This is a genomic window from Agrobacterium sp. 10T429, from assembly GCF_056393925.1.
Window position 1 is genome coordinate 1 of the sequence record NZ_JBFTGV010000012.1, and the last position, 115,343, is coordinate 115,343.

A 115,343-nucleotide genomic window follows, 5' to 3' on the forward strand; every position below is an offset into this window, starting at 1 on the left:
GTCGAAACCGCATCGAGCGGATGTTCAACCGTCTCAAGCAGTTCCGCCGCGTGGCGACCCGATACGACAAAACCCGAAAATCCTTCTCAGCATTCCTCGCTCTGGCCGCCGCGAAGATATGGTTGCCATACTTTGTCAACAGGACCTAGTTCGCCGTAGATACCTAGAGACGCGTGACGTTATCAATCTTTGTATCGATGCATCGTGCTTTTTGCAGAGTACGGGTTTGGGCGGTGATGAGCGTACGCAAGTCCAGGGGCTGAAGCTTTCGGGTGGTCCTATGCGTTATGATCCAGGAGACGAGATGCGTGCACATTGGTAGTATCAACAGACTTCTCGTGGCTGCGTTCAGGCAGCCACCGGCGGCACTCGGCGCTGGCGTGCCACTTTTCTCACGGGGCTTTTCAAAGCCACAGGGCCTGTGTCGCTCAGGGCCGACAAGACGGCCTGCGTCAGCGAAGCGGCAACGAAGTCGGCGCTTATGTCTTGAGGGTCGATTGGCGCTTCGCGCCCGCTCTCTCCCATTGGCAACAATATGCCGACACGAAGAGAAGGTCTTACACGCTTCAAACGACGCACGATCTGTCGTGCGTGCGATTTCGAGTTCTCATTGAGAAACGTAACGACAACGGTGTCGATATCGTCAGCCACCAGAGCCTTTAGATCTCGTCCTTCAATCACCGTATAGTCTGCTTGTCTGATCTGCGCACCCTGAACCAAGAGAACTTGCGATAACATCGCAGACGCTGCATCGTCCATGGCCCCTCTGCCTCCCAGGGATAGAATGGATCTGCCGTTACCGTCCGGTAGCGCGATTGTCTCTTTGGTCTCTGGCGCTGAAGTCTGTTCGTCTTCCGACAGTCCCTCGTTTTCCTCTTCGCTCGCAATCTCTGCAAGATTTTCAATGAGGGCATGGGCGCTGGAGGCAAGAAGCGCGATCTGAGCCTCTGTCATCACGCCGCGCTGGCGGTCCGCTTCGCCCAGGATCAAGGCAGGAAGACCAACTTTTTCATAGTAGTCGATGAGATATTCCTCTTCGAGAAACTCTTCGGCGTTGTCAGTGGCTTCGTTGGGGTCGCCGGAGAGCAGCCGCTGGTAAAGCTTTTCCTGCGGTTGGAGGACTGGTTCATTTCCGAGCAGAACGTCCAGAAAACTGAACTCGGGGACATATCTGCCAAGAACGACCAGACACACCGTGAGAGGTGTCGACAGCATTAACCCCAGCGGTCCCCAGAGCCAGGACCAGAAGATTGCGGAGACGATGATCGCCATCGGAGACAAGCCGGTGTGGCTACCATAAAGCCAAGGTTCAACGACGTTATTGCTGATCAGTTCGGTGATAATGAAAAGTGCCGCGACCCACGCGACCAACGACCAGCCGGGAGAGATTGCAAGGGCGAGGAACAGCGGCAATACCATTCCGATAACGGGACCAATATAGGGCACGAAACGCAGAACCAGCGTCAGCAGACCCCACAGGATCGCGTTCGGAATGCCAAGCACCCAAAGCCCAATGGTGATGGGAAAGGCGTAAAGGGCATTTACCACCAATTGCATCAGAAGGTATTTCCCAACCCGTTTTCCAGCGTCCTGCAGCGCTGCCGTCGTGCGATGCAGGTCACCAAGTCCAACCAGCCTGATGAACCTGTCGCGAAGGTCCTCGCGCTCGATCAACATGAAAATCACAAGAACGATGACCAAACCTGCCGTTGCAAACGGGCTGATAAGCGGAAGAATGAAATTGCCAAGTGTCTCGACCGGATGGGATCGCGTGACGATTTCAACGGGCATCGGCTCTCGCATGGTTGGTGCGGTCGACTGCTCGTCCTGACTTTCGACGGCGCGTGTCTGCAACTCGGCGCCGACACGCTCGACAACCTTGCTCAGATGTTCGAGCACACCATTGCCTGATCCGGCTTGGCTGAGCGCCTGAACCTTGGTGACGATATTGCGCTGATATGTCGGGATGTTTTCGGCAAGATTTGTCACCTGCGTGGCGACGACGAAACTGAACAGCGCAATTGCCATGAAGGCTGAGGCGACCGCCAAAATAACGGCGGCAATCTTGGGCACAGAGTGTTTTCGGAGAAAAGAGACAATAGGTGCCAGAGTGAACGTCAGGAGGAGAGCCAAGGCTAATGGCACGAAGATTTCCTGACCCACGTGCAGGATGACCGCGACGCCAATCAGAATGAGAATCGTTCGTCCAGAAAGCCTGGTGTTAGCCAGCGGACCTTGATGAGAAACGGCCATAAGTTTTCCGATGTCGTTTGTTGTTAAAGCGCCAGTGTCCATCAGCAGTCCGCCTTTAGATGCACCGATGAACTCAAAAAATATGTGCCATGTCCGCATCTGCTTTATGAAGATCAGCTTTAACTCGCGAAAGACGTTAAAGATGCAAGGGCGTGCCTCACATCTTTCTCTCGACCTAGCAGTCCTGTAGTAGCGCCAATGTAAGGGAGAATATTGCTTAAAAATTACTGTGGCCTATCGGAATCGAAAAAGGGGTGTAGGGCCTGAGCGATGCCGGGCGATTGGTGCTGTCACATAGGCAGGATCGAGGCGATTGAGCGTAACTGGTTCGGTTTCAATGGATGGAGATAGCTTGCGCAACGCTCTTGAACGCAACTCTCCACATCCCCATTCATATTAGGCTGAGGCATATCTCTTTTATGGAGCACGATTGTATGACAGCGAGAACGTGGAACGCCCACGGCACATCGGACGACTTCGTGGATAGTGCTGAGCGGCTCCGCCGTCTGCGGCGGCTGTCGGGCATCGCTCGTATGATGGACACTGCGATCCGCATTCCTGGCACGGGAATCCGTTTTGGTGCAGATTCCATCATGGGTTTGCTGCCACTGATTGGTGATGGTGCGGGCGCTATTGTCGGCCTGTATATCGTCAATGAAGCGCGCCGCCTTGGTGTGCCACAGGAAAAGCTTGCGCGAATGGTTGGCAACATCGCCATGGATGCTCTTGTGGGCAGTGTTCCTGTCTTCGGTGATCTGTTTGATATTTATTTCAAATCGCACCGCCGTAATGTCGATATGATCATCCAGCACTTTGGTATCCATGGCGACGAGTTGCGGCGGAAGCGCAAATAAGCCTCGACGATGGCCCGAAAAATCCTGGCGGCGGTTCTGGAATCGCAGTCGAGGTGTACCGTTTCCTCATCGGTGGTCGAGACTGCGTCTTTCAGCCTGTGCGCACATTGTTGGCTGTCGCCTAGGGCGGGTAGGCTCAACTAAGATCCTTCAGTGCCGGATAGAGGCCGCCCTGGCGGACGGAGTCGTCCCTGTTTCGCCGGGTCAGCCGGCTTTCCTGCTCGCTCGCAATCCACGCGATGGCTGTCAAAATACAAATCCCAAATCTGGACGCTGCTGAGCGCGTCGATATGCCATCCCGTGACGCAGCTAGAACGCGGCTACGCAGATCATCGTTGAAAGCTGAGGTCATGTTGCCTGCGACCAAATCACCAATCGGAGCGATGGAATTAGAATTCCGCCAGTAAGGGGGGCCTAAACGCGATTCCGCGTTCAACGGACGTGCTCTATAAATCCAATGGAAATCAGCCTGTGAACACTGCTGGGGACAGTTCGGCTCCTTTCAAGAGCTAACGATAAAGATACCCCTTGTCTCAGTTCAACAGACCTAACTTTTTTCTAAGTGCTTCCGACCAGACCGCGTAGCCTGCCGCATTCAGGTGAACCAGATCGGGTAAATAATAACGGAACATCGGCAGGCCATTTTCACCAATGAGGCCGGCGTTCGGATCAAGCCATGTCGTGTGTTCGCGGCCGTTGCACCAGTCGCGCGCCGTCTGGTTGAAAAGATCGAACTCGTGGCGGTATATCCAGCGCGCCGGACTGGGCTTGATCGCCAGAACAAAGACGTCCGCCTGCGGTAGCGCTCGAGAGATGCGATCGCGCAAATCCCGCAGGTGCGCAAGCGTCGTCTGCGCCTTGAGGCCGTCGCTGGCAATATCGTTTTCGCCGAAATAAAGCACCACTCTACCTGGCTTCAAGGGAACCAGGAGCCGGTCGAGGTAGTGGCTGGCAGAGAGGTAAGTGCCACCGCCAAATCCCAGATTGACGATATCCAGCGAGCCGAGATCCTCGGTGATGGAGCTCCAGATTCGAAACGAGGATGAGCCATAAAAGGCGATCGGATTGTCTGGAAGGCCGATGCGCTGAATGCGGGCCAGAACGGCAATGATATCGTTTTCGTGACGGCTGGTGCCGATATTGGCTGGGAAGTCGTACATGATTGGTCCTTGAAAGCCGGATGCCGCCATTTCGGCAACCGGCGATCGGCAAGGGTTATAAAAGCGCTTGCTGCAGGACAGTCAGAGCGCCTTTTGTGAGGGCGTCATCCGCACCCATGGATGTCTTGAGCCCGAACACATCGGCGGCAACCAGATAGAGATCGTTCAGCCCGTCATTGCCGACGATAGCTGCCTCGTCTCCTTCCGCATACCATCCGGCCTCGCGGGCTTGCCGAAACTCCTGCCCGATGACCAGTCCTCGCACATAGGATCGCAACTGATCCGGCGAAAGCCGGCCCGCAAGCCCGCCGGTTCGCGCCGAAAACAGCAGCGACAGCATGGCGGCGGATCGTTTTGCCTCTGTCAGACCCCAGCGATAGGCCTCCTGATCATCGACCGGCGGCTGCGTGGAACCGCGCGCGATGAAGGAGTGATTGATAAGCAGGTTGAAGATTTCACCGGTGACGAATGTCTGGAAGCCATCGATCCTTCCCGCCGTCACCCGCGCCCATTTGCTGTGTGTTCCAGGGATGATGAGGGTGGCATCGTCGCCAAGGCCGTGGCCGACGATCTGGGTTTCTTCACCACGCATCACGTCCGGGAAGGGCTGGCGCGCGGGATCCGTCAGACCGGGCAGGAAGACGAGATCGGACCCGTTCGGCAGCGACCTGCGCACCGTGCTGGCGGCAAGTTCCGCCGGGCCGGCCGGGCACGGCACATAAGCGACCTCGACCCAGCCATTTCGGCTGGTGATCATGCCGAGTGCGGCCACGGGCAAGGCCCCATGGCTTGAGAACCAGGGTGCGAGTGCATCCATCAGCGCCGCCTCGTGCTCACCCTTGCCAAGGCTCGAAATACCGTCGGCGGTTTCAAGATGATCGAGTTCTTCGCCGCCTTCATCAACGAGCGCCGCCCTCAATGATGTCGTTCCCCAATCAACGATGATCGATGTCGCCGCTGCTGCCATGTCTTGAACCTCCTCGTTCATTTCATCTTGGGGCTTGTCATAGGTCGCAAGTCTATATAGTGTCAATTAGTGAATTCAAGGTATCAAAATATGATACTTAATCGGGAGGAGAAAGATGGTGGCTGGCCTTAAGGGGATTTTGCCTGTTCTGCCTACGCCGTTTCTGGCTGATGGCGGCATTGACGAAGCGGGTATGAAGCGACTGGTGGCCTTTGCGCTGGACAAGGGCGTCGATGGTGTCGTGTTTCCCGGTTTCGCCAGCGAGGTGGAGACTTTGAACGCCGCCGAGCGTGCGGCGTTGCTGAAAATTGTTGTGGATGTGGTGGCCGGGCGGGTGCCGGTCGTGGCCGGGGCAAGTGCGGCCGACTGGCGTGATGTGGTTGAGCACGGGCGGGCGGCATCGGCGCTTGGCATCCGCCACCTGATGGTGCAGGTGCCCAAGTCGGTCGGCACGGATGCGCCGGCGCTGATCGAATTCCTCGGCAGGATCGTCGAGGCGCTGCCCGAAGTTGAAATCATTCTGCAGAACGCGCCCGCGCCGCGCGGCTCCGACCTTTCGCCGCAGGCGATCGTGGAGATCGTGCGGGCGTTGCCGCAGGTGACCTATGTCAAGGAAGAGACGCTTCCTGCCGGCCCGGCTATCAGCCACATCGTCGCCCATGCGCCTTCGACACTGAAGGGCGTCATCGGCGGGGGCGGCGCGCGTTACATTCTCGACGAATATGCCCGAGGTGCTACCGCAGCCATGCCGGCGCTGGAGATCGCCGAGGAACATGTGGCCATCGACCGGGCGCTCGTTGCCGGGCGGCAGGAGGAGGCTCGCCGAATCTATGTCCGCACCCTGCCTCTTCTGGTGCTGCAGGCGGTCTATCGCATGCGGCTGACCAAATATGTGCTGGCCCGCCGCGGCGTGATCGAAGGCGTCGGCGTGCGTGCGCCGACACCCGAGCTTGATGCGGCGGCCATTGCCGATATCGACGCCAATCTGGTCGAGCTAGGCCTCGTTGCCGTGGAGGCCGCATGAACAGCCCCATCGCAAGCGTCGAAGTCTTCACCCTGACCCAGCCGCGCAAAGTGCCTTATCTCGGCGCCTTGCGTGAAGGTGAGGTGGTCAATCCCAACGGCTATATCGTGCGCAAGGGAAATCGCACGGTTTACCCGACCTTCGACCGCAGCGTGCTGGTGCGCATGACGACCGAGGCCGGCGTCGTGGGCTGGGGTGAGACCTACGGTATCGTCGCCCCCGGCGCGGTCGCCGCTCTCATCAACGATCTTCTCGCCGGTTTCGTGATCGGCCGCGATGCTTCGAACCCTTCGGCGATCTATGACGACCTTTACGACATGATGCGGGTGCGCGGTTATACCGGCGGCTTCTACGTGGATGCGCTCGCCGCGCTCGATATTGCGCTATGGGATATTGCCGGACAGGAAGCCGGCAAGTCCGTTCGCGACCTGCTCGGCGGCGGCGTGGATACGTTTCCGGCCTATGTTTCAGGCCTGCCTGAAAAGACGCTCAAGGCCCGCGGGGAATTGGCGAAATACTGGCAGGACCGCGGTTTCAACGCCTTCAAGTTCGCAACGCCGGTGGCAGACGATGGCCCGGCGGCCGAAATGGCGAATCTCCGGAAGGTGCTTGGACCCGATGCAAAGATCGCCGCCGACATGCACTGGAACCAGACGCCGGAGCGGGCGCTGGAACTGATTGCCGAAATGCAGCCCTTCGACCCGTGGTTCGCAGAGGCTCCGGTCTGGACGGAGGACATTGCCGGTCTGGAGAAGGTTTCGAAGAATACCGAAGTGCCGATTGCAGTTGGTGAGGAATGGCGCACCCATTGGGATATGCGCGCCCGCGTCGAGCGCTGCCGCATTGCGATCGTCCAGCCGGAAATGGGCCATAAGGGTATCACCAATTTCATCCGTATCGGTGCTCTTGCTTCCGAGCATGGCATCGATGTCATCCCACACGCCACCGTTGGCGCCGGCATATTTCTTGCCGCCAGCCTGCAGGCGTCGTCGACATTGCCAACGCTCAAAGGTCACGAATTCCAGCATTCGATCTTCGAGCCGAACCGTCACCTGCTGGAAGGCGACATGGATTGCCGGGAGGGCAGGTATCACTTGCCGTCCGGACCCGGACTTGGGGTAAGGCCGTCGGAGGCGGCACTCGGTCTGATTGAACGTATCTGAACTGGTTTTTTGGAGGAGGAAGCCATGAACAAGACAATAAGCCGATTGGCGCTCGGCACCGCGACCGCCGTTTTGATGACAATGGGCAACCTTGCCCCGGCCAGGGCCGATGCCGTTCTGAAATTCATTTCCTGGCAGACGGACGATGCCGGCACAGGCGAATGGTGGCATTCGGCCATTGCCGCCTTCGAAAAACAGCATCCGGGCGTGAAAATCGAATTCACCAAGGCCGAGCGCAGCTCCTATGCCGACACGATGACGACGCTTTTTGCGGCCAACCAGCCGCCGCAGATCGTGCATCTGGCGTCCTTCGAATTTCAAATGTTTGCCGATAGCGGCTGGCTCGAGCCGCTCGACCCGTGGCTGAAGAAGGACGGCATCGACATGACCGGCTGGGCCGGCCAGCAGAAATGCGAATGGAATGGCGAAACCGTCTGCATCATGACCAACTATTTCGGTTTCGTGATGGCCTACAACAAGAAGCTTCTCGAAGAAGCGGGCGTCACGGTTCCGAAGACCTATGACGAGTTTCTGGCCGCGGCAAAAGCGACGACCAAGGATCTGAACGGCGACGGCATTATCGACCAGTTCGGCACAGGCCATGAAACGAAAGGCGGTCCGGGTCAATATCTGACGGAGATGCTGAACTACATCCTCGACGCTGGCGCCTACTGGACCGACAAGGACGGCAATATCACCATCGATACGCCGCAGATGGTGGAGGGTCTTTCACGCTGGAAAACCGTGATGAAGAGCGGGATCAGCCCGGTCGACATGAGCGCCAGCGACGTGCGCAAGCTGTTTGCCGATGGCAAGATGGCCATGCGGCTGGACGGCCCCTGGCTTTACGGCACCATCGAAAAAGGTTCGGCCAAGACTGACATCATTTACGCCGCACCGCCGCTTCATCCGCCGCTTGGCGGCTCGTCCAATGTACTCGCCATGCCGGCCGATATTCCCGACGACCAGAAGGCATTGGTCTGGGATTTCATCAAGCTGACGATGTCGCCGGAATTCCAGCGCAGCTATGCCACCCTTGGAGGCAACACCCCGCCAAGCCCGAAGGCCGACGTCTCGGGTGTTGAAAAGACCATCCCGCATTTTCCGGTGCTGATCGAGACGATGAAGGCCGCGTCCGAGGCGGGGATCGACCGCATTCCGACCGGACTTGAGCTCTTCTACAACGAGTTCAGCAAGATGGTGATGGAAGAAAGCCAGCGGATGATCATTCAGGATCTCGATCCGGCGGCGGTGGCGAAAACCATGCAGGCAAAGGCCGAAGCCATCAAGGGTTGATCCCGTTGTCCTGCCATGGCCCGGGAAGGGCCATGGCCATCATCCGCATCCGGCAGGAGGACCATCCATGACCGAACCCGTTCGGGCTGGGCGTCGCAAGTTCTTCGATCTTGCGCGCCCCAGCCGGCAACATCTCCTCGGCTATATTCTGATTGCGCCCGCAGTCCTGATGGTTGCCGCCATCATCGTCTGGCCGCTCGTTTTGGCCATCGACCTGTCGTTCCAGCAGGTCAAGATACCACGGCTTGGCGGTGCCAGCCGGCCGTTTTCGCTGAGCAATTACACATGGTTGTTCTCCTCGACGGAATTCTGGCTGGCCTGCTGGGTGACGCTGAAGCTGGTGATCGTCGTAACCGCCGGCAGCGTCGCCGTTGGTCTCAGCACGGCGCTTCTGGCCAATAATCGCTTCAAGGGCCGCACCGTCGCGCGGCTGGGAATGGCGCTGCCCTGGGCGGTGCCGGAAATCATCGCGGTCGTCATCTTTGCGTGGATGTTCGACACCTCCTTCGGCCTGTTCGGTTGGCTGGCGATCAAGCTCGGTTTCACCGACCAGATGATCCCCTGGGTCAGCAGTTCCACGGCCGCCTTCTGGGCCGTTGCCATCACCATGGTGTGGAAGGGCTTTCCTTTCGTGTCGATCATGTGTCTGGCCGGTCTGCAGTCCATTCCCACCGATTATTACGCCGCCGCCAAGGTGGATGGCGCCAGCGTCTGGCAGCGTTTCCGCTGGATCACCATGCCGTTGCTGATGCCGGTTCTCGGGGTCACGCTGGTGCTGACCCTGCTTTGGGTGTTCCGCGACTTTTCCATCATCAAGGTTCTGACCGGCGGCGGCCCGCTGCGTTCAACCCAGACGCTGTCGATCATGACCTACGACCAGGCCTTCCAGTATCACAACTTCGGTCGCGCCGCCGCCGTCGGCGTGCTGACGCTGGTGATCTGCATCATTGCCAGCCTGCTGATGCTCGGCCGGCGCTCGAAATCAATCTACTGAGGAGGCTTTGATGAAACGTAGCTTTGCCCAGAGCCTTGCCCTCTACGCGACGGTGATCTTTACGCTGGTGATGATCCTGTTCCCGGTCTACTGGCTGCTGGTTACCGCCCTTTCCACCACCGACGAACTCTACCGCCTGCCACCGACTTTCTGGCCGGACGATCCGCAATGGGATATTTTTGCCCGTGTCTGGGCGGCAAAGCCGATCCTTCTGTGGCTGTGGAATTCGATGCTTGCCGCTGTCGGCTCGGTTGTGCTGTCGATGCTGGTTTCGGTCAGCGCCGGTTACGCCCTGTCCCGCTATTCGATGCGGGGCGGCGCTACCATGGGAATGTTCGTTCTCACAGCCAAGATGTTGCCCGCCACGCTACTCGTTATCCCGCTATTTTCGATCTTTTCGAGCTTCGGTCTGATCGGCAGCCTATGGACGCTTGTGCTTGCACATTCGACCATGATCATTCCCTTCGCAACCTGGATGCTGAAGGGTTATTTCGACACGATCCCGAAGGAACTGGAACAGGCTGCCATGGTCGACGGCTGCTCGCCGATCGGCGCCATGGTGCGTGTCGTGTTTCCCATCGCAACACCGGGGCTTGCCGCCACCGCGCTTTACGCCTTTGTGCTCAGCTGGGCCGATTACGCCTATGCGCGCACCTTTCTGGTTAACTCGCCGGACAACTGGACCGCCAATCTCGGCATCACCACGATGCAGGGCGAATATGTCACCTATTGGAACGACATCTCCGCCGCATCGGTGTTCATCGCGCTGCCGATCATCGCAATCTATCTGTTCCTTGAACGTTATTTGGTCGGCGGTTTGACCGCTGGCGCGGAGAAATAAGCATGGCCAATATTTCCATTCGCAACGTCAGCAAGTCCTATGGCGCGCTCAACGTGCTCAGGCCCTTTTCGCTTGAGATCGAGAACGGCGAGTTCGTGGTGCTTGTCGGACCTTCCGGTTGCGGCAAGTCGACGATGTTGAAAATCCTTGCTGGTCTCGAACCGGCAAGCGAAGGCCAGATCTTCATCGGCGACAATGAAGTCACGGATCTGGCGCCCGGGGACCGCGATATAGCCATGGTGTTTCAGAATTATGCGCTCTATCCGCATCTGACGGTTCGCCAGAACATCGGCTTCGGGCTGAAGATGCGCGGCACGGACAGGCATGAGATTGACCGCCGGGTCGACGATGCGGCGCGCATTCTGGAAGTGACGCCCTATCTGGATCGCAAGCCCAAGGATCTGTCAGGCGGTCAGCGACAGCGCGTCGCTCTGGGACGAGCGATCGTGCGCCAGCCGCAAGCCTTCCTCATGGACGAGCCGCTGTCCAACCTCGATGCCAAGCTGCGTGTCCATATGCGTGCCGAAATCGGCGCTTTGCATAAACGCATCGGGGTCACTACCGTCTACGTGACGCATGACCAGGTCGAAGCCATGACCATGGCGGACCGGGTTGTGATCATGCAGGGCGGCATCATCCAGCAGATTGCCGCACCGGACGAACTGTTCAACAACCCGGCCAATCTTTTCGTTGCCGGTTTCATCGGCTCGCCGGGCATGAACTTCCTCAATGCGCAACTGCATGACGGCACTGTTACCCTGTTTGGGCAACATGTTTCCGTGCCGGGCGCGGCTGATCGCCAAGGCAGCGTGATCGTCGGTCTGCGGCCGGAACATCTCGTTCTCGGCGATGCGCCGGTCGCCTTCGATGTTCACCCGACGCTGGTGGAAAGCCTCGGATCGGAAAAATACGTCTATTTCGACGCGGAAGGCGCAAGGGTGGCCGATGGCGAGGAGGGCAAGTCCAAGGGTCTGATCGCGCGCGTCTCGCATACCGGCAATCTTCCTGGCAACGAGGCACTCCGGCTCGGTTTCGATCCGGCCAAGCTTTATCTCTTCGATGCAAAGACCGGAGAACGGCTATGATCCTCGTCACCGGATCGACGGGCCGTGTCGGTCGTGCCGCTGTCGCCGCCTTGCGCGCACAGGGCCGCACCGTTCGCGGTTTTGATCTCAGGCCATCGGGAACCGGCGGCGAGGAAGTCGTCGGGTCGCTGGAGGATGCGCAGGCACTGTCCGAAGCTATGAAGGGCGTGAGCGCCGTGCTGCATCTGGGAGCCTTCATGTCCTGGGCTCCGGCGGATCGCGATCGTATGTTCGCTGTCAATGTCGAGGGTACGCGCCGGCTTCTGGATGCGGCTTCAGCGGCTGGCGTGCGGCGTTTCGTGTTCGCTTCCTCAGGCGAGGTCTATCCGGAAAACCGACCGGAATTCCTGCCGGTCACCGAGGATCATCCGCTTTGCCCCAATTCGTCCTATGGCCTGACCAAGCTTTTGGGCGAAGAGCTGGTGCGCTTTCACCAGCGAAGCGGCACCATGGAAACGGTGATCCTGCGGTTTTCTCATACGCAGGATGCGGCGGAACTGCTGGACGAGGAGAGTGTCTTTTCCGGTCCCCGGTTTTTCCTGCGGCCGCGCATCCGCCAGCAGCAGAATTTCGGAAACACCGGCATCGCCGAATTGCTCCAGTCCCGCGATATCGGCGAACCCGCGCACATTCTGGCGCGCAACAAAAACGGCCGTCCATTCCGTATGCACATTACCGAGACACGAGATATGGTGTCGGGAATTCTGCTCGCTCTCGATCACCCCGACGCGGCGGGCGGCACCTTCAATCTCGGCGCGGATGAACCGGCCGATTTCGCCGTGCTTCTGCCGAAGATTGCGGCGCTGACCGGCCTTCCCATCGTGACAGTCGATTTTCCCGGCGACGGCGTTTATTACCATACGTCCAACGAGCGGATCAGAAACACTTTGGGGTTTGAAGCAGAATGGACGATGGACCGGATGCTGGACGAAGCGGCGGCCGCAAGGCTGGAGCGACGCGCGAAGGAGCAGAGGCGATGAAGCCCGAGACGCCGGGCGGCACGGCGGCGCTGGCCAAAGGGCTAACCCTGCTCGATATGGTTGCCGACGCGCCGGAACCGCTACGTTTTGCCGAGTTGTTGCGCGCCTCCGGCCTGCCGAAGCCGACCTTTGCACGCATCCTGCGCACCCTTATCGCCTATGGTCTCGTCCGTCAGGATGCGGCCCGGGGCACTTATGTTCTGGGCCAGCGTTTTCTGGAAATGTCCCATAGGGTCTGGGAGAGTTTCGATCTTGTCTCGGCGGCGACCCCGGAACTCGAGCGGCTGGCGGCCGAACTGGGGGAAACGGTTGCGCTGTGCCGGCTTGACGGCACGATGACGCAATATCTGGCCGAACGTTCGCCGAATGGCCTTTCTGTGCGCGTCGAGGTAGGGCGCCGCGTCCCCCTGCATTGCACGGCACCCGGCAAGGCACTGCTCGCCTTTCAGGACCCCGCCGTCGGCCGTGCCCTCTTGGACCGTCTGACGCTGGATGTGCAGACCCCGAAAACCATCACCACGCTCGATGCGCTGCAGGCCGAACTGACGCTGACCCGGGCACGCGGTTATTCGATTTCTTATGAGGAGCATCTGCCAGGTGTAAATTCGGTGGCCGCCCCTGTCATGGGTCGCGACAATACGCCGATGGGCGTGCTTGTTGCGCTTGGCCCATCATCGCGGCTCAGTTCCTCCAATATTCATCCCACCGGGCGCGAATTGATTGCCGCCGCCCGCCGTATCACGGGTGCGGCCGGGGCCGTCGCCATTAGTTCCAGGCCTAGGCCCCGGTCTGTCACCGGCCGCCCGAGTGCCGAGCTGAGTTGCGTCTTGCCATGGGGTGCACAGCTTGGTGAGAGTCCAGTGTGGCACGAGGCCGACAACGCGCTTTATTGGGTCGATATTCTCCATCCGGCTATCCACCGTTACGATCCAGCCACCGGCCGCAACGAGACCTGTGAAACCGGAAAGCTCGTCAGCGCGGTCATCCCGGTTACAGCCGGAAGGTTGCTGGTGGCGTCTCAGGACGGGGTCGAATGGCTCGATTTTACGTCTGGCCGCCTGACGCCTTTCGTCAGCCCGGAGGCAGGCATTGCCGACAACCGACTGAATGATGCCAAATGTGGGCCGGACGGCGCGATCTGGGTCGGGTCTATGCGCATCGATGCATCCAAGCCAACCGGCGCTCTCTACCGGATCAACGCCAACGGCACATTCGAGCGCAAGGAAGGGGGTATCATCGTCTCCAACGGTCTCGGCTGGAGCCCGGACGGCAGCACCTTCTACTTTGTTGACACGGTGCCGGGCCTCATTCACGCTTATGATTGCGATCCGGTGACGGGCACGCTTTCGCAGCGCCGCGAGTTTGCCCGCATACCCGTGGCCGATGGTCGACCGGACGGTCTCGCCGTCGATGCGGAGGGAGGCGTCTGGTGCGCGATCTGGGATGGCTGGTGCGTGCGCCGCTATCTGCCAAATGGCAAACTGGATCAGGTAATCGAAATGCCGGTTCCGCGACCGACCAGTATCGCTTTTGGCGGGCCGGATCTGTCCACACTGTTCATCACCAGCGCAAGAACACGCCTACCGGCATCTACGCTCGCTGAAGCGCCCTTGTCCGGTGGGTTATTCTCTTGCCGCCCGGGCTTTGCCGGCGCACGCGTCTTGCAGTTCGAAGGATGAATCGATGAATCTGGAAAGCGTCTTTGGTTTGAAGGGCCGCACCGCGCTCGTAACCGGCTCCAGCCGTGGCATTGGTGCCTCTATAGCTGAGGGACTGGCAGGTGCCGGCGCTCGTGTCATATTACATGGCATGACGCAGGGAGCCGCCAGAGCTGTGCAGGAGCGGATTGCAAACGTAGGCGGTATAGTTGATGAACTGGCGGTAGATCTTTCTGGGCCCGGCGCCGGGCGAGATCTCATCGAACATGCCGAAGCGATTGCACCGGTCGATATTCTCGTCATCAATGCTAGCGCCCAGATCAACGCAACCCTCATAGATATGACGCCCAACGATCTGGCATTTCAGCTGGCAGTCAATCTCGGTTCGACTGTTGATATGCTGCAATCGGTTCTGCCACGTATGGCGGCGCGAAAGTGGGGCAGGGTAGTCTCCATAGGATCAGTCAATCAGCTGAGGCCGAAAAGCATTGTGACGGCTTATGCTGCGACAAAAGCTGCTCAACACAACCTGATCCAGAGTCAGGCGCGCGATTATGCACGTGACAATGTGTTGCTCAATACACTTGCTCCAGGCCTTGTCGATACGGATCGCAACGCCCAGCGCCGGGACGAGGACCCCGATGGCTGGGCCGACTATGCAAGGACATTAAACTGGATGGGTCGTGCCGGACAACCGGAAGAAATGGTCGGGGCTGCCCTATTCCTGTCATCCCAGGCCTGCAGTTTCATAACGGGTGAGACTATCTTTCTCACGGGCGGCTACTGAGTGGTCAGGCGGGGGGAAGACATCCCGCGTTCGTCGTGGCGAGTCTTCCAAAAAATCCCGGACATATGGACAAGAAACTGCGTAACGGATCGGCGACGAGCAGCGCCTGCCATGGTCGTGATGTGAGACTAACGTAATCCTTCTTTTTTCGGGTAGCTCCAAGTAGAACCCACAGTCACCTGCAGGCCGTTCTGGAGTAGTCGCGACCGCCCATGACTGAGCGATGTAGCTGTTGGTGGCAAGTCCCGGCATGAGTGCGTCCGGCATTATGGCAGTCCAGCCCGATGTCATCGACTATCGAGCCGGATACAGTTCGTGAGCCACCAGGCACCGAACCCTCCACTCAAGGGTGGCCAGATCATCAGCTCGATCTGGCGGGATGCGTTCGCGGCAAGCTAGGCCTGCCGGCCCCCATGTCACCGACGGCTGAATCGACAGCGGCGGGCAGGCAAAAAACACAACTTATGATTTACCCTTATTTAACTATAAATTACACTAATTTAGCTCAAGCTTATTTTTAGCTGTTTTCAAATCGGTTGCCGGGGAGCGGGTGATGCGCAAAATTCGGGGATCCATAACGAACCCGGAAGTTATCCAGATACCCATGTTCGATTGGAGCGGAATTATTTCATCGGTGATCGGGGCTACTTGCAGACAGCTCTTGTCTTCAAGCTCGTCCGCATCGGTGAGAACCGGATACGAAGCTGTCACGAAATGGTCAAATCTGCGTCTGTCATCAGTTGTTCTCCTTGGTTGCTTAATGGTCGGCAACGGACACCCCGCAGTGGCGCAGACCGCCTGGACCGGTGCGGCGGGTAACACCGACTGGTTTGACGCCGGCAACTGGGATACCGCGGACGTGCCTGATGCCTCCACCTCGATCGAAGTCGATTCCGGCAGCGCAGTCATTTCAGGCAACGCTGCCGAGGGCGACAGCGTCGCCATACGATCTGGCGGGACAGTGACGATAACGGGGCAAGGGGCCTCTTTGACGACCACGGAAACCCGTACCGAAGACGGGACATTTAATATCGACAACGGCGGCCTGGCCACGAATAGCAACGGTGTTGTCGGCGGGATTGCCACCATTTCGGGGACTGACGGCAACGGCAATGCCTCGACGTGGGTTAACAATGACTATTTCGCAGTCGGCGACGGCGGAGCCGGCACACTGAATATCCTCGGCGGCGGTAAGGTAGTCGTCAACACCGATGCTATTCTGGGCCATTCTTTTCATGCGGATGCGTTGGTATCAGGGTCGGGGTCTTCCTGGCAAAGTACCGGGCGGCTGACAATAAACAACGGAAGTTTGCGCATTGAAAACGGCGGCAATGTCTCGAACACATTGGGTATCGTCGGCGATTCAGACACTGGCGACGCGGTCGTGACCGGCCCGGGCACGTTATGGGTCAACACGGGACAACTGACGGTCGGGAGCTTCGCTACGGGTACTCTGCGCATTGAAAACGGCGCTACCGTTACCAGCGATCAAGGATACATCGGCTCCAGTACCAGCAGCAATGGAAGTGTCACCGTGACGGGGAACGGCTCCAGTTGGCAGATGACAGATTTTAACCTCACTCTGGGCAATTATGGGCTCGGTTCGATGACCATCGAAGACGGGGCGCGGGTTTTCGCAAAAACGGGTGTCTATCTTGGCATTTCAGCAACGGATGCGAGCGGAACGCTAAAACTCAACGGCACGGCAGGGGCGCGCGGGATTCTGGAAACCCGCGGGTTCCGGGGCGGCATCGGGACGGCAGATCTGTCAATTGATGGCGGTATTTTGCGTGCCATCAATGATAACGCCCTGTTCTTTTCCAACTACGGCACTCAGCAGGTGAAACTTGGCGCTGGTGGTGGAATCATCGACACGAACGGCCATGATATCGGCATCGCTCCTGTAATCTCCGGGTCGGGCGGCATGACCAAGAACGGTCTGGGTACTTTGACACTGACTGGCGAGAACGACTATGGCGGGGGTACTACGATCACCGATGGCATATTGCAACTTGGGAATGGCGGCACCTCTGGCTGGATTCTCGGCGACGTCACTGACAATGGAATCCTGGCGTTCAACCGCTCGGACATGATAGCATTTAGCGGCGCGATCACGGGATCTGGCGGCGTTCATCAAATCGGCAGTGGAAAAACCACGCTCACGGCCGACAGTTCCGCCCTTGCTGGCATCTCTCAGGTCCAGAGCGGCATTCTCTCGGTCAACGGCGTTCTCGGCGGCTCGATCGAAGTCAGGGGCGGGCGCCTTCAGGGAATAGGACGGGTGGGAAACGCCACCAACGTTGCCGGCGGTGTGATCGCCCCCGGCAACTCGATCGGTACGCTGACTGTTGCTGGCAATTATATCGGTAACGGCGGCATACTGGAAATCGAGACCGTGCTCGGAAATGATAGTTCCGCCACTGACAAATTGGCCGTCACCGGCAGCACATCCGGCTCAACCAATGTTCGCTTGATCAATCTGGGTGGTACCGGCGCGCAAACCAGCGAAGGCATCAAAGTCGTCGATGTCGGTGGAACCTCGGGCGGAAGCTTCACGCTTTTGGGCAGTTACACGTTCGAGGGTGACCCCGCCACGGTCGCAGGCGCTTACGCCTATCGCCTCTATCAGGGTGGCGTAAGCACACCCGCCGATGGGGACTGGTATCTGCGTTCGGCTCTTTTGAATTCGGCAAGTCCCGGCACCCCGCTCTACCAAGCTGGCGCTCCAGTCTACGAGGCCTATGCCGGGGTATTGCAAGCTTTCAATGAACTCGACACGCTTCAACAGCGTCTCGGCAATCGATCGTGGTCGGAAGGCACGGTCACAGCGAACAGTCTGCTCAGCGCCGATAGTGCCGGAAACGGCATGTGGGGGCGAGCCTCGGGCCGCCATACCAGCATCGATCCAAACGATTCCACGACGATGACGGGCTATGAAGCGGACATCTGGCAATTCCAGGCCGGGGCTGACGGACAGGTCTATTCCGGAGATGCGGGCGCTCTTATCGGGGGTCTTTCGGTGCGCTATGGCACAATTTCCGCCGACGTTTCCTCGATTTTTGGGAACGGGTCGATCGACAGTACGGGATATGGCGTGGGCGCATCAATGACCTGGTACGGCAAAACAGGCTTTTACCTCGATGCCCAGGCGCACGCTACGTGGTACCAGAGCAACCTTTTGTCCTCCACCGCCGCCACCAGCCTGATTTCCGGCAATGATGGCTTTGGCTATGCGTTCGGGCTGGAAGCAGGTCAACAAATCGCGCTTGGTGCTAACTGGTCGCTTACCCCGCAGGCACAGCTGATCTATTCGGCAGCCGACTACAACGACTTCACCGACGTCTTTGGCGGCGAGATTTCGTTGAGCGACGCGTATAATTTCAAGGGGCGTCTCGGTATCTCGGCCGACTATGAGGAAAGCTGGACAAACAGAGCGGGCCAGACAAGCCGTCTCCATGCCTATAGTATCGCGAACCTATACTATAACTTCTTGTCGAGCTCGGCTGTCAGGCTTTCCGGTGTCAGGTTCACCAGCGAACAGGACACACTCTGGGGTGGTCTGGGTATTGGAGGCACCTACAATTGGGGCAATGACAGGTATACCCTTTACGGTGAGGCCACGGTGGACACCAGTCTGAGCAATTTCGGCGACAGCCATAGCCTGACTGGAAGAATAGGCGTGAACGTCAAATTCTAAGCTGCAAGTACGGTTCTTTTCGTCCAGAAGGGCTTGTTATCAGACGCGGGGAGCGCTGGCCGGTCGCTTCGAAGCCCACAACATGGGAGTCGATCTCCCGACGAAATTGTTACTTACCTAGGTTGGGCAGGCACGAGAGTAAATGCGAAAGCGTGTCGTTGCGGCTTTCGGTCTCATTCAAATATCTAATACTATCCGTTAATTGAGTCGCAATGCTTTGCGGCGTCACCTGGCATGGCTTGACATAAGCACTCACCCGCCTTTGCGTTACTTTAAGGACACTCGCTATGGAAATATCACTTGGCGCCTGACCAAGCTGATAGCCCTTGCCATGGACCGCTATCAAGTAACCACGGTAGCAAAGTATTTTCGAAATATATCTTAAGTAATCTTGCTTAATTCCCAAAATTGTTGCCGATTCTCTTACGGATAAAGGCCGGTGCAGCGGGAGAGAACTAGCATGCAACAGTAATATACGAATTGCCGTCTCAGATTTGCAAGTTATGTTCATTCGTTATCATCAAGGCTCATCAAGAGGTTGCATCCATGCGATTTCATTCTTTTAAGAACGCCTTGACCGAGCCGTGAAGACTTGAGCAATATGAATTTACCGAGTTAACTTTAGTGAATAGAATTCACTCGGTTCGCAGCGAGGTCAAATTCGTTTTTAAAGATAACTGCTCGCCAGACGGGCAATACATCCATTTGATAGTAAGGTTGAGGATGACGCTACATCCGACGAGCGTGTCATCGAGTCACAATGGTAACCGTGAAGTCCGGTTTTCGTGTTTGCTGAAAATAGCCCTGGTCGCAGATCGGTCTTGAGGGACTTCGCGTTGCACCGCCCCCTCTCGCCACCAAGGGGCAATTTTATACCAGATCTAACGCTGCCCGCCGCTTTATACGAACATGCCATGCGAGATCCACGATTTCGTTGGGACTGCAGTCCGGATGTAATCTAGACAATGCTGCAAACTCCCAGATCGTGGCCTCTGTGCCACGAAGAGACTTTGGATTCCGTTCCAGTTCCTCAAGATCGGCCCAGGATTTCGGCCGCTCGAGTTTCAGGCGCGCCACAGCGGCTGACACTTCGCATTCTGCCCAGTGCCTCGTGTCGAGGAAGCACGGCTCGGAAGAGGATTGCCTTAGGCCTACGTCATCTGTTTTGTTTGTCAATTTGGCCGCCTGCCTGCTTTGAGTTCTGATTGAGCGAGGAAAGCTGCGGCGGCTCTTGCATAGCTGGCCCACCACTCTCTCTATTCACGTCCATTATCCCAGGCGATAGCAGCAAGTTTATAGAAACCGGCGCACCCGATTTTCGGGCATGTCGATGCCAGACTCTTGCAGTCGAGTCCGCAAACGAGCGCGGTTTCAAAGAAAGTGACAATCGCCTCAATTACTTCGTCCGATAATCCAAAAGCCCTGTTCGCAAGGGCCCTTCGTATCCATGAAGAGCAATATCGGATTTGGACAAGCGGATGTGCGGCCCGCATATAGATTCCCGAATGCCCGATACCATCTCGACAATTTCTTTGAGAGGCAACTCGCGCTCAAAGTTCTGATCCGCGCGCGTCGAAATATCAACCTGCATGACAACTATTCGCGGAGTCCTCGAGCCCACCACCCTGCGAACGCAAAAATCACACAGGCCGCAACAATAAAGGTGGCCGTTGCGAAGTTTCCTTGGCAGAAGGTACCAACTAGTAGTCCCGAGATCGAGGCGATCAACTGGGACATCAAAGTCCCGGATACGCCATCTGGGTTCATAGGCTTGCGAGAAGGAGCGCTCAAGTTAACCGCTCCATTCTATTAGGCATAACGATGTAAAGGCACAGCCGGGAGGCCGCAATAAGTATCAAAGGATGAACGATCGAGTGAATCGCGATGACCAAAAAAATACCGCACGCGATTTGCGGAAATAAACGAACCATTTTACTTGCCTGCATAAACTGAGTATCCGCAGACGCACGGCGAAGTGAGAGTTAACCTCGTCAGGGGCAATCTGTTAGGACTAAATAGCTTGGCCCGCTCTCGAAGATAGACCTACCAAAAGCTATGAACTTAGTGTCACTTTGGCGATTTAAGTTCTACTTTCATTTGGCAGTGATGGTCGATTAGCCGCCTGTAACGCTCTCCAGACGACAATCAAAATATTGGATCTGACGGCATGACCAGTTCTTCCCGTGATCCCCTTTGTCGGCATCACCGATTTCCAAGTGGGATCGCCCATGCCATTTGGCCGTACTTCCGGTTTCCGCTTGGCCTGCGGATGGTTGAGGATCGCTGTCAGTTCGTGACATTCTCGTCTCTCATCAAGCCGCAAGTCCGAATTTTTTCGGCGCGCCCACACAAACCTTAACGACATCGCCGTTTTGCGACATTCGTAATAGTTTGATGGAGTAGTCGGCAGTAGGCGCAGACGGTTGCTTGTGTTTACCGTCAAATGGAGCATGCCAATACCAATGCCCCGCGCCGCCTGCCATATGATGGTAGCCCGCTCAACAACAGCTCAATATCAGCGACGATCTATACCGTTGCGGACGAAAAGCATGGCAGCGTGAAGACGCTGTTCTCTTTCTTTTACTGTGTCCGCCCATCAACCCTGAAACAAGCGGGCTTACAATGAATACCCTGAAATCTTCTATCCGCGGATTTTGTTCAAGTGCATCCAAGACAAATGGAGGCTATCGACTTGAGGTGGCGGAGCAAGTTCGCGCGCCCGCAAGCTCGTCTCATGCCACCAGCTCTAGGGTGGCGCTAGGTGTCGCCGCCGCCATGACGGTGAGCGTCATTTTCCTCGATTCGGCTCAGGCCGCTGATTATTCTTCCGCTGTCGGGACGAATGCCATTCGGGACCTCGGAACCCTCGGCGGGGACTATTCCATCGCCAAAGCCGTCTCCGCCGATGGCAGCGTAATCGTGGGCGATAGCCGCTTGGCAAGCGGCTCTGAGCGCATCTTCCGGTGGACTGAGGCAAATGGCATGGAGGACCTCGGGACTCTCGGCGGCGACTATTCCATCGCCAAAGCAGTCTCTGCCGATGGTAGCGTTATCGTGGGCGATAGCTGGTTAGCAATTGGTTCTCGCCACGCCTTCCGCTGGACTGAGGCAAATGCCATGCAAGACCTCGGAACCCTCGGCGGGAACTTTTCCATCGCCAAAGCCGTCTCCGCCGATGGCCGCGTCATCGTTGGCGACGGCCGGCTGGCAAGCGCCTTTACCCACGCCTTCCGCTGGACTGAGGCAAATGCCATGCAAGACCTGGGAACCCTTGGCGGGAACCTTTCCGTCGCCAGTGCCGTGTCTGCCGATGGCAGCGTCATCGTGGGACAAAGCCAGTTAGCAAGCGGCTCTTCCCGCGCTTTCCGCTGGACTGACGCAAATGCCATGCAGGATCTCGGAACCCTCGGCGGGGACTTTTCCACAACCAATGCCGTCTCCGGCGATGGCAGCGTCATTGTAGGCGGTAGCCAGTTAGCAAGCGGCTCTTCCCGCGCTTTCCGCTGGACCGAGGCAAATGCCATGCAGGATCTCGGAACCCTTGGCGGGGACTCGTCCTCCGCCAGTGCCGTCTCCGCCGATGGCAGCGTTATCGTGGGCGATAGCTGGTTAGCAAGCGGCTCTTCCCGCGCCTTCCGATGGACTGAGGCAAAAGCCATGCAGGATCTCGGAACCCTCGGTGGGGACTATTCCACAGCAAGGGCCGTCTCCGCCGATGGCAGCGTCATCGTCGGCGATAGCTCGTTAGCAAGCGGCTCTTCCCGCGCCTTCCGCTGGACTGAGGCAAATGCGATGCAGGATCTTGGAACCCTCGGCGGGGACTATTCCACAGCCAGTGCCATCTCCGCCGACGGCAGGGTCATCGTGGGGTCAGCCACGACGGCCAGTGGGGAGACGCATGCTGCTCTCTGGAAGTTCGCGCCGGTCAACCCACCGGGTCCAGGAGAACCAGAGCCGGAAACCCCGGCACTCATCGACGTTGACAATACCCTCAAGACGGTTGCTTCCGCAGCATATGACAGTTTCACTGTCATCGAAAGCCAGCGCATGGGCCTTGTGCGTCTGCAAGACGGCTGCGCAGTCTCCAGAGCTGGTGAGACCTGCTACAGCGCAAAGTCCGACATCAGTGGCTTTGATGGTAATGCTGATTTTCTGGCGCGAATTCACCTCGGACACGCATTTACGGACAACTTCTCGGCAGGTATTTCTGTCGCCCATTCCTTCTGGCGTGATCTGCCCGACGGTCTCAACGACAGGGACAACAATGTCGGTGGCGGTGTTTACGCACAATGGAGAACCCCAACCCAGGATGGCAGCTGGTATGTGCGCGGAGCGTTCTCGGCCAGCCGTTACGATCTCGAACGGACCCGCAGGGTCATGGCTTATACGGAGGCAGGAACCGGAGACAGCACGGTAAAGGGTTGGAGCACCTCGCTTGAAGTCGGGCGCACACACGTCCTGTCCAGTGAGGATGACTTTGGTTATTATGGTGGCCTACGTTACAGCGACCTGAAAATGGATGGATACACCGAGCGCAACGCAGCTTTTCCATTCTTTTATTCCGATACAACGCTGACACAGACGACGGCTTATATCGGCGCCACCTATAACAGGTCTCTCAGTGAAAAGCTGACCTGGTCGGTTGATGGTCAGGTCGAACAGGATCTGGCCCATGAGGATCCCGGTGTCACTGCCCGTGCCGCCTATATCGGCGCGCTGAAATTTGACTCTGATTTTGCCCACACACGCGCCAGCTTATCCAGCACGGTTTCGTACGCAGTTACGGAAAATGTCAAGATCGACGTCACCCCATATATCGCCAGCACCTCTACACAGGATGCCTCATACGGCGCAATGATCGGCATCAGCGGCACGTTTTAGCGCAGTGCAAGCGGAGTGGCTGCTGGGTGGCGGTAACTATGTCAGCGTAGCGGCATGCGGCCGGCGCAGTGACCCATCGACGGAGGCAACGCAATCCCGTTGGCGACGCCCTCCCCTTCGTTCCGGTGGATGTGCTCTCACATTCACCGGAACGAAGGGGAGGGCGAACCCTGCTCCCCGTTGCCCTGGGAGGCAAGTCATGGGTCTGATGGAAGAAAAACGGAAGGTTCGGCGCGTCTGCGCTGAAAGGCGTTTTTTGTTTTCATAGGACGGGCGAAGCCTGCTTTTCCATTGGCCTGGCGTTCAGGGCATCGTACAGCGGCAAAAGGGAAGGGGAGATGAGCAGCAAGCGCAGCGTCTGTGCCGTGTGGAAGAGACGCCGCGAGCGGTCACCGTGTGAGCGTAGTGCCCGGCAGAAGCCGCGCCTGTCAATCGACCGGTCCTCGGAACATGCCAACGCCGCCCCTCTCATTTGACAAGGTAATGTTATATTATTAAAAGAGCATTTTCTTAGCAGGAGGAAAGACAGGAAAGCGACCGGGGGTACGTGTGGACACTATCCATTTTTCTGAGAAAATGTATGAAGCAGCGTTGTTTCCGGAGCTATGGGTAGCTCTGCTCGATGAGTTGGCGGCAGAGACAGGTTCGGGCTTCGGCGGCATCGGGGTATACTGGCCCCATCCGAGGGGAATAACAACCAGCAACTATCCTGGCGAAGCGGACTGGCACCAGACAGCTGAACGTCAGGAGCGGTGGACAAATTACGTTCGTGCCAAGGGCTTGATCAATACAGGCTTTACTCAACTTGACCCCCTGGCAGGAGATTGGTCCGATATTGCGGATTTCCGTGAGCGGATAGCTCGTCACCTCGAACGAGGCTACGGAGTACAGGCGGGTACGATCGTCGAGTTCTTCAACGGTGAGATCATTACGTTGGAGTTTACACGTGGTTTGGATAAACCTGCTTATGGGGCAGAGTTGATTGATGACCTGAACACGTTAAATCGACCGTTTACACAATCCGTGCTTTTTGCGTCACGTCTGTATTTCGAGAAAATCCGTGGGGGCATCGAAATACTCAACAATATTGGAATAGCTGCCGCTTTTATTTCTCACAATCGAGAGATTGTCGTCAGAAACGATCTGTTTGAGGATACGCATAAATACTTTTGCACGAATTCGTCCGGCCGCATCGACCTCAGGGGCAGCGATATCTTGCGGAAATCCTTTTCCCAGGCACTGGATCTCTCCTCTACGCAGGCTGCAAGTGTTTCTGTACCGGCAGACGAGAACCGCGAAGCGGCCGTGATCCAGATGATGCCACTCCATCGGGAAGCAAGGCACATACTCTCCGGTGCGGGAGCAATATTTATAATCACACCGGTCGCCACTACGCGGGGAGTGCCATCGGCCGAATATGTCGCTGGATTGTTCGGGCTGACGCCAGCTGAGTCCCGGCTTGCCATCGCCTTGACATCGGGGCTCTCTCTTCGCGATTCAGCTGCAAATCAACGGATAACTTTCGGGACCGCCAGGGCATATTTGAATTCAATTTTCTCCAAAACCGGCACAAATCAGCAAAGCGCTCTCGTCAGTGTGCTGAAAAGCATACCGGCAGAACCCGCGAGTAAATAACACCGAGGTGGTAGCTACTCGCCGGGTTAGACTGTCTCCTTTTTTCTAACTGACGGGCAACAGCAGCGAGAGACAGTTTCGTCAGAAGCTGCCAAGGAACAGCAGGCGCTGTTCAATTTCGGTGTCGATCTGACCGCACATCCCGATAATGTAGGTGTCTATCAATTTTACCACTTGCGCGAAGTCGGCCTGATGGTCTTGAAATTCTTGACCTCATCCACTCCATCGCCATCTTTGGCTGGGCGAACCGGCTGATGCATACCTTGGGTGAACCACATCGGAAAGAATAAGTGAAGGCACCGGCAAACACTGAGTTGGACGCAGTTGCCCGGCCGTTCGGCGTCGCGCATCGCGATGTCCTGAAAATTGCGATACCAATGATGATCGCCTATCTGTCCACTCCCCTCGTCGGTCTTGTGGCGACCGGCGTCATCGCGCATATGAGAAACGAAGCACTGGTTGGCGGTGTGGCGCTGGCCTCGGTGATCTTCGATGTCATCTTCGTAACCTTCAATTTTCTGCGCGGTGCCACGACCGGCTTTACGGCACAGGCAATGGGCGCTGGCGACCGGTTAGGTGAACAGCGCATGCTGCTGAGCGGCCTGATCATCGCGCTGGTGGCTGGTCTCTTATTGCTTATGCTGCAGGGGCCGATCGGTGCGCTCGGCATGAACGTCATGGGCGCCGAAGGTGTTGTCGCCGAAGCCGCGTCGACCTATTTCCACTGGCGCATCTGGTCGGCCCCCTTCGTTCTGTTCAATTTTGTCGCCTTCGGCTGGCTCATTGGCCGCGGTGAGGCCATGTGGAGCATGATCCTTCAGACCCTGCTGAATGGGCTAAATGCCGTTCTCAGCGTTCATTGGGTGATTGGGCTCGGGTGGGGCGTCGAAGGGGTCGCAATCGCCACGCTGGTTGCAGAAATCGTGACCGCTGTCGCAGGAGGAATTTTAATTCTGGGCAAGACCGACTGCTCGACCTGGCGGCTCCCGGATATAACCGCAATCAGACGATCCTTCGCGGTCAATGGCGACATGATGATCCGCTCGTTCGCGTTGCTTGTCGGCCTTTCTTTCTTTACCCGCCAAAGCGGCTTTCTTGGGATCGATGTGCTTGCCGCCAACACTATTCTGCTGCGATTTTATTTCTTTGGCGTCGCTTTTCTCGACGGCGTGGCGACAGCGGCGGAACAGCTTACCGGACGCGCAGTCGGCGCACGTTATCGACCCGCTTTCGATCGTACGATCAGACTGACGACATTTTGGGGCCTGATTTTCGCGGCGGTGGTTTCCTTCGTATTCTTGGCCGCCGGGGACTGGGTGATTGCGCTGACCGCGCCCACCGACGCCGTAGCGAGACTGGCTGATACCTATCTGATTTATGTGGTGTTTTTGCCTTTTGTTGGCATCATCGCTTTCCAGATGGACGGCGTCTATATAGGGTCGACGTGGTCTCGGCAAATGCGCAACCTCATGGTGGCATCCCTGATCATCTATTTTGCCGCCTGGGCAATCCTGCAACCCCTTTATGGCAATGACGGCCTTTGGATTTCGCTTCTCTTGTTTCAGGGCGCTCGTAGCATCGCGTTCCGGTTCATGCTTCCAAGACTTGCAGCTGCAACGTTTAGGTAAAGATGCCGCAAAAGACGTGCCACCGGGCGATGCAATCGTGGGGCAATCGACCTCGTTGCCAAAGCTTTCGTGTCTCCATTCGCGGTCGCCCTGCCAGTCTTCAAGAACGTTCAACAGCCGGCCAGCCACAATGGCATCAGGAACATCCTGGGTGGCAACCCGTGCATGGGGATTGGCTTTAGGTTGGCGCGGCACGTGCCTCCCAGAGCGAAGACGGCATTTCCTGGCCCGCGCCAAGTCATTACTGCCAATCATGATGTGGGTGAACATGCTTTATCTTGTCTCGGCTATCGCTGTCTTTTCTGACCTTCAGGGGTCGAAATTTCCCAGATATCGGGCAGGCGATGTGCCAAGCGCTTTCTTGAGCATGGTTATGAATGCAGACACGGATTGATATCCAAGATCCCCCGAAACCTGCTGCACTGTTGCCCCCGCTGCAAGGCTTCGGATTGCGACAATCACCTGCAATTGCTGTCGCCAGCGGCCAAAGGTCGGGCCCGTCTCGTTTTGAACGAGACGCTCCAGCGAATTCTCACTCATCGCCACTCGTTTTGCCCGTTGCGCCATCGTACTGCGGTTGGACGGATCGTCTGCCAGCTGCGATGCAATGCGTGCAAGCCGGGGCTCGTCCGTCAGCGGAAGATCACGATGCTCGTCAGGCGGGCGCAGCACTTTCCCGATCGGATGATGTCGAGAGGCTCCTCGGCGTGTTCGATCGAAGTAAGCAGAGGACCGTTTCGACTTCTTGTCAGCGGCAATATCGAGGGAGTTATCTGAACTGTTTCGGAGGTGAGCGGGCTAGATCGCGCGCAGTTACGCCATGGAAAACGATTGCCCCGTTTGCGGGCGTGGCCGATGCGCTTGCACTGCTTGAATCGTCTCATATGGCAGATGGCTCACGTAACCCGCTTTTCAGGCCTATCCTCTACCGTCAATACGAGGGCCAGCCAAAGCGGCCCCGGCGCATCTGTTGCATCCGATACCTGATTAACGGACTCGATTACTGGAAGGCGCCCATGCCCGGCAAGGCCTTGTATTCCGGGAAACAATTGAGGTCTTGCCCCCGGAGGCAGGCAGCGTGCTTCGCCGTCAAATTTTCAGCATCCGAAACAACTCGAACAGACGATCTCTGGCTCGGGCCGCTACACTGGCGCCCTGTTGACCATTTCGGTCGCGACATTCTCGCTGTCCGGTCGATGATGCGGTCGCCAACGCACTCGCATTGATCATCATGGTATCCGTCTCATGAGAGAGAGTGTGTGAAGCAACCTTCATCGGGGCCGTGCAGGCCTGACCATTCCTCGCCGCCCGCATAGCTGCGACTTACTTCCACGCAAACGCGGGGCACAGCGATAAATGCGGTCGAGACAAAAGAAGGCGGGACATGTCCGATGGCGCGATAGTAGCCCAAAGAAGAGTTGGCGCGACGCGTGGTGAAATCAGGGACGCGGTTGTTGAACCATACCATCGGATACCATCGACATCAGGGGCGCCATGGTGGGGGCAGACGTAATTTTTGCGTGATGCATCGACCATATTATCGATCTTTGACCAATGTATCGATCATTTTTAACGGTCGATTCGATCAATATTTGATTTAGTACGATGCATGATGCATCTTATTTCTATTTGTACGATGGATCGACCAATGCCGGCGACGAAAAAACAGAGCTACGCACGCTATACGATTGCTGCCATCAGTTTTTTAGGAAACATGATCCAGCTTGAGCGCAAATCGAGGAAGATGACAGCTCAGGAGCTTGCTGGCCGGCTTGGTGTGGCACGCGGGACTGTGCAGCGGCTCGAACAAGGCGATCCTAAAGTGGAGCTCGGTGTTGCTTTCGAGGCGTGTACCGTTCTCGGTATCCGCCTTTTCGACGATGATCTTGGTGGTATGACTTTCAGAAACGAAGAACTCCAGAAGCGACTTACGCTGCTTCCCAAACATGCGCGTCCACGAAAACAGATAGCAATCGACAATGACTTCTAGAAAGCAGCAGCCAACAGAGGCGTTCGTCTGGGTGTGGCTTTCGGAAAACGCCGATCCTGTGGTGGCCGGCCGTCTTGGAGTTACAGGTGGGGAGATCAGCTTCGTTTATGGCCGATCTTATCTCCAAAATCCGAGCGCGATTCCACTCTATCTTCCGGAATTGCCGCTCGAGGCAGGCGAGATACGCCCCCTCCATGGTCTCTCAATGCCGAGTTCAATCCGCGACGCCTCTCCCGACGCATGGGGACGTCGGGTTATCCTCAATCGCGCGTTCGGCGTGAGGGGAGGCGAGCTGAATGGACTGGACCTCGATGAACTGACATTCCTGCTTGAGTCAGGCTCAGACCGAACCGGGGCGCTCGATGTCCAAGCATCGGCGAAACACTATATTGGCCGCGGGAGCGGCCACGCCACGCTTGATCAACTGATGACTGCGGCAGAACGAGTTGAAAAAAACCTTCCCCTCGGTCCCGAGCTGGATCAAGCGCTCCATCACGGCAGCTCGATCGGCGGGGCGAGACCAAAAGCCCTGATCGATCATGACGCGAGCAAATACATCGCAAAATTTTCGAGCAGCTCTGACACTTATAGTGTGGTGAAGGGCGAATACATCGCCATGCGACTGGCTGCGCTCGCAGGACTTAACGTGTCGCCTGTGAAACTCCTTCATTCCTCCGGGAAGGACGTATTGCTTGTCCAGCGGTTTGACCGCATTCACGCTGGCAAGGCGTGGTATCGCCGGTCGATGGTATCCGCCTTGACCATGCTCGAGCTCGATGAAATGCACGCGCGATATGCCAGCTATCAGGATCTGGCAGAAACGATACGCATTCGCTTTACCGCCGCCCCCGAAACATTGAGAGAGTTGTTTTCGCGTCTATGTTTCAACATTCTCATTGGCAATACCGATGATCATGCAAGAAATCATGCGGCCTTTTGGGACGGAGCTTCGCTTTCACTCACGCCCGCCTACGATATTTGTCCGCAGCCCCGTGCCGGAGAGGAAGTGGGCCAGGCGATGCTGATTGTTGAACAGGACAGGAGCAGCAAGATCGTCACCTGTCTCGCCGCAGCGTCGCATTTCCACCTGAATCGGGCTCAGGCGATCGAAATCGTCGGCCATCAACTGCGGACGATCGGAAATAACTGGCGAGCCCTATGTGACGAGGCAGCGCTGGGCGAGGTGGATAGAGCCCTGTTTTGGGGAAGGCAGTTTCTAAACCCCTACGCCTTCTATGGCCTTGATGGTGACGCGAGCGATCTAGCGACAATCGCAGATACAATACGGGCTGAGCAAGGATAGCGGGCTTCACAGCCCACTGTAGATCTTAGCTTTCATGCGCCCCCTCTGCAACAAGGCGCCAAGCAATGCGATGCTCCCCACGCCCCGACGGGTTGGCGATGCGCGCTATTCGGCTTTGAAACGTTGGCGGTAGCTAAGGGGATTGGTAAAAAATCGAACGCTAAAATTGCCTCGCAAGGTAGACGCACTGCCAAATCCACCACTTATCGCAATATCGTCGACAGACAGGTTGGTTTCCTCCAACAGCCTTTGCGCGCAGAGCACCCTTAAATGCCTGATGTGGCGTCAGATGATCCGACCGTATGGCCAGCCAAAAGGAAGGTCTGGTACCAGGGCCAACACAGCCAGGTGCGATCTGTTGTCCCGCACGCGCTCGCGCAGCTATACAGCCACGAGGGCTCTTGGTTTAAAATCCTCTGGCGACAGGTCACTGTGGAGCATCTGGTTCAGATCTGACGATTTAGCCAGATAGAGCGCCCTATCGTACGCATTCAACAGATTCTCGAAGGACCCCATACGATTGCTTATCGGCAGCCCCGCCAGAGCGAGTGATGCGAACACGTCTGACTTTGAATTCATGGGCCGGGCTGCAAGCGTTTCGCCGTATCTTTGTGCGATTGTCTCACAAAATCGATAAATGCGCGCAGAGGCGCGGGCACAAGCCGCCGTCCAGAATAGTAGAGGAAAGGGCCGGAAAACCGCAGCCACCATTCTTCCATCACCGGTACCAGATCTCCTCTATCGAAGTGTGGCCTTAGCCAGTCTTCAAAAATATAAATGATGCCAGAACCGGCAATGGCTGCGTCGATACCAAGATCGGTGCCGCCGCCGAACTGAACAACGAGGCTACCTTTAGGATTTATGGCGATTTCTTCCCCATCGCGTTCGAATTCCCAGGAGGGAAGCGCGCGCCCCGAAAACCGGCCTAAAATACAATCATGCGAAAGCAGGTCTTGTGGATGTTGCGGTTTGCCTCTTCTTGCAAGGTAACCCGGCGACGCGGCAAGGGCGTAGCGCTGCCGGCGCGGTCCGATCGGCAAAGCCACCATATCCTGTTGGAGCCGTTCGTCATAACGGATGCCTGCGTCGCAGCCGCTCTTTATGATGTCGACGAAATTCTCATCGGTCACGATTTCCAGCCTGATTTCCGGATAGGCCTTTAGGAACGGCGGCACGATCGGAGGCAGGACCAGCCTTGCCGCACTCATCGGAACATTGAGTCTGAGATCCCCCGAGGTGCGGCCGCGGCTGCTTTTCACCTCGTCGAGTGCCGATGCCACCTCTGCGAATGCGGGTCCGGTGCGCTCTAGCAAGAGACGTCCTGCATCCGTCAGGAGCACGCTGCGGGTGGTGCGATTGAATAGTCGTACCCCAAGGTCTTCTTCGAGACGCTTCACCGCATCGCTCAACGCCGAGGAGCTGACTCCACTTTCGCGCGCGGCCTGCCGAAAACCTTTGGATCTAGCCACCAGTAAAAACGCATTCAGATCCGTTAAATCCGACACCCTGCTCTCCAAACGTAAAAACAATTGTCCGCCTTCACGGACAAGCTGTCCGGATTATAGCTTCTTGTAGCGTATATGCCACCTGTCTATTTTGGAGGAACACAAGGAGATGGACCATGAGCACTATTGCAACTTCAGGAACCTTCACGCTTGGCGATCATACGGTGCGCCGGCTGGGCTATGGCGCGATGCAGCTTGCAGGCAAGGGCGTTTTCGGGCCTCCGAGCGATCGTCCGGAGGCCATAGCCGTCCTGCGCGAGGCGGTGGAAAGCGGCGTCAACCACATCGACACCAGCGATTTCTATGGCCCGCATGTTACAAACGAGATAATCCGCGAAGCTTTGCATCCGTATGACAACGACCTTGTGATCGTCACCAAGGTCGGCGCAGGCAGGGGCGCGGACGCTTCTTGGTATCCTGCGTTCGCCCGCGCGGAGCTGATACAGGCCGTTCATGACAACCTCCGCAATCTCGGACTCGATGTGCTCGATGTGGTTAACCTGCGCGCTATGTTCGACGTGCACGGTCCCGCGGAAGGCTCACTGGATGAGCCACTTGAAGTTCTGGCGGGTTTAAAGCAACAGGGACTGATCCGGCATATCGGACTGTCTAACGTCACGGCGAAGCAAATCGAGGACGCCGGAAAGATCACCGACATCGCTTGCGTGCAGAACCAGTACAATCTTGCGCATCGGCAGGACGAAACCTTAATCGACACACTCGCCTCCCGAGGGGTTGCCTATGTGCCGTTCTTTCCTCTTGGCGGCTTCTCGCCGCTGCAATCCTCTACCTTGTCTGACGTGGCCGCCCGGCTCAACGCCACGCCGATTCAGGTTGCGCTTGCCTGGCTTCTCCAGCGATCGCCGAACATTCTCCTGATCCCTGGCACATCGTCACGGGGACATCTGCGAGAAAACCTCGCCGCGGCCAGGATAGAGCTCTCCTCGGAGGCACTGTTGGAGCTGGATAACGTGGCTGCTTAATGTCGCTTGTAGAAGTCTGGGGAATTTGTCGACGGGTTGTGATCTGTCCTCACGCCCGCTTTTGGCAACTGCTGCCTAGGCAGCGTCGCCCCAAAAGCAGACATTCGCTGCCATTGTCAGGACAACTTCACTAAGCTGTCGAGGAAAGCGCGGACGGCCGGGTTTGACCGCCGGCTCTCGGGCCACAGCGCCGTGATGTTGTGCCGTTCCACCGCATAATCTGCCAGAACCGGAATAAGCGCTCCACGCCTCACCCAAGTGCTGGCCATGAAATTGGTTGCCATTCCGATTCCGGCACCTGCTGCGATCGTTGCCAGCACGGCTTCGCTCGCGTCAACGATAATGCTGGAGGTGGGCACAATCTCCACCTCCCTGTCTCCTACGTGGAAAGGCCAGCGGAACAGCTGGCCACTACTCTGGTAGCGCAGGCTGACAGTCTCGTGCTCTTCCAATTGGTCTGGGCTGGTCGGCGGGCTGCGCCCGGCCAGATACTCGGGCGAGGCATAACAGCATAGCCGATGTGGCAGAAGGCGGCGCGAAAGCAGGCGCGAATCTGCCACATCACCAATGCGGACCGCTACATCGTAGCCGCCTTCGATAAGATCAACCATGTGATCGCTCAAACGTAGATCTATATTGACCCTCGAATGGAGCCTGCGAAACTGAGGAAGCATCGGCGCTATTACGTGCAGGCCGATAGGCAACGATGCTGCAATCCGTAAAGTGCCGGCGGGCTCGGTGCGCGCTGCTTTTGCCGCCTGCTCTATATCTTCGGCGTCGTGCAGCAGCCTGAGCGCACGCTCATGAAGATCGCGCCCCTCGGTCGTCAGGGCCAGGGAACGTGTCGTACGCGCAAAAAGCGAAACGCCGAGCTGCTTTTCCAGCCGCTGAATGCTTTTGCTGACCGCCGAGGGTGAGATGGACAAGGAGCGGGCGGCGGCGGTGTAGCTTCCGAGCGAGCCGGCCCGAGCGAATGCGATCAACCCAGTCAGTCTATCAATTCCGATTTGTTCCTTCATGGCACTATTAAAGCGAATTATCTGATGATTATCAAGCGAAGGAGATGATCGTATCTTCAGTCATCAAAACGAATATTCAAGCGAGGCCGTCATGACTGATATGATGAAAGCTGTGCGGTTGCACGAATTCGGTGGGCCAGATGTTCTTCGTTATGAAGATGCGCCCCGGCCGGAAATCTCGGCGGACGACGTGCTTGTTCGCGTCCATGCCGCCAGCCTCAACCCGCCGGATCTCTATCTGCGCGATGGTTATCGGGCTCTACCGCCGGAATGGCACCCCAGGCCAAGCTTTCCGCTGATCCTTGGCACGGACGTTTCCGGCACGGTTGCGGCCGTTGGTGAAAACGTGTCGCAGTTCAAGGTCAACGACGAGGTCTATGCGATGGTCCGCTTCCCGCAAAACCTCATGACGGGAAGCAGCGCCTATGCCGAATATGTTCGCGTTCCGGTATCGGAGTTGGCGCTGAAGCCCGCCGGGATCGACCATATCCAGGCTGCCGGTGCGCCCATGTCGCTTTTGACCGCTTGGCAATTTCTGGTCGATTTGGGACATGATTTGCCGAACCCATTCCAGCCCTTCCGGCATGCACCGGTTCCGCTCGACGGCAAGATCGTGCTGGTGAACGGCGCCGGCGGCGGCGTTGGCCATCTTGCAGTCCAGATCGCGAAGTGGCAAGGCGCGAAGGTGATTGCCGTTGCTTCCGGCAAAAACGAGGCGCTTCTCTATGATCTCGGTGCCGATATTTTCATCGACTATACGAAGGCGGCTGCCGAAGCAGTGGTGAAGGATGCTGATCTGGTGCTTGACGCCGTCGGCGGCGCGAATATGGAACGCTTTCTCCCCAGCATTAAGCCGGATGGCGCCCTGTTTCTCGTCAACCCGCTGGGTTTTCTAGGCCATGACGAAGCGGCCCGACGAAAGATCACCGTCTCAACGACACAGGTGCGTTCGAACGGTGCGCAATTGGCAGAGGCCGGTCGTCTGCTCGATGATCGCTCCATACGGGTGGTGATCGACAGCACCTATCCGCTGGCCGAGGCATCGACAGCGCATCGTCGTGCTTCAGAAAGTAGCATCCAGGGCAAGATCGTGCTGGTTGCCGCCTGATCACCACTTGACCAGTCAAGGCCCCGGTTGCCGAAGCTCGCAAACTCGCTGCCCAAGGGTTTTGCGGTCGAATCGACCGGCCAATCGCTGCAAGAACGCCAGTCTGGCGACCAGGCGTCTTTGTTGTTGGCGTTTTCGTATCTGGTCGTTGTCCTTGTGCTTACAGCACTTTATGGAAGTCGCTACGTTGATTTCAAATGGTCACGTCTTCACTTTCAATTAGTCATCAACATAGTTTCAAACGGTCATCGGCGAACGGTTTGATGGCTCAAGCTCAATCAAATCCTGAATTGCAACAACGGATCGCCTCTTCTGATCCTATCAAGGGGTCGTCGGCAAAGGCGGTGCGGCTCTGCTTATACCCAGCTTTAACAAGGAAAATCTGATACACGCACGCTAGGCATTCTCTGCGAGAAAGATCTGGATGTCCGTTGAGATAGAGACCGCTTCTCCAGGCATTCTACCGAGGAGCTTTGCGATGGTCTCAACTGCCAGGCGTGCTTCCAAAAGGGGTCTCTGGTCGATAACCGCGTTGATCTTTCTGGATTTTAGCAGCATCCGTCGATTGGGCGTGAGTTCGTGGGTGATGACCACCGTATTGTCGGTTCGGCCAAGGCGTTGCAGGGCACTGACAATCGGCAAAGCACCCGCGGACAGATGATATATGCCTCGTAATCCCGGGTCATCCCGAAATGCAATCTCTACGACACGGCCAGCTTCCTCCTGATTTTCTCCGGTCTCCAGAACCACGGCCAGACTGCATTCAGGATAACGCTCGGTCATGATGTCGCGAAACCCGGCTTCCCGTTCGCGATGGCCAGTGATATCGCGTGAGCCGGCAACCACGACGACGCGGCCGCCTTGCCGTCCGAGGAAAAGGCCCATCAGGTCGCCAGCCACCCGACCGGCCTGCCTGTCGTTCGGCCCCACATAGGCGGCACGCCCGCAATCTGTGAGGTCGGTCGCCAGAGTAACCACCGGGACATTGCGCGATAGGAATGCTACGGCTTCTCGAACCCTGATATCGTCAGGGCTGGTGATGACGAGGCCATCATAGGAGCGACAATCGCGGACGGCTGCGGCGATCGCCGCCGGCTTTCGTGGATCGATGTGATGGACGAAGAATTGCACGTTCAGTGTTGTGTACATTCGCGATGCAAGATCGATACCCTTGCGCAAAGACGCGTGAAACGGGTTGACTGGCGGTTGGATAAGGACCGCGACACGTAGCGCGCGTGAAGGGGTACGATCTAGGGCCCGGTCAATACCGAGCGCCCGTGCAGTGGCCAAAACTCGGTCTTCTTTGTCGGTACGCACGCCGCCACGGTTGTTGAGAACCCGATCCACCGTCGCGGTCGAGACTCCGGCTGCCTTTGCAACATCCGAAATGCTTATCTTGCGTGCAGTCATTTACCTCTCCGCCCGGTTTTCTGATTGAATCCCATCAAATTCCAACTTTGTAAATCGGAGATCTCCAGCTAAATCTCTGCGTCAGGGAGGGTCGCCCACCAAGTGAGCGACACCAGGGAAGGACCAGAATATTATGGGTATAACAGTCACCACAGCACCGTGCTGCTGGGGCGTCGATGACGTGTGCAATCCAAACCTACCGCCGTGGGAAATGGTATTCGACGAAGTCATGGCGGCCGGATATGGGGGAGTGGAGCTTGGCCCCTATGGTTATGTTCCGCTGAACATCGATATGGTCTCTCAGGCTCTGACAAGTCGAGGGCTCTATATCGTCGCCGGAACGATCTTCAATGATCTTGTCGCTGAGGAAAACCGCGATAGCCTGCTGCGCCAGACGGACGAGATTTGCGCTCTGATCACCCGTCTGCCGACGCCGCCGAAGACGCCGGGCCAGCGATTTCCTGCACCTTATCTGACGGTGATGGATTGGGGACACGACGAACGCGATTATGCGGCGGGTCATTCCGACAGGGCACCCCGGCTCGATGACGCGGCATGGAACGGCATGATGGATAATATCAGGGCGATATCCGCTCTTGCCCGCGAGAAATATGGCGTTCGCGCCACCATTCATCCGCATGCCGGCGGTTACATCGAATTCGAGGACGAGATTGCCCGTCTCGCGGTTGACATACCCCAGGAGGTTGCCGGTTTCTGCCTCGACACTGGCCATACCTGGTATGCCGGCATGGACCCTGTCCAAACCCTGCGCAAATACGCCGATCGTCTCGACTACATCCACTTCAAGGACATTGACAGGGCCGTCTTCGGCCGCGTGATGGGTGAGCACATTCGCTTCTTTGAAGCCTGCGCGCAGGGCGTCATGTGTCCCATTGGCAAGGGCTGTATCGATTATCCCGCCATTCGCGCCCTTCTTGATGAGCTTGGTTATGAAGGCTTTATCACCGTTGAGCAGGAGCGTGATCCGCGCAACGCGGGCGGTAGCCTCGCCGACGTAAAACTCAGCCGTGACTATCTCAAGTCGGCTGGCTTCTAACAATCCGGGACACAAACCTCATGATTTACGGAACGCGTCAGACAAAACGGCCTCTTCGCTGGGCTATGGTGGGTGGTGGTCGAGGCAGTCAGATCGGCTATATTCACCGCAGCGCCGCCCTGCGTGACCGCTACTTCGACCTGGTCGCTGGCGCCTTCGACCTCGATGCCGATCGCGGCCGCGCCTTCGGTGTTGAACTGGGGCTCGAGCCTTCGCGATGCTACGCCGATTGGCGTTCGCTTTTCGCAGAGGAGGCAAAGCGTCCGGATGGGATCGAGGCAGTATCGATCGCAACGCCCAACAATACCCACTACGAGATCACCAAGGCTGCACTGGAAAGCGGGCTGCACGTTGTGTGTGAAAAGCCGCTGTGCTTCACGGTGGCCGAGGCCGAGGATCTTCAGCGTATCGCCGCAGAGCGCGGCCGTATTGTTGGCGTGACCTACGGCTATAGCGGCCACCAAGTCATCGAGCATGCCCGCGAGCTCGTTGCTGCCGGCGAGCTCGGGGAAATTCGTCTGGTCAACCTGCAATTCGCCCACGGGTTTCACAACGAGGCTGTCGAGCTTCAAAACCCGGCGACCCGCTGGCGCGTCGATCCGAAATTCGCAGGTCCAAGTTATGTGCTCGGCGATATCGGTACACATCCGCTTTATATTTCCGAGGTCATCCTGCCCGACCTCCGTATCAAACGGCTTCTGTGCACCCGGCAGAGCTTCGTCAAGACGCGTGCACCGCTCGAAGACAACGCCATGACCCTGATGGAATATGACAATGGCGCGTTTGGCACCGTCTGGTCGAGCGCCATCAATGCGGGTTCCATGCATGGACAAAAGGTGCGCGTCGTCGGATCAAAGGCTTCGATCGAATGGTGGGACGAGCAGCCAAACCAGCTACGATTTGAGGTTCAGGGCGAGCCGGTACGCATTCTTGAGCGTGGCATGGGCTACCTGCACGCAAAGGCACTTGCCGACGATCGTATCGGTGCAGGCCATCCCGAGGGCCTCTTCGAGGCCTGGGCTAACCTCTACGACCGCTTTGCTATCGCTATGGAGGCGCGCAACGAAAACGATGGCGAACGCCTTGCGAGCCTCCGGTTTCCGGGGATTGCGGCAGGGGTTGAGGGCGTTCGCTGGGTTGAGAACTGCGTTCGTTCCGCCGATCTCGGCGGGGTCTGGGTCGATTATCGGTAGCGCGATGGAGGGAGCAGCACCATTGGCGCAGCTCCATAAATGATTGCCACCCACGCGACGTGGTCCAGCAAGCGATGCTTGTCCGCATCGACGCTCCCGTGAAGGGGCGAATTTATATTATCAGGAGGTTTTGATGAAACACGCACTCGATCCGCACATGATCCGTCATTTATCTCTGGAGGAAATTTGCCGAAAGACCGCCGAGCTGGGATACGACTATGTTGAGCTCTCACCCCGTCCGGACTTTCTCTCCTGGTGGACGCGTCCGAAGGTTTATCCCGAGAGGGTAAAGAGCTTCAAGAAGGCCCTCAAGGACCATGGGGTGGGCCTGGCAACGCTGCAGCCAATGTACCGCTGGGCCAGCCCATACCAAGACGAGTGGGAAACGGCGATAGAGAACTGGAAGCGAGCCATCGAAATTGCGGCAGAGATGGAATGCCCGATGTTGGTCTCGGAGTTCGGGCGAGGGGGATCCCCGGATCGAAGCCTGAATGACCGCAGTGGGTTGCATCGTCCGGAGACGTGTGAGGGGCAGTTTTTCCGTGCGATGGATATCCTCGTGCCAATTCTGGAGCGCGAAGGGCTGATCCTCTCGCTCGAAGCGCATCCAGAGGACTGGATTGAGGAAATCGCCCCTGCCATCGATATCATCAAGACGATCAATTCAAAGGCTGTAAAGGCATCGTTCATCGCGCCCCATACCTTCTTCTACGGTCCCGACATGGTTGCTAACTTGCGAGCGACCGAGGGGCTTCTAGCACATGTGCGCCTCGCAGACACCTATGACCATAACAAGTCTTCGCAACTGCGCTACATTGTAAATCCGCCTGGAGCGAAGGTGCGCGTCCATCAACACACCGACTTCGGCCAAGGTGAGATCAACTGGGAAGTATTCTTCTCAACTCTTGCCGACATGAAATTCGACGGTGTCCTTTCAAATTGCGTTTTCGCTTGGGAGGACCGAGCCGAAGACAGTGCCCGTTTCATGCTTCGTGAGACACAGATGTATGTGAACAAGTACTGGCCAAAGTAACGCCTCCTCAATCGCGGAGTGGTCGAAAAGACCCTGCGATATGACCAGGCTTTTGTGGCTCGACCAGATCAACCGGCCTTTCGATGCTACCCCACAGTCGCGGGATCTTTCACTGGGCCACCTCTGGTACGAGCGCCTTCAACGCGGAGAAGGCCTTCTCGTTTCGACAGAGGTCCGGGCTGACTGTGAATGGCGCATGATTGCGCCACGCTTGCCCAACGAGCCGCGAGGCCGAAAAGCGGCAGCTAATGACGAAGTACGTGGTCGGGACCCTTCAAGAGCTTAATTGGACCCATTCATTGCGGCTCGCAAGGTATCGTTGATGCGCTCCTGCCAGCCCGGACCGTCGGCTTGAAAATGCGCGAGCACATCGCTGTCGATTTTCAATGATACAAGCTCTTTGGTGTTAGGAATTGCAGGCCGTTCAACGGCTGGCGCTGCGACCTTCTTTGCCGGTTTGAATAGCGCCTCTGCTGCGTCTTTCGGATTGGACGGTCGTCGGGGTGTTGCCATGGTCATATATCCTCTTGTGTCGTGCGCTTGAACAGCGCAGCCTGTCAGTTTCTGTTTGCAGGCTGTATGTCAAACACAGCGGTGGTCGCAACCCACGTGTAGTGGTTAGCCGAAAGAACGTAATTGCTGCCGATAAACCGTCAGCCTCCCCCGCGCAATCTGGAAGAGATCGTGCACCGTTATCCACAATTGCATCAGGAGGCCGCAGGTTCTTGTCAAGGTGTTAGCGCCCCTTGGCGAGATACACACCCTTCGTGTTGACCTATTCTCATGCCCTTTCCGCTGGCGGAGCGTTTCACTCCCCTGCCGCCACTCCCTCGCGTCGTGGATCCGCGCTGCCGATCAAACCTTCGGCGGTTATCTCGATGGCATGCAAACCGGAATTCATCTCGCCCGGTTTCACCTCGTAACCCAGCGCCTTCAGTGGCCCTGCCAGACCTTCCGCGCTTGTACCGGCCTCGATGTCGTAGGTGCCGAAGCGGTTGATGAGATGCGGCTGGGAGACAATCGCCTCTACAGGCATGCCCCAATCGATATAGGCGATCAGCGCCTGCGCTACATAGCCGATGATCTGGCTGCCGCCCGGCGAACCGATGGCGAGCAGCGGTTTGCCACCCTTCATCACGATCGTCGGGGCCATGGAGGAGCGCGGTCGTTTGCCTGGCTCAACGCGGTTGGCGATCGGCAGACCGCCATCATGGGTCTTGAAGGAAAAGTCCGTCAACTCATTATTGAGCAGGAAGCCGTTCGTCATCAGACGCGAGCCGAAGCCGCTTTCGATCGTTGTCGTCATCGAGACCACGTTGCCGTCCTTGTCGACGATGACAAAATGGCTTGTGGAGGGCAACTCGATCGCCGCATCCCGGCCGAAAAGCAGCGCGTGGTCCCATTCCGGCTCGCCGGCCTTGACGGCATCGTTGGTCAACGCCTTATCGCCGTCGAGCAGCTTTGCCCTCTCGCCCAAATAGGTCTTGTCCAACAGGCCCTTGATCGGCAGCGGCACGAAATCGGTGTCAGCGACGTAACGCTCGCGGTCGGCGAAGGCGAGACGCTGGGCGTCGCCGATAATGCGCCAACTGTCGACATTTTTTGGCCCAAGCGCCTTGAGATCAAAATTTTCCACCAGACCGAGCATCTGGCCGATGGCGATTCCGCCCGACGACGGCGGCCCCATGCCGCAAACGTCAAGAGCACGATAGGCAAAGCAGACCGGCTCGCGCTCGACGACCCGATAGTTGGAAAGATCGGCAAGCGACAGCACTCCGGGATTGTCGGCCGCCTCGCGCACAGCCTTGACGATAGCCTCGGCAATTCGCCCTTTGTAAAAGGCATCGGCGCCGCCTTTGGCCAGCGCCGCAAGCGTCTCGGCATAGGCCGGGTTCTTCAAAGGAACGCCGGCCTGCAGGGCGACCCCGGAGGTGTCAAAGAAATAGGACCGGGGTTCTGTATATTTCTTCAACCGGTCCCCCTCGGACGCGATCAGGGAGGCAAGGCGTGGCGACACCTTAAAGCCCTCGGTAGCCAGCGTTTCCGCCGGCTTCAGCAGGCTTGCCCATTCGGCCTTTCCATAGCGTTTGTGGGCTTCCTCCAGAAGTCGCACCGTTCCCGGCGTGCCAACAGAGCGGCCACCGACCACTCCGTCCATGAATTTTAGCGGTTGACCTTTGTCATCCAGGAATAGCTTCGGTGTGGCTTCCATCGGCGCCGTCTCGCGGCCGTCAAACGTGGTCAACTTGCCGCTTTTTGCGTCGTAATAGACGAGGAAGGCACCCCCACCGAGACCGGAACTCTGCGGTTCAACGAGGCCGAGCATTGCCTGCACCGCCACCATTGCATCGATGGCGTTGCCGCCCCTGGCGATCACATCACGCCCTGCCTCAGTCGCCAGCGGATTGGCCGCCGCTACCATGAAGCTCTTTGACTCGATGCGTTTGGCAGTCGCAATATCGGTCGCTTTTTCGGGCGCCACCGTGTCGGACGCCTGCTGCGCGGAGGCGACTGCGGTGGAAAGCATAAAGGCGAAAAATGCCTCACCGAGAAATCTCATTTTCATCAGCCAAATCCTCCAGCGACGTACAACTCGTTAATGTAGCAGGGCATTCAACTGAGCCAGCAGGCAGGCCGAACCTTTATCGACCACGGCACGGCCACTTTTAGAACTCTTCCTTCACTGATGCAAAGCTTCGGCCTTCACCGGTATTTCAGCCCCGTCCGTTGGCACGCACCGCTATTGAGCGTCTGTCTGGCGCGCCGCTCTTTTTCGACACTATGGTGGCTGTCTCGCCGCATGTCCATCATGTCGAAGGGTCGACCTATCGTTGGAAAACGGAAATCTGCTCATTTCCCATCCGACAAGCCTTTCGAGTTGGTATATAGCGGCGGACTTCTCTGCCTTCTTCAGGAAACCGGAAGGCAGGCTCGTATTATTTTTCCAACAGTATAGATGGGCAGGTTGGTGTTCATCCAGGCCACGAGCTGGAGGTAATGACATAGGACGGAACGCAAGGGCAGTAAATGCAGGCGCTGTTGTCTCCACGCATCTGCCTTAATAACGGCGTCGCCGGTTCTGATCCTTTCAACTGCGTGGATATGCCAGCGGTAGACCGCTATCAGGATGGCGCATAACGCCCATTCGCGTCTCGTAGATTGCTTGCAGTTGATCCGGGGCCACGATGTCCTCTGGTCCTCCACGTGCAATGAGTTTTCCACAATGAAGTGCCAGGATTTCGTCACAAAAGCGAGCCGCCATGTTCACGTCGTGGAGCACGACGATGGCCCCAAGTCCACGCTCGTCAACGAGCCGGCGAATAAGCGTGAGAATGTCGATCTGGTGGGCGATATCAAGGGCCGAGGTCGGCTCATCAAGGAGGAGACAATCAGGGTTTTGCGCAACGAGCATCGCGAGCCAGACCCGCTGCCGCTCCCCACCTGAAAGCGTATCGATGAAGCGGGCGCGATAACGCTCCACGTCTGTCAGCCTCATCGCTTCCTCCACCCTCGTCTTGTCCTCGGGGCCAAACCGGCCAAGAGCGCCGTGCCATGGATATCGCCCGAGCGCGACTAGCTCACTGACAAGCATACCTGCAGTATCGGGCGCCTGCTGGGGCAAATAGGCCACCTTACGAGCGAACGGCCTGCTGCCCCATTCATGCAAGTCTTTTCCATCAAAGGAAATCTTGCCAGCACTGAGTGGATTTTGGCGGGCCAGGAGCTTGATCAATGTCGACTTGCCAGAGCCATTGTGCCCGATCAGGCCGATAATTCGCCGTGCTGGCAAACCTATTGTCAGTGGTTCGAGCAAAACCCGAGTTCCGACGGAGAAACTGGCCCGCTCCAACTCAAAAAAGGGTATCCTCGAGATGGTTCTCGTTCTGCTGTCTTCGGATATCTGAACCAAGGCTGTTACCTCATTTTAGAACCTGGGGCTTTGTCTGCCCCGCGAGCGGATCACCCACAGAAAGTATGGCCCCCCGATAAAGGCGGCGATGACGCCTGCGGGAATCTCATAGGGAAAGTCGGCAGCCCGTCCCAACCAGTCGGCTGAGATCATCAGCGTTGCGCCGACCGCGCTCGCCGTGAGAAGCGTCAGGATTTGGCCGCGTGCCCCGGCCGCTCGGGCGATGTGGGGTGCCATCATGCCGACGAAGCTTAACGGGCCAACAATCACGGTCGCAGCTCCCGTCAGGACGGCAATGAACAGCAAAAGCACGAGGCGGGATCGCGCCGGATTGAGTCCAAGAGAGCGTGCAGTGCTGTCCCCAAGCGCCAAGACCTCTAGCGGGCAGCGCAAGAGTGGCGAGATGGCCAGCCCGATCAAAACCAAGGCTGCAGCGATGCTCGCGACGAAGCCGGTTGCACGAAAGGTAGGGCCCATGGTCCACGCCAGAATGTAACTTGCGCGCGGATCGCCACTGGCGACAATGAGCGAAATTATCGCAGTCGCGAGCGCACTGATGGCTATGCCAGACAGAAGAACAGGTCCAGGCGCATAGCTTTTCCCTTTTGCCACAAGCAGAATGATCGCAAACGCGGCGACTGCACCGGTTATGCCGCCGGCAAGCGGCAAAATAGGCGACGCCATTCCTCCGGCGAAGAAAGCTGCGATAATCCCCAGTCCGGCTCCGGCACTGATGCCGAGCCCTTCCGGGCTCGCTATGGGATTACGCGTGATTGTTTGTGTGAGGGAACCCGCAATGGCCAGCATTGCGCCAGCACTTGCCGAGGTCAGGACCCTTGGCCATCGACCGGCAAACAACACGGATGTTTCCACCCCGCCAGCTATGAAGCTCTCGGTCAGCGAGAACAACGCGATAACGGCAGCAATGGCAAGAGAACCAGGCAGCAAAAAGCAGCCTGCCAGAGGGTTCTCTCTTTGGTTCAGGGCATTGCTGTTAAGCTGGTCAATGGAATGGGGTACATGTTTGATGAGTACCAACATCACTATGGCGCCGATGATTGCGGTGGCGGTACCCGTTGGCACCTCACCGACGACGGGCGCTCCAGCAAGCACGAGACTGTCAGCGAGCAGCAGGAGGCCGGCACCAAGCAGTCCTCCCCACAGCAGTCGTTGGCGGAGCGTTCGAGCGCCAACTATTCGGGCGAGGTTGGTGGCTGCAAGGCCGACGAACGCGATGACGCCGACGCGGGCTACAACAACAGCCGACAGTACGGTTGCGATAAACAGTACCACCGCGCGCAATCCGCCCGGGGACAGTCCGAGGCTGCGGGCACGGCTTTCATCAAGACCGATAACTGAAAGCGGTCGAAAGAACAGCAACAGCAGCGGTATCAGCACGATCATGCGCAAGGCCAATGCGGTCGCGTTGGAATAGTCATTCTGGATGAGTGAACCACTTCCCCAGATGAACACCCCGCGCAGATATTCGTGGTGAAACAAGGCTAGTATGACGGAGGCCGAGCCGGCGGAAAAGCTGATCACCATCCCGCAGAGAAGGAGTGTCATCGGTGCGAAGTTTGAAGCTTTTCCCAGTCCCGCAACGAGTGTTACGGCGACAAGGCCGCCCACAAGCCCGGCTATCTCGCGCTCGCCTGCCGTAACTGCAACTGTAGAAAGGGAAAGAAGGGTGATCGCCAACTGAGCGCCAGAAAGTATCCCGAGCGTCGAGGGTTCTGCCAGAGGGTTTTTCAGGAGCTGCTGGAATATTACACCCGTGAAAGCAAGCGCACCACCAGCCAAAAGAGCGACGAGGAACCGTGGGACAATCGAGAAATAGACATAGATCTGGCCGAACGAAGCTGGATCCGGCTGCCATAAGGCCGCTGGAATGTCGGAGATCGCCACATAGTGACCAACGGCAAAGGCGTGGAGCGCGATCGCTGCCAGTGTGATGGTAAAGGCGAGGCGCGGTGGGGTGATGAAACGGTTTCTCATGCGATGCCGAGACTCTGCCGCAGGACTTCGGCAAACCGCATTGCTGATGGAAACGCGCCAAATACCCATGTGGGTGGAATCATCGATACACGACCATTCCGTACGGCCGGCAAGGCGTTCCATAGTGCGCTTTGCAAAAAAAGGCCCGGTGGACCCGGCTCGATGATGACCAGTCTTGCTTCAGGATAGCGCGCGATCGCCTCCAAACCCGCCGTTGCGAAGCCCCAGTTATTGGTCTTGCCATCCCATGCGTTGGCAATGCCGATCCGTTTCAGGACATCATCGAACAAGCCACCTGCGCCGTAGATATCGATAAGCCTGTCATCCGTAAACTTGATGATCAAAAGGGCGCGCCCGTCGTAGTCTTTTGCGTTGTGAGCTATCGCGTCCAGTCTCGAATAGGACAGTTCCAAATAGTCTGTCGCACGCTTTTCCCTGCCAATGCGACGTGCAATCTCCTTGAGGGCGTGTTCTGCGGCAAGCAATGGTTGCCGGGCGGGGCCGTAAAGCGGTAGCGCAAGGGTTGGAGCAATCGCGCCGAGACGTTCAGCAGAGATACCATATCCGGCTTGAGACACGATCAGCTCGGGTTTCAGGGCTCTTAGCAGTTCAACGTTCGGCCATGATCTCAGGCCAAGGTCGATCGTGTCTGTCGAAAGTGCAGGTGTTACAACGCGGTCACCGTAAAGAGGGGCTTCGGCAACAGCAAATGGCTTGTAGTCCAGAGCGAGAAGGCTTTCTGCCCAGCCCCAGTCCAACACGGCGAGCCGATGCGTTTCCGTGCTTGCTGTTGCCACTGCTGGCAGGAAAACGGAAGCCAACCCGGCGGTGAATTGCCGCCGCGTCAGCCTGTAATCACGATTTGGGTAACGAGCGTCAGACACAATCCTACCAGCTATACTTGAGAGTAGCGTAGACGGTGCGACCCTCGCCCCAATAGCATCCCGTCGCAGCAATGCAGGTCGAGACATACTTGCGGTCGAATATGTTGCTGACATTCAGCGACGCCTTCAAACCTTCCAGCTTCGGGTCTGCCTTGCCGAAATCGTAGCGAACGGCAGCATCAAATACGGTGTATGAGGGGATGTCGAATTTGTTGGCATTGTCGCCAAAAGTCTGACCGGTGTAACGGGCGCCACCGCCAAAGCTCAGACCATCCCAGATGGTCGATGTCTGCAGTGTGTAGTCCARCCAAAGCGATGCCTGCTGGCGTGGAACAAAGGCAAAGCGATTGCCCTCGTTGCTGATACCGGCAGCATTTGGATTGGCTCTGGTGATCTCGCTGTCGGTGTATGCATAAGATGCCAAGACAGAGAACGCGTCTGTGATTTCCGCCTTGCCCTCAAGTTCGACACCGCGCATCCTGACTTGGCCCGTCTGCAGACTGTAGTTCGTGAATCCGGGGGTCGTATCTGGCGACAGGACATTGTCCTGTGTGAGGTGATAGGCAGAAAGGGTGACGAAGCTGTTGCTACCGTTGGGCTGGTACTTGACCCCAACCTCGAACTGTTCACCGGTAGTAGGCTCGAAGGCGTTACCCAAACGGTCGGTGCCGCTGGCCGGATTGAAGGAGGTTGAGTAGCCGGCGTATGGCGACAAACCGTTGTCAAAATTATAGACGAGGCCGGCCCTCCAGGTAAACTTGCCGTCTCTCTGATCGACCTGATTGTCAGCGACGCTCGTCCGGGTCCTCGTATCTGTATTTGCCCAGTCGTAGCGGCCACCGAGCGAGAACACGAAATTGTTCCACTCCATCTGATCCTGAGCGTAGAGCCCGATCTGGCTGCGGTCCTGATCGATCCGTGTTGCGATCGGCGGGCGCGTGATCGCCGTTGCGCCGTAGACGGGGTCAAGTCCATTGAAGGGAGTGAAAATTGGGGAAAGCGCGGACTCTTCGTAGCGGCTGCTTTCGTAGGAATAGTCTAGGCCGAACAATGCGGTATGAGCGACGTCCCCCGTTTGGAAATTTCCGATCGCTTGGTTGTCCACGGTGACGGCGCGGGCACTTTCGGGAAACGCCCAGGCATATCGGTAGAAGGCCGTGGGATTGCAGGCTGCCGGGCAATAGGGCTGAACGCGCTGAGTATCTGTTCCGATATAGGAGTAGCGAAGGTTCTGTCTGATGGTCCAGGTGTCATCGACTTCGTGTTCAAACTCGTAACCGACAGATGCCTGGTCGCTCTTGTAGTGGTCGTAACCCGGTTCGCCTGGGAATGCACTGCGGGGCAATTCCGGATACATGCGGGTATAGAGTGTGCCGTTCGCGGGAAGCGCCGGCGCTCCGCCGCCGCCGGGAGAGTCGATGTGCTGATAGCTACCGTAAACCGTCAGTGATGTTCCCTCATCCGCCTTGAAAGTGAATGAAGGCGCAATATATCCCTTCTTCTCGCGCACATAGTCATACTGGGTATCGGTCAACCGGCCGACGCCGACGATGCGGTAGAGGAAGCTGTCATCGTCACCAGCGCCACCGCCGAGATCGAATGCTGTCTGTATACGCTTATCGGTGCCGAACTGCATCTCCACTTCATTGAGAGCAGTTGCGCTCGGCCGTTTTGATACCATGTTGATCAGACCGCCGGGATCGCCCTGGCCATAGAGGACCGATGCTGGACCCTTGAGGACTTCGGCGCGCTCGAGGCTGAACGGTTCGACACGTGGCTGGGCGTAGCCGCGCGATCCAAACGGTAGGCGCAGGCCATCCAGATATCGACTTGGTCGAAATCCACGTATCGTAAACCAGTCATAGCGCGAATCGTCGCCATATTGGCTGATGACGCCTGGCGTATAGCGAAGAGCCTGGGTCAGCGTGGTCGAACCTTGAGCAGCAATCTGGTCTTTCGTTACAACATTGACGGCCTGTGGAGTGTCTTTGAGTGAGGTGCCCGTCTTCGTCGCTGTGGCGCTCTGTGTGGCGACAAACCCCTCTACAGGCCCACGAGCGTTCTCTCCCTGCACGACGATGGGCTCAAGGATTGTCGCGCCAACCGCACTGGCGCTTGACGAGGAGTTTTGCGGGTTGATCAAAAGGACCGTATTTGCGGTCGTAAATCGGAAGGTCAGTCCTGTGCCCGCGAGAAGGCGTCTAAGCGCGCCCTCAGCCGAGAGATTTCCGGCTGTACCGACGCTGCGCAGGTTTGCCGGCAGAGGACCGTCAAAAGCGACATCGATACCGGTCACCGATGAGAAGCGCACCAGCGCAGCCGACAGGGGCTGACCGGAGATCGCAAATTCGTAGCTCTTGGCGGTCTGAGCAACTGCTCCTGTTGACAAGACGACGGTGGTGAAACTGGCGCAGGCGGCCAACAACATTATACGGTACAGTCTCATGCGAAAGCCGCCGGCTTGGTTTTTCTGTGTCACTCGTTTTGCCCCCTGCAAACGGACCAATACCCGAGCATTTTCGGGCTTCTGAACAGGGGACGTTTCAGCTTGGAAAAAACCTCGGTCGATTTTCTGATTTTTTATTGCGGATAGATCAACGTCAGCAAAGGCGAGTAGCTGGCAATACGGATAGGCAGGCCGTGCTCCAGACTTTCCAGTATCCGACCGGCCCTGCGCACGTCCACGATGATGCTGATCGGCCGGCGGGCCAGGGCTCTGTCCATGACAATCATCTTGCCGTAGCGCCATTTTGACAGGGCAGCAACGACATCCTCGAACGGAGCCGAGATGAAAACGAGCCTTCCGCTTCGCCACGAAAGTCTCGTCTTAATATCCGTCTGTGATGGCACCGACAGTTTGTCATTGGCGAAAAGCACGGACTGTCCCTCCTGGACAATCCGCTCTTGGCTCAACGATGAGACCTTTACCGTATGTTCTGCAACCGCAACGACGATACCTTCCTCATGCATCCCAACGGAAAACTGAGTGCCAAGCGCTAAAGCTCTAAGGTCCCTACAATCAACAGAGAACGGTCGAGCAGCGTCCCGCGCGACGGTGAAAAACGCTTCGCCTTGTTGTAAAATGACGTGTCGCTGGCCCGCCGTGAAATTTAACGATATGGCGCTCGCCGTCGACAGTTCGGCAACCGATCCGTCGGGCAAGGAGAAGCGCGCGGTCTCTCCGACGCCCGTCCGGTAATCTGTTTGCTGCCTTAAATATGCGTGCGTCCCAAGCCCGGCGGTGGTCAGGATAGCAAGTGCACCGCCGGATTTGAGGATTTTTCGCCGTCTGACAGATGCAGGGCTTGATACCTCTGGCAGGGCCGAGGCTCCAAGCCACAAACGCTCCAGTTCGGCATAGGCTCTCGCATGGGCCGGGCTTTGTTCGAGCCAAACCCTGAAATTGGCACGGTCGAGTGGTGTCGCGCTGTCATCGAGAAGCAGCGCGAACCATTCGGCTGCACGGCGTGATATCTCTGGATCATTGTCAGGACAGTGCTCCTGAAGGGAAAAATCCTGCATCCGCCGCCTCATTCTTAGCCGCCATGCGACTTTTAGCGCTCGTAGTTGACCTCTGCACGCAACCGCTCAAGCGCCACGACCATGTGACCAAAGACCGTTTTGGGCGATATTCCCAGTCGTTCGCCAATCTCGACATATGTCAGGCCGTCAATACGAGCGAGGATAAAAACCTGCTGGGCGCGTGCAGGCATGTGTTCCAGTGCGGCCTGAACGCGAAGCAGTTCCTGACGGCTGATGGTAGCTGCTTCCGCAGATGGTGCGGGATCACGAATGGATTCAAGGCCTTCGATCCCGTCGACAAAGGGGGCGATCTTGCGGCGGCGTTCGTGATCAAGCGCAAGATTGCGGCCGGTAATCATGAAATAGGCTGCCAGGTCGACAACATCACGTAACAGGCCCGGCCGTTCCCAAAAGCGAAGAAAAGTATCCTGAAGGAGATCTGCAGTTGTCGCCGGGCAATGGACCCGACGGTAGATGACGCGCATCAGACGAGAGCGTACGCCCATAAAGGTCTCGAGGATTTCAGGGTGTTTTGCGCTTTCCATGAAAACGCTGCTACCATTGGCTCGGGATCAAATCAAGATAAGATGAAATTTGCAATCAAGTTTTTACGCCGCCAAGCGCTTGCGTATTGCAGCTGATTTGATCGGCTCGCCATTGATGCTTGTGATGCCCAGCAGCAATCTGCTCTTCGCAGAGCCTTCTCCGTACCCGGCGAAGGCGGAACCGACGCCATGCCGAATGTCACAGCTTGGCGTGTTGCCAGGACCAGATCTTGTTCCGACGCCTTTTTGGCGACCGCGAATGCTGACCTGTGGACGCCGGCCTATCGAAAGTTGGATATGAAAAACCAGACTCGTGCCGCTGCCTTGGACAAGCGGATGCTTCTATAGGTTGCAACCTGGGCGGCCGGGTGAGAGCCCGCATAATAACCAGATGCCATTTAAAAGGCACAGCTGATACGAAACGATTGAAATTTAGCTCTGTAGTTTTTCGTGGACGAGTTTTTGCGATTTCAACGCTGGCAGATGCCTATGATTTAGGCGATATCGAAAAATTTATTAATGCAATCTTAACGATGTTGCGTCGCAAAAAAACTTAGTGAACTATTTTAATACTGCGGGAGGAAAGGCTGTTCAACAAAACAGGAGTTGATATCATGCTGTTCCGCAATAGAGACAAAGAAGTGCGCCAAAGTGCGTCGGTGAAGCTGGCCTCCTATACTGTCCTTGGCGTTGTCGCCACGGTGTTTTCATCTTCTGTGTTTCCGCCGGTCTTCACATCCCAGACGAACCGCGCCCTCATCAATGCACCAGTCATTCCGCTGACGACACCTATCAGCGGTGTGGTAAAGATATCCGACAAGAACGGTAAGGCTGCTATTGAAAACGACAAGGTCGACAATACCACGCTCATCGGCCTGAAGGTGCAATTGGCAGCACTCGATAATGAACTTCGCCAGAAGAACGGAATTATTGGCGACTATGCCAGCCGCATCGACGATTTGAACAGGGATCTTGCCAGTCAGCAGGCGGCGTTACTGCAAAGAACCGAATCTGACCTACAGGCAGCCAATGCAGCCTTGCAGATGGTGACCTATTCGACCCGAATTGCAAAAGCGGAAGCCACGCGAAAACAGAAGCTGATGGCGAAGGGGATGTATTCTGGAATCGGAGAAGATATAGCGGACACAATACAACTTGAAGATACAAAGCTGCAAGCTGCCAAAGTCGCCGTTGACAAACTCACCAAGGAAATGAACTTCGCGCGCCAAGGCATCTATATCGGCTCCGATTTGCAATCTCTGCAAAATCTTCAGCAGGAAATTCGCACACGGGCCGCAGATCTGCTGCAGATCCGGATGCAGATGACCACCATGCAGACGCGCAAAAGCGAGCTTGAAACGCTGGCATCGGCGGAGAGCGCACGTATTGAAAGGCTGACCCGCGCCGATCTTTCCATTCCACCGGGCACAACGCTCTACAAGCCCGTGGCTGCGACCGGCCGTGAAGTGGTTGCAGGCGACACGCTGGCGGAGGCGCTTGACTGTCGCAACGCTTTCGTCGTGGCGATTTTTTCAGAGCGTCAGGCACAGGCGCTTTCCGTCGGTTCTCGGGTGAAGGTGAGTTCCGATGCCTGGGCGGAAGAATCCGATGGGGTGGTGGAGCGCCTGGTGCCACGTACTACCGAACGTGTCGACCTGGATTATGCCGTGCCCTTTCCACCAACAGAGCGGCGAGAGCTTTACGCCTATATTCGCATGGACGGCAGGGCACAGGAAAAATTGACCGAGAACGGCGCCTGTTCGGTCGGCACGTGGGTGAGTGTGAGCCTGCCGCGCGAGTGGCTCGGCAAAACCCGGAACTATGTGCATGAAGCATCAGCCAGCCTGTTCCAGTTTGCAAAGACCTCCGTCAGCGAATTGCCGGATGTCAGGCAGGCCGCATGGGCACTGATCGAAACGTCGCGTGATACGCTATCCGCACACACTGGTATCGAGTGGCCACAACAGCGGCCGGACGTGCCTGGCCGGGCACATCAGCCCGATATCATCACCCAGCACCCTTTCGGCAATACGGATGCCACCGGAAAGGCACCGCGCACCCAATCCTGACACCCGCATGGATTGGACGGGCCCCTGCGGGAGTGCGATGCAAACCCGCAGGGCGACCCACCACCTGTTTAAGACACTCGAAGCAACCTCATTCACGCGCGGCGTGCCGCGCGCCTGACCAACCATGAGGATAAGTCGATGTATTTCAGCCCTGATGGCGATGTTCAGTCGGTACTCTACGTCAATCTTGTCATCGCCCTTTGCGCGATCCTGTTTACCATACTGGCCGACCCGCGCAGGGTCCTGGACCGGTTGGCCTTCAGTGCGATTATGCTGCTGTCTCTTGGCCTTTACATATTTTGGCGCGCCACCGATACGCTGCCACCCTTCGAGCTTTCTCTGGAGACTGCCTGGAACTACATTTATTTCACCTTCGAGCTGATCTCCGTTCTTTACGCCATCGGCTCGATCCTGATCCTGACGAGGCGGACGGACTGGTCTTTTTTGGCTGATAGAGGGGAAGCCGCGATTGAAAATAATTCGGATGCGCCACTCGTCGACGTCTTTATCTGCACCTACAACGAACCTTTGAATGTCCTTGAGAAGTCGGTTATCGCGGCCCAGGCCATGCAATATCCGCAGCTGCGTGTTTTTGTCTGCGACGACACGCGCAGGCCGGAAGTGAGGGACTATTGCGAGACGGTCGGCGTCAATTATGTGACGCGCCCGGACAATAGACATGCCAAGGCGGGAAATCTGAACAATGCACTTGAACACACCAATGCGCTGCCACAGGTTTCCGATTTCATCATGGTTCTGGATGCGGACTTCGCGCCACAGGCCAACTTCCTTCGTCGCGTAACCGGTCTTTTCGCCGATCCCAAGGTGGCAGTTGTGCAGACACCGCAATTTTACTTTAATTGCGACCCAATCCAACACAACCTCGGCATCCGCAATTCCTTCGTCGATGATCAACGTGTATTCTTTGATGTATTCCAGCCGGCCAAGGACGCGGTCGGTTGCGCTTTCTGCGTCGGGACGAGTTTTGTCGTGCGGCGGGCGGCGGTCAACGAGCTCGGCGGGTTTCCGCATGATGCACTTTCCGAAGATATGCTGCTGACCTACCGCCTGATGGAGCGAGGTTACGTCACACGCTGGCTCAACGAAAAACTCAGTGTCGGTCTATCGGCTGAGGGCCTGCCAGAATATATCACACAACGCACGCGGTGGTGCCTGGGCACCATTCAGATCGGCCTTCTGCGGACGGGACCATTGTGGCGCGGCAAGTTCACGCTGACACAAAGGCTGCATTATCTGCACGGGCTGTTTTGCTGGCTGTCGAAGCCTTTCATCCTCTGCCTGTTGCTGGCACCATCGATCTACTGGCTCACAGGCGTTTCCGCCCTCCAGGCTGACGAGCTGATGTTCATGAAATTTGGACTGTCGTCACTGGCTTTGTTTTGGGCCTACTCCACCTGGATATCGGGAAAACGCACCCTACCGCTGTTCACCGAAGTGACGCATGCGCTGACCGCTGTTCCCATCACCATCACCTTGTTTCAGGCTATGCGCAAACCCTTCGGACGTCCCTTTAAAGTCACGGAGAAAGGAGGTGACCGGTCACAGGTGCGCATTCATGGGCCTACAGCGCTATTTTTCGCAATCGTCACCGTCACCTCCGCGGTTTCAGTTCTGCTCGCCGTTTACGCATGGGACGCCCCTGTAGAATTTTCGGCGCGAGATTGTCTCAACCTCATCTGGTCGGCGGTCGCCATGGTGATTGCCTTCACCAGCCTCATCTGCTGCATTGAGTTACCACGTGTCGACAAGGAAGAGCCGATCGGCGTGGATCTCGAAGGCCGATTGCGGTGCGCAAGCGAGGTGAAGGCGGTACGGATCGTGGCGCTTTCGACCGAAACCGCGACCCTGGCGGATTTCAACCGGTCTTACGCCGAGGCAGAGTCCCTGTACGTGCCCGATGTGGGCTGGCTGCAGATCGATGCAACGAAGGTGTCGCAAACGCCCGGCAAATTCACTCTCACCCCCACTGCCGACCAGCATCGTGCAATCTTGAGGCTGCTTTTCCGCAATGCGCCCGAAAATGTCGCGGAACAGGGCGACCTCTTGAAGTCCATGCAGATGTTACTCGCAAGGGCCTTCAGCTAAGACAATTCGCGCCAAACCCGGGACCGTGCTCGACGTAAACCGCAAGCTAGAGGCGGGCTTGTTTGGAAGAGCGCCTACCAAACGGAAAACTCATGTCTGTCAAATCGATCGTCGCGACAGTTCTCATGACCTGCTTCACAACAGGAGTGGTCGCTGCTGGCGATGGGCGCACCGGTTCCGGATCAGTTCGCGACCGCCTTGCTGTGAGCTTGTGTGCGGGTCTCGTTGGGAAGATGGACAAATCCACCACCCCCTTCATATTTCGGAGCTTTGAGCCTGCACCAGGCGGCAAAGCGCTTGATCCCGCTCTTTCAAATGCGGGTTTCACCTATGACAATGCCTTGGCGACGATTGCCCTTTTTTCCTGTGGCAACGACGCCGAAGCAAAAAGGGTTGCCGATGCGCTGCTGCTCGCCGTCAACAACGATCGCTATTACAGCGATGGCCGCCTGCGCAACGCCTACCGTTCCGGCCCCGTTGCGAACGAAAATGATGCGATGCTTTTGCCCGGTTTTTGGAGTGAGGCCAGCAAGACGTGGGTCGAGGATGACTATCAGGTGGGCAGCGCAACGGGCAACCTGGCCTGGGCGGCACTTGCGCTTCTCACTGCCAGTGAACGATTAAGCAATCCGTCCTATGTGCAGGCAGCGACCAAACTCATGCGCTGGATCGATGCGCATACGGCGGGCGTCCGTGATATCGGCTACACAGGTGGCACATTCGGTCATGAGCCTGCACCGACCAAACTCGAGTGGAAATCGACGGAACATAATCTCGATGTATATGCCGTTGCGGGTTGGCTCGCCGAAATTGAGGGAGCGCGCGCCTGGCAGGCGATGCGGGACAAAACACGCAAATTTCTTGATGCGATGTGGAATGAGCAGCAGGGACGGTTTTACGTCGGCAGCCAACCCGGAAGCGACACACCCAACTCGAGCCAGTCCGGAATAGATTCCGAGCTCTGGCCCATTCTCGCCGTGCCGGAGTTTCGGGGCCGCAGTGGGCGTGTTCTGCATTGGGTTGATCGGCATTATGCGGTTGCGGGAGGTTTTGATTTTAACGACGATCGGGATGGTGTGTGGCTGGAAGGTACGGCCCAGGCCGCGCTGGCGTTTCAGCAGGTCGGCGATGCCGACCGGGCCGAGGCGCTGCTTGCCACCATTGCCGCACAAATATCTCCCGATAACCTGATCTACGCGACAGTCGGGGACGAACTGACGACCGGGCTGATGATCGGGCCGACCTCGACATTTGCCGACTTCAAATATTTCAGGTTGCCGCATGTCGGGGCCACTGCCTGGGCAATCCTTGCAGMGAAAGGCTGGAACCCTTTTCTTAGAAAGAGCGGTTGTATTCGTCTTTGTGAGGGATAATCGTCCGTCTCGGCGGCAGCAGAAGGATATTGCTCCAGGCCGTTGCGCCGGAGATTGAAAACTGGGACGCATGACGCTGCTGAAAGCGGCGAAAAGCGTAAAACCGCAACGTTGACTGCCGCGCCGAATGCAAGCTACTCGGTCGGAACCGGCGATGGAAACGCAGACTTAAGGACATAAAGATATCGTTATATGATGTTGACCGATGACGTAGCTTACAATATGGTCGTCACGCCTAAGGTTCCCCAGTCGTTGCACGCAACGTGCCGGGGCTAAGAGGGAAGTCGGTGCTCCGTGTCATGCGGAAAAGCCGACGCTGCCCCCGCAACTGTAAGCGGCGAGCTGAAGTCCAATATGTCACTGGTTTACCCCGGGAAGACGGACGGAAGTGATGATCCGTGAGCCAGGAGACCTGCCTTTGGTGAAATAACGTCCACGGGCGGGGTGTCCCAGTGTGCCGTAGCAAAGGCTGCATTGTCGCGGCCTGTCTTGCTATGCGTCCGCAGACCCATGCCCCCAACTTTATAGGGGCACAACATGTCTCAGACCTGCATTTTTACGATCACGAGCGTACCCTTCGATGAGGACTATCGTCCTTCAGAAAATACGCGCATCACCACCAATTTCGCCAATCTGGCCAGGGGCGAAAAGCGGCAGGAAAACCTGCGCAATGTCATGCGCATGATCGACAGCCGCTTCAACGCCCTCGCGCACTGGGATAATCCCAAATCGGACCGATACTCGGTCGAGTTGGAGATCATTTCGGTCGACATGAGCTTCGATGTCGCAGGTGAAAAATTTCCCCTCATCGAGATACTGAAGACGACGATCATCGATCACAAAACCAGTGAACGTATCGACGGCATTGTGGGGAATAACTTCTCCTCCTATGTGCGAGACTACGACTTCAGCATTGTGCTGCCGGAGCATAACAAGAGCGTTCCTGCCTTCAGCATTCCGGCCGACTTCGGCGACCTCCATGGAAACCTGTTCAAGTCTTTTCTGCGGTCGGATGCCTACCGCTCGTACTTTCGCAAGCCGCCGGTCATTTGCATCAGCGCCTCGACCAGCAAGACCTATTACCGGACCGAAAATCATCACCCCGTGATGGGCGTCGAATACCGGCAGAATGGGTTCTCGTCCACCGACCAGTATTTCGGGAAAATGGGATTGCAGGTTCGCTACTTCATGCCTGCAGGCAGCGTTGCGCCGTTGGCCTTCTACTTTGTTGGGGACTTGCTGGGCGACTACTCCAATATTGAGCTAATCGGCGTCATCAGCACGATGGAAACGTTTCAGAGAATTTATCGCCCCGAAATCTACAATGCGAACGCAGCAGCTGGGACATTTTACCAGCCCAACCTGAAGCACCAGGACTATTCGCTGACCCGGGTCATTTACGATCGCGACGAACGAAATCGCTTGGCGGTGGATCAGGGTAAGTTCACCGAAAAACACTTCATCAAGCCATACCGCGCCGTCCTTGAGCAATTGTTTGCTCACCGCCCCGCTTGAGCATCACTTAGAAGAGGTCCCACCGTGAAGAAACTTCTCCCCACATCGACCGCTGGCAGCCTGCCGAAACCCTCCTGGCTTGCGCAGCCCGAAAAACTGTGGTCGCCCTGGAAGCTGGAGGGCGAGGAATTACTGGAAGGCAAGAGAGATGCCCTGCGCCTTTCACTGGACGATCAGCAACAGGCCGGCATCGACATCGTCAGTGATGGCGAGCAAACACGCCAACATTTCGTCACGACTTTCATCGAGCACCTCGACGGGGTCGATTTTGCAAAACGCGAGACAGTCAGAATTCGCGATCGCTACGATGCGAATGTCCCGACAGTCGTCGGCGCCGTGTCTCGCCAGAAGTCCGTGTTCGTCGAAGACGCCAAGTTTTTGCGCCAGCAGACCAAACAACCCATCAAATGGGCGTTGCCGGGTCCGATGACGATGATCGATACTCTCTTTGACGGCCATTATAAGAGCCGTGAAAAGCTTGCCTGGGAATTTGCCGTGATACTCAACGAGGAAGCAAAGGAATTGGAGGCTGCCGGCGTCGATATCATCCAGTTCGACGAACCTGCCTTCAACGTTTTCTTTGACGATGTGAATGACTGGGGTGTCGCCACTTTGGACAGGGCAATTGAAGGGCTGAAGTGCGAGACCGCCGTCCATATCTGCTACGGTTACGGCATAAAGGCCAATACGGATTGGAAAAAGACACTCGGGTCAGAATGGCGGCAGTATGAGGAAACTCTCCCCAAGCTGCAGAAATCCGGCATCGGTATGATCTCCCTCGAATGCCACAATTCTCATGTCCCCATGGATCTTCTGGACCTTGTTCGAGGTAAGAAAGTGATGGTTGGGGCCATCGATGTGGCAAGCGATACCATCGAAACCCCGGAGGAAGTCGCTGCAACGCTGCGCAAGGCGCTTAAGTTTGTCGACGCAGATAAACTTTGCCCCTGCACCAATTGCGGCATGGCCCCCCTGTCTCGTCGTGTGGCAAGAGAAAAGCTGAATTCCTTGAGCGCAGGAGCTGAGATCGTCCGAAGAGAGCTCACTGTTTAGTTTTTTGATAGTCTGAACCTGCGGATGGCAGCCGTTCGCCGCCACCGCGCCCATCGCGACAAACGCTGGGAGACTTACGAATGGCTATAAGGTCACGGCGCGGATCATCCTGACAGCTTCGACGGATGTCCGCCTCTTGGCGCAAAGCTGCCAAGACCGCCTGTTCTCTAAAAATCGGCCCTGTTTCTGCTGAGTGTCTGCGCCAAACGTCTCGGTTGGAAGACATTTATTCCAACGCCACCGACGTCTTCGTGACTTTCACCAAACAGAACAACTTCCCAGACGCCGAAAATCTCGGGAGCACGACGGCCGCTAAGATCGCCGAAAAAAGTGGGTCTCAGTCAGCAGGACGTATTTGCCGAGAGCAGCAATTGCCTTGTGGAAATGGGGACAGTGGTGGCCACCCGGTAGCAGCGATCCCAAGACAAAGAAGCCGTTGCCCCAGAACATCGCTTCAGCGAAAATTCCAAAACGATACTATCGGCCAGAGACTTGGCAATCAGTGACTTTGTCAAATCGAATGAAGGTGTGGCGTTCGTATTCCATCAAGGCTGAATGCGCGAATCGCTACGGCAGCTTTGCACCTGCGCACTAGACATTGCGGTAGTATGAAAATCGGCTAACTTCGCAACGTCGACAGACAGGAAGAGCAACGAGGTGGCAATGATTGAACCCGGCGGGGATGAGCAATTAGTTACCCCACGTGACGACGGAGCAGCCAGGCATTTACCCGGGATGGAGTTGCCTAGCATTGGTTTGGTTGCGACGGATGGCACGGTAGTCGATCTGCGTGAGCCGGGGTTAACCGTGGTCTATGCTTACCCCCGGACAAGCCCGCCCGGAGGCAAGGCTATTGACGGATGGGACGCAATACCCGGCGCGAGGGGATGTACACCACAGTCCTGTGCCTTCCGTGATCATTTCGCTGAACTGAAGGCATTGGGAGCAACGCGTCTGTTTGGCCTTTCTACGCAGACCACGGAGTATCAGCGAGAGGCAGCAGAGCGGCTTCACCTGCCGTTTCCTCTGATTTCCGATCATTCACTCCTTCTGGTGTCAGCCCTTCGCCTTCCAACTTTCCAGGCTGGAGGCCTGACACTGCTCAAGAGGCTCACGATGATTATCGAAACGGGCGTTATCAAGCATGTCTTTTACCCGGTCCATCCGCCAGAGAAGAACGCAGATGCCGTCATCGATTGGTTGAGTGCTACGACATGATCAGCCCGCCATCGACATTAATTGTCTGGCCGGTGATGTAGGCCGCATCCTCGGAGGCGAGAAACGCCACCAAGGCTGCCACTTCGGCTGGTGTTCCTGCGCGGCGCATAGGAATGTTGCGCACCCATTCGGCCATGAGTTCGCCGGGCTTATAGTCACCGAGCATCTGGCCCCAGACTCGATCGTTATAATCCCACATTTCGGTGTGGATGATGCCGGGGCAAATGGCGTTGACGGTGATGCCTTCGGGCGCCAGTTCCTTGGCCAGACTTTGCGTCAGGCCTACGACGCCGAATTTTGAAGCGGCGTAATGGGGGGTATAGATAAAACCCTGACGGGCCTGGCCGGAGGCGGTGTTAACCAGGCGGCCCTTGGTGCCACTTGCGCGGAAGCGGCGGATCGCCTCCTGGCAGCACAGAAACGCGCCCTTGGTGTTGACATCGAGGTTGAAGTCCCACTGTTCCTGCGTCAGCTCCTCGATCTTCGAAATGGTGATGACGCCGGCGTTCTGGACCGAGATGGAAAGCGGACCGATTGCCTCTTCGGCTGTGCCATAGGCCTCGCGCACCGCCGCCGCATCCCGCACATCGAGGATCACGCCATGGGTGACGGAGCCGGTTTCGTCCGCCAGCTTTTTGGCGGCATCATTGGTGTCCTTGTCGACAGAGGCGATGGCGACTTTCGCGCCTTCCTCGGCAAAACGGCGGGCGATGCCGTAACCGATGCCCTTGTTGCCTCCAGTCACGAATACGGATTGACCTTCAAAGCGCCTCATGTCTCCTCCTTATGGGATAACGGCTATGTTTATGTGCCGACCAGTCGTTCGGCGGTGAATTTGTCGGTGACGAGAACATCGATCACGCCGGTTCTGAGCGCGCCGGCGATCGCCTCGGTCTTTTTCGAGCCGCCGGCGAGTGCAATGACGCGGTCGACATTGGCAAGGTTCTCCAGCGGAAGGCCTATGACCCGGTCATCGAGCGGTGTCTTGACGGGCTTGCCGTCCTTGTCGAAAAACCTGAGCGAAATATCGCCCACGGCGCCCGCCTGTGCGAGATCGGCAAGCTCCTTGGCGGAAAAGATATTGCCCGAGCGGGCAAGAAGCTCCGATGGCTCGACGGCACCGACACCGACGATGGCGAGCGTGATCGAACCGAAAAGATCGATGGTTTCGCGCACGAAGGGATCGGCCAGCATCAAAAGCTTGGCCTCGCGAGAGGTGGCGACGCCGGGGACCGGCAGCAATTTCGGTTCGGCCTCCGTTAACCGCGCCAGCCGGGTGGTGATCTGGGTCGCGTGCGTCTGCACGGAAGGATCGCCCATGCCGCCCAGCGTCTGGACGATGTAACGCGCTTTGGCGCCCTTCAGCGGATGGATGTTTTCCACCATCTTGAAGATCGTCTGGCTCCAGCTGGAAACGCCGATGATCTCGTTTTGCGACAGCGTCACCTCGAGAAAATGCGCGGCAGCCTCGCCGATGCGGGCCATGATCGCGCCGTCGCGATCCTCGCTGCAATCGACGACAATGGCTTCCGGCAGGTCGAAGCGTTCGCGAAGCTGTGCTTCAAGATCGCTATAGGTACCGGGCGGCGGAATGATGCTGGTGCGCACGATACCTTCCGTTTCGGCACGCTTCAGCATGCGCGAGACGGTGGCCTGCGAAAGATTGAGATGTTCGGCAATCTCCGCCTGCCGCCTGTGCTCGCTGAAATACATCTGCGCCACGCGGGATATCATCCGAAGTTCGTTGATCCTGCCCATAAGCCCTCCAGGGTGAATTTTTATTCACCCTTACCCGACGTCACAGGTAACGTCGAGCGCGCAATCGCGTCGCGCCAGACGGCAAGCCGTTGCCTGCCGTCACTGGACGAAGGCGGGATGGCGTTGCCGTGACTGTTGAGCGCGGCGATGGCGTCGAGATCGCTCCACAGACCGAGGGCGAGGCCGGCAAGATAGGCCGCGCCAAGCGCGGAGGCTTCCGGCGCGTCACGCTGGATGACGGGGTGGTCCAGCATGTCGGCGACGCATTGCATGAGGAAACGGTTCTGGCTCGGCCCGCCATCCACGAACAGCTGTCCGAAGCCGGAGGGCGACTGCGCGCGCATGGTCGAGAAGACGTCATAAACCTGAAAGGCGATGGAATCGGTAACGGCGCGGGCCATCTGCGCGCGACTTGTGCTGAAATTGATCTGCGAAAATAGCGCGCGGCAATCTGAATCCCAATAGGGCGCGCCAAGGCCGACAAAGGCCGGGACGAAACCGGGGCCATCTGGTTCAGCGGTTGCGGCAAGCTCCACAAGAGATGCGACATCTGGCAGGCCGAGAATGTCCGTCATCCACGGCAGGGAGGCGGCAGACACAAGAATATTGCCCTCGAAGGCGAAAGTCGGCTTGCCGTTAATCCTCCAGGCAACTGTCGTGGTGATGCCGCGCTCTGGCGCGATGAAATCCGGCAGGGTCGTCATCACCGATGAGCCGGTGCCGAACGTCACCTTGCCGTCACCGGGATTGAAGGCGCCGTGGCCGAATAGGGCGGCGTGGCTGTCGCCGACGGCAGCCAGAATAGGCGTGCCGTCCTTGATGCCGGGAACACCTGATGTCACGCCGAAGTCGCCGCTGCTGTCGCGCGGGTCGGGCAGGGCGTTGATGTCGATGCCAAAAAGGTCACAAAGCTCTTCGCTCCACACCTGCCGGTTGAGATCGAGCACCTGGCTTCGGGCCGCGTTGGAGGCGTCGCAGGCATGCACCTTGCCGCCGGTCAGGCAGTGGATGAGCCAGCTATCGATGGTGCCGAGGCGAAGGCTGCGGCCCTTCGGTGCACGCTCCAACAGCCAGCGCATCTTGGCGCCGGGAAACATCGGGTCAATAGGCAGGCCGGTCAGCGCCATGACACGTTCGGAATGGCCCTTGCCGATGAGATCGATGCATTCCTGCGCGGTGCGACGGCATTGCCAGCTCAAGACCGGGCCGAGCGGCTCGCCGGTTTCACCGTCCCAGATCGTCACCGATTCGCGCTGGTTGGAAATGGCGATGGCTTCAATGCTGACGGCAGAGTGTGCCGAAGACAGGCAGGCGGAAATCGCTTCGCGCACCGAGGCCCAGATACGGTTCGGATCCTGCTCCACCCAGCCGGGCTGCGGATAGGTGATGCCGACCGGCGATGAACCGCGCGCCAGCAATTCTCCTGTTTCAGAAACGAGAATGGCCTTGGAATTGGTGGTGCCCTGATCGATGGACAGAATGGCGCGCATCACTTGAGTTCTTTCGTCGGCAGTTTTTTCGTTTCAGCCTTGCGGTGATTAAACGACGATATTGCAAAGGGTGTCGCCGCGCATCCGAAGACACGCGACGACCCTGGGAGGAGACTTACTTTCTCTTGAGCAGCGCTGCTGCAGCCTCCGCGATGGCCGCGGGTGCCATGCCAAACTCATCGAGCAGCCATTCTGCCGAGCCGGTATGGGCAAAGACGCCCGGAACGCCGAGGCGCTTCATCGGCACGGGGGCGTGATCGACAACAACTTCGGCGATGGCAGAGCCGAGACCGCCGAAGATCGAATGTTCTTCAGCCGTCAGGATTGCGCCGGTTTCCTTCGCTGCGGCAATGATGGCCGCCTCGTCGATCGGGCGCACGGTTGCCATGTTAAGCACACGCGCCTTGATGCCACGACCGGCCAGAATATCGGCGGCCTTGACGATGCGGTGTGTCAGCGTGCCATTGGCGATCAGCGTTATGTCGGAACCTTCGCGCAGCAGGTTGGCGCGGCCGAGTTCAAAGACGTGGCCATCAGGCAGAAGGTCCGGCACGCCGACGCGCGACAGGCGAAGGAAGCAGGGCCCGGCATAGTCCGCAGCCCATTTGACGGCGGCGGCCGTTTCGATGCGGTCGCAGGGGGCAATGACCGGCAGGTTCGGCAGAACGCGGGTCCAGGCGAAATCCTCGATCGAGTGATGTGTCGGACCCAGTTCGCCATAGGCCATGCCCGAGGAGATGCCGATGAGCTTCACATTGGCGTTGGAATAGGCGAGGTCTGCCTTGATCTGTTCCAGCGCGCGACCGGTCAGAAAACAGGATGCGCCGCAGACGAAGGGAAGCTGGCCGCCATTGGCAAGGCCGGCGCCGACGCCCACCATGTTCTGTTCGGCAATGCCGACATTGACGAGGCGCTCGGGGAATTTCGACTTGAAGCCGCCGAGCTTCGAGGAGCCGACTGAATCGTTGCAGACGGCCACGACCCTGTCGTTTGCAGCGGCCAGCGCTTCCAGCGTTTCGGCGAAGGCGTCGCGGCAATCATAGAGTTTGGCGGCGGTTACGGGCGCGTTCATTACAATGCCTCCGAAAGTTCTTTGACGGCAATTTCGTATTGTTCCTTGCTTGGAACCTTGTGGTGCCAGTCGACGCGGTCCTGCATGAACGAAATGCCGTGACCCTTATTGGTGTGCGCAACGATGCAATGCGGGCGCTTGCCTCGATGTTCGAGCGCCGGGACGATCTCTTCCATCGCGTTGCCGTTGATTTCGCTCACCTCCCAGCCGAATGCTTCAAGCTTCGGGCGAAGCGGCGCGACGTCGTTGGTTTCCGAGATCGCAGCACCCTGCTGGAAACGGTTATGGTCGATGATAAGCGTCAGATTGTTAAGCTCGAACTGCGCGGCGGACATGATGGCTTCCCAGTTGGAGCCCTCCTGCATCTCGCCATCGCCGGTCATGACATAGGTATGGTAATCCGCTCCCGAAAGCTTGGCCGCCTTGGCCATTCCGACGGCAACTGGAAGCCCGTGGCCAAGCGGGCCGGTATTGGTCTCGACCCCAGGTACCTTGTTACAGTTGGGGTGGCCATTGAGGCGGGAATTGGGTTGCAGGAAGGTCGAGATTTCCTCTTCCGGGATAAAGCCACGTTTGGCGAGCGTCACATAAAGCGCGCAGGCGGTGTGGCCTTTCGACAGCACGAAACGGTCGCGGGCAGGGTTCTTCGGTTCGTCCGGCCAGATGCGCAATACGCGGAAATAAAGGGCGGTCATGATGTCGATCGCCGACATTTCTCCGCCGATATGGCCGGCACCCGCTTCGAAAACAGCCTGGACGTCGCGAAGGCGAATCTGGCGCGCAATGCGCTCTAGCTCTGTGGGCTGCATGGGATCCTCTTCAAAACATGCGTGTGAATATTTATACAGCTGTTTATATAATTGCAGACGTGGCGTTTCTGTCAAGCCGGAATTGTGAATTGTCCTGTTTCAATCCGTGCCGATTATTTCTGCCGCTTCATTTTCACCAATGATGAAGCGCGCCTCCCCGCCTCCCCGCCTCATTCCTCGGTCCGTAAAAGGAACCTGCTCAGCCTAAGTCCTTTGGCTGAAAGGGCTCTCCTTGCCACGCAGGCGCGCTTGCGCAGGATTCCCGCGATGCGCACCGGAACGGGATGAGAGGCGCAGGTGTGAAGCCATCCCATCACCCGCAAGGCCCGTCCCGCCCTCCAAGCCTATTGACAAGTTTCTCTCAACTGGCTTATGCATGTTTCACCGAGCATGAATAATTATTCTAATCGGTTTAAAAAATGCAAGATAGCCACTTGGAGGAGCCATGTCCGTGCTTGAACGCAATGAGGGGGTTACGCACACCAGAAGCCCGCTTGCCTGGCTAAGCGGTGCGACCGGACCTCTTTTGGGCCTGCTGCTGCTGTGTGTCTTCCTGACCTTCACCAGCGAAAATTTTCTGTCGCTTCGAAACGGTCTCAACATCCTCGACCAGATCACCGTGCTCGGCATCATGGCCGTTGGCATGACCTTCGTCATTCTGCTCGGCGGCATCGATCTGTCCGTCGGTTCGGTGCTGGCGCTGTCTATGATGATCATGGGCTGGACAGCCAATGTCGCGGGCATGCCCATGGGCATGGCCATCATGCTGGCGCTCATCGCATCCGCAGCCTGCGGCCTTGTCGTCGGCGTTCTCGTCACCGCCTTCCGGGTTCCGGCCTTCATCGCGACGCTTGCAATGATGTCGGTGGCGCGCGGCCTTGCCAATATGATCACGGACGGTCAGCAGATCGTCGGTTTTCCTGACTGGTTCATGATGCTGGCCATCGACCGCCATTTCGGCGTGCTGACGGCGACCGTGCTGCTGATGCTGGTCGTTGTTCTGGTATCGTTTCTTTTCCTGCGCTTCCGCTCCGAAGGCCGCACCGTCTATGCGGTTGGCGGCAACCCGGAAGTGGCGCGACTTGCCGGCATCAACGTCGCCCTGGTGACGATCTGCGTCTATGTTGCCTGTGCGGTTCTTGCCGGTCTTGCGGGTATCGTTCTTGCAGCCCGTCTCGACTCGGTGCAGCCCTCCAGCGGTTTTGGCTACGAGCTGGATACGATTGCGGCTGTCGTCATCGGCGGGACCTCGCTTTCGGGCGGTGCCGGCGGCATCGGCGGAACGCTGATCGGCGTGCTCATCATCGGTGTGCTGCGCAACGGCCTCAACCTGCTCAATGTTTCTCCCTTTCTGCAACAGGTCATCATCGGTGTGGTTATCGTGCTGGCCGTGGGCGCTGAAACATTGCGCCGGCGCAGAAGCTGAATTTGCCTGCGGAGGGCGATGAGCCGTCCGCGCAATAGACGACCCTCCCGGTATGGGAGGCGTGAAAAGCGGCCGAAGGGGAGGAGGTTTGATCTGCCCGAAGGTCAAAAATCAACAAATGGAGGAATAATCATGAAATTTTCACGCATTCTGCTGACATCCGCCACCCTTCTCGCCCTGTCGCTCGGTTCGGCCAGCGCCGCCGAAGTCAAGAAGATCGGCCTTGCCGTTGCCAATCTTCAGGCGAACTTCTTCAACCAGATCAAGCAGGCCGTCGAAGCCGAAGCCAAGACGCGCGGTATCACCGTTGTCACCGTCGATGCCAAGGGCGACGGTCCGACGCAGGTCAACCAGATCCAGGATCTCCTGACGCAGAACATCGACGCGCTGATCTATATTCCGGCTGGTGCCGCTGCGGCGACCGTTCCGGTCAAGCTTGCCAAGGCGGCCGGTGTGCCCGTCATCAACATCGACCGCAATGCCGACGGCGCACCGGGCGATACCTTCCTCGCCACCGATTCCGTCGCTTCCGCCAAGTCGGTCTGCGACTACATCATCAAGCAGGCAAGCGGCTCGGGCAAGATGGTCATCATTCATGGCCAGAAGGGAACGACACCGGAAGTCGACCGCACCAAGGGCTGCATGGAATCGGTCAAGGCCAATTCCGGCGTGAAGATCGTTGCCGAACAGTGGTCCAACATGTGGAGCCAGGATGAAGGCTTCCAGATCATGCAGAACATGCTGCAGGCCAATCCTGATGTTTCCATCGTCTTTGCCCAGGCAGACGGTCTGGCGCTCGGCGCGGCACAGGCGATCAAGGTCGCCAACCCCTCGCAGAAGATCGTCGTTGGCGGCTTCGATGGCGACACGGCAGCGCTTGAGGCGCTGAAGAACGGCGTCTTTGACGTGACAGCGACGCAGCAGACCCAGAAGATGGGCCGCACGGCTGTCGAGATGGCCGTCAAGATCGTCGGCGGCGAGAAGGTTCCGGCCGTGCAACTCTCCGAGGCGACGCTGACGACGAAGGAAAACGTCGACGGCTTCATTGCCAATCATCCCTGATGCATCCGCCCCCGCGCACTCCATCCGGATGCGCGGGGGCGTCATCTGTTCGTTTTCAGGCAATTCGGACGCAAAGCCGTGGCGCATCGCTGCCACGCGTGTTTCCCAGGAGGTCCCGTCATGCGCGAGCCGGTTCTTTCGCTCCGTGGCATCAGCAAACGTTACGGCCCGCTCGAGGTTCTGAAAAGCGTCGATCTCGACGTCTATCCGGGTGAAGTCGTGGCGTTGCTGGGTGAAAACGGGGCGGGCAAGTCCACCCTGTCAGGCATCATCGCCGGTTCCCGCGAGCCGTCCGAAGGAAAGATGACCTGGCTTGGCCAGCCCTATACACCCGCTTCGCCGCGTGAGGCGATAGACAAGGGCATTGTACTCATCCATCAGGAGCTGAAGCTTCTGCCGGAGCTCTCCATCGCTGAAAACGTCTTTATCGGCCGCTGGCCGATGAAGAACGGCATCGTCGACCGCGCCGAAATGGTGCGAAGGGCGCAGCAGCAGCTGGCGCGGCTCAATCTGCATATTCCTGCAACCCGCAAGGTTTCGGGCCTTTCGACCGCGAACCAGCAGCTGATCGAAATCGCCAAGGCGCTGGCGCTCGATGCCAAGCTGCTGATCCTCGACGAGCCGACGGCGGCCCTTGGCGGTGCGGAAACCCAGGCCCTGTTCGAGCAGGTTCGCAAGCTGCGCGCAGAGGGCGTAGGCATCATCTATATTTCCCACCGCATGGAAGAGATCAAGCAGATCACCGACCGCATCGTCGTGCTGCGCGACGGTGAGCGGGTGCATGAATTTGAAGACAGCGCGACACCGGTGCGCACCATCGTCGAAAGCATGGTTGGCCGGTCGTTGGAACGCCTGTTCCCGGCGCTGCCCGAACCGCAGGAAAAAACGGTGCTGGAGGTCAAGGGGCTGACTGGCACGGGCAATTCTTTCCGCGACATCAGTTTCGGCGTCCGTGCAGGCGAAATTCTTGGAATTGCCGGGCTGATCGGCGCGGGGCGTACCGAACTGGTGCGTGCCATTTCCGGTGCCGATCCGACCAGTGCGGGCGAGGTTTTGCTCGATGGACAGGTGCTGACGCTGAAAAGCCCGGCGGATGCGATTGCGAAGGGCATCGTCATGGTGCCGGAAGACCGCAAGCTTCAAGGGCTGGTTGTCGAGCATGAGATCGGTGAGAACCTGATCTACGCCAATCTCGACCGTGTCGGCACCGGCTGGATAACGCCTAGCATCAAGCGTGGTTTTACGAAGGAGGCAATTGCCAAATTCGGCGTGAAGGGCCGCAGCGAACAGCCTGCCTCGGATCTCTCCGGCGGCAACCAGCAGAAGGTCGTCATCGCCAAATGGCTTGCACGTAACCCGCGCGTGGTTGTGCTGGACGAGCCGACGCGCGGCATCGATGTCGGCGCGCGGGCTGGCATTTACGATATTATCGTCGGTCTGGCCAAAAGCGGCGTTGCCGTCATCGTCGTCAGTTCCGATCTCGAAGAGGTGCTGGGCGTTTCAAACCGTATCCTCGTTCTTGCACAGGGAAAACAGGCCGGAATCCTCAATCGCGACGAGGCCAACGACGTCTCGGTCATGGAACTGGCAACCATCTGAAGAAGGAAATAGAGATGTCCACCATCACGCTCAACGCGCCGAAACTTTTCGATCTTTCCGGCCAGGTGGCGTTCGTCACCGGTGCCGGTTCCGGCATCGGCCAGCGGATCGCCATGGGGCTTGCCCAGTCCGGTGCCGATGTCGCGCTGCTTGACCGCCGCACCGATGACGGCCTGGCGCAGACGGCCGATTTCATTGCCAGGGCTGGTCGCAAGTCGATCCAGATCGCCGCCGATGTTACCAGCAAGCAGGCGCTGAGCGAAGCGGTAGCACGCACGCAGGCCGAACTCGGTGCTCTCTCGCTTGCCGTCAATGCCGCCGGCATCGCCAACGCCAATCCTGCCGAGGAAATGGAGGAAAGCCAGTTCCAGACGATGATGGACATCAACCTGAAGGGTGTGTTCCTCTCCTGCCAGGCGCAAGCCAATGCCATGCTGAAGAACGGTCGCGGCGCAATCGTCAACATTGCCTCCATGTCCGGCGTCATCGTCAATCGCGGCCTGATGCAGTGCCACTACAATGCATCGAAGGCTGGCGTCATCCACATGTCCAAATCCATGGCGATGGAATGGGTGGGGCGCGGCATCCGCGTCAACACCATCTCGCCGGGTTACACCGCGACGCCGATGAACACGCGGCCGGAAATGGTGCACCAGACGAAACTGTTCGAAGAGCAGACCCCGATGCAGCGCATGGCGGGCGTCGATGAAATGGTCGGCCCGGCAATCTTCCTGCTGTCAGATGCGGCGAGCTTCGTGACGGGCGTGGACCTTTTGGTAGATGGCGGGTTCTGCTGCTGGTAGGGTTTGCGCGGCAGCGCCGCCCGAATTGATGACCACGTGCAAGAGGTAAGGTGGTCTGCCTTTTGATTTTACGCCCGGCTTTCGCCGGGCGTTTTTTATTCACCGCACAGGCGCGTGAAGACTAGGCAACCTGCTTCTGCGCCACTTCCTCGACAACCTCGCCCTTCAGATAGGCAACGAGGTCCTTGATCGTCACGACGAGCAGACCGTGGCGTTCGGCGAAGATTTCGAGCTGGGGCAGGCGGGCCATGGTGCCGTCGTCATTGGCGACTTCGCAGATGGTGCCGCAGGGGTACTTGCCGGCCAGGCGGCACAGATCGACGGCGGCTTCCGTGTGGCCGGTGCGGCCGAGCACGCCTTCAGGGTTGGCGCGTAGCGGGAAGATATGGCCGGGGCGGGCGAAGTCTTCGGGACGCGAGCCTTCCGACACCAGCGCACGCACGGTCTTTGCCCGGTCGGCAGCGGAAATGCCTGTCGTGGTGCCGGGAATATAGTCCACGGAGACGGTGAAGGCTGTCTTAAGGGATTCGGTATTGCGCGACACCATCAGCGGAATGTCGAGCGCGTCGAGGCGCTCTCCCGGCATGGCGACGCAGATCAGCCCGCGCGCATGGTTCATCATGAATGCGATCTGCTGCGGGGTTATGCTGTCGGACGCGGCGATGATATCGCCTTCGTTTTCGCGGTCTTCGTCGTCAACGACAATTACCATCTCGCCACGGGATATGGCTTCGATTGCGTCTTCAATTTTAGCAATGGTCATTTTCTTTCAAGCCTTTCAAGGGTTATGCCGTTTTGCGGCATTTTCGCGCTTCAAGAAGCGCCAAATATCCCTTGGGCGAACAATGCAATGCGAAGCCCGCTGCATGCGGGCGTCTTTTGCCTTGTCCTCTTCCATCCGGACTATACCGTCGGCTCCGGCCTCTCACCGGATCTGCTGACCTTCCGGCTTTGGAGACCGGAAGCGCTCGCGGGCTCCGGGAATATCCCGATACCGCCGGTGGGGAATTACACCCCGCCCTGAGAACATTGCCAACATAAGTTATCAAATGGGGAGGAAGCAAGCGGCAATATTTTGCCAGGCTCCGCGCGCGCGAAACGGATATCCCGATTATATTCGAGACCGGGTATTTCATTTCGGAATAAGAATTATCTGGGCAAGAGACCGGACGGTGGCGGTTATGGGTAGCGCAATTGCAAGTTCGGCGACGAGAAGCATTTGGTAGGCTGCGTCGCGGTCGATCCAAAAGGAAGGCTGTTCAATGAGTTGAGCTGTTCTGAGGAAGCGAACTCGAGGCACTAGATCTCCCAAGTCTTTCAGCGTGCCTTTCCTCGACGAGGATTGATGGTTTCGATCATGTAAAAATCTCGCTCATTATTGGTGAACAAGCAGCTATTGGATTGAGCAATGGCAGCCACGATTGTGTCCAACCCGCTTCGCGGGCTGCCCACTGCCTTTCCTTGCGCCATTAGCTTTTCCCAAATGAGCGCAGCGTCCTTATCAAGTGCAATGTCAAGGCATGATGCCTTATTAGGAAGTTGCGGCCGCTGCAGTTGCGGTTCGTGGATAGGTTACCAGACCCTGTTTTATGCTGGTCGTTACGCCAATCGTTTCCATTCGGGAACCGAGCAATGCATGCGCCTCACGCCGAGCAAGTGAAGGCACTTTTGGTCGCTCACCCTGACGCTCTCATCTTTTCATTCCGTTTCATATTCGGCTTTCGGATGGTAAGTGCTGTCATCACCCGTCTTTCCGGTGTGTCCCCCTTTGGTTTTTTCACTATCAATCTGGTCAGTGCTTTGGTCTGGGGGATAGTCGTGGCGACCGCCGGCCATTTTTTTGCAAACGCGATCGAAACAGCTTTTGGCCATTTGGGATTCTACCCTGACCTCGTTGTTGCGCTGGTGATCGTTCGGATCGTTTGGGGACTGGTCATTTGTCTCACACAAAACGAGCCAGGACCTCCAGGCCGAGCTGCGTTTGGCGGCAGAAGACAAGCCACGCTGTGCAATCATCCGCAACATCTGGCGTGCCCTGGAGACCTGAGCGCGAAATCGGAGACACCGCCACAAGCCGGGCGCAATCAAGACCCGCTCAGGCAGCCTGCGACAGTGCAGGGGAACCAATGCCTCAGATCGCGGCGACGGCGTCTTGCAGCAGACACCTCACCTGGCCAGCGACCGTCTTGAGGTGGGGATTGTCGATCGCTTGCATCGAGGCGACGGGATCGATGGCGCTGACCATGATGGTCCCTTCCTCCAGCGATCGCACGATCACATTGCAGGGCAGCATGGCGCCGACCCTGGGCTCCATCTTCATCGCCTCAAGCGCCATCATCGGATTGCAGGCGCCGAGAATGAGATAGTCAGCTATATCGACGTCGAGCTTCTTCTTCATTGTCGCTCGCACATCGATTTCGGTTAGCACACCGAATCCTTTGGTCGACAGGGCCTCCCTCGTGGCTGCGACCACAGCGTCAAATGGCATGCCTTTGATTGTCTTATCGAGTGTATAGGCCATGATCTCACTCCCTGGCGACCGGCGCATGCCGATCTTGTTGCCGGTGTTGGACCCACACCGGAGTATATCCTCTGAGGGTCGCGCACCTCCTAGACGGCGGTGCCCACCAGCGCGCCAATGCCTGCCGTCAGCGCCATGGCAAAGGCACCCCAGAAGGTGACCCGGATTGTGGCTTTCATCACGTCTGCCCCGCCAGCCTTGGCGCCGATGGCTCCAAGCAGCGCGAGAAACAACAGCGAAGCAGCCGAGACGAGCCAGACAAGTTGGTCTGCCGGCGCCAGCCACACCATTGCGAGCGGCATCGTGGCACCGACAGCAAAGGTCAGCGCCGATGTCAGGGCAGCCACGATCGGTCTCGCAGTGGTGATCTCGGAGATGCCGAGTTCTTCGCGGGCATGCGCCTCAAGCGCATCCTTCTGCATCAACTGCTCGGCCACCCTTCTGGCCAGATCGATATCGACACCGCGTCTGGCATAAAGTTGCGCCAATTCTTCTCGCTCCAGATTGGGTTGGCTCTCAAGCTCCAGTCGTTCGCGGTTGAGATCGGCCTGCTCGGTGTCCGCCTGGGAGCTTACCGAGACATATTCGCCCGCCGCCATCGACATGGCCCCTGCCACAAGTCCTGCGATGCCGGCGATCAGAATCTCGGAACTCCCCGCCGCAGAGGCTGCCACCCCGACGATCAGGCTTGCGGTCGACACGATGCCGTCATTGGCGCCGAGAACGGCCGCTCGCAGCCATCCTATCCGGGAAACGAGATGCGTTTCGCTGTGAAGGCTCCTCATAAGGCCCTCCGGATGACGCCATCAAGGCGAGCTGCGAGAGCGATGGTGTTGGAGATCGTACCGTATTTGCGGACGTTCTTGTGCAGGAGTTCGAGCCGCTGTTCGCTCTCCTCGGTACCGACCAAGAGTTCGTAGTCGATGGAGACGATACGCGGCAGATCATCCTGCCGGACGGCATGAAGCATCACTTCGACACCATCGAGAGAGAAATCGAGGAGGGGCAGGACGCGCTCGATCCCCTTGATCATGCAGGCTGCAATCGACGCCAGCAACAGTTCGGCCGGATTGAAGGCGTCGACCGGGCCGGTCAGTCCGGTAGCAAGCCTGATATCTGCATTCTCTGTGCGCGCCACGCTCTCGCTGGGATCAATCCGCCGTGCCAAGATTCTGTATTCAAGCATCACAAGTCCTCCCTCATGTGACCCTCTTGGAGGAACACGAGAGACACCGTATCATCTGACCTCATGCGGGACTTGATCGACGTCAAGACAAGGGAAGACCGTCCACCACCAAGATCATGAGGCTCGCTGCAAGGACAGCATAGGATATGCAGTTGGGGCAGACTAAGACCTCGGCAGGCGAGACAAGCTCTAGCCACTTGATGCAGATCAGCACCAAATTTACAGTTGCAAACGGAGCCAGTGTGTCTCACGAGGTCAGTTCGCCGGCCCCTACGGCGGTATGGCGGTTGAGAAGATGAGGATCAGCATCATGCCGATCCCGGTGGCGACAATCGGCGTGCCCGTCCACCTGCTGACCCGACCCAACACCGGCTGGAGGTTTGCATGTTGCGCCAGGCCTACCCGTGTGATCATTATTATCGTACGCGCGATGATGCTGTTCAGCGTCGCGACGACGGCGCTCGCGCTCAGACGGTTCGTATCCTTTCAATGGGAGGCCTGAAAGCGACCTCCCATCGGATGAAATTAATCAGACCCACGTCGTTATGAGTCAACGGGGAAGTCGGTCGAGACCGAGACGGTGCGCCATTCGGAGAGAATGGCGTTGTCCTGTGCATGCTTCTTTTCGATCGCTGCGACGGTATCACTACCGAGCGGGAGGCGGACCGGCGGATTGGGGGCGTCAGCGAAGGCGATCAGGACCTCTGCCAGTTTTTGAGGGTTGCCCGGCTGGTTGTGGCTGAGTCCGGCCGCTATCGTGCGGACCTTGCCAGCGGTCGCTTCGTAGTCGCCAATGATATTGCCGCTCACCGACAAGGACGAACCGTCGAGGAAATCCGTGCGGAAATAACCCGGCTCGATGACGGTGACACGGATGCCAAGCGGCGCCAGTTCGTCATGCAGGGCTTCGCTCAGCCCCTCGACGGCAAATTTCGTCGAGGAGTAGACCCCGAAACCTGCTGCGCCGCGATAGCCGCCGATCGACGAGATATTCAGGATGCGGCCGGAACGAGCCCGGCGCATGAAGGGCAGAACGGCGCGGGTCACGTTGAGGAGACCAAAGACGTTGGTGCGGTATACAGCCTCGACCTCAGCCACGGTTGCTTCTTCGACGGCACCCATCAATCCGAACCCAGCATTGTTGAGCAGGATATCGATGCGGCCGAAGCGCTCGATCGCTGCCTTCACGGCTGCGCTCGCCTGTTTGTCGTCGGTCACGTCGAGGACGACCGGAAGCAGGTTGGGGTGTTCGCCGAACCGCTCGGTGATCGCCTTCGGATTACGGGCGGTGGCGACGACGGCGTCGCCCTGTGCAAGAGCGCGTGTGGTGACGAGGGCGCCAAAGCCGCGCGAGGCGCCGGTGATGAACCAGATTTTCATGAGGGTGTTCCTTGATGCTGGATTGATGGGGAAAGCGTTGGGCCGAGGGCTCAAGGGCGCGGCGATGTCATGGTGCAGAATGTCAATTCCATGTCGCGGGCCAGCAGCTCCGGAAAGCGCGCCATGACGGCTTTGGTGTAGGGCTGCTCAAAATGCGCATCGAGATCAGCGCGCGATCGCCAGTTCTCATAGAGAATCCAGACGCTGGGATCATGGTTGTCGCGGTGCAGGTGATAGTCGATCGATCCCCCCTCGGCGCGGGTCGGTAAGACCAGAGCCTGCAACGCTTCGCCAAGCGTCGCGGCACAGTCCGGCTTGGCCGTCAGCCTGGCAATCAAAGTCAATGTTTCGGTCATGTCAGTCTCCCTTGAAGGCGTCTGCGGGGTAAACGGCTTCCCACCCTGCGGTCGGGTCCGTCGCCAGCGTCCAGATTGTGTCGGCTGCCTCTCTCGCCTCTGTCGATCCGGGGCCGACGAGTGTGGCGATTGTCGCCACCGCGATGCGGATGCCGCGTTCGGCGAGAGGGCCGGCCAGACCTTCGACGACATTTCTAAGGGCCGCCTTGCCAAGGCCGAGACTGGCATAGCCGGCATGGGGTGAGACGGCGAGGCCGCCACCTGTAACCAGAATCGTACCGCCGCGGGCACCGAACAACTCAACGGATGCCCGGATCGTGTGAAGGCCGGCAGCGACATTGGTGGCGAGGTCGTCCGTGACCTCATCGTCGCGCATGCTGAACAGATCCTGTTCACGCACGAACGCGGCATTGAAAAGGACCGCCGTCAGCCCGCCGGACATGCGGTCGCCCTCGGCGACCGCCTTGCGCAGTGCGATCGGGTCGGTCGCATCAGCTTGCAAAGTCGAGACGTGGAGACCTTGCCCGGAAAGGGTTCTGGACAGACCGGTGAGACGATCGGCATTGCGAGCGGTGAGCACGACATGCCAGCCTTCCCGCCCGAATTTCTCCGCAACAGCCTGCCCGATGCCGGGGCCGGCGCCGATAATCATGATGGAGTTCGTCATGGGATATTCTCCTGATGTGCTGGCCATCGCGATGCCGTGACGGCCAGCCGGGTGAGAAAGGGTCACGGCAGGACTTCCGCCAGCTCGATCAGATTGCCGAAGGGATCGCAGAAGAAGGCGAGGCGGCGGCTGATTGCCAAAAGCTCGAACGGCTCGGTCACGATGGTGACGCCGCGCGCCCGCAATTCCTCGACAGTGGCGTCGACGCTTGCGACATTCAGGCAGAAATGGTGGTAGCCGGCATATTTGAGGCTATCGCCGAGATCGGTATAAGGGCGGACCTCCGCCGGCGCCGGATCGCCGCCACCCAGGATTTCCACATAGAAATGGTCGTCAGTCGCGGGTGCGAGATAGGCCAATTGTTCGTCGGCGTAGTCCCATTCGGCAACGACACGGAAGTCGAGTTTCTCGACATACCAGCGCTTTGCGGTTTCGAGGTCCGGCGTGCGGACGGCAACGTGATGACCGCGCATGTCGGCAAAGGGTGATGCAGTGTTGTGGGCGGGAGGAATGAAGTCGGCCATTGTCCTATCTCCTGTGTGGTCCGGCACAAGCGCCGGTTTGCGAGGAGAAATCTGGACCTTTTCAACGATCAGGATTAGAGAGATAATCTTCCTCTCAATGATGAGTGAGATTTGACAATGCGCAGTACGGATCTCTCTGAGCTCGCGGCCTTCGATGCGGTCGCCCGTCACCGCAACTTTCGCCGTGCCGGTGAAGAGCGCGGGGTGACGGCCTCGGCGATCAGCCATGCGGTGGGTAATCTCGAGGCACGCGTCGGCATTCGTCTGCTCAATCGAACGACCCGCAGCGTGTCGCTGACTGATGCCGGGGCAATGTTGCTTGCGCAACTGTCGCCCGCCTTCGGCGAGATCGGCTCGGCGCTCGATGCCCTCAACCAGTTTCGCGATACGCCTTTTGGCAAGGTTCGCATCAATGCGCCCAATTCGGTCGCACCGTTCGTATTCCGGTCAGTCATCGGTCCTCTGATTGCAGAAAATCCCGGGCTTCAGCTGGAAATCGTCGCTACCGACCGGCTTGTCGACATTGTGGAGGAGGGGTTCGATGCCGGCATCCGTCTTGGAGAAAGTCTGCGCGATGGCATGACGGCTGTGAAGATCAAACCGCGGCTTCGGTTTGCCGTCGTGGGCTCAACAAGCTATTTCGAACGTTATCCGCTTCCTAAAACCCCGGATGATCTGCGTGGCCATGTCTGCATCCGCAATATTTATCCAAGCGGCAAACCCTACCCTTGGGAGTTCAGCCGCGCTGGCAAGATCATCGAATTCGAGCCGACCGGATCTCTGTCGCTCGATGACCATGAACTGATGGTCGAGGCGGCACTTTCGGGCGTGGGGCTGGCTTACGTCTGGGAAGAGCGCGCGCGTTCCTATGTCCAGAGCGGCAGCCTGGTCGAATGCCTGGCATCCTGGAGTGCGCCCGAGGACTGGCTGTATCTCTATTACCCGACGCGGAAATACCTGTCGGCCGGCCTGCGCGCCGTCATTGATGCGCTGCGTGTGTGAAGGGACTGCAGCCCGACGGTTCGATTTCTATGAAGGCGCTAAACCTCGTCGAGCGAACTAAGGCGAGATTGGTGGCCACTCGTGAAGTGGGGAATGTTAATTCGGCACTTCTGAGGAAGCTTCGCTCGACATTGACAGGTTTTTCGCTGATGGCACGCTTGCGATCAAGACGGGTACCAGCGTTCATGAGGGACAAGGTTTCTAGGGTGCCCAATGGCTGTAACGTGATGCAAGAACAACGCGAGAAAGTCATGCAGGAAACTGGCATCTGTGTTTAAGGTTGGGGTAGCTGCGAGGCTTTCAGTTGGCTGCAACACAGATGACCGGACAGGTGATGACATGACAGAGCTGATGCTTAGGTTTGGCGTCGCTATCGCCATAGGGCTGCTGGTCGGGTTGGAACGGGGCTGGCGTGAACGCGACGAACTGGAAGGCAAGCGTGTTGCCGGCATAAGAACGTTCTCAATCACGGGACTGCTCGGCGCTGTGATCGCAGCTCTCTCACAACTCTCTGGGGCTCCCTGGATGCTTGTGATTGGATTTGCAGTGTTGGGTGCATTAGTCGGCTGGTTCCAGTTTTGGAAGGCGAGTCAGGACGAAGATTTCAGCGTCACGGTCGTAATTGCGGCGCTGTGTGTCTTCGCATTGGGTGCACTCGCTGTTGTCGGTGATTACAAAGTGGCCGCCGCTGGTGGAGCAGCTTTGGCAGGGCTTCTGGCCAGCAGGGAAATCCTCCATTCTCTGCTGAAGCGGTTGACATGGCCTGAAGTCAGGTCGGCGGTCCTCCTGGCTGGGATGACCACAATCGTACTGCCGCTGCTGCCGAACCGGACCATTGATCCGTGGGGTGGATTAAATCCTCACGAGGTTTGGCTGTTCACCGTCCTGACGGCCGCACTGTCCTATCTCGGCTACATTGCTGTCCGCATGCTTGGACCGACGAAGGGTACCCTTATCACTGGACTGTCGGGCGGCATTATCTCATCGACATCGGTCACCGTCGCCTTGGCGAAAAGCGCACATGGTGTAATGAATGCCTTTCCACTGGCGGGCGGGGCTTCGCTTGCAGCAATGGTCTCGATTATCCGTGTCTGCATCGTAGTTGCTCTGCTGAAACCTGATTTGCTAAAGATAATTGCGCCATCGGCGATTGCTGCAGCGTTGGCATTTGGCCTGTGCGGTACGCGCAGAAGGCCGACGAGAGCTCGCTCCCCCGCAATCCTTTTGACCTTATGCAGTTGCTGATATTTGCTGCAGGTTTCGCGGTTGTTTCAACGCTCAGCGCGGCCTTGGTCGAGCGATTTGGGTCAGTCAGTGTTCTTGCGAGTTCTGCTCTGTCTGGCGTGTTCGATGTCGATGTTGCCGTGCTGAGTGCAATCCGCCTCGATGGTGCTATCATTTCGACAGGTCAGGTAGGAGAGGCTATCCTCATGGCAATAGTCGCAAACGGGGCTGGACGCCTTTCACTGGCAATGGTCGCCGGACCCAGTCGATTTTGGCTTCCCCTTTCCGGAGCGACGTTGCTTGCAGCGGGAATTGGCGCGGCCGTCTTCTTTGTCACCGATTTCTCGTGATCCTGCAAACTAGGGATGTTGAGTCAGTCATAGGAAGGGACACTGATTCATTGCTGGGTGTTAGAAAGATGACTGGTCCTGGATAGTCCAAGCCTGTGCTTGAGGAGATTTGTGGAAGCCTCCGGGTGCACAAGAGAATTCTTCTGATATGACTTCTGAGTTTGGTGCGGACATGTGTTCCGCTTCTTTCGCGGCAGAACATAACCGCCAGCCAGTATGGAATACGTAGGCTCGGTCTACTTCACGCTTGTGTGCTCATGACCGAAGCCCGTTAAACGCATTCTCACCGATATTTGGTCGGTAAGTTAAACCGCTTGCGCCACCATCCTCATATTACTGTCCATTCCTGACAACGTGGCCTGTCAGGATTGGATCGTTGAACAGCTTATGAAGCTCCCGCTCAAGCTGATCCTGCGTGTAAGGCTTGCCGAGCCGGGAAACGTCAAGATCAACTCCAGGCGGCAGTTCTGCATAGCCCGAGGCGATGAGTATCGGAAGCTTTGGGACAATATGGCGCACTGCAATTGCCAGATCTCCGCCGGTCATACCAGGCATTGAATAGTCGGTGATCAGGAGGTCAAAGCCGGTTCCGTCTCCCAGCTGTTCCAGTGCCTCTTTCCCCGAATGCGCTTCAACGACATCGTGACCGAGGTCCATCAGCATATCGGCTGAGCTCATCGCTATGAGAGGGTCGTCATCCACCAGCAGTATTCGTTTCGGTCCTGATGCGCTCGCGGTCGGGCCAGCCGAGACCTCAATCGCTGCGGAGTCATTTGTGATTTCGGATGTCGAGATTGGGATCCACAGTTCCGCCCTTGTGCCCTTACCCAGTTCGCTTGTCAGCTTGAGGTCGCCTTTCAACTGGGACGCCAGGCCATGGATCATGGAAAGACCAAGTCCGGTGCCTTTTCCAAGTTCCTTGGTCGAAAAAAACGGCTCGATAGCCTTTTGCAGTGTGTCACGATCCATTCCGTGGCCCTGGTCGACGACCGAGAGGGCGACGTAATTGCCTGCCGCAAGCTCACCGGCCTGGACGTTCTGATGGACATGGTCCAGCCCGATAACGATCTCGCCTCCGTCAGGCATGGCATCACGGGCATTGACAACGAGATTGAGGAGCGCGAGCTCGACCTGGTTGGCGTCGGCCGAGACCAGAGGAAGGTGATCTGGCACGTCAGTTTTGATCACCACGGTCGAGCCGACGGACCTTTTCAGAAGGTCTTCCATTCCGGTAACCAGCGCTCGCATATCGACCGGGTCAATGCGTAGGTCCTGCCTGCGCGAGAAAGCGAGAAGCCGCTGGGTGAGGGAAGCGCCACGTTTTGCGCCCTGTTGGGCACCCTCGATGAGGCGGATTGCCCTTGCGTCATTGCCAACGCACTTTCGCAGCAACTCAAGATTACCGAGGACGGCCATCAGGAGGTTGTTGAAATCGTGCGCCACGCCGCCGGTGAGTTGGCCGATCGCTTCCATCTTCTGGGACTGGCGCAAGTGTTGCTCAGCTCGTTCTCGCTGGCTTACCTCTTCCATGACAGTAGCATATGCTTCTTCCAGTTCACGCGTTCGCTCCGCGACGCGCTCTTCCAGAACCTCATTCAACTGCCGTTGATGCTCTTCCGCTTTCAGACGTGAGGTTATGTCGGCCGATACGCCAACAAGCTTGATGGCCTTGCCAGTGCGGTCCCTGTAGAGCTGGGCACGGATCTCCACCCAGTGGGTAGACCCGTCATTCCAGACCGTTCGGTATTCTATCGCGTAGTCGGCGCCCGTTTCGATCGTTGCTCGAACAGCCAACTGCATGCGCTCGAAGTCATCAGGATGGACCGATGCTAAGAGGTCCGCATAGGAAAACTCTTCGTCGGGACCGCGGCCAAAAATTAATCGACATGTTGCCGAAGTGGTCAGTTCATTGGTTGCAAGATCGAGCTCCCACGCGCCAAGCCGGCCGGCGGCAAGGGCCGTCTGGAGGCGACGCTCGCCTTCATCGAGTGCTTCCATTCGGGCCCGGGCATCGAACTGCCGCCGGCGACCGCGCATGGCCGACCGGGCAACACTTATGAAAGTCGTCGCATGAAAAGGTCGCTCGACAAAGCTCACATTTCCCAGAACCTCAGAGAGCCTCGCCGCAGTCGGGTTGCGTTCAGGTCCTCCGCCGCGGTTTGTCAGGATAATGAATGGCAAATCAGACCAACTGGGCTGCGCTGCGATCCAAGCAAAAATCCCTTTCAGGTCCGCTGAACGAAATGCCTCCTCGGTCACCACAGCGAAGGCGATGTTGTCCCCCAGACCTGCGACAAACGACGCAATGTCAGCCACGGTGGTGGAAGATACACCAGCTTCCTTCAGGAGTGACGCTGCAATTTGCGCATCGCGGCCGATCGGAGCATAGACAAGTGCGCGTGTGTCGCCGTTAGGAATTCTTGCTACCCTCCCCGTTGAGAGGAAGAAGCGGGTGTTGATCGCCGACAAAGTTTGGAACGCCGCGAAGGATGCCCTGGAAGTCGGAAAGTGGTTCTCCGAGGGTCAGTCCGTTGCCGGATATTCTGAACTCACGGATCGTGTCTTCGTGAGGGCCTGTGCGCTTCTTGATCACTGATACGGCGCGACGCACTTTTCCGAGCGCCTCGAAATATCTCAGGAGGATGACGCTATCTGCCAGATAAGTGACATCGACGGGCGATTTCATGTCCCCGACGAGGCCATGCTGGGCGACCGTCAGGAATGTGTTGGCTCCCTGCCTGTTGAGGTACTGTAGCAGTTCGTGCATGTGCAAGATGAGAGCATTCTCTTCCGGCATGGAAGCCTGGTAGCCATTGATGCTGTCGATCACCACTGTCTTGGCATCGAAAGTTGATACCCGGTCGCGCACACGCTGTGCAAATTCCCCCGGTGATAGTTCGGCGGCATCGAGTTGCTCGATGTGGACGTGCCCATCTGCCTGCAGCTTCTCCAAGTCGATACCCATTGATCTGGTGCGTGCGTAAAGGAGACCAAGTTCCTCATCGAAAATGAAGACCGCAGCCTTTTCCCCACGCTCGACTGCGGCGTTGACGAACTGCAGAGCAAACAGGCTCTTTCCGGTTCCAGCAGGGCCGATGAGGAGAGTGCTTGATCCACGCTCCACGCCCCCACCGAGAAGGCCGTCGAATTGGGAAAGACCGCTCGACAGGGTCGTTCGTTCGAATTCGGTTCTGTGCTCAATCGCGCGAAGGCGCGGAAAAACTGCAACGCCACCAGTCTTGATAGTGAAATCATGATAGCCGCCGCGAAACGACTGACCGCGATACTTGATCACTCTCAACCGACGCCGCTCGGAGCCGTAATCGGGAGCAAGCTGTTCGAGATGAATGACACCGTGGACTACGCTATGGACCGTCTTGTCAAAATTTTCCGACGTCATGTCATCAAGCAGCAGCACCGTTGCATCGGAGCGAGCGAAGAAGTGTTTCAATGCGAGGATTTGTCTGCGGTATCGCAACGAACTCTGCGCTAGAAGGCGAATTTCAGAGAGGCTATCAATTACGACGCGCTGGGGTTTGATCCGCTCAAAGGCTTGGAAAATCAGTTTTGTCGTTTCACCCAACTCGAGATCTGAGGAGTAGAGCAGGCTTTGCTGTTGCTCGGCGTCGAGAAGGCTTTCCGGGGGGACGAGTTCAAATATCTCGATCCCGCTACCAATCTCCATGCCATGCGATCTGGCGCAATCGCGCAATTCTTCGTCCGTTTCCGACAGGCTGATGTAAAGGCAGCGCTCGCCGCGTATTTCTCCTTCAATAAGGAACTGCAAAGCAATCGTTGTTTTGCCCGTCCCTGGAGAGCCCTCAAGTAAAAAGACATGCCTGCGCGTAAAGCCACCGGAAAGAACATCATCCAGTCCCTTGACGCCAGTTTCTGCTTTTTGACTTAAAACCTGATGCATGTTTCCTCCGGACTTTCTAAAACATCTAGGGCGCGACCTCAGGAGAATCAAGGGCGTAGCGGCGGGAGTGTCTGAGCCCGGACTGCCGATGGCGCCCGCCTCAGCGCCGCAGCGCGCAGCGTTTGGCGACGGTTGGCACCGTAATTTGCACAGGCCGGAAGCTGACTTCGCCGGGTACGCGTGGCTCTTTCGGGAGTAATCTGCGGAGGTCAGGTCACAAACAGCATGATCTCGATTGCGTCCCCGGGGAAGAAGGTTCTTCTTCCGAAGACTGGATCAACCTTAAGCACTGAAGCAAACCCTCCTCAGTTGCGTGTTTTCAATGGCACGCGCTTTGTGTCCACTCGGACGCCACGGTCTTCGTGATCCGCACCAGCGATCGCTATGAAGATTGGGATGGTAGCGACGATTAGCCAGAACTGCTCTTCCGTTCATCGAGGGTGGCCACGGAAGGCGCTGGCGATGGTGCCGACCTAGTGGTGCCCTTTGCTATGCATAAAAACACCATCGGTGGGTGACACCGAAACGTTGGAAGAGACTTGGCGCGAGAAAGCCCCTGGTTCACGTTTGCGCCGCTCGAAGAACGACTTCAGCGGCCCCGTTTCTGGTTGCCGCTGAACATGCCGCCACGATATACCTGGACGTCAGTATCGAACGAGAACAAGACGATATCGGTCTCGGTCAATGCCGTTGGATGTTGTTCGAACGAGGTCACGAACACGCTCTCTCCGTCGGAGACCGTCTCGTTTCCAAATCGAATTTTCCCCTTGAAGACAAAGAGCAGGCAAGCCAACCCGGAGTTATCAGGGGTTGGCAATCTCAGCGTCGTGCCTGCGCTGAGGCGCACGTCAAAGACCCAGACATCGGATCTTACCGTCAATGGCGCTTTTCGTGGCCCTGCAATCAGTCTCCAGCTATCGTCACTGAATTCATCGACGAAATCATGAAACTGCACCATTGGCTCAAGATTTTGAGCGTTAGGACGCAGGAAAATCTGTAGGGCCCGGACGGGTGTTTCCCCAAGCATAAGCTCTTCATGCTGGAAGTGATGGCCGGCGTTCATCATCATGAAACGTGTCTTGTCGAGCTTTTTCTCGTTTCCGACGGTGTCTCGGTGCAGCATCTCGCCGCCGCGCATGTAGGTCAGTATTTCGTCGTCCTTGTGCGGATGCATGCCTATGAGATGACCCGGCTGAACCTGGGCGCGGTCAATCCTGCCGATGGGACCGATCCCGCTGTCGTCGGTTGTCAGTGACAGCCCCGGATACATGATCTCGACGCCGAAGCCCTGGCCTATATTGCCGCGCATACGTCCTGCAGGGATTTTGGTGATGGTCATTGGACTGTTTCCTTCGATCTCGGGCGCGGGCGACAATCGCCCGCGCCGAACGCAGCGACTTGCGCTGTCAGTGGTAGTTCAGGATACCGACGAGCTTCTGGCCGAGCGGCCTCGTCCAGTCGACGGCGAGTTCCGAGATGATCTGGTCGACAGTGGTGATAATTGCGCCTGCCTTTTCCATGCGCCTCAGGGCGATATCGTCGCCGTATTTGGTGTAAGAGGCGGATGCGTCCGCCGAGACCTGCACCTCGTAACCTTCGTCAAGCATCTGGAGGACCGGAAAGGTGACGCAGATTTCCGTGTCACGCCTGCGACGAACAGCTTGTTGCGGCCGATCGCCTTGACGGCCTGGTTGAAGCCGTCGTGGTGCATGGCGTTGACGATACCCGGCCGCTTGATGCGGGCTTCGAACGCCTCGGGCAGGATTTCCTTGAGTTCCGGAATCAGCGGCCCCTGGATTTGTTCTTCCATGCTGGACGTCAGGATGGTCGGGATGTTGGCGGCTTTGGCGATCCGGGCGAGCTTGAGTGCGTTCTGCTTGACTAGGTTGATGTCGTGGGAGTGGGTCCAGGCCATCGTGCCGATCTGATGGTCGATCAGCAGCATGGCGGAATTCTCGGGAGTAAAGACGTCCTTATGCATTGTCGTATTCCTTTTTGCGTTGTCGGCGGCTGTCGGGTTGGATTTAGGTCCGCTCGATGAGTGGAATTTAGCGTTGCGATAGACGGCACGGTAGCTCTAGGATGAGCCACTCTGTGGAACGGAAAATGGAACGCAATAATGGTCAGCTTCGAAGATATGCAGACTTTCGTTGAGGTCGCCGATGGCGGCGGGATCACGGTTGCGGCGCGACGTCTCGGATTGCCGAAATCCATCGTCAGCCGTCGCCTCGTTCGTCTAGAGAGCGAGCTGGGCGTCCAGCTCCTCGCCCGGACCACACGAGGTGCATCGCTGACGGAGGCTGGAGCGTCGTTTCGCGAGCATGCCGCGCGCATGTGCCTGGAAATGGAGGTTGCGCGCGAGGAGATTGCGCCGACCGGGGAGCTTCGGGGACGGCTGCGCGTCGCCGTTCCGTCATCCTTCGGTCCGCGGCATTTTGCGCCAGCGCTCGCCGAACTGGCCCGCCAGCATCCGCTCTTGCAGCTCCATGCGCACTACAGCGACCGTTACGTCGATCTGGTGGCGGAAGGCTTTGATTGCGGGATACGTGTCGGTTATCTGCAGGACTCGAACCTGACGGCGAGGAAGATCGGTGCATTCGCGGCTGGATTGTTTGCCAACCCCGAATACCTCCGGAAGCATGGCGTCCCGCGAAAGCCTTCCGATCTGCTTGACCATCAGGCGATCCTGCAGGGCACCGAGAGCTGGAAGGTGTCCGATGGCAGCCGAACCATCGTCATCAATGCGCAGGGAAGGTTCAAGGCGGATAGTGCCCTTGGCATTGCCGAAGGGACGGCAGCCGGACTGGGCATCGCTGCACTGCCGGTTGTGATCGCCGAAAGCTATGTTGCCGCAGGGACCCTTGTGCCGATTATGTCGGACTACGGCCTGCCGGAGATCGGCGTTTACATCGTGCGTCCGCCAGGATCGCACGTGTCCCGGAAGGTCAGAGTGCTAATCGACTTCTTCGTGCAGCGCTTCGCGGCAAAGCCCGGTCCCTGACGCGGATGACCGGTCATGCCTTCGTGGATTGACAGCGACCTTGGAAGGAAACTCCCCAGTCGCGCATCGCCATCAGCACGGGGGCCAGCGTTTTTCCGAATTCGGTGAGGGAATATTCGACGCGCGGAGGGACCTCGGCGAAGACCTCGCGGCTCACGATCCCGTCGGCCTCGAGTTCGCGGAGCTGCATCGTGAGCGAGCGCTGGCTCGGATCGCCGACCAGGCGGCGCAGCTCTCCAAACCGGTACGGACCGTCGAGTAGACGATAGATGATCATCGGCTTCCACTTGCCGCCCGTGACATCGACGGTAACTTCTACCGGGCATTTTGGGCCAACAGCCATTCAGTTCTCCATTAGTGTACTTTTTATTCCTATAGGCAAAACTGTTGCCTACTTGCAAGTTTGCCTGTGTCACGCCCAGATGGAAGCCACATTTAGGAGAGGTGTGTTATGCGAGCTGCGTTCTACGAACGGCAAGGAACTGCGAGAGAAGTATTGACCGTTGGAGAGCTTCCCGATCCCCAGCCCGGGGCGGGGGAAGTCCGGGTCAGGATCGTGGTCTCGGGCATCAATCCTTCGGACATCAAGACGCGTGTCGGCTTCGGCGGTAAGGCCATGCCATTTCCCAGAATCGTTCCGCATCAGGACGGGTCGGGCGTCATCGACAGTGTCGGCCCCGGCGTGTCGCAGGAACGTATAGGCGAGCGGGTGTGGGTCTACATGGCCCAGACGGGGAGGGCGTTCGGGACGGCTGCGGAATTCGTCGTGGTGCCGTCGAGGCAGGCAGTCAGGCTGGCCGACAACGTCCCCTTCGGGGTCGGTGCGTCGTTCGGCGTCCCCGCGATGACGGCGCATCGATGCCTGTTTGCCGATACAAACCTGCGAGGTAAGCGGGTTCTCGTGCACGGTGGCGCCGGTGCGGTCGGTAACGCCGCCATTCTTCTTGCAAAGTGGGCAGGGGCGTGGGTGGCGGCAACGGTGAGCCGCGACGAACAGGCAGACGTTGCCCGCGCAGCCGGAGCCGATCTCGTCGTCAACAGGCATGCCGGTGATGTTGCTGTGAAAATAAGGTCGGCGACCGATGGTCACGGCGTCGACCGTATTGTCGACGTGGACATCTCCGCCAACATCGACACGGCAATCGCCTGCCTTGCGCGTGACGGGGGCGTGTCGGCTTACTCCACGGGATCGCCGCAAGCCAGGCTCTCGATCCCGTTCTTTCCGGCGCTCGTTGGTGGCTTTTCTTTCCGTTTCGTCTACGTCTATACGATGCCGGAAACAGCGATGCGCGATGCTGTCGAGGAAGTCTCGGCCTGCGCGGCTTCGGGAGCCTACGTTCCCAAGATCGCCGTAACGCTCGGGCTTGATCAGATTGCCGAGGCCCATGAACTGCAGGAAAGCGGCAAGGCCATTGGCAAGATTCTGATTGGTTTTTGATCTGCCCGCTGCGCCCGGATCAGTTCAGGAGACGGTTCTCACGCAGGCGGGCAACTGCCATGTCAACGAAAGCCCGCACCTTTGCGGGTGCATTCCGACCCTCTGGATGCATGATGTGGATAGGCAGGGGCGGCTCTTCAAACTCGCTGAGCACGATCTGAAGGTCGCCCGCCATAAGGTCAGGGCCTATCTGGTAGTTCAGCACGCGCGTCAGTCCCCAGCCCTCGCGTGCGGAGGTTATGGCCGCTTCGTTGGTGTTGCACTGAAGAGCAGCGTCTATCGTCACGCGGAAATCGTCGGAAAAGCGCCATTCAGGGGAGGCCCAGGCGCTGGTGGACGCCGCGATGCGATGATCCCTGAGGTCGGATGGCGTTGTCGGAATGCCATGTCGGTCAAAGTATGCCGGTGAACCACACACGACACGCCTGACGCTCCCGACCTTTATGGCGGAGAGGCCGGAGTCGGGGAGGTGACCAATGCGGACAGCGACATCGATGCCTTCATCGACAATATTGACAGGCCGGTCGATAAACAGGGTTCGCGCCTTCATGGTTGGAAATGCGTCCAGAAAGCCCGTCACGACGGGCAGCACATACATCTGCCCGAACATGACCGAAGCAGTTACGGACAGGGTGCCTGTCGGTGTAGCGTAGGAGCCTCCCGCTGCCGCCTCTGCTTCAGCAATGTCTGACAAAATCTTGCGGCAGTCCTCGAAATACCGGGCACCCGCCTCGGTCATTTTTACCGAACGGGTCGTTCGCACGAACAGGCGTGCTCCGATGATATCTTCCAGGGCTGCAACAGACCGTGTGACGGCAGGAGCACTCATGTGCATCTGGCGGGCGGTATCTGCGAAACTTTCGGTCTCCGCTACTTTCACGAAAATCCGCATTGCCTGCCAACGATCCATCCGGTCCCCCATGCCCTCGATACGGTGTCCATAGTAGAATCCTGGACGACAAGACCGCAAGCCGTCCGCGGCATGGATTAGCTGCCAGCGACCTGTCGGTTGGCAGCAGCAAGGTGCTCGATTTCGACGCAGCTTCGCTCACAAAGGCCAGCGGCGCTTGCACGTGCACGTGTGTGCTCATTGATCGCGAGCGCAAACGCTATGGCCCTCGCTATTTTCAGATCGAAGCTCAGGCCACGGCGTGCCAGATCGATTTCCGCACCCGTCAGCCCAAGCGCACGGCTATCGTCTTCCTGCTTGCGCTTCCGCGACAGGTCGCCGCTCGATGCGGTAAGAGCGAGTTCAACGGACACTCGAACTCGCTCGTTGAGTTTGAACGACGGCATTGACGAGGCCAACGGACCGACGCCCGGCTCAAAAGCCGAAGTCGCTGAGACCGGGATGGTCGTCAGGCCTTCGGCCGAGCGGCCAGTGAAACCTGCGGTCGGCTTCAGCGATCGGGTGTTCGTTGATGCTGGCGTGACGCGCCCGCATCAGGCCGTCTTCGGCAAACTCCCAATTCTCGTTCCCGTAGGCCCGGAACCACTGGCCGCTGTCATCATGATATTCGTAGGCGTAGCGCACCGCGATCCTGTTGCCCGTGAATGCCCAGAGTTCCTTGATCAGGCGGTAGTCGAGTTCCCTGTTCCACTTGCGGCCCAGAAAGGCCTCGGCTTCATCGCGGCTCGTTACGAATTCGGCACGGTTGCGCCAGCGAGTATCCACCGTGTAGGCGAGCGCTACCCTGGCAGGATCGCGGCTGTTCCAGCCATCTTCCGCAAGGCGGACCTTTTCGATGGCGCTCTGTTCAGTGAAAGGGGGAAGCGGGGGACGGGACATTGTGATGGCTCCAGGTTTCGTAAGGGGGAGGGAAGGATGACGGCTCTCGTGTCACCCCGTCCTGAATGTCATGCCGCAAGACGATCGATACGCGGGAAATCGATCTCGGTATCGAGGGCTTCGTTGACGTAGTTTGTAAAGGTATTGAGCGCGACATGCGCAATGATCTCGACGATTTCCGCGTCGCTGTAGCCGGCGTCCCGAACTTTTACGATTTCCCCTGGTGCCACCGAGCCACGCGCGGTCGTCAGGGCGCGGGCGAATTCGACGGCTGCCGCAGCCTTGGCGTCGTTCGATGTTCCGCGGCGGTTCGAAGCGATCTCCGCTTCATCGAGCTTGGCGAACTTCGCTCCGGTGAAGGTGTGCGCCGAAAGGCAGTAGTCACAACCGTTGGCTTCGGCCATAGCCAGGGCGATCCTTTCCCGAGTGGCGGGTGCAAGCTTGCCCTTGCCGAGCGCACCCTGCAACGAGGCGAGGCCGTTGAGGGCGGCTGGGCTGTTGGACACGAGGCGGAAGATATTCGGCACGGAGCCGATCTGCTTCTGGATGGTCTCCAGGATCGGCCGTGAGGCTTCGGGCGCCTCCTCAATCGTGGCGGGGGTAGGAATGCGTGACATGGTATTCTCCTTTAATGGTTTTGAGAGACGTGGCTCTCTGATCCTCAAGATGATTGGTAACCGGTTGTTGTTGAACGTCGAAAAGCAGGAAGTGACTGTTGCGTCAGGCGTAGTAATGTTGGTTTAGACGGCGATCTGGATGCCGCCTTCCTGGCTCGCTGGAATGGCACAGCAAAGGAGGATCTCGTCATCGTCAACCTTCGCTGTCGGCTCCTTCAGGTACGTCACAGCGCCTTTGACGAGTTTTGTTTTGCACGTACCGCAATTGCCTTCGCGGCAACTGAACTCGGGCTGAAGACCGCGTGCTTCTGCAAGTTCCAGCAGCGTTCCGGAGCCGGGTGCCCAGCGGGCCTCCTTCAGCGAGTTCGTGAATATGACAGGCACCGGCTTGTCGGATGGCAGCGCACGCAAAGGGGCGGCCCTGGCATCTTTGGCCTCTACAGACCGAACCAGCGACGAGGGTCCGAACGCTTCCGCGTGGATACGATCGTCTGCGATGTTGTAGCCGCGTAAACCGTCATAGAGCGCCTGCGTAAACTGCGGCGGACCACACAGATAGAAGTCGTAGTCGTTGAACGGCAGATGCTTGGTGAGCATAGCCATGTCGATACGGCCGGCAGTATCGTAGTCGGAGCCCTCTGTGGCATCGCCGATGTCGCTGAGAACTCGCACTAACCGGACCACGCCCTTGGCCGCAGCCACGAGTTCGGCAATCTCCTTGTCGAAAGGTCGCTCGGCTTTCGTGCGGGCAGCGTGGAACAACGTGATCGGCCGGATTCGCTGTTTGCGAATTCCCTCGTAGACGACATGACGGAGCATGGCGAGCAGCGGCGTGATGCCGACACCACCGGCAAGGAGCACTGCAGGGCGCGTGGCACGGGCGTCAACACCGAACTCCCCTGCGGGGGGCCGCGCCTCAATCACGTCGCCAACGGAGATGCTGTCGTGCAGAAACTGCGACACGAGCCCATCGCGTTTGACACTGATGCGGTAGATGCCATCGGACGGTGCGACAGACAGGGTGTAGGTCCTGACAACAGGCCGCTCGCTTCCCGGCAGCACCAGCCGGATCGGGAGGTGCTGCCCGGCAGCATGCGGCAGCAACCCCGCGCCGTCGCTTGGCTGGAGATGGATCGAGCGGATCGTCGTGCTTTCCTCGACGATCCTGGTGACCGTCATCGACCGCCATGTGTCTGAAAGTCCGGTGGCACGCATCCGGTCTGCTGCCTGCGCCCAGTTCCCGGTCATCAGAGAATTCGGCGACCATCCATCCTTCTGGAATGCCCAGCGGAGTGCGAGTGCATTCGGTCTCCGGACGATCCGGGTTGGCCTGAACGTCCAGAGCCGTTCCGCGCCCTGGAAGGCCGCAATCTCGGGTGATTCCAGGATGACGTCGGCTTCGCCTGTCATCTGCAGCACATCGCCCGTCGCGAAGTCTACGAAGAGCAGACCTGCTTTCTTGTTCAGCAGAATATTCCCCAGTGTCGAGAAGAAAAGGTTTCCGTCGAAATCGGGAATTGTGAGAACGTCATCATCGCCAACGCGGACGAAGCCGGCATTCCCGCCGCGATGCGAAACGTCAACCTGGCGCCTGTCTTCGCGGTCGACATAGGAGGCAACGAAGAACGCGTCCGCAGTCTTGATCGTGGAGCGAGCAAGGTCGTCAAGCTCGGACAGGTCTTCACGCTGGTTCTGGCTTGGTTGGCCGGGTGCCCTCTCGAATTGGAAATCCCGCAATTGTATGTAGCGCGGGCAGTTGCCGAAGCTCTGATCCACATCGATCCGATAACCGTTCGCTGCGGTGGAGACAAAGCCGTTCATGCGATTGCGGCGACGCGTGTGCATCTCGATGCCGAGCAGGCCGATCGGTTTGCCGTCCGCCATTCCTTCGCTGGCGGGGTCGCTTGGCTCCAAGGTAGAGCGGATATCGAGCGTGGTCGGCGTAGGAGAGGACATGAAGCCGGGTCGGCCCTCGACAAAAGTGGCCCATGCGTCATCGTGGCCATCCACACTGCCAAGGACGATGAACGGGAGCTGGGCATAGAAGTCCCGATGCTGATCCGGCATGAAATCGCGAACGACCCGCTGGCCGACGACCTCCATACGCTCGGCGACACCGACTTTTTCCTGGATGAACTTCTCGCCTTCGTGCCATGTCGGCAGTTTTGTCAAAGTGTCGGTCATGTCAGCTCTCCTAAGAAGGGATCGGGCACGCTTCGGCGCGCACCCGAATGCGGATCAGGCGGCAAGGCCAACCGGAGTCCCGATAAAGTCCACGAAGCCCGGAAGCGCTTCGATACGACGAAGCAGCCTGTTGACCGCAGGATAAGTGGAGAGATCCACGTTGCCTTCAGGGGCGCGGGCCACGTAGCTGTAGATTGCGACGTCAGCGATCGTCGGGCGTTCGCCAACCAGCCATTCTCGGTCGGAAAGCTGAGTTTCGAGTTTTCCAAGGACCGCATGGGCGCGACTAATGACTTCTTCCGGATTGAACTTGGCACCAAAGACGGTGACCAGGCGGGCCGCCGCCGGACCATAAGCGATCTCACCGGCAGCTACCGACAACCAGCGTTGGACCGCTGCGGCGCTCTTCAGGTCATCGGGCAGCCAGTCCGTCCGTCCGGTTTTCTTGGCAAGGTAGACCAGGATCGCGTTGGAATCCGATACGTATTCGCCGTCGTCGTCGAGAACCGGAACCTGGCCAAACGGGTTCATCTTGAGGAAATCGGGCGTCTTGTGCGCGCCGGACATGAGGTCCACCTCAACCAGCTCATGCGGCAGGTTGATCAGTGAAAGGAACAGACGGGCCCGATGCGAGTGGCCCGACAAAGGATGATGATAGAGTTTCATTGTGCGCTCCTGCGAGTATCGTTCGGGTCAATTCCCGATCCGCACCTGCAGATTGCTATTATTACGTGGTGATGAGAACGATCGCGCTTCACACTTCATCATTACGCCAGGTGCAACAATGGCCGCCCAACAGGGTTCGCTCGACGGTATGTGGCATCAGGCCACGCAGCTAAAAAGTTGCGTGGCCTTTAAATGTCACGACAGTACGGCACGGGGTTCGAGAAAGGCCTCGAGCCCAAAGACGCCGAATTCCCGCCCGAAGCCGGATTGCTTGAATCCGCCGAATGGTACCATTGGGTCATGCGGCGCATCGTTGATGAACACGCGGCCTGCCTCGATCTGGTTTGCGACGCGTTTTGCCCGCGCGACGTCGGAAGAAAAGACGTGCGCCTGCAGGCCGTAATCGGTGTCGTTCGCGATCGTGATGGCGTCTTCCTCGTCGCGGTAGGAGATCAGCGATAGCACGGGGCCGAATATCTCCTCGCGCGCGATGCGCATGTCGTTGCGGACGCCGGTAAAGATGGTGGGCTTGACGAACCAGCCGCGCTGCAGCCCTTCCGGACGACCTTCGCCGCCTGCCAGCAGTCTGGCGCCTTCCTCCTGTCCCAGGCGAATATAGCTTTGCACGCGATCCCACTGCTTCTGGCTGACCATCGGACCAACCTGAACCTGTTCGTCGGCCGGTTCTCCCGACCTGAAGTCTTTGATGGTGTGGCTTAGCCGTTCCTCGATTTCACCGAACCTGCTTTCTGGAGCAAGAATGCGGGTTCCGGCAATGCAGGCCTGACCGCTGTTGCGGAACCCTGCCACCAGCACCTGCGGGATGGCGACCTCAAGATCGGCATCGTCCAGAATGATGCTGGGGCTTTTGCCGCCAAGTTCCATTGTGACGCGCTTCATAGTGGCCGCGGCCGCCTGAACAATGCCGCGACCTGTGGCAGTGGAACCGGTGAAGGTGATCTTGGACACGTCGCGGTGAGCCGTCAGTGCCGCACCAACGACGCCTCCATACCCGGTGACGATATTGAAAATGCCATCGGGAAGACCGGCCGCGTGCAGACATTCAGTGATCACCTGCGTCTGCTGGGCGCTCATCTCCGAAGGTTTGATCACCATCGTTGCTCCGGCTGCAATGGCGGCGGAGAGCTTGCCGCAGATAAAACTGTAATTGCTGTTCCAGGGCGTGATCGCCACGGCAACACCCGACGGTCGCATCTCGACATCGGCGCTGCCCATGCGGCGTTGGAACTCGTAGTCCTTCAGCGTTCTTGCCATGTCGAGAAAGACGCTACCTGCGCGTGACGCTGAAAAGCCGATGAAGCCCGATGGCGCACCGTATTCTTCACGCATGGCGGACGCCAGATCGTCGGTTCGGGCGGACACCGCGGCATGCAGCCGGTTCAGCATGTCGATCCGCTCTTTTCTGGTCGTATTCGAAAAGGCTGGGAAAGCGCGTTTGGCGGCAGCAACTGCGCGGTCGGCGTCCCGCTCATCTGCGAGCCGCACGCTGCCGATCTGGTCCTCGGTTGCCGGATTGAAAAGCGGCGCCCATTGATCGCCGTGCGGCGTGACAAACGCCCCGTTGATATAGATCCGATCGATGATGTGCATGTTTCTTCTCCTGTGATGGCTTCACAGCAAAAATGGCATGCGGTAAGTGTTGCGTGTAGTAGGACAAAATCGGACAGCCTGATGAACTGGATTGCGCAATGAGGGCAAGCCTGATCGAGCTTGAAGCGGTTGCCGGCGTCGCGCGTCACGGTGGATTCCGGGCTGCCGCGCGCGAACTGGGTATGTCGTCATCGGCTTTGAGCCATGCGATCGCCGCACTTGAGGAGCGCCTTGCCGTCAGGCTTTTCAACCGCACCACGCGTAGCGTGTCCTTGTCTGCAGCCGGTGAGCAATTCCTATCTGAAATCGCACCTGCCCTGCAGACGCTCGAGAAGGCGATCGAAAATGTCGGTGAACATTCAGATCGGCCCTCCGGGAGACTCCGGCTGAATATGGCGCCGGGCGCGGCGCGCATTCTGCTGCAGCCGCTCATCCTCGAGTACAGCCGTCGATACCCGGATGTCGACATCGAGATAGTGACCGAAAATGCGCTCGTGGATGTGATCGGCAAAGGTTTCGATGCGGGCATTCGTCTCGCCGAGGCTATCTCGCCCGACATGGTGGCCGTACCGATCATTCCGAAAATGCGGTCTTTCGTCGTCGGCTCGCCGCGCTACTTCGACGGCCGTTCAAAGCTTGTCGTCCCAGCCGATCTCGCCCGGCACGTCTGTATCCAGATGCGCATGACAAGCGGGAGACTCTATCGCTGGGAGTTTGAGAAGTACGGGGAAACACACTTGATCGATGTCAGCGGCCATCTGACATTTGATGGGTCTGACCTTATTCTGGAGGCCGCTCTTGCCGGATTTGGGCTCGCCTATCTGGGTGAACATGCACTTGCGCCCCATATTGCCTCAGGCGATCTCATTCCTGTTTTGGAAGACTGGTCTCCCGAATATCCGGGACTTAGCCTTTATTTCTCGCAACGGCGACACATGCCAGCCAAACTGCGTGCCTTCATCGAGCTGATCCGAGAGCGTTCGACTGGCGACAATTGATAACGAGGATGCCTATCTTTGTCGTAAGCCTGGTCGTTGGTGCATATTTTGTCGATACCGGTCTTCTTGCAAACTTGCGAGAAGGCAGTCTGAACAGTCTTCGACGCGACAAGATTCGGCGTGGTGCGCCACTGGAGAGGCGCGATGTTTCCAGCGAGCTCTTTTTTGGTATCGGCGCGCCGATCCTCCAGCCTCGGCGTCCCCTGTATTGTAGGGCGAACAGAGACCGACTTCACGTTTTGAAATGAACGGTCACCGAAAATGAGTTCCCATTCCGTGCCAATGCGGTCATGTCTTTGCAAAACTTGCACGAGCCAGTGTTCGATGACAAACTTTAAAGAGTTGACAGCATGGAAAATCCGGTTGCATTGAATCGCCTTTCTGAAAACACGGTCTTCCGTAAAGGCGACGTTTTCGTACTCTTCGGCGAACTGTTCGGCCGCGGATACGCCACCGGCTTGCTCGACGAAGCGAGACGGGCTGGAATGGAGATTGTGGGGATCACCGTCGGGCGGCGTGACGAGAACAACACGCTGCGGCCGCTCGACGCCGATGAACTGTCTTCGGCGGAGGCCCAGCTGGGCGGCAGGATCATCAACATACCTCTTATGGCGGGTTTCGATCGCGATGCGCCCGCAGACGGGCCGACTCCCACCGATCTCCTGGCAAAAATGACGCTTGAGAGCTGGGAGCACGACAAGCTCGACTGGGACTATGTCAGGCAATGCCGCGACATTGCCAATGCGCGTTTTACGGAATCGCTTTCGAAAGTCATGACCGTTCTCGACGGTATGATCGCCGATGGCCGCAATGTTTTCTTCGCCCACACAATGGCAGGCGGCATCCCGAAGGCGAAGGTGTTCCTGGTTATCGCTAATCGGATCTACAAGGGAACCGGAACCCGCCACATGTCCTCGCAGACCCTGCTCGACAGTGACATGGGAAAACTCATCCTGCAGAATTTTGACGACGTCTCCGCAAACACCTTTCGCCATCTCATCGATTTCAGTGCGGCGATCCGCGAGCGCGTTGAAGCTTCAGGCGGTCAAGTGCGATATACGGCCTATGGTTATCACGGATCGGCGGTCCTCATCGACGGAAGTTATCGTTGGCAGACCTACACCAACTACACCCAGGGTTACGCGAAGATGCGGCTCGAAGGCATTGCAGAGGAAGCCTGGGCTAAAGGGATCAAGGCAACAGTTTATAATTGCCCCGAAATCCGGACCAATTCGTCCGATGTGTTCACCGGTATCGAGCTGCCCCTGATACCGCTGCTGCTTGCGTTGAAGAAAGAAAACGGCGGCCAATGGGCAGATGACCAGTGGCAGGCCTGCCAGCAGCTGCTGGTAGATGGCCTAACGATGGAAGACGTCTTCGGCAAGATCGCCGCCATGCAGGCCAGCGATGTCATGCGTCCGTTCTATGACTTTTCGGCATGGCCCATGGCAAACAGCCAGGCGCAGGCTGATCTCACCATCGGCACGTCCAACGAAATCACCCAGATGCATCGGGATAGCAAGGTGATGATCAGCGATCTGTTGAGCAGTCTCGTTGTGACGGCAACAGGGCAGCTAATCTTCGGTGAATCTTCCGAACCCTCCGGTCCAGTTCTGTGGCTCAACCATGACATTGTGGCTCGGCGACTTAACGCGTCCCACGCGCATTCGAAGTCTTCCGCGCCGCTAATGGGATCCGCGCAGCCTGAGATGGCGTGAAGGCTTCCCAGCCTGGCCTGGAGACCGGGTGCTTTAGCCATGAACGATCCAGAACCACATGGGTGGACTGGTCCCTGGTGGTAAGAAACAACTACCCCGATGCCGAGCTTTTTGTTGATCGTCTCTCCCGGGCCTTGGTCGGATCGTCGCTGATCGCGGCGAGATGCGTTGGCAAGTTGCAGGCTAGGGCTTGCAGGACTAACGTCTACGCCAGATCTGAAGGATATAGCAGCGCAAAAAAATCGGGCTTGCTATAAGACAACTTAGGCTCACACCGGGACACAGTGGTGCGAGCCTGCGTTAACAGGGGATTGAGACATGCCATATCATTTCCTTGAAGTCGCCGTGACGCCAAGCGTCAGAGCCGCTCAGTCTGCCATGGGCGTGGACCAGATCTGGTTGGGTAATGATAGCCGTCCCTCCGATACCCTCACAGAAGACGAGATCGCTTTCATCGCCGCACGTGACAGCTTCTATATGGCATCGGTCTCGGAAACGGGCTGGCCCTACGTTCAACATCGTGGAGGCAATGCCGGTTTTCTCAAAGTCGTTGATCAACGAACTCTGGCCTTTGCCGATTATCGCGGTAACCGACAGTACATCAGCACCGGCAATCTGGCTGCCAATGACCGGGCCTGTCTTTTTCTGATGGATTATGCGCGAAGGGCGAGGCTCAAAATCTATGTCCATGTCGATCGGCTGACACTTGATGCCGACCCGACGCTCAACGATTTGGTATCCKACCCCACATATAAAGGCCGTGCGGAGGGGATTTTCAGGCTTCGGCTTGAAGCGTACGACTGGAACTGCCCCCAGCATATTACTCCGCGCTACACCCAACAGCAGGTCGAGCAGGCAGTCGCTCCTCTTCGTGAAAAACTGATGCAATTAGAAACCGAAAACGCAGCCTTGCGAGCACAGTTGGGAGGACTTCAAACATGAATGAAGTTCTACGACCACCATGTCCCCCGTTCAGCGTGGTGGAGAAAGTCCTGCTTGCCGTCTGTTAGGATATCTGGCAGGCGTTCTTGGCCGCTCCTTTGAGTGCGCGCAACACCTGCAGTGATCAGCCTCATGGGGTACTCACGGTCTACCGGAAATAATTGTCAGCTTTCGGGCTTCGAGTTTGCGGTGAGGCCGTCACAACGCTTCCGACCGCCTTGTGTCGATCGCGGTAATTGTGGAAGAACGGCCAAGAATGTTGGCCGAGCCGCTGCCTTGAGGCTTGTGCCAATGCGTATCGGAGCAAGCCATCAGGCAAGCACAAAAAGTGAGAGAAAATGTTCCGTTTTTCAGTGATAGTGGCTGCGTGCTTGAGTATCAGCGGATGCGGACTAACCAAGGTACCTGATTTTGTGCATGATCGCGACGTGAGCAAGCTGGATGCGGTAGGTGTCAGCCTGGAGGCCGCAAGAGCGATGGCGACGCGAAACGGCTTCCGATGCAACCAAAGCCTTGATCGAAACCGCACAGTCGTGGCCAAAGACAACGTCCAACGCAAGACCGATATCCTTGAGTGCCATAAAACCTCCTTTGACCTGGTCTGCCCGCAGCGACGATACGTGGTTTTCAATGCCGATCCGCAGAGCGGCATAGTTTACAGCGTGGGCCGGCGTATAACCCAACATTCCTGTTTCTAAACCGATGAACTTAAAATGCTCCGGCGTTGAACCTGCCGACGAATGTTCTTTCACGGCAAAGATCGCCGCTGGAACATTGACCCTGCCGATGAAATGTCAGGCCAAGTGCTGTGATCGCGCGTGATACCAAGAGTGCTGGCATAAGTGCTTAACGAAGCAGTCCGTCCACGTCGAACTCCTCCCAGCCGCCGAGCTTCGAGGCCGGATCATCGGAAGACGTCGTTGGCCGCTTCGCAACCTTCTTCTTGAGCGACCGCGTCAGCTTCGCCTGATATGCCGCGCGCCGCCTCTTTTCGGCTTTCGCCTCTGCATCCTCCACCCGCCATTCGTCCACAACGCCACGGTCGAGAAGGTCTTCGACCACCTTGGGGTCAAAGACATGGAACGTGATCTGACGGGCGCGGCCATTCAGTCTGACCGTTCGCGTCCCCGCGCTCGGCAGGCGACCGTCGGCAAGCCAACGATGCCGCTCGCTCGTCTTGATAGTCAGGATGTCCTCGATTTCGCGCGGGATTACCGGCAGTGCAGCGGCCTCCGTCACCACTTTTGTGACGATGGTCGCTGCTGCATTGAAGGCGGTCTTTTCACTGGCCGTCATCGCCAGGGTGAGGTCGACTCCTTCGAGCGAGATCAACTTTTTTGCATGAGCGGGCAGCCTTGCCTGTATTTCTTGAAGGACGCCTTTGGCGCGAACGGCCGACCCCATTGTCACGGTAGCCGGCAGGGTCCATGTTCTGATCAGTTCGATGTGATGTTTTTCATGCTTCGGCATGTCGCACAGATGGTGTTTGAGCGCGTTCAAGTCAAACAGCTAATTGATGGCACTCGTTCACTCGGCCAACTCGCTACGAGGCATGGAAGACACGTCTGATGAACATCAGCCGATCTTTCCTCTCCCTTCGTATTGCTGAAATCTTCCATCAGGATACGCAGGAATGGTGTAGCAGCAGGGGCGTTTCTGCCGGCTTTCTGGCCGGACTGCGGTGATGTTCGCCCTGGTGGGGCGAAAGATATCGCTGAGCTCTCTCTCCCGAGGCTTATTTGGGAGCCCTCGTTGTCGGTTTGTCTCAAGCCCAGGGTGAAGGCTGATCTGCAATAACTGAGTTGAAGTCGCCTATGGCAGCGTAGCGCGCGGCTCGCACCTTTCTGAATTTGCTGCTGTCCACCACCAGATGCTTTTGAACCGAGCGTTGCATAACCATCTGCTTGATCGGCACTTCATGAAAATGTGAGCAGGTGACGCCATGCTGTTCGTCCACGCCACCGGCAGACAAAAATGCCTTGTTGATATTGATGCGCTTCAGCACCTCGATACCCTCATCACCCGAAAACGAAGCCGCTTCCGGATGATAGACCCCCCCGAGCATGATCAGGCGGACATCGGTTCTGCTCGCCAGCTCCTCTGCAACATTGAGGGAATAGCAGATGACCGTGACATGGGCGTTTGCCGGAATTTGCCGCGCCAGATGCGGCATCGTCGTTCCGCAATCGATGAATACAGTGTCATATGGTTCGATTAGAGCTGCCGCCTGCGTGCAGGCGCGCGCCTTGGCAGTTGCATGGCTGTCCTTCTCCTGCTCGAGCACATAGTCGCTGCTGATGGCGCCATCCTGAACCGGAATGATGTAGCCGCCAAGACAGCTAAGCCGCTGACCGTCGGCGGCAATGTCGCGGCGAATGGTAATTTCGGATACGCCAAGCCGGGACGCTGCGTCCCGCAGCCTCAGGACACCCGTTTCCTGAACCAGCCCGGCCAGTGCGTCCAACCTGGCATTGTGTGCACTTATTCTGCTCACCTTATCTCCGCTTTCGGTTTGTCCCTGCGCTTCATATTTCGGTGTTAGTTTCCTTGCAATCGCCCCTCTCTACGCTTGACAGAAGAACAACAAACATGAAACGATCGAAACATAATGATCGGATTGTATCATAATAGTTCGCATTATCGGGAGAGGAAGACAACAGGTTTCTGGGTCACATCGTGGTCCATCTACCGGGGCGTGGGAAGCCTTTTCCGGGAGAATGAGGAGGCGTCGGACGCGTGAGGAGCGGATACCGGCGTTAGGGATCGACCATTGTCGGGTGCTGCGACTGGAATAGGTCCGGCACAGTGCAGTTTCAAAGGGAGGAGTTATCCGTGAACAAGATTTTCGCAACCATCGCGCTTGCTGCCACGCTTTCGGCGTCGGCTGTCTTTGCGCAGAGTGCCGTCGATACATCGAAGGTCAACAAGGAATTGATCACCGCGGCGAGTGGCAAGAAATACACCATTGCGACCGTCGTGAAGGTGGATGGCATCGCGTGGTTTGACCGCATGCGCGATGGCGTCGAGCAGTTCAAGGGCGATACCGGAAACGATGTCTGGATGGTTGGCCCAAGTCAGGCCGATGCCGCCGCCCAGGTACAGATTGTTGAAAATCTCATCGCGCAGGGCGTTGACGCCATCGCCATCGTGCCGTTCTCGGTGGAAGCGGTGGAGCCGGTGCTCAAGAAAGCCCGCGATCGCGGCATTGTCGTCATCAGCCATGAGGCTTCCAATATCCAGAACGTCGATTTCGACATCGAAGCCTTCGACAACAAGGCCTATGGCGCGAACCTGATGAAGGAGCTCGGCAAATCCATGGGCGGCAAGGGCAAATATGTCGCCACCGTTGGCAGTCTGACGTCCAAGTCGCAGATGGAATGGATAGATGGCGCCGTCGAGTACCAGAAGGCCAACTTCCCGGAAATGTCGCAGGCGACCGAGCGGCTGGAAACCTATGACGACGCCAATACCGACTACACCAAACTCAAGGAAGCGATGACCGCCTATCCTGATATCACCGGTATTCTCGGCGCGCCGATGCCGACATCGGCAGGCGCGGGTCGCCTGATCGCCGAAGGCGGTCTGTCGGGCAAGGTCTTCTTCTCGGGCACGGGCCTGGTTTCCGTTGCCGGCGAATACATCAAGAACGATAACATCCAGTACATTCAGTTCTGGGATCCGGCCGTTGCCGGTTATGCCATGAACATGCTGGCTGTCGCGGTTCTCGAGAAGAAGAACGAGCAGATCAAGGCCGGCCTGAATATGGGCCTGCCCGGTTACGAAAGCCTGCTGGTTCCTGACGCCTCCAAGCCACATCTGCTCTATGGCGCAGGTTGGGTCGGCGTGACCAAAGAAAACATGGACAAGTACGACTTCTGATCCGAACCACGGAGGGAGGGGCAACCCTCTCTCCTTACACCCCGTGTTTTCCAGCCTTGCACGAGGCCATTATGACTGAAAATCTGATCGAGCTGCGCCATATCGGCAAGCGGTTTGGCGGCGTGAAGGCGCTCGACGACGTGTCGCTGAGCATTCGCCCGGGAGAAATCCATTGCCTTGCCGGTGAAAACGGTTCCGGTAAATCCACCGTCATCAAAATCATGTCCGGGGTTTACACGCCCGAGGACGGCGAGATTCTGATCGACGGGAAGCCTGTTGGCAAACTCGATCCGGTAAAATCCGTTCACCACGGTATTCAGGTGATCTATCAGGATTTTTCGCTGTTCGGTAACCTGACGGTCGCCGAAAACCTGGCGATCAATACATTCTTGATGGAAGGCCGCAAGACGGTCGACTGGCGACAGGTTCGTCAGCTGGCTCAAAAGGCGTTGGACCGCCTCGGCGTGAGCATCGATCTTGATGCGGATGTCGAAAGCCTGCCCACGTCGGGCAAGCAGATCGTGGCGATCGCCCGCGCTCTCATGGCCGATGCGCGCCTGATCATCATGGATGAGCCGACGACGGCGCTAACGCGCCACGAGGTCGATGCCCTGTTCAAGATCGTGCGCGATATTCAGGCGCAGGGCATTGCCGTTCTCTTTGTCAGCCACAAGATGCGCGAGATGCTCGAAATCAGCGAGCGCCTGACCGTTTTCCGCAACGGCAAGAAGGTTGCCGAAGGACCGATTGCCGAATTCGACGAGCCGGCAATCACACGCGCGATGACGGGGCAGGAACTGACCGCCCACAGCTACCAGTGGGCTCCTCGGGAGGGCGCCGACATGCCGGTGCTGGAAGTGCGCAATCTCTCGGTTCCGGGTTCGGTGGAAAATGCCGACCTGACGCTGAGGCCGGGCGAAATCGTCGGTATTTCGGGCTTGATCGGTTCGGGTCGCACCGAACTTGCACTGGCGCTGTTTGGCATGCGCCCTGACTTTACAGGTTCAGTGCGCCTTGCAGGCCGCGAGGTTCACCCGAGGACCGTTCAGGAAGGTATTGCCTGCGGTGTCGCCTATGTGCCGGAGGACCGCCTGACCGAGGGGCTATTCCTGACACAATCGATCGAGCGCAATATCATTGTCACGTCGATTGAGAAATTCGTCCGCGGTCTTTTCATCAATCGTAAAAAGGCCGACGAAACGACCCGCGATATGTTCTCGGCCATGCAGATCGTGGCGCCGGGACCGCACACGCCGGTCAACCATCTGTCCGGCGGCAACGCACAGCGCGTGGTTCTGGCCCGCTGGCTGCTGACGGGCGCCAAAGTGCTGATCCTGAACGGCCCGACCGTCGGTGTCGATGTTGGTTCCAAAGCACAGATTCATAACATCATCCGCAAACTGGCCGAAAAGGAAGGCCTGTCCGTGCTGATGATTTCCGACGATGTCCCGGAACTGGTGCAGAACTGCAATCGCGTGGTGGTTATGCACCGCGGCCGTTTCGTTGATGAATTGTCCGGAGAAGGCATGACCGAAGACGCCGTTAATGACCGGCTCAAGACGCTGAATTGAGGGGCCGCAAAACATGAAATTCTTCAGAAGCACAGAATTTATTATCGCGGGCGTCTTGCTGGCGGCCATGGTCATTATTGGTACTATCAACCCCGCATTCTGGTCGCTGGACAACATTTTCGGGCTGCTGCGTTCCAATGTCGTGATCGGCATTATGGCGCTCGGCGTCCTGCTGGTGATGATTTCCGGCGGTATCGATGTTTCGTTCACGGCCTTTGCCATTGCAGCGATGTATCTGACTGTGCGCGCCATGGTCTATCTGGGTTATGACGGCGTGCTCGTTCCCTTCGTTTCGGCAACGCTGATTGGGCTGGCTCTTGGTGCGTTCAACGGTTTCATTATCCACCGTTTTAGGATGATCCCGCTGATCGTGACGCTTGGAACCGGATCGATCGTGCGTGGTCTGGTTCTAGGCCTCGTCGGCACCAGCATCGTCAACATCAACAAGATGCCAAAGGAACTGATCGGGTTCGGCAAAACCGACGTCATCTCGCTGACGTCGGCCACGGGATCGACTTTCGGCCTGACCGCGATGTTTGTGGTCTATATGGGTCTGGCATTGGTTATCCACCTCGTCCTCACCTACACCATGATCGGGCGCAGTGTTTATGCCTATGGCGGCTCGCCCGAAGCGGCCAAGCGCGTTGGCTTCAATACGGGCGCGACGATCTTCTTTGTCTATTGCGTTGCCGGTGCGCTGGCAGGTTTCTCAGGGCTGCTGCACTCATCGATGATCTGGCTTGCCAACCCGCGTGACTTTGTCGGTCTCGAACTCGACGTGATAGCGGCCGTGGTTCTGGGCGGGGCATCGATCTTTGGCGGACGCGGCACGGTTCTCGGCACGTTGATGGGCGTGTTCATGCTGGTGATGGTCAAAAACTCACTGATCATCATGAAGGTGGACACCACCTGGCAGCGCGTCGTTGTCGGCCTGATCATCATCGTCGCCACCGCCATCACCGCATGGCGCGATCGCAAAAGCATAGCGTAACGGGAGAGCGCATCATGAAAAATTCGTTCGATATGCGCCGGCTTCTCGGCAACGACAACAACATCCTTCAGCTCCTTGTGATCACCGTCATCGTCTTCGCGCTGATGACCTGGATGAACCCCGGCAAGTTCCTGAATTATTACAACTTCGAGTCCATCAGCTATATCATGCCCGAACTGGGGATCCTCTCCATCGCCATGATGATCGCCATGCTGACCGGCGGCATCGATCTTTCCGTGGTGGGGATTGCCAATCTGGCGGGTATCATCGCAGGCGTCTATTTCCATTCCACCATGGTTCAGGCAGGGCAATCCTCTACGTCGGGCATGGTGTTATACACCGGTCTTGGCATCCTGCTCGCCATGGCAGTCGGCTTGCTGGCCGGTTTGGTCAACGGCCTGCTGGTCGCGAAACTGCGCATTACGCCAATCCTTGCGACGCTTGGCACAGGCCAGGTCTTGATGGGACTGGCACTCGTGATGACCGGCGGGCCGGCGATCGTCGGTTTTCCCGATGCATGGAACTGGATCGGTAACGGTAAAATCTTCGGCATCGCGACTCCGTTCCTGCTGTTCGTCGCCGTGTGCATCATCGTGGCTATCCTGCTGACGCGCTCGACGCTTGGCATCAACCTGATGCTGATCGGGACCAATCCGCGGGCCGCAGTGTTTGCCGGCATCCGCAAAGATCGCATGATGCTGTATTCCTACATGCTGACCGGCGTTCTGGCGTCACTGGCGGGGATCATTCTGTCCGGCCGAACCAATGCAGCGAAATCCGACTACGGTGCGTCCTATCTGTTGCAGGCGGTGCTGATCGCGGTACTCGGCGGCACCAATCCCGCAGGCGGAAAGGGGCGGGTTCTTGGCATCGCCATCGCACTGATCGCCCTCATGCTGCTTTCCTCCGGCTTCCAGATGATGCGGTTCTCCAACCACCTTATCGACTTCATCTGGGGGGCATTCCTCATTCTCGTCATCGCCATCAATGCGTGGCGCAACCCCGGCAGGTGATCTCATGCAGGCGACGGAATTTCATCTCCGCAGGCAGGACTTTACAGACGTCCCGCATCTTCTGGCCGCAACCGATGGGCTGAAGGTCACCGCCTTCCGCTATGCCACCGGCATTGAGGCACTGCAATTGGACAACCGCCTCGGCCGGATCGTCATATTGCCTTTCATGGGGCAGATGATCTGGAGCGTGGCGTTCAACGGCGTCGACCTGACCATGGGAAGCCGCTTTGCCATACCACGACCGGCAGGTTCAATCGTCGAGACCTATGGGTGTTTTGCATTCCACAGTGGCATGCTGCGCAATGGTTGCCCGTCGCCGCAGGACAATCACCCCCTGCACGGTGAAATGCCCTGTGCCGCCATGGACAAGGCCGGTTTTGTCGTCGCCCACGACGCGCGCGGCGCCTATGTTCGGGTAACAGGCGAAGTTGAATATGTCATGGGCTTCGGCGCCAATTATCTCGCCCGCCCCAGCGTGACTTTGCACGCTGAAGACACGCTTTTTGACATGGTCATGGATATCCAGAACCTGTCATCAGCGCCCATGGACCTCATGTATATGTGCCATGTGAACTTTGCTTATGCCGAGGGTGCACGCATCGTTCAGCCCGTGCCGTATACGCCGGAGCAGGTGAAGGTGCGCACGGCCGTGCCCGGCCATGTGACGCCAAACCCCGATTATCTTTCCCTGCTGGAGACGCTGGCAAAGCAGCCTTCAGCCATGGAAGTGCTTAACGAGCCGCAACGTTACGACCCCGAACAGGTGTTTTACATTAACGGCCTGCCGACGGACGGCGAGGGGCTTACGCATCTGATGATGCAGCGGCGTGAGGGCGATGGCTTTGCCATCTCCTATCCGCTTGCCGCCTTCCCGAAGACGGTGCGCTGGATCCTGGTCAATGGGGATTCGCAAGTTGCCGCATTTGCCCTGCCGTCGACCTGCGAGCCGGAGGGCTATCTGGCGGAGAAGGCCAAGAACAACGTGCAGAGCCTGGCACCGGGCGAACGCAGGGCGTTTCCGGTACGGCTCGGCTATCTCGATTGCGCTGCCGCCGATCAGTTCGGCGCCAGGATCAGCGCCCTTTGAAACAGGATATCCAGGGAATTTCGGCATGAGCAAGAAAATCGGGGTCGTAGGCTCCAACATGGTCGACCTTATCACCTATGTGAACCGTATGCCCGGACCGGGCGAGACGCTCGAAGCTCCCGCCTTCGAAATGGGTTGCGGCGGCAAGGGCGCCAATCAGGCGGTGGCTGCGGCGCGTCTTGGCGCTGACGTCATGATGGTCACCCGGGTCGGTGAAGATGTCTTCGCCGACAATACCATTCGCAATCTCGAGAGCTTCGGCGTGGATACGCGTCACGTGGTGAAGGTTGCCGGCAAGTCCAGTGGCGTCGCGCCGATTTTCGTCGAGCAGTCTGGCGAGAATTCGATCCTCATCGTCAAGGGCGCCAATGCCGATCTTCTGCCGGCAGAGGTCGACAAGGCGGCCGCCGATCTGAAACAGTGCGGTCTGATCCTCATGCAGATGGAAGTGCCGGTTGAGACAGTCTATCACACCATCGAACTTGCGGCCCAAAACGGTATCGAGACGATCCTCAATCCTGCGCCCGCCGCTGCCAATCTCGATCCGGAGCGTATTCGCCAGGTAACGTTCCTCGTTCCGAACGAGAGCGAGCTGGCATTACTGTCCGGCTTGCCGACCGAGACCGACGAAGCAATCATCACTGCCGCCCGTTCCCTGATCGCACGCGGTATCCGTACCGTCATCGTGACGCTGGGCGGACGTGGCGCGCGCATGATTACGTCAGATGAGATCGTCAATATCGAGCCCGTCAAGGTAACGCCGAAAGACACCACCGGCGCTGGCGACGCCTTTATTGGCTCCTTTGCCCGCTTTTATGCCGAAACGGGAGAGGTCGTGTCCTCACTGAAGAAGGCATCTCTCTATGCGGCGCATTCCATCACCCGTCCCGGAACACAGAAGGCTTATGCCAGCATCGAAGAGTTCGAGGCATTCTGCCGCGAACATGACCATGCCGCAGCCTGACCCCAAGAATGGACAGAAAATGAGCGAAGCATTCCCCAGAAACAACGGCACGGCTCTCAAACCGGAATGGTTTGAAGATGTATCGGTCAATCGCAGTGCCTCTGAACGGCGGGCAGCAACAATCACCACCCGGCGCTCGGTCAAGAAGGAATATCAGGTTGCCTGGCAGATCAAGGCGATTACCTGCATCGATCTGACAACGCTGTCCGGCGACGACACGGCCGGTCGTGTGCGCCGCTTGTGTGCGAAAGCACGACGTCCGGTCAGGGACGACATTCTTGAAGCACTCGGCCTTGCGGACGCCGGCATCACAACCGGTGCCGTCTGCGTCTATCCGACCATGGTGCCCCATGCCGTCAAGGCACTGGAAGGCACGACTATTCCGGTCGCATCGGTGGCGACAGGCTTTCCCTCCGGCCTAACTCCGCTACCGCAGCGGCTGGCAGAAATCCGCTATGCCGTCGAGCAGGGCGCTAAGGAAATCGATATCGTCATTACTCGCGAGTTCGTTCTGACGCAGAACTGGCCAGCACTTTATGATGAGATCGCCGCGATGCGTGAAGCCTGTGGCGACGCCCATATGAAGGCTATCCTGGCGACGGGTGATCTCAATACGCTTACCAATGTCTATCGCGCCTCGATGGTGGCGATGCAGGCGGGTTCGGACTTCATCAAGACCTCGACCGGCAAAGAAGAAGTCAACGCCACTCTGCCGGTCAGTCTGACCATGGTGCGTGCGCTGCGCGACTACGGCGAACTGACTGGCCAGATGGTCGGCTTCAAGCCTGCAGGCGGGTTGAAGACAGCGAAGGACGCGTTGTCATGGCTGACGCTGATGAAGGAGGAGCTGGGCAATCGCTGGTTGGAACCGGACCTGTTCCGCATCGGCGCCAGCTCGATGCTTGGCGATATCGAGCGCCAGCTCGAACATTTCGTAACCGGTCGCTATTCCAGCGCTCACCATCACGCTGCCGCGTAAGGACTGAAAAAATGCGACCCATCAAGGACATTTTGGAAACCATGGAATATGGACCTTCCCCCGAAGCCAATGGTGATGTGAAACAGTGGCTCGACGCGCATGGACGCTCGTTTGGACATTATATCAACGGCCGGTTCGTTTCTCCGGAGGGCCGCGAGACCATTTCCGTGTCAAACCCCGCAAACGGGGATAAGCTGGCGGAAATCATTCGCGGCAATGAGGAAGACGTCGATCAGGCGGTCAAGGCCGCCCGCACGGCCTTCGCAAAATGGTCGAAGCTGTCGGGTCACGAGCGCGCTCGTTACCTCTATGCCATTGCCCGACATGTACAGAAGCGCGAGCGCTTCCTGTCCGTTCTGGAAACGATGGACAACGGCAAGCCGGTTCGCGAAACCCGCGATATCGACATCCCACTCGTCGCCCGCCATTTTTACCATCACGCCGGATGGGCCGAAATGGTGGAAGACGAGTTCCGTGGTTTCTCGCCGGTCGGTGTTTGCGGTCAGGTGATCCCGTGGAATTTCCCTCTGCTGATGCTGGCGTGGAAGATCGCGCCAGCGCTTGCTGCCGGCAATACCGTGGTACTTAAGCCTGCCGACCTGACACCGCTGACCGCTGTCGCCTTTGCGGAAATCTGCCACGAGGTCGGCCTTCCCGCCGGTGTCGTCAACATCGTGCAGGGCGATGGCTCGACAGGCGCTGCAATCTGCGGCCATGACGGCATCGACAAGGTTGCCTTCACCGGCTCCACTAAGGTCGGTCGCGTTATTCGCGAGCAGATTGCTGGTTCGGGCAAAAAGCTGTCGCTGGAACTGGGCGGCAAGTCACCATTCATCGTTTTCGAGGATGCAGATCTCGATGCGGCGGTTGAAGGTGTTGTTGACGCGATCTGGTTCAATCAGGGCGAAGTCTGCTGCGCCGGTTCCCGCCTGCTGGTGCAGGAAGGTATTGCCGATAAATTTTATGCACGGCTGAAAAAGCGGTTGGAAACCCTGCGGGTCGGCGATCCGCTCGACAAGTCGACCGATGTCGGCGCGATTGTTTCGGCCACGCAGGTGAAACGCATCACGGATCTGGTACGCAAGGGCGTGGAAGAGGGCGGTGAACTTTGGCAGAGTTCCAACCCGTTGCCGGCCACCGGCAATTTCGTCGCTCCCGGCTTCTTCACCGAAGTCGATCAGGCATCGACGGTTTGCCAGGTGGAAATCTTTGGCCCGATCGCTGCGGCGACCACCTTCCGCACGCCGGATGAAGCCGTTTCGCTGGCCAACAATACCCGTTACGGCCTCGCCGCCTCCATCTGGTCGGAAAACATCAACGTAGCGCTTGATCTGGCCGCCCGCGTCAAGGCTGGCGTGGTCTGGATCAACTGCACCAACATGCTCGATGCCGGTGCAGGTTTTGGCGGCTACCGCGAAAGTGGCTTCGGTCGCGAAGGTGCGCGCGAGGGGCTTTACGAATATCTGGCGGCAGACTGGGAAAAGAGCCTGCCGGTTACAAAGCCCGCTGAATCCTTCACGCCATCTGCATTGCCGAACGCTGACAGCAAGATGGCGATTGATGGCCTTGATCGAACCATGAAGAACTATATCGGCGGCAAGCAAGCCCGCCCCGACGGTGGCTACAGTTATTCGGTGACCGGCAAGGGCAACGCCGTGATTGGAATGGCCGGAATAGGCAGCCGCAAGGACATCCGCAATGCTGTGGAAGCAGCGTCCAAGGCAGGCAGCTGGAGTTCCGCAACCGCCCATAACCGTGCGCAAGTGCTCTATTATCTTGCAGAGAACCTCGATGCACGGCGTGACGAATTTGTCGCCCGCATCATCGATAGCACCGGTGTCAGCGAAAAGAAGGCGAAGGACGAAGTCGACGCATCTCTGCGCCGTATTTCCTATTATGCCGCCCAGGCAGACAAGTTCGATGGCGCCGTGCACTCCACCAAGTCGCGTCACGTCACGCTTGCCATGAACGAGCCTTGGGGCATCGTCGGGATCATTTGCCCCGATGAGGCACCCCTCCTGTCGCTGGTGTCGCTGGTGCTGCCTGCAGTAGCGATGGGCAATCGCGTTGTGGTGGTCCCGTCGTCTCGCCATCCATTGATTGCCGGTGATTTCTACCAGGTGCTGGACACGTCGGATATGCCCGGCGGGGTCATCAACATTGTGACCGGCGAAAGCGATCTGCTTGCAAAGACACTGGCCGAGCATGATGACGTTGCGGCTGTGTGGTATTTCGGCTCGACCGAGGGAAGCGCGATGGTCGAGCGGGCTTCTGCGGGCAACCTGAAGGCCACCTGGGTCAATAATGGCCGTCAGCCCGATTGGCTAAATCGCACCGAAGCGCAGGGTCGTGATTATCTGCGCAGGGCGATCCAGGTGAAGAACATTTGGGTGCCATACGGAGCCTGACCGGCATTGTGCACGGGCGACAACTGACAAGATGGCTTACGGAGGCCAACGGTCTCCGTAGGTTTTTTGAATTATACTAATTGCTGCAACCGCATCTTTGCCCTGTTGGCCAACCTGGAAACGTCATTGGCGCAACTTCTGGGTTTCGAGCGGAACGAGCAAGCTAATAAACGGTTGAAAACCGTCGATTTAGTAAAGATCGCTCAGGGCCTTGGCGCCGATCTGGCGCCACAGCCAATCGCGGCTTGCTACGAAATCTCATATCAAAGCGACGCCGACAAAAATCGAACACAAGGGACGCCCCGTTGTCTCCAATAGGTTAGCCGTTCAGGGCGACTCCCAAGGTACAACAGGATGGTCTATTTCTTTTGATTGCCAGCAAAAGCGGCCGTCAAGCCAAGACCGATATACACGAAACCACTGACCCAGCGTTCAGCCTTCAGGTACGCGGGACTGCGCTTCAGCCACTTGCCGGCCGTGCCGGCGGCAAGTGCGTAAGAGCTGTCCGTCAGAACGCCAATCGCTGTGTAAACAAGCCCGAGAAAAGCGATCTGCATAGCCACATGGCCACGATTGACCTCAACGAACTGCGGCAAGAAAGCCAGAAAGAATAGTGCGGTCTTCGGATTGAGGAGATTAACGATAAAGCCCTCACGAAAGAGGCGCATGCGGCTCCGTGTGGGTAAATCGCCCTCGACGCCGGGAATATCCGAGGGGCCAAAAAGCTTTTTGAGGCCAAGCCAGATCAGATAGGCCGCGCCGGCATACTTTACGACGCTGAAGGCGAGCGCGGATGATGCCAGGAGCGCCGACAACCCGACAGCCGCGGCGGCGACATGCACAAGCGTGGCCGTATGGATGCCAAGGATTGAAACGAGCCCCGCAGAGCGACCCTGCTCGACCGAGCGCGCGAAGATGTAAAGAACTGCCGGTCCCGGCACAAGAAGCAGCACCAGTGTAGCGCTGACGAACAGGCTGAGATTTGTTAAGCTGGGAATTACCAAATCCATGATTGTCTTGCCCCGTTTTATATTGCACGAACGATAGCATTGGGCTTGCTCCAATGCCATATCGTCGTCTGCGGCTTGACACTTTTATGGTTTCACATCGCGCCGATTCCTGGTTCCGGGCTCACATGAGCCGCTATGACCTGAAAGACGTCGACATTGTGCCGCCTTTTACTGATGCCATTTGACGAGAGGCTGATAGTGATGCGGCTGACGCATGACGACAAGGTCTTTTCGCCGGACGATGTTCGTCGGATATGGCGTGTCGAGATTGGTGGTATCGACAGCCGCAGCGGCAATCCCCTCCTCATCCAGGATCGCCGATTCCTGACGTGGAAAAGCAAAGGAATCCGGCCCGAATACCGCACTCTTGCCCAGATAACCCTTTTCCTGGTCCAGCACATTGGCGAAGGCGAAATAGACGTTGTTCTCGCCGCCGCGAACGCGAAGCGCATGCCAGTGGTAGGGATCGGCGCCCTTTGGGATCGGATAGTTGTGCGGGATTTTCGTACCGCCATGGCTGCCGGTGAAGGTGCCGGCGATCGCCGAAGGGCAGGCAACAAGATCGCATCCCATGAGTGAAAGCGAACGGATGGCTTCCGGATAAAGCGCGTCGTGGCCAATCGCCAGGCCCACCCGGCCAATGGCAAGGTCGTAGATTTTCCATTCGTCGCCGGCCGTTGCCCAACTGTCGGCGACGCCCAGATGCGTCTTGCGATAGCTGCCCACCAGCCCCTCCGGCCCTGCAAGGACCACGCTGTTATAGATCCTGTCTTCGTCCGCTTCGGCAAATCCGGCGACGATATAAAAGCCGAGCTTCATGGCCAGACGAACGAAGGCGGATACGGTGGGACCAGACAGCGGCTCCGCACGCGTTTGCGGGGCCTCAAGTCCGGTCAGCGACAGTTCCGGGAACACCAGAATGTCCGGCGCCGTTGTCGCCTTAGCCTCGTTTGCGAGCCTTGTTATGTGGGCAATATTGTCTGCAATGACCGAGGTTGGCGCGAACTGGGCAACGGCTGCACGCGATCTGCGTCCGCGCGGGATTGGCTGATAGCCATAGAGGCGGAAGTAATCGCCAGGGTTCCAGGTGAAGCTGTTGGTCATCATGTTCATGTAGAGCTCGGGCCGGCGCGTCTTGAAGACCGGTTCGCTTAAGACCTCGCGGCGACGGGCACGGGCAAGATCGACCTTGCCATAGGCAATTCCGTCGCCTGTGTCGATGGATGCGGCAACCGTTCCGTCGGGCTCGATCAGGCAACTTCCCCCGGAAAACTGCACGGTTCTTTCCAGACCCCACCGATTACTTTCGATGACATAGCAGGCATTTTCGAAGGCGCGGTTGATCCAGTAGGGAGCGGGCGCGCGCTCCTGCAGCCAGTTGGAGATGTGGCATATGATGTCGGCACCGGCCAGAGCCTCCAGCCGCGCCGTCTCGAAGAAGTGCAGATCCATGCAGACCAGCATTGAAATACGTCCGATCTCCGTTTCGAAGACCTCGTGCACGATGTCGCCATTTGCGGCCCATTTTGGCTCGGCGATATAGGGATGCGACTTGCGGTGCCGACCAACGATGCCATCCGGACCGATCAGAACTGCCGTATTGTAATAGAGATCGCTCGCCGGATCGACTTCCGGCATGCCGACGACGATATAGCAGCGGTGTTTGCGGGCAATCGCCTGGAAAACATCGGTTGTCGGTCCGGGGATCGCCTCGACGAAGGGGTTCACCTCGGCCCTGTCGAACCAGCAATAGCCTGTCGTCCCCATTTCGGGGGTGACGATCAGGCGGGCGCCGGCCTGCGCCGCTTCCTCGCAAAGGGCGCTCAGCCGGCTGATATTGCGCGCCTTTTCGAACATGGTCGGTTCGAACTGGATAGCGGCGGCGGTGTAGCTTTGTGTCGGTGTCATGATTGTTCCCATTGTCTTATGAAAGGATGCGTCTTTTCAAACAGCCATATGCCTATGAACCAGCGCGTCGGAGAGCGCGTCGATGGCGCCGGCCGCGACCACACCTCCCTTCTCCAGCATGGCGAAGTGGTGAGAGGCATGCCGCGCAAATGCAACGTTCTGCTCGACGAGGATGATCGTCATGCCGATCTCGCGATTGAGCCGGATGATGATCTTTTCAATCTCCTCGACGATCGAGGGCTGGATGCCTTCATTGGGTTCATCGAGAAGCAGTACCTTCGGATCCGCGGCCAGTGCGCGGGCGATGGCGAGCTGCTGTTGCTGGCCGCCCGAAAGCACACCGCCGGGCCGATCAAGGTTGGCCATCAGATATGGAAAAAGCTCCGGCACCAGTGCCGGAATTTCGCGTTTGCGATCGGTGCGCGCAAAGGCGCCCATCAGGATGTTCTCGCGGATGGTGAAATCGGGAATGATCTCCCGGCCCTGGGGGACGTAGGCGATCCCGGCCCGTGCCCTCATATGCGTCGAAGATGAGCCTATGTCTTTCCCCTGCAGATGCATCTCGCCCGTCATACGGTCGGTCAGCGCCATCAGGGTTTTCAACAGGGTCGTCTTGCCGGTACCGTTGCGGCCAAGAATGCTGGTTACCTTTCCCGCCGGGATATCAAGCGTGACGCCGTGCAGGATATGGCTGCGGCCGTAGTAGCTGTGTACGTTTTTCAATGTCAGCATCAGGATATTCCTTTCGAACCGAGATAGGCCTCGCGGACCTTCGGATTGCTCTCGATATCCCCGACGCTTCCTTCGGCGAGCACCTCTCCCAGATGCAGAACGGTGATGCGTTCGGCGATTTCACGGACGAACCCCATGTCGTGCTCGACGACGAGGATGGTGTGGCGGCCTTTGAGATTTTTGATGATCTGGGCCGTCTTGCGGGTTTCGGCCTGGGTCATGCCCGCCGTCGGCTCGTCCAGCAGAACAACCTTGGGATCCTGGACGATGAGCATGCCCAGTTCCAGCCATTGCGTCTGGCCATGACTGAGATAAGCCGCAGTCACATTCTCCTCCGCTTCGAGGCCGGTGAGGGCGAGTACCTCATCGACGCGTTTGGCTTCGGCGCGTGAAAATCCAAACCGGAGATTGGCAAACACCGATGGATTGCGGCAATTGGCGACCTCCAGATTCTGCCGCACGGTGAGATCGCGAAAAATGCTGGGGATCTGGAATTTTCGACCGATCCCGGCGCGGGCGATCTTGTGTTCCGGCCAGTTGGTGATGTCTGTGTCGTAGACGAAGACCCTGCCTTTTGTGCTGCGGGTCTTGCCGCTGACCAGGTCCATCAAAGTTGTCTTTCCGGCGCCATTTGCGCCGAGCAACACACGCAACTCGCCATCGCGAACGGTAATGCTGACATTGTTGACGGCTCTGAATCCGCCAAAATCGACGCTGAGACCGTCGATGGTCAATGCGATTGCACTCATATTACAATGCCTCGCTTTGTTGCTGTAACGATGAGGATGCCGGGCCTGGTTTGACACGGCGGATAAACTGCCGCAGCACATCGTGCGCGACGCCGCCAAGGCCCCGCGGCATGAACAGGACGACAAGGACGAAGATGAGGCCGATGATCGCTTTCCAGGCCTCGACCAGCGCTTCGGTCTCGCTGACCTCGGCCTCGATCATGTTGATCAGGATCGCGCCGATGCAGGCGCCGAGCAGGGAGGAGC

The 115,343-nt window shown here is 57.9% G+C and carries 96 protein-coding genes, 5 pseudogenes and 2 riboswitches (1 of these 103 running past the window's edge); of the genes and pseudogenes, 50 read left to right on the forward strand and 51 right to left on the reverse strand.

The features are described from left to right. The coding region (locus AC1DCP_RS22240; protein ID WP_476774660.1) for a transposase at positions 1 to 149 on the forward strand (149 nt) is incomplete at its 5' end. A gap of 199 nt (positions 150 to 348) precedes the next feature. Here the strand turns inward: AC1DCP_RS22240 and AC1DCP_RS22245 are convergent. Beyond that, the gene (locus tag AC1DCP_RS22245; protein ID WP_065687601.1) at positions 349 to 2,253 is read right to left on the reverse strand and encodes an AI-2E family transporter; all 1,905 of its coding nucleotides are present in this window, start codon (positions 2,251 to 2,253) and stop codon (positions 349 to 351) included. A gap of 434 nt (positions 2,254 to 2,687) precedes the next feature. Between AC1DCP_RS22245 and AC1DCP_RS22250 the strand changes: the two genes are divergently transcribed. Beyond that, positions 2,688 to 3,107 carry a DUF4112 domain-containing protein gene (locus tag AC1DCP_RS22250; protein WP_003517171.1) on the forward strand — a complete coding sequence of 140 codons (420 nt, stop codon included), beginning with the start codon at positions 2,688 to 2,690 and terminating at the stop codon, positions 3,105 to 3,107. 533 nt (positions 3,108 to 3,640) lie between these two features. Here AC1DCP_RS22250 and AC1DCP_RS22255 read toward each other — a convergent pair. Continuing rightward, entirely contained in the window at positions 3,641 to 4,267 is a 627-nt protein-coding gene (locus AC1DCP_RS22255) for a GDSL-type esterase/lipase family protein (RefSeq protein ID WP_476774621.1), read from the reverse strand. A 55-nt stretch (positions 4,268 to 4,322) separates the two neighbouring features. Further along, positions 4,323 to 5,234, reverse strand: a complete 912-nt coding sequence (locus AC1DCP_RS22260) for a 2-dehydro-3-deoxygalactonokinase (RefSeq protein ID WP_333704948.1) — start codon at positions 5,232 to 5,234, stop codon at positions 4,323 to 4,325. Positions 5,235 to 5,349: 115 nt separating this feature from the next. Between AC1DCP_RS22260 and AC1DCP_RS22265 the strand changes: the two genes are divergently transcribed. The 10 genes from AC1DCP_RS22265 to AC1DCP_RS22310 all read left to right on the forward strand — a co-directional run bounded on the left by AC1DCP_RS22265 (position 5,350) and on the right by AC1DCP_RS22310 (position 18,759). Then, on the forward strand, positions 5,350 to 6,258 hold the full coding sequence (locus AC1DCP_RS22265) for a dihydrodipicolinate synthase family protein (RefSeq protein ID WP_112155145.1): 909 nt from the start codon (positions 5,350 to 5,352) through the stop codon (positions 6,256 to 6,258). Beyond that, positions 6,255 to 7,421 carry a mandelate racemase/muconate lactonizing enzyme family protein gene (locus tag AC1DCP_RS22270; RefSeq protein ID WP_013637451.1) on the forward strand — a complete coding sequence of 389 codons (1,167 nt, stop codon included), beginning with the start codon at positions 6,255 to 6,257 and terminating at the stop codon, positions 7,419 to 7,421. The genes AC1DCP_RS22265 and AC1DCP_RS22270 overlap by 4 nt, the downstream gene beginning before the upstream one ends. A 24-nt stretch (positions 7,422 to 7,445) precedes the next feature. Continuing rightward, a complete protein-coding gene (locus tag AC1DCP_RS22275) occupies positions 7,446 to 8,717 on the forward strand; it encodes an ABC transporter substrate-binding protein (RefSeq protein ID WP_476774622.1) in 1,272 nt (423 codons plus the stop codon). 67 nt (positions 8,718 to 8,784) lie between these two features. Further along, on the forward strand, positions 8,785 to 9,711 hold the full coding sequence (locus AC1DCP_RS22280; protein WP_476774623.1) for a carbohydrate ABC transporter permease: 927 nt from the start codon (positions 8,785 to 8,787) through the stop codon (positions 9,709 to 9,711). A 10-nt stretch (positions 9,712 to 9,721) separates the two neighbouring features. Further along, on the forward strand, positions 9,722 to 10,552 hold the full coding sequence (locus AC1DCP_RS22285; RefSeq protein ID WP_476774624.1) for a carbohydrate ABC transporter permease: 831 nt from the start codon (positions 9,722 to 9,724) through the stop codon (positions 10,550 to 10,552). Between the two features lie 2 nt (positions 10,553 to 10,554). Beyond that, positions 10,555 to 11,637, forward strand: a complete 1,083-nt coding sequence (locus AC1DCP_RS22290) for an ABC transporter ATP-binding protein (RefSeq protein ID WP_112162132.1) — start codon at positions 10,555 to 10,557, stop codon at positions 11,635 to 11,637. Beyond that, positions 11,634 to 12,617, forward strand: a complete 984-nt coding sequence (locus tag AC1DCP_RS22295) for an NAD-dependent epimerase/dehydratase family protein (RefSeq protein WP_476774625.1) — start codon at positions 11,634 to 11,636, stop codon at positions 12,615 to 12,617. The genes AC1DCP_RS22290 and AC1DCP_RS22295 overlap by 4 nt, the downstream gene beginning before the upstream one ends. Continuing rightward, a complete protein-coding gene (locus tag AC1DCP_RS22300) occupies positions 12,614 to 14,296 on the forward strand; it encodes an SMP-30/gluconolactonase/LRE family protein (protein ID WP_476774626.1) in 1,683 nt (560 codons plus the stop codon). The genes AC1DCP_RS22295 and AC1DCP_RS22300 overlap by 4 nt, the downstream gene beginning before the upstream one ends. A gap of 4 nt (positions 14,297 to 14,300) precedes the next feature. After that, positions 14,301 to 15,062: an SDR family NAD(P)-dependent oxidoreductase gene (locus tag AC1DCP_RS22305; protein ID WP_476774627.1), complete on the forward strand. Its 762-nt coding sequence runs from the start codon at positions 14,301 to 14,303 to the stop codon at positions 15,060 to 15,062. A gap of 553 nt (positions 15,063 to 15,615) precedes the next feature. After that, positions 15,616 to 18,759, forward strand: coding sequence for an autotransporter family protein (locus AC1DCP_RS22310; protein WP_476774628.1), 3,144 nt, complete (start codon positions 15,616 to 15,618; stop codon positions 18,757 to 18,759). A gap of 109 nt (positions 18,760 to 18,868) precedes the next feature. Here the strand turns inward: AC1DCP_RS22310 and AC1DCP_RS22315 are convergent, their stop codons facing one another. Next, on the reverse strand, positions 18,869 to 19,270 hold the full coding sequence (locus AC1DCP_RS22315) for an Rrf2 family transcriptional regulator (RefSeq protein WP_476774629.1): 402 nt from the start codon (positions 19,268 to 19,270) through the stop codon (positions 18,869 to 18,871). A 1,656-nt stretch (positions 19,271 to 20,926) separates the two neighbouring features. Between AC1DCP_RS22315 and AC1DCP_RS22320 the strand changes: the two are divergent. The 5 genes and pseudogenes from AC1DCP_RS22320 to AC1DCP_RS22340 all read left to right on the forward strand — a co-directional run. Then, positions 20,927 to 21,075: pseudogene (locus AC1DCP_RS22320) on the forward strand (IS6 family transposase); the annotation flags it as partial. A gap of 381 nt (positions 21,076 to 21,456) precedes the next feature. Further along, positions 21,457 to 23,640: an autotransporter domain-containing protein gene (locus AC1DCP_RS22325; RefSeq protein WP_476774630.1), complete on the forward strand. Its 2,184-nt coding sequence runs from the start codon at positions 21,457 to 21,459 to the stop codon at positions 23,638 to 23,640. A 549-nt stretch (positions 23,641 to 24,189) separates the two neighbouring features. Next, entirely contained in the window at positions 24,190 to 25,275 is a 1,086-nt protein-coding gene (locus AC1DCP_RS22330) for a helix-turn-helix transcriptional regulator (protein WP_476774631.1), read from the forward strand. Between the two features lie 99 nt (positions 25,276 to 25,374). Next, positions 25,375 to 25,565, forward strand: a pseudogene (locus tag AC1DCP_RS22335) (carboxymuconolactone decarboxylase family protein); the annotation flags it as partial. Continuing rightward, entirely contained in the window at positions 25,566 to 26,903 is a 1,338-nt protein-coding gene (locus tag AC1DCP_RS22340; RefSeq protein WP_476774632.1) for an MATE family efflux transporter, read from the forward strand. It abuts the pseudogene before it with no gap. Between the two features lie 309 nt (positions 26,904 to 27,212). Here AC1DCP_RS22340 and AC1DCP_RS22345 read toward each other — a convergent pair. Then, positions 27,213 to 27,569: pseudogene (locus tag AC1DCP_RS22345) on the reverse strand (helix-turn-helix domain-containing protein); the annotation flags it as partial. Positions 27,570 to 28,551: 982 nt separating this feature from the next. On the opposite strand from AC1DCP_RS22345, the gene AC1DCP_RS22350 reads away from it, so the two are divergent. Further along, entirely contained in the window at positions 28,552 to 28,893 is a 342-nt protein-coding gene (locus AC1DCP_RS22350; RefSeq protein ID WP_476774633.1) for a helix-turn-helix transcriptional regulator, read from the forward strand. Beyond that, positions 28,883 to 30,196, forward strand: a complete 1,314-nt coding sequence (locus tag AC1DCP_RS22355) for a type II toxin-antitoxin system HipA family toxin (protein ID WP_476774634.1) — start codon at positions 28,883 to 28,885, stop codon at positions 30,194 to 30,196. The genes AC1DCP_RS22350 and AC1DCP_RS22355 overlap by 11 nt, the downstream gene beginning before the upstream one ends. A gap of 105 nt (positions 30,197 to 30,301) precedes the next feature. Here the strand turns inward: AC1DCP_RS22355 and AC1DCP_RS22360 are convergent, their stop codons facing one another. Together AC1DCP_RS22360 and AC1DCP_RS22365 are read right to left on the reverse strand one after the other, a co-directional pair. Beyond that, positions 30,302 to 30,475, reverse strand: a complete 174-nt coding sequence (locus AC1DCP_RS22360; protein WP_476774661.1) for a helix-turn-helix domain-containing protein — start codon at positions 30,473 to 30,475, stop codon at positions 30,302 to 30,304. A 296-nt stretch (positions 30,476 to 30,771) separates the two neighbouring features. Then, positions 30,772 to 31,701 carry a LysR family transcriptional regulator gene (locus tag AC1DCP_RS22365; protein ID WP_476774635.1) on the reverse strand — a complete coding sequence of 310 codons (930 nt, stop codon included), beginning with the start codon at positions 31,699 to 31,701 and terminating at the stop codon, positions 30,772 to 30,774. A gap of 116 nt (positions 31,702 to 31,817) precedes the next feature. Here AC1DCP_RS22365 and AC1DCP_RS22370 point away from each other — a divergent pair, with 116 nt between their 5' ends. Beyond that, the gene (locus tag AC1DCP_RS22370; protein ID WP_476774636.1) at positions 31,818 to 32,684 is read left to right on the forward strand and encodes an aldo/keto reductase family oxidoreductase; all 867 of its coding nucleotides are present in this window, start codon (positions 31,818 to 31,820) and stop codon (positions 32,682 to 32,684) included. 116 nt (positions 32,685 to 32,800) lie between these two features. On the opposite strand, the gene AC1DCP_RS22375 is transcribed toward AC1DCP_RS22370, so the two are convergent. After that, positions 32,801 to 33,703, reverse strand: coding sequence for a LysR family transcriptional regulator (locus AC1DCP_RS22375; RefSeq protein ID WP_083211563.1), 903 nt, complete (start codon positions 33,701 to 33,703; stop codon positions 32,801 to 32,803). Between the two features lie 91 nt (positions 33,704 to 33,794). Here AC1DCP_RS22375 and AC1DCP_RS22380 point away from each other — a divergent pair, with 91 nt between their 5' ends. Then, positions 33,795 to 34,811, forward strand: coding sequence for an NADP-dependent oxidoreductase (locus AC1DCP_RS22380; protein ID WP_476774637.1), 1,017 nt, complete (start codon positions 33,795 to 33,797; stop codon positions 34,809 to 34,811). Positions 34,812 to 35,207: 396 nt separating this feature from the next. Here AC1DCP_RS22380 and AC1DCP_RS22385 read toward each other — a convergent pair whose 3' ends face one another. Continuing rightward, positions 35,208 to 36,221 (reverse strand): LacI family DNA-binding transcriptional regulator, encoded by a 1,014-nt coding sequence (locus AC1DCP_RS22385; protein ID WP_476774638.1) that lies wholly within the window; start codon positions 36,219 to 36,221, stop codon positions 35,208 to 35,210. A 133-nt stretch (positions 36,222 to 36,354) separates the two neighbouring features. On the opposite strand from AC1DCP_RS22385, the gene AC1DCP_RS22390 reads away from it, so the two are divergent. The 3 genes from AC1DCP_RS22390 to AC1DCP_RS22400 all read left to right on the forward strand — a co-directional run bounded on the left by AC1DCP_RS22390 (position 36,355) and on the right by AC1DCP_RS22400 (position 39,504). After that, positions 36,355 to 37,278, forward strand: a complete 924-nt coding sequence (locus tag AC1DCP_RS22390; RefSeq protein WP_476774639.1) for a sugar phosphate isomerase/epimerase family protein — start codon at positions 36,355 to 36,357, stop codon at positions 37,276 to 37,278. Between the two features lie 20 nt (positions 37,279 to 37,298). Further along, a complete protein-coding gene (locus tag AC1DCP_RS22395; RefSeq protein WP_476774640.1) occupies positions 37,299 to 38,471 on the forward strand; it encodes a Gfo/Idh/MocA family protein in 1,173 nt (390 codons plus the stop codon). Positions 38,472 to 38,604: 133 nt separating this feature from the next. Then, positions 38,605 to 39,504 (forward strand): sugar phosphate isomerase/epimerase family protein, encoded by a 900-nt coding sequence (locus tag AC1DCP_RS22400; RefSeq protein WP_019565834.1) that lies wholly within the window; start codon positions 38,605 to 38,607, stop codon positions 39,502 to 39,504. 282 nt (positions 39,505 to 39,786) lie between these two features. Here AC1DCP_RS22400 and AC1DCP_RS22405 read toward each other — a convergent pair whose 3' ends face one another. The 8 genes from AC1DCP_RS22405 to AC1DCP_RS22440 all read right to left on the reverse strand — a co-directional run bounded on the left by AC1DCP_RS22405 (position 39,787) and on the right by AC1DCP_RS22440 (position 50,360). After that, positions 39,787 to 40,017, reverse strand: coding sequence for a BrnA antitoxin family protein (locus AC1DCP_RS22405; protein ID WP_003517125.1), 231 nt, complete (start codon positions 40,015 to 40,017; stop codon positions 39,787 to 39,789). A gap of 295 nt (positions 40,018 to 40,312) precedes the next feature. Next, positions 40,313 to 42,070 carry a gamma-glutamyltransferase gene (ggt, locus tag AC1DCP_RS22410; RefSeq protein ID WP_476774641.1) on the reverse strand — a complete coding sequence of 586 codons (1,758 nt, stop codon included), beginning with the start codon at positions 42,068 to 42,070 and terminating at the stop codon, positions 40,313 to 40,315. A 522-nt stretch (positions 42,071 to 42,592) separates the two neighbouring features. Then, complete coding sequence (locus AC1DCP_RS22415; RefSeq protein ID WP_065687629.1) at positions 42,593 to 43,405, reverse strand: ATP-binding cassette domain-containing protein; 813 nt, start codon at positions 43,403 to 43,405, stop codon at positions 42,593 to 42,595. Between the two features lie 24 nt (positions 43,406 to 43,429). Further along, positions 43,430 to 45,409 carry a Fe(3+)-hydroxamate ABC transporter permease FhuB gene (gene fhuB / locus AC1DCP_RS22420; protein ID WP_476774642.1) on the reverse strand — a complete coding sequence of 660 codons (1,980 nt, stop codon included), beginning with the start codon at positions 45,407 to 45,409 and terminating at the stop codon, positions 43,430 to 43,432. Beyond that, positions 45,406 to 46,230, reverse strand: a complete 825-nt coding sequence (locus AC1DCP_RS22425) for an ABC transporter substrate-binding protein (RefSeq protein ID WP_081308457.1) — start codon at positions 46,228 to 46,230, stop codon at positions 45,406 to 45,408. Before AC1DCP_RS22425 ends, fhuB begins: the two co-directional genes overlap by 4 nt. A gap of 67 nt (positions 46,231 to 46,297) precedes the next feature. Then, positions 46,298 to 48,772, reverse strand: coding sequence for a TonB-dependent siderophore receptor (locus AC1DCP_RS22430; protein ID WP_236736203.1), 2,475 nt, complete (start codon positions 48,770 to 48,772; stop codon positions 46,298 to 46,300). 101 nt (positions 48,773 to 48,873) lie between these two features. Beyond that, positions 48,874 to 49,815 (reverse strand): FecR family protein, encoded by a 942-nt coding sequence (locus AC1DCP_RS22435; RefSeq protein ID WP_476774643.1) that lies wholly within the window; start codon positions 49,813 to 49,815, stop codon positions 48,874 to 48,876. A 32-nt stretch (positions 49,816 to 49,847) separates the two neighbouring features. Then, positions 49,848 to 50,360, reverse strand: coding sequence for an RNA polymerase sigma factor (locus AC1DCP_RS22440; protein WP_003517117.1), 513 nt, complete (start codon positions 50,358 to 50,360; stop codon positions 49,848 to 49,850). Positions 50,361 to 50,974: 614 nt separating this feature from the next. Here AC1DCP_RS22440 and AC1DCP_RS22445 point away from each other — a divergent pair. The 6 genes from AC1DCP_RS22445 to AC1DCP_RS22470 all read left to right on the forward strand — a co-directional run bounded on the left by AC1DCP_RS22445 (position 50,975) and on the right by AC1DCP_RS22470 (position 59,694). After that, positions 50,975 to 52,429 carry an HlyD family secretion protein gene (locus AC1DCP_RS22445; protein WP_065687613.1) on the forward strand — a complete coding sequence of 485 codons (1,455 nt, stop codon included), beginning with the start codon at positions 50,975 to 50,977 and terminating at the stop codon, positions 52,427 to 52,429. Positions 52,430 to 52,567: 138 nt separating this feature from the next. Next, positions 52,568 to 54,535 carry a glycosyltransferase family 2 protein gene (locus AC1DCP_RS22450; protein WP_065687614.1) on the forward strand — a complete coding sequence of 656 codons (1,968 nt, stop codon included), beginning with the start codon at positions 52,568 to 52,570 and terminating at the stop codon, positions 54,533 to 54,535. Positions 54,536 to 54,627: 92 nt separating this feature from the next. Then, positions 54,628 to 55,908: a hypothetical protein gene (locus AC1DCP_RS22455; protein ID WP_476774644.1), complete on the forward strand. Its 1,281-nt coding sequence runs from the start codon at positions 54,628 to 54,630 to the stop codon at positions 55,906 to 55,908. A 221-nt stretch (positions 55,909 to 56,129) separates the two neighbouring features. Next, positions 56,130 to 56,342, forward strand: a riboswitch (cobalamin riboswitch). Between the two features lie 103 nt (positions 56,343 to 56,445). Further along, a complete protein-coding gene (locus AC1DCP_RS22460; protein WP_003517106.1) occupies positions 56,446 to 57,423 on the forward strand; it encodes a DUF1852 domain-containing protein in 978 nt (325 codons plus the stop codon). 24 nt (positions 57,424 to 57,447) lie between these two features. Then, positions 57,448 to 58,476 (forward strand): methionine synthase, encoded by a 1,029-nt coding sequence (locus AC1DCP_RS22465; RefSeq protein ID WP_476774645.1) that lies wholly within the window; start codon positions 57,448 to 57,450, stop codon positions 58,474 to 58,476. A 663-nt stretch (positions 58,477 to 59,139) separates the two neighbouring features. Further along, positions 59,140 to 59,694, forward strand: coding sequence for a peroxiredoxin (locus AC1DCP_RS22470; protein ID WP_065687617.1), 555 nt, complete (start codon positions 59,140 to 59,142; stop codon positions 59,692 to 59,694). Here the strand turns inward: AC1DCP_RS22470 and AC1DCP_RS22475 are convergent. From AC1DCP_RS22475 to AC1DCP_RS22495, 5 genes are all read right to left on the reverse strand, one after another. Further along, positions 59,684 to 60,469 carry an SDR family oxidoreductase gene (locus tag AC1DCP_RS22475; RefSeq protein WP_065687618.1) on the reverse strand — a complete coding sequence of 262 codons (786 nt, stop codon included), beginning with the start codon at positions 60,467 to 60,469 and terminating at the stop codon, positions 59,684 to 59,686. The genes AC1DCP_RS22470 and AC1DCP_RS22475 overlap by 11 nt on opposite strands. A 29-nt stretch (positions 60,470 to 60,498) precedes the next feature. Further along, positions 60,499 to 61,452, reverse strand: a complete 954-nt coding sequence (locus AC1DCP_RS22480) for a sugar-binding transcriptional regulator (RefSeq protein ID WP_003517093.1) — start codon at positions 61,450 to 61,452, stop codon at positions 60,499 to 60,501. A gap of 20 nt (positions 61,453 to 61,472) precedes the next feature. Further along, positions 61,473 to 62,942 carry an FGGY family carbohydrate kinase gene (locus AC1DCP_RS22485; protein ID WP_065687619.1) on the reverse strand — a complete coding sequence of 490 codons (1,470 nt, stop codon included), beginning with the start codon at positions 62,940 to 62,942 and terminating at the stop codon, positions 61,473 to 61,475. A gap of 115 nt (positions 62,943 to 63,057) precedes the next feature. Then, entirely contained in the window at positions 63,058 to 64,014 is a 957-nt protein-coding gene (locus AC1DCP_RS22490) for a transketolase family protein (protein ID WP_003517089.1), read from the reverse strand. Beyond that, the gene (locus tag AC1DCP_RS22495) at positions 64,014 to 64,823 is read right to left on the reverse strand and encodes a transketolase (protein ID WP_065662773.1); all 810 of its coding nucleotides are present in this window, start codon (positions 64,821 to 64,823) and stop codon (positions 64,014 to 64,016) included. Before AC1DCP_RS22495 ends, AC1DCP_RS22490 begins: the two co-directional genes overlap by 1 nt. 445 nt (positions 64,824 to 65,268) lie before the next feature. Here AC1DCP_RS22495 and AC1DCP_RS22500 point away from each other — a divergent pair, with 445 nt between their 5' ends. From AC1DCP_RS22500 to AC1DCP_RS22515, 4 genes are all read left to right on the forward strand, one after another. Then, positions 65,269 to 66,249: an ABC transporter permease gene (locus AC1DCP_RS22500; RefSeq protein ID WP_003517084.1), complete on the forward strand. Its 981-nt coding sequence runs from the start codon at positions 65,269 to 65,271 to the stop codon at positions 66,247 to 66,249. Positions 66,250 to 66,381: 132 nt separating this feature from the next. Beyond that, the gene (locus tag AC1DCP_RS22505; RefSeq protein ID WP_065687620.1) at positions 66,382 to 67,311 is read left to right on the forward strand and encodes a sugar ABC transporter substrate-binding protein; all 930 of its coding nucleotides are present in this window, start codon (positions 66,382 to 66,384) and stop codon (positions 67,309 to 67,311) included. Positions 67,312 to 67,431: 120 nt separating this feature from the next. Then, a complete protein-coding gene (locus tag AC1DCP_RS22510) occupies positions 67,432 to 68,910 on the forward strand; it encodes a sugar ABC transporter ATP-binding protein (RefSeq protein ID WP_035200836.1) in 1,479 nt (492 codons plus the stop codon). A 14-nt stretch (positions 68,911 to 68,924) separates the two neighbouring features. After that, positions 68,925 to 69,713 carry an SDR family oxidoreductase gene (locus AC1DCP_RS22515; protein ID WP_003517081.1) on the forward strand — a complete coding sequence of 263 codons (789 nt, stop codon included), beginning with the start codon at positions 68,925 to 68,927 and terminating at the stop codon, positions 69,711 to 69,713. 121 nt (positions 69,714 to 69,834) lie between these two features. Here the strand turns inward: AC1DCP_RS22515 and ribB are convergent, their stop codons facing one another. The 5 genes from ribB to AC1DCP_RS22540 all read right to left on the reverse strand — a co-directional run bounded on the left by ribB (position 69,835) and on the right by AC1DCP_RS22540 (position 73,420). After that, positions 69,835 to 70,476, reverse strand: a complete 642-nt coding sequence (ribB, locus tag AC1DCP_RS22520; protein ID WP_035200834.1) for a 3,4-dihydroxy-2-butanone-4-phosphate synthase — start codon at positions 70,474 to 70,476, stop codon at positions 69,835 to 69,837. A gap of 119 nt (positions 70,477 to 70,595) precedes the next feature. Continuing rightward, positions 70,596 to 70,745, reverse strand: a riboswitch (FMN riboswitch). 666 nt (positions 70,746 to 71,411) lie between these two features. Continuing rightward, positions 71,412 to 71,738 (reverse strand): hypothetical protein, encoded by a 327-nt coding sequence (locus AC1DCP_RS22525; protein ID WP_139104335.1) that lies wholly within the window; start codon positions 71,736 to 71,738, stop codon positions 71,412 to 71,414. A gap of 106 nt (positions 71,739 to 71,844) precedes the next feature. Further along, positions 71,845 to 72,234 (reverse strand): DUF302 domain-containing protein, encoded by a 390-nt coding sequence (locus AC1DCP_RS22530; protein WP_081308459.1) that lies wholly within the window; start codon positions 72,232 to 72,234, stop codon positions 71,845 to 71,847. Between the two features lie 89 nt (positions 72,235 to 72,323). Beyond that, on the reverse strand, positions 72,324 to 73,019 hold the full coding sequence (locus AC1DCP_RS22535; protein ID WP_035200829.1) for a VIT1/CCC1 transporter family protein: 696 nt from the start codon (positions 73,017 to 73,019) through the stop codon (positions 72,324 to 72,326). Further along, a complete protein-coding gene (locus tag AC1DCP_RS22540; RefSeq protein ID WP_476774646.1) occupies positions 73,016 to 73,420 on the reverse strand; it encodes an OsmC family protein in 405 nt (134 codons plus the stop codon). Before AC1DCP_RS22540 ends, AC1DCP_RS22535 begins: the two co-directional genes overlap by 4 nt. A 295-nt stretch (positions 73,421 to 73,715) precedes the next feature. Here AC1DCP_RS22540 and AC1DCP_RS22545 point away from each other — a divergent pair, with 295 nt between their 5' ends. Beyond that, positions 73,716 to 73,922 carry a hypothetical protein gene (locus AC1DCP_RS22545; RefSeq protein WP_003517068.1) on the forward strand — a complete coding sequence of 69 codons (207 nt, stop codon included), beginning with the start codon at positions 73,716 to 73,718 and terminating at the stop codon, positions 73,920 to 73,922. Between the two features lie 41 nt (positions 73,923 to 73,963). Here AC1DCP_RS22545 and AC1DCP_RS22550 read toward each other — a convergent pair whose 3' ends face one another. The 4 genes from AC1DCP_RS22550 to AC1DCP_RS22565 form a co-directional block, all read right to left on the reverse strand. After that, on the reverse strand, positions 73,964 to 74,800 hold the full coding sequence (locus tag AC1DCP_RS22550; protein ID WP_112153453.1) for an oxidoreductase: 837 nt from the start codon (positions 74,798 to 74,800) through the stop codon (positions 73,964 to 73,966). A 50-nt stretch (positions 74,801 to 74,850) separates the two neighbouring features. Beyond that, entirely contained in the window at positions 74,851 to 75,156 is a 306-nt protein-coding gene (locus tag AC1DCP_RS22555; protein ID WP_035200823.1) for a putative quinol monooxygenase, read from the reverse strand. Position 75,157: 1 nt separating this feature from the next. Continuing rightward, positions 75,158 to 75,823, reverse strand: coding sequence for an SDR family NAD(P)-dependent oxidoreductase (locus tag AC1DCP_RS22560; RefSeq protein WP_013637025.1), 666 nt, complete (start codon positions 75,821 to 75,823; stop codon positions 75,158 to 75,160). 62 nt (positions 75,824 to 75,885) lie between these two features. After that, a complete protein-coding gene (locus tag AC1DCP_RS22565; RefSeq protein ID WP_013637024.1) occupies positions 75,886 to 76,347 on the reverse strand; it encodes a VOC family protein in 462 nt (153 codons plus the stop codon). Between the two features lie 117 nt (positions 76,348 to 76,464). On the opposite strand from AC1DCP_RS22565, the gene AC1DCP_RS22570 reads away from it, so the two are divergent. Further along, entirely contained in the window at positions 76,465 to 77,349 is an 885-nt protein-coding gene (locus tag AC1DCP_RS22570; RefSeq protein WP_003517057.1) for a LysR family transcriptional regulator, read from the forward strand. Between the two features lie 351 nt (positions 77,350 to 77,700). Next, positions 77,701 to 78,923 (forward strand): annotated as a pseudogene (locus AC1DCP_RS22575) (MgtC/SapB family protein). 333 nt (positions 78,924 to 79,256) lie between these two features. Here AC1DCP_RS22575 and AC1DCP_RS22580 read toward each other — a convergent pair. The 4 genes and pseudogenes from AC1DCP_RS22580 to AC1DCP_RS22595 form a co-directional block, all read right to left on the reverse strand. Continuing rightward, a complete protein-coding gene (locus AC1DCP_RS22580) occupies positions 79,257 to 81,392 on the reverse strand; it encodes a hybrid sensor histidine kinase/response regulator (protein ID WP_050923895.1) in 2,136 nt (711 codons plus the stop codon). Further along, positions 81,334 to 82,842 carry an ATPase domain-containing protein gene (locus AC1DCP_RS22585; protein WP_003517052.1) on the reverse strand — a complete coding sequence of 503 codons (1,509 nt, stop codon included), beginning with the start codon at positions 82,840 to 82,842 and terminating at the stop codon, positions 81,334 to 81,336. Before AC1DCP_RS22585 ends, AC1DCP_RS22580 begins: the two co-directional genes overlap by 59 nt. Before the next feature lie 589 nt (positions 82,843 to 83,431). Next, positions 83,432 to 84,181 (reverse strand): pirin family protein, encoded by a 750-nt coding sequence (locus AC1DCP_RS22590; protein ID WP_003517051.1) that lies wholly within the window; start codon positions 84,179 to 84,181, stop codon positions 83,432 to 83,434. A 67-nt stretch (positions 84,182 to 84,248) separates the two neighbouring features. Next, positions 84,249 to 84,823: pseudogene (locus tag AC1DCP_RS22595) on the reverse strand (isochorismatase family protein). 138 nt (positions 84,824 to 84,961) lie between these two features. Here AC1DCP_RS22595 and AC1DCP_RS22600 point away from each other — a divergent pair. Continuing rightward, entirely contained in the window at positions 84,962 to 85,843 is an 882-nt protein-coding gene (locus tag AC1DCP_RS22600; RefSeq protein ID WP_013637529.1) for a LysR family transcriptional regulator, read from the forward strand. Positions 85,844 to 85,856: 13 nt separating this feature from the next. Here the strand turns inward: AC1DCP_RS22600 and AC1DCP_RS22605 are convergent, their stop codons facing one another. Beyond that, entirely contained in the window at positions 85,857 to 86,186 is a 330-nt protein-coding gene (locus AC1DCP_RS22605; RefSeq protein ID WP_003517048.1) for a winged helix-turn-helix transcriptional regulator, read from the reverse strand. Between the two features lie 108 nt (positions 86,187 to 86,294). Here AC1DCP_RS22605 and AC1DCP_RS22610 point away from each other — a divergent pair, with 108 nt between their 5' ends. Further along, on the forward strand, positions 86,295 to 87,281 hold the full coding sequence (locus tag AC1DCP_RS22610) for an NADPH:quinone reductase (RefSeq protein WP_013637530.1): 987 nt from the start codon (positions 86,295 to 86,297) through the stop codon (positions 87,279 to 87,281). Positions 87,282 to 87,300: 19 nt separating this feature from the next. Here AC1DCP_RS22610 and AC1DCP_RS22615 read toward each other — a convergent pair whose 3' ends face one another. The 7 genes from AC1DCP_RS22615 to AC1DCP_RS22645 form a co-directional block, all read right to left on the reverse strand. After that, positions 87,301 to 88,191, reverse strand: a complete 891-nt coding sequence (locus AC1DCP_RS22615) for a LysR family transcriptional regulator (RefSeq protein WP_003517041.1) — start codon at positions 88,189 to 88,191, stop codon at positions 87,301 to 87,303. A gap of 77 nt (positions 88,192 to 88,268) precedes the next feature. After that, complete coding sequence (locus AC1DCP_RS22620; RefSeq protein ID WP_065687678.1) at positions 88,269 to 88,544, reverse strand: hypothetical protein; 276 nt, start codon at positions 88,542 to 88,544, stop codon at positions 88,269 to 88,271. 61 nt (positions 88,545 to 88,605) lie between these two features. Then, positions 88,606 to 89,070, reverse strand: coding sequence for a nuclear transport factor 2 family protein (locus AC1DCP_RS22625; RefSeq protein ID WP_003517037.1), 465 nt, complete (start codon positions 89,068 to 89,070; stop codon positions 88,606 to 88,608). 68 nt (positions 89,071 to 89,138) lie between these two features. Beyond that, positions 89,139 to 89,687, reverse strand: a complete 549-nt coding sequence (locus AC1DCP_RS22630; RefSeq protein ID WP_025591651.1) for a carboxymuconolactone decarboxylase family protein — start codon at positions 89,685 to 89,687, stop codon at positions 89,139 to 89,141. Between the two features lie 123 nt (positions 89,688 to 89,810). After that, positions 89,811 to 91,871, reverse strand: coding sequence for a 2Fe-2S iron-sulfur cluster-binding protein (locus AC1DCP_RS22635; RefSeq protein ID WP_065687676.1), 2,061 nt, complete (start codon positions 91,869 to 91,871; stop codon positions 89,811 to 89,813). A 54-nt stretch (positions 91,872 to 91,925) separates the two neighbouring features. Then, positions 91,926 to 92,537 carry a glutathione S-transferase family protein gene (locus tag AC1DCP_RS22640; protein ID WP_065687675.1) on the reverse strand — a complete coding sequence of 204 codons (612 nt, stop codon included), beginning with the start codon at positions 92,535 to 92,537 and terminating at the stop codon, positions 91,926 to 91,928. Positions 92,538 to 92,732: 195 nt separating this feature from the next. Then, on the reverse strand, positions 92,733 to 94,148 hold the full coding sequence (locus tag AC1DCP_RS22645; RefSeq protein ID WP_476774647.1) for an aldehyde dehydrogenase family protein: 1,416 nt from the start codon (positions 94,146 to 94,148) through the stop codon (positions 92,733 to 92,735). A gap of 98 nt (positions 94,149 to 94,246) precedes the next feature. On the opposite strand from AC1DCP_RS22645, the gene AC1DCP_RS22650 reads away from it, so the two are divergent. From AC1DCP_RS22650 to AC1DCP_RS22660, 3 genes are all read left to right on the forward strand, one after another. Then, positions 94,247 to 95,146: a LysR family transcriptional regulator gene (locus AC1DCP_RS22650; protein ID WP_013637534.1), complete on the forward strand. Its 900-nt coding sequence runs from the start codon at positions 94,247 to 94,249 to the stop codon at positions 95,144 to 95,146. Between the two features lie 350 nt (positions 95,147 to 95,496). Next, positions 95,497 to 96,864, forward strand: a complete 1,368-nt coding sequence (locus AC1DCP_RS22655) for an enoyl ACP reductase FabMG family protein (protein WP_065687674.1) — start codon at positions 95,497 to 95,499, stop codon at positions 96,862 to 96,864. Positions 96,865 to 97,182: 318 nt separating this feature from the next. Then, the gene (locus AC1DCP_RS22660; protein WP_476774648.1) at positions 97,183 to 97,806 is read left to right on the forward strand and encodes a pyridoxamine 5'-phosphate oxidase family protein; all 624 of its coding nucleotides are present in this window, start codon (positions 97,183 to 97,185) and stop codon (positions 97,804 to 97,806) included. Positions 97,807 to 98,198: 392 nt separating this feature from the next. Here AC1DCP_RS22660 and AC1DCP_RS22665 read toward each other — a convergent pair whose 3' ends face one another. The 3 genes from AC1DCP_RS22665 to AC1DCP_RS22675 form a co-directional block, all read right to left on the reverse strand. Beyond that, entirely contained in the window at positions 98,199 to 98,558 is a 360-nt protein-coding gene (locus AC1DCP_RS22665) for a hypothetical protein (protein ID WP_236736209.1), read from the reverse strand. 94 nt (positions 98,559 to 98,652) lie between these two features. After that, positions 98,653 to 99,276 (reverse strand): hypothetical protein, encoded by a 624-nt coding sequence (locus tag AC1DCP_RS22670; protein ID WP_035200805.1) that lies wholly within the window; start codon positions 99,274 to 99,276, stop codon positions 98,653 to 98,655. A 295-nt stretch (positions 99,277 to 99,571) separates the two neighbouring features. Beyond that, positions 99,572 to 100,300 carry a DeoR/GlpR family DNA-binding transcription regulator gene (locus AC1DCP_RS22675; RefSeq protein WP_013637539.1) on the reverse strand — a complete coding sequence of 243 codons (729 nt, stop codon included), beginning with the start codon at positions 100,298 to 100,300 and terminating at the stop codon, positions 99,572 to 99,574. A gap of 338 nt (positions 100,301 to 100,638) precedes the next feature. Here AC1DCP_RS22675 and AC1DCP_RS22680 point away from each other — a divergent pair, with 338 nt between their 5' ends. The 8 genes from AC1DCP_RS22680 (at position 100,639) to AC1DCP_RS22715 (ending at position 110,698) form a co-directional block, all read left to right on the forward strand. Next, entirely contained in the window at positions 100,639 to 101,685 is a 1,047-nt protein-coding gene (locus tag AC1DCP_RS22680) for an autoinducer 2 ABC transporter substrate-binding protein (RefSeq protein ID WP_003517012.1), read from the forward strand. Between the two features lie 71 nt (positions 101,686 to 101,756). Beyond that, positions 101,757 to 103,256: a sugar ABC transporter ATP-binding protein gene (locus tag AC1DCP_RS22685; RefSeq protein WP_003517010.1), complete on the forward strand. Its 1,500-nt coding sequence runs from the start codon at positions 101,757 to 101,759 to the stop codon at positions 103,254 to 103,256. 13 nt (positions 103,257 to 103,269) lie between these two features. Further along, complete coding sequence (locus tag AC1DCP_RS22690; RefSeq protein ID WP_065687672.1) at positions 103,270 to 104,247, forward strand: ABC transporter permease; 978 nt, start codon at positions 103,270 to 103,272, stop codon at positions 104,245 to 104,247. A gap of 14 nt (positions 104,248 to 104,261) precedes the next feature. Then, positions 104,262 to 105,260, forward strand: a complete 999-nt coding sequence (locus AC1DCP_RS22695) for an ABC transporter permease (RefSeq protein ID WP_013637542.1) — start codon at positions 104,262 to 104,264, stop codon at positions 105,258 to 105,260. 4 nt (positions 105,261 to 105,264) lie between these two features. Further along, positions 105,265 to 106,347, forward strand: a complete 1,083-nt coding sequence (locus AC1DCP_RS22700) for an aldose 1-epimerase family protein (protein WP_013637543.1) — start codon at positions 105,265 to 105,267, stop codon at positions 106,345 to 106,347. A 25-nt stretch (positions 106,348 to 106,372) separates the two neighbouring features. Further along, positions 106,373 to 107,311 carry a ribokinase gene (gene rbsK, locus AC1DCP_RS22705; protein WP_013637544.1) on the forward strand — a complete coding sequence of 313 codons (939 nt, stop codon included), beginning with the start codon at positions 106,373 to 106,375 and terminating at the stop codon, positions 107,309 to 107,311. A gap of 19 nt (positions 107,312 to 107,330) precedes the next feature. Next, positions 107,331 to 108,290: a deoxyribose-phosphate aldolase gene (gene deoC / locus AC1DCP_RS22710; protein ID WP_025591671.1), complete on the forward strand. Its 960-nt coding sequence runs from the start codon at positions 107,331 to 107,333 to the stop codon at positions 108,288 to 108,290. 11 nt (positions 108,291 to 108,301) lie between these two features. Beyond that, positions 108,302 to 110,698, forward strand: coding sequence for an aldehyde dehydrogenase family protein (locus AC1DCP_RS22715; protein ID WP_065687671.1), 2,397 nt, complete (start codon positions 108,302 to 108,304; stop codon positions 110,696 to 110,698). A gap of 359 nt (positions 110,699 to 111,057) precedes the next feature. Here the strand turns inward: AC1DCP_RS22715 and AC1DCP_RS22720 are convergent, their stop codons facing one another. The 5 genes from AC1DCP_RS22720 to urtC all read right to left on the reverse strand — a co-directional run. After that, positions 111,058 to 111,708 carry a LysE family translocator gene (locus AC1DCP_RS22720; protein WP_013637548.1) on the reverse strand — a complete coding sequence of 217 codons (651 nt, stop codon included), beginning with the start codon at positions 111,706 to 111,708 and terminating at the stop codon, positions 111,058 to 111,060. Between the two features lie 168 nt (positions 111,709 to 111,876). Continuing rightward, positions 111,877 to 113,628 carry a nitrilase-related carbon-nitrogen hydrolase gene (locus AC1DCP_RS22725; RefSeq protein ID WP_476774649.1) on the reverse strand — a complete coding sequence of 584 codons (1,752 nt, stop codon included), beginning with the start codon at positions 113,626 to 113,628 and terminating at the stop codon, positions 111,877 to 111,879. 24 nt (positions 113,629 to 113,652) lie between these two features. Beyond that, positions 113,653 to 114,348: an urea ABC transporter ATP-binding subunit UrtE gene (urtE, locus tag AC1DCP_RS22730; RefSeq protein WP_003516996.1), complete on the reverse strand. Its 696-nt coding sequence runs from the start codon at positions 114,346 to 114,348 to the stop codon at positions 113,653 to 113,655. Next, entirely contained in the window at positions 114,348 to 115,097 is a 750-nt protein-coding gene (gene urtD, locus AC1DCP_RS22735) for an urea ABC transporter ATP-binding protein UrtD (protein ID WP_013637550.1), read from the reverse strand. The genes urtE and urtD overlap by 1 nt, the downstream gene beginning before the upstream one ends. 1 nt (position 115,098) lies before the next feature. Then, positions 115,099 to 115,343, reverse strand: partial view of an urea ABC transporter permease subunit UrtC gene (gene urtC / locus AC1DCP_RS22740; protein ID WP_476774650.1) — the end only. Its footprint extends 895 nt past the window's final position; 245 of the gene's 1,140 nt are visible here — the last part of the coding sequence; the start codon falls outside the window, past its right edge — the gene reads right to left on this strand; it ends in the stop codon at positions 115,099 to 115,101.

What these genes read in the sequence shown, in the direction of transcription:
- ggt (WP_476774641.1), bottom strand. Translation starts at nt 42,070, where the DNA reads ATGAAAATGAGATTTCTCGGTGAGGCATTTTTCGCCTTTATGCTTTCC.
- AC1DCP_RS22725 (WP_476774649.1), bottom strand. Translation starts at nt 113,628, where the DNA reads ATGGGAACAATCATGACACCGACACAAAGCTACACCGCCGCCGCTATC.
- AC1DCP_RS22540 (WP_476774646.1), bottom strand. Translation starts at nt 73,420, where the DNA reads ATGCTTGAATACAGAATCTTGGCACGGCGGATTGATCCCAGCGAGAGC.
- AC1DCP_RS22500 (WP_003517084.1), top strand. Translation starts at nt 65,269, where the DNA reads ATGTCCGTGCTTGAACGCAATGAGGGGGTTACGCACACCAGAAGCCCG.
- AC1DCP_RS22695 (WP_013637542.1), top strand. Translation starts at nt 104,262, where the DNA reads ATGAAAAATTCGTTCGATATGCGCCGGCTTCTCGGCAACGACAACAAC.
- AC1DCP_RS22280 (WP_476774623.1), top strand. Translation starts at nt 8,785, where the DNA reads ATGACCGAACCCGTTCGGGCTGGGCGTCGCAAGTTCTTCGATCTTGCG.
- AC1DCP_RS22370 (WP_476774636.1), top strand. Translation starts at nt 31,818, where the DNA reads ATGAGCACTATTGCAACTTCAGGAACCTTCACGCTTGGCGATCATACG.
- deoC (WP_025591671.1), top strand. Translation starts at nt 107,331, where the DNA reads ATGAGCGAAGCATTCCCCAGAAACAACGGCACGGCTCTCAAACCGGAA.
- AC1DCP_RS22385 (WP_476774638.1), bottom strand. Translation starts at nt 36,221, where the DNA reads ATGACTGCACGCAAGATAAGCATTTCGGATGTTGCAAAGGCAGCCGGA.
- AC1DCP_RS22570 (WP_003517057.1), top strand. Translation starts at nt 76,465, where the DNA reads ATGCGCAGTACGGATCTCTCTGAGCTCGCGGCCTTCGATGCGGTCGCC.
- AC1DCP_RS22495 (WP_065662773.1), bottom strand. Translation starts at nt 64,823, where the DNA reads ATGCAGCCCACAGAGCTAGAGCGCATTGCGCGCCAGATTCGCCTTCGC.
- AC1DCP_RS22515 (WP_003517081.1), top strand. Translation starts at nt 68,925, where the DNA reads ATGTCCACCATCACGCTCAACGCGCCGAAACTTTTCGATCTTTCCGGC.
- AC1DCP_RS22475 (WP_065687618.1), bottom strand. Translation starts at nt 60,469, where the DNA reads ATGAGGCGCTTTGAAGGTCAATCCGTATTCGTGACTGGAGGCAACAAG.
- AC1DCP_RS22250 (WP_003517171.1), top strand. Translation starts at nt 2,688, where the DNA reads ATGACAGCGAGAACGTGGAACGCCCACGGCACATCGGACGACTTCGTG.
- AC1DCP_RS22300 (WP_476774626.1), top strand. Translation starts at nt 12,614, where the DNA reads ATGAAGCCCGAGACGCCGGGCGGCACGGCGGCGCTGGCCAAAGGGCTA.
- urtE (WP_003516996.1), bottom strand. Translation starts at nt 114,348, where the DNA reads ATGCTGACATTGAAAAACGTACACAGCTACTACGGCCGCAGCCATATC.
- AC1DCP_RS22645 (WP_476774647.1), bottom strand. Translation starts at nt 94,148, where the DNA reads ATGCACATCATCGATCGGATCTATATCAACGGGGCGTTTGTCACGCCG.
- urtD (WP_013637550.1), bottom strand. Translation starts at nt 115,097, where the DNA reads ATGAGTGCAATCGCATTGACCATCGACGGTCTCAGCGTCGATTTTGGC.
- AC1DCP_RS22485 (WP_065687619.1), bottom strand. Translation starts at nt 62,942, where the DNA reads ATGCGCGCCATTCTGTCCATCGATCAGGGCACCACCAATTCCAAGGCC.
- AC1DCP_RS22275 (WP_476774622.1), top strand. Translation starts at nt 7,446, where the DNA reads ATGAACAAGACAATAAGCCGATTGGCGCTCGGCACCGCGACCGCCGTT.
- AC1DCP_RS22285 (WP_476774624.1), top strand. Translation starts at nt 9,722, where the DNA reads ATGAAACGTAGCTTTGCCCAGAGCCTTGCCCTCTACGCGACGGTGATC.
- AC1DCP_RS22530 (WP_081308459.1), bottom strand. Translation starts at nt 72,234, where the DNA reads ATGGCCTATACACTCGATAAGACAATCAAAGGCATGCCATTTGACGCT.
- AC1DCP_RS22265 (WP_112155145.1), top strand. Translation starts at nt 5,350, where the DNA reads ATGGTGGCTGGCCTTAAGGGGATTTTGCCTGTTCTGCCTACGCCGTTT.
- AC1DCP_RS22380 (WP_476774637.1), top strand. Translation starts at nt 33,795, where the DNA reads ATGACTGATATGATGAAAGCTGTGCGGTTGCACGAATTCGGTGGGCCA.
- AC1DCP_RS22505 (WP_065687620.1), top strand. Translation starts at nt 66,382, where the DNA reads ATGAAATTTTCACGCATTCTGCTGACATCCGCCACCCTTCTCGCCCTG.
- AC1DCP_RS22615 (WP_003517041.1), bottom strand. Translation starts at nt 88,191, where the DNA reads ATGGATCGTTGGCAGGCAATGCGGATTTTCGTGAAAGTAGCGGAGACC.
- AC1DCP_RS22245 (WP_065687601.1), bottom strand. Translation starts at nt 2,253, where the DNA reads ATGGCCGTTTCTCATCAAGGTCCGCTGGCTAACACCAGGCTTTCTGGA.
- AC1DCP_RS22635 (WP_065687676.1), bottom strand. Translation starts at nt 91,871, where the DNA reads ATGACCGACACTTTGACAAAACTGCCGACATGGCACGAAGGCGAGAAG.
- AC1DCP_RS22655 (WP_065687674.1), top strand. Translation starts at nt 95,497, where the DNA reads ATGGAAAATCCGGTTGCATTGAATCGCCTTTCTGAAAACACGGTCTTC.
- AC1DCP_RS22700 (WP_013637543.1), top strand. Translation starts at nt 105,265, where the DNA reads ATGCAGGCGACGGAATTTCATCTCCGCAGGCAGGACTTTACAGACGTC.
- AC1DCP_RS22315 (WP_476774629.1), bottom strand. Translation starts at nt 19,270, where the DNA reads ATGAACATAACTTGCAAATCTGAGACGGCAATTCGTATATTACTGTTG.
- AC1DCP_RS22290 (WP_112162132.1), top strand. Translation starts at nt 10,555, where the DNA reads ATGGCCAATATTTCCATTCGCAACGTCAGCAAGTCCTATGGCGCGCTC.
- AC1DCP_RS22470 (WP_065687617.1), top strand. Translation starts at nt 59,140, where the DNA reads ATGATTGAACCCGGCGGGGATGAGCAATTAGTTACCCCACGTGACGAC.
- AC1DCP_RS22585 (WP_003517052.1), bottom strand. Translation starts at nt 82,842, where the DNA reads ATGCATCAGGTTTTAAGTCAAAAAGCAGAAACTGGCGTCAAGGGACTG.
- AC1DCP_RS22550 (WP_112153453.1), bottom strand. Translation starts at nt 74,800, where the DNA reads ATGAAAATCTGGTTCATCACCGGCGCCTCGCGCGGCTTTGGCGCCCTC.
- AC1DCP_RS22670 (WP_035200805.1), bottom strand. Translation starts at nt 99,276, where the DNA reads ATGCCGAAGCATGAAAAACATCACATCGAACTGATCAGAACATGGACC.
- AC1DCP_RS22375 (WP_083211563.1), bottom strand. Translation starts at nt 33,703, where the DNA reads ATGAAGGAACAAATCGGAATTGATAGACTGACTGGGTTGATCGCATTC.
- AC1DCP_RS22560 (WP_013637025.1), bottom strand. Translation starts at nt 75,823, where the DNA reads ATGACGAACTCCATCATGATTATCGGCGCCGGCCCCGGCATCGGGCAG.
- rbsK (WP_013637544.1), top strand. Translation starts at nt 106,373, where the DNA reads ATGAGCAAGAAAATCGGGGTCGTAGGCTCCAACATGGTCGACCTTATC.
- AC1DCP_RS22480 (WP_003517093.1), bottom strand. Translation starts at nt 61,452, where the DNA reads ATGGGCAGGATCAACGAACTTCGGATGATATCCCGCGTGGCGCAGATG.
- AC1DCP_RS22715 (WP_065687671.1), top strand. Translation starts at nt 108,302, where the DNA reads ATGCGACCCATCAAGGACATTTTGGAAACCATGGAATATGGACCTTCC.
- AC1DCP_RS22440 (WP_003517117.1), bottom strand. Translation starts at nt 50,360, where the DNA reads ATGGAAAGCGCAAAACACCCTGAAATCCTCGAGACCTTTATGGGCGTA.
- AC1DCP_RS22460 (WP_003517106.1), top strand. Translation starts at nt 56,446, where the DNA reads ATGTCTCAGACCTGCATTTTTACGATCACGAGCGTACCCTTCGATGAG.
- AC1DCP_RS22435 (WP_476774643.1), bottom strand. Translation starts at nt 49,815, where the DNA reads ATGCAGGATTTTTCCCTTCAGGAGCACTGTCCTGACAATGATCCAGAG.
- AC1DCP_RS22255 (WP_476774621.1), bottom strand. Translation starts at nt 4,267, where the DNA reads ATGTACGACTTCCCAGCCAATATCGGCACCAGCCGTCACGAAAACGAT.
- AC1DCP_RS22610 (WP_013637530.1), top strand. Translation starts at nt 86,295, where the DNA reads ATGCGAGCTGCGTTCTACGAACGGCAAGGAACTGCGAGAGAAGTATTG.
- AC1DCP_RS22545 (WP_003517068.1), top strand. Translation starts at nt 73,716, where the DNA reads ATGAGGATCAGCATCATGCCGATCCCGGTGGCGACAATCGGCGTGCCC.
- AC1DCP_RS22270 (WP_013637451.1), top strand. Translation starts at nt 6,255, where the DNA reads ATGAACAGCCCCATCGCAAGCGTCGAAGTCTTCACCCTGACCCAGCCG.
- AC1DCP_RS22525 (WP_139104335.1), bottom strand. Translation starts at nt 71,738, where the DNA reads ATGTTGCGGATGATTGCACAGCGTGGCTTGTCTTCTGCCGCCAAACGC.
- AC1DCP_RS22350 (WP_476774633.1), top strand. Translation starts at nt 28,552, where the DNA reads ATGCCGGCGACGAAAAAACAGAGCTACGCACGCTATACGATTGCTGCC.
- AC1DCP_RS22355 (WP_476774634.1), top strand. Translation starts at nt 28,883, where the DNA reads ATGACTTCTAGAAAGCAGCAGCCAACAGAGGCGTTCGTCTGGGTGTGG.
- ribB (WP_035200834.1), bottom strand. Translation starts at nt 70,476, where the DNA reads ATGACCATTGCTAAAATTGAAGACGCAATCGAAGCCATATCCCGTGGC.
- AC1DCP_RS22490 (WP_003517089.1), bottom strand. Translation starts at nt 64,014, where the DNA reads ATGAACGCGCCCGTAACCGCCGCCAAACTCTATGATTGCCGCGACGCC.
- AC1DCP_RS22565 (WP_013637024.1), bottom strand. Translation starts at nt 76,347, where the DNA reads ATGGCCGACTTCATTCCTCCCGCCCACAACACTGCATCACCCTTTGCC.
- AC1DCP_RS22260 (WP_333704948.1), bottom strand. Translation starts at nt 5,234, where the DNA reads ATGGCAGCAGCGGCGACATCGATCATCGTTGATTGGGGAACGACATCA.
- AC1DCP_RS22445 (WP_065687613.1), top strand. Translation starts at nt 50,975, where the DNA reads ATGCTGTTCCGCAATAGAGACAAAGAAGTGCGCCAAAGTGCGTCGGTG.
- AC1DCP_RS22555 (WP_035200823.1), bottom strand. Translation starts at nt 75,156, where the DNA reads ATGACCGAAACATTGACTTTGATTGCCAGGCTGACGGCCAAGCCGGAC.
- AC1DCP_RS22690 (WP_065687672.1), top strand. Translation starts at nt 103,270, where the DNA reads ATGAAATTCTTCAGAAGCACAGAATTTATTATCGCGGGCGTCTTGCTG.
- AC1DCP_RS22605 (WP_003517048.1), bottom strand. Translation starts at nt 86,186, where the DNA reads ATGGCTGTTGGCCCAAAATGCCCGGTAGAAGTTACCGTCGATGTCACG.
- AC1DCP_RS22640 (WP_065687675.1), bottom strand. Translation starts at nt 92,537, where the DNA reads ATGAAACTCTATCATCATCCTTTGTCGGGCCACTCGCATCGGGCCCGT.
- AC1DCP_RS22685 (WP_003517010.1), top strand. Translation starts at nt 101,757, where the DNA reads ATGACTGAAAATCTGATCGAGCTGCGCCATATCGGCAAGCGGTTTGGC.
- AC1DCP_RS22535 (WP_035200829.1), bottom strand. Translation starts at nt 73,019, where the DNA reads ATGAGGAGCCTTCACAGCGAAACGCATCTCGTTTCCCGGATAGGATGG.
- AC1DCP_RS22625 (WP_003517037.1), bottom strand. Translation starts at nt 89,070, where the DNA reads ATGTCCCGTCCCCCGCTTCCCCCTTTCACTGAACAGAGCGCCATCGAA.
- AC1DCP_RS22390 (WP_476774639.1), top strand. Translation starts at nt 36,355, where the DNA reads ATGGGTATAACAGTCACCACAGCACCGTGCTGCTGGGGCGTCGATGAC.
- AC1DCP_RS22310 (WP_476774628.1), top strand. Translation starts at nt 15,616, where the DNA reads ATGCGCAAAATTCGGGGATCCATAACGAACCCGGAAGTTATCCAGATA.
- AC1DCP_RS22305 (WP_476774627.1), top strand. Translation starts at nt 14,301, where the DNA reads ATGAATCTGGAAAGCGTCTTTGGTTTGAAGGGCCGCACCGCGCTCGTA.
- AC1DCP_RS22650 (WP_013637534.1), top strand. Translation starts at nt 94,247, where the DNA reads ATGAGGGCAAGCCTGATCGAGCTTGAAGCGGTTGCCGGCGTCGCGCGT.
- fhuB (WP_476774642.1), bottom strand. Translation starts at nt 45,409, where the DNA reads ATGAGAAACCGTTTCATCACCCCACCGCGCCTCGCCTTTACCATCACA.
- AC1DCP_RS22590 (WP_003517051.1), bottom strand. Translation starts at nt 84,181, where the DNA reads ATGACCATCACCAAAATCCCTGCAGGACGTATGCGCGGCAATATAGGC.
- AC1DCP_RS22400 (WP_019565834.1), top strand. Translation starts at nt 38,605, where the DNA reads ATGAAACACGCACTCGATCCGCACATGATCCGTCATTTATCTCTGGAG.
- AC1DCP_RS22405 (WP_003517125.1), bottom strand. Translation starts at nt 40,017, where the DNA reads ATGGCAACACCCCGACGACCGTCCAATCCGAAAGACGCAGCAGAGGCG.
- AC1DCP_RS22630 (WP_025591651.1), bottom strand. Translation starts at nt 89,687, where the DNA reads ATGTCACGCATTCCTACCCCCGCCACGATTGAGGAGGCGCCCGAAGCC.
- AC1DCP_RS22295 (WP_476774625.1), top strand. Translation starts at nt 11,634, where the DNA reads ATGATCCTCGTCACCGGATCGACGGGCCGTGTCGGTCGTGCCGCTGTC.
- AC1DCP_RS22510 (WP_035200836.1), top strand. Translation starts at nt 67,432, where the DNA reads ATGCGCGAGCCGGTTCTTTCGCTCCGTGGCATCAGCAAACGTTACGGC.
- AC1DCP_RS22395 (WP_476774640.1), top strand. Translation starts at nt 37,299, where the DNA reads ATGATTTACGGAACGCGTCAGACAAAACGGCCTCTTCGCTGGGCTATG.
- AC1DCP_RS22720 (WP_013637548.1), bottom strand. Translation starts at nt 111,708, where the DNA reads ATGGATTTGGTAATTCCCAGCTTAACAAATCTCAGCCTGTTCGTCAGC.
- AC1DCP_RS22600 (WP_013637529.1), top strand. Translation starts at nt 84,962, where the DNA reads ATGGTCAGCTTCGAAGATATGCAGACTTTCGTTGAGGTCGCCGATGGC.
- AC1DCP_RS22450 (WP_065687614.1), top strand. Translation starts at nt 52,568, where the DNA reads ATGTATTTCAGCCCTGATGGCGATGTTCAGTCGGTACTCTACGTCAAT.